General features: G+C 53.9%; 92 protein-coding genes and 1 tRNA gene. 21 read left to right on the top strand and 72 right to left on the bottom strand.

The window, feature by feature from the left end; translation table 11 throughout:
• Positions 1-420: 420 nt before the first annotated feature.
• From dusB to pth, 11 genes are all read right to left on the bottom strand, one after another.
• Complete coding sequence (dusB, locus tag FD30_RS05325; protein WP_056944177.1) at positions 421-1,452, bottom strand: tRNA dihydrouridine synthase DusB; 1,032 nt, start codon at positions 1,450-1,452, stop codon at positions 421-423.
• 4 nt (positions 1,453-1,456) lie between these two features.
• The gene (hslO, locus tag FD30_RS05330; protein ID WP_056944178.1) at positions 1,457-2,344 is read right to left on the bottom strand and encodes an Hsp33 family molecular chaperone HslO; all 888 of its coding nucleotides are present in this window, start codon (positions 2,342-2,344) and stop codon (positions 1,457-1,459) included.
• 149 nt (positions 2,345-2,493) lie between these two features.
• Positions 2,494-4,638, bottom strand: coding sequence for an ATP-dependent zinc metalloprotease FtsH (ftsH, locus tag FD30_RS05335; RefSeq protein WP_056944179.1), 2,145 nt, complete (start codon positions 4,636-4,638; stop codon positions 2,494-2,496).
• Positions 4,639-4,751: 113 nt separating this feature from the next.
• Entirely contained in the window at positions 4,752-5,294 is a 543-nt protein-coding gene (hpt, locus tag FD30_RS05340) for a hypoxanthine phosphoribosyltransferase (protein WP_024747899.1), read from the bottom strand.
• Positions 5,278-6,675 carry a tRNA lysidine(34) synthetase TilS gene (gene tilS / locus FD30_RS05345; protein ID WP_056944180.1) on the bottom strand — a complete coding sequence of 466 codons (1,398 nt, stop codon included), beginning with the start codon at positions 6,673-6,675 and terminating at the stop codon, positions 5,278-5,280. The genes hpt and tilS overlap by 17 nt, the downstream gene beginning before the upstream one ends.
• Positions 6,676-6,754: 79 nt before the next feature.
• Positions 6,755-7,309, bottom strand: a complete 555-nt coding sequence (locus tag FD30_RS05350; protein WP_024747901.1) for a S1 domain-containing RNA-binding protein — start codon at positions 7,307-7,309, stop codon at positions 6,755-6,757.
• A gap of 212 nt (positions 7,310-7,521) precedes the next feature.
• Positions 7,522-7,935 carry an FtsB family cell division protein gene (locus FD30_RS05355; RefSeq protein WP_024747902.1) on the bottom strand — a complete coding sequence of 138 codons (414 nt, stop codon included), beginning with the start codon at positions 7,933-7,935 and terminating at the stop codon, positions 7,522-7,524.
• Between the two features lie 103 nt (positions 7,936-8,038).
• The gene (locus FD30_RS05360; RefSeq protein WP_024747903.1) at positions 8,039-8,320 is read right to left on the bottom strand and encodes an RNA-binding S4 domain-containing protein; all 282 of its coding nucleotides are present in this window, start codon (positions 8,318-8,320) and stop codon (positions 8,039-8,041) included.
• A 1-nt stretch (position 8,321) separates the two neighbouring features.
• A complete protein-coding gene (locus FD30_RS05365; RefSeq protein ID WP_056944181.1) occupies positions 8,322-9,902 on the bottom strand; it encodes a polysaccharide biosynthesis protein in 1,581 nt (526 codons plus the stop codon).
• A 115-nt stretch (positions 9,903-10,017) separates the two neighbouring features.
• Positions 10,018-13,566, bottom strand: coding sequence for a transcription-repair coupling factor (gene mfd / locus FD30_RS05370; RefSeq protein WP_056944182.1), 3,549 nt, complete (start codon positions 13,564-13,566; stop codon positions 10,018-10,020).
• An 87-nt stretch (positions 13,567-13,653) separates the two neighbouring features.
• Positions 13,654-14,211 carry an aminoacyl-tRNA hydrolase gene (pth, locus tag FD30_RS05375; protein ID WP_024747906.1) on the bottom strand — a complete coding sequence of 186 codons (558 nt, stop codon included), beginning with the start codon at positions 14,209-14,211 and terminating at the stop codon, positions 13,654-13,656.
• Positions 14,212-14,511: 300 nt separating this feature from the next.
• Between pth and FD30_RS05380 the strand changes: the two genes are divergently transcribed.
• The 3 genes from FD30_RS05380 (at position 14,512) to cbpA (ending at position 18,296) form a co-directional block, all read left to right on the top strand.
• A complete protein-coding gene (locus FD30_RS05380; protein WP_056944183.1) occupies positions 14,512-15,477 on the top strand; it encodes an L-lactate dehydrogenase in 966 nt (321 codons plus the stop codon).
• Positions 15,478-15,950: 473 nt separating this feature from the next.
• Positions 15,951-17,333 carry a L,D-transpeptidase family protein gene (locus FD30_RS05385; protein ID WP_056944184.1) on the top strand — a complete coding sequence of 461 codons (1,383 nt, stop codon included), beginning with the start codon at positions 15,951-15,953 and terminating at the stop codon, positions 17,331-17,333.
• A 321-nt stretch (positions 17,334-17,654) separates the two neighbouring features.
• On the top strand, positions 17,655-18,296 hold the full coding sequence (gene cbpA / locus FD30_RS05390; RefSeq protein ID WP_045807142.1) for a cyclic di-AMP binding protein CbpA: 642 nt from the start codon (positions 17,655-17,657) through the stop codon (positions 18,294-18,296).
• A gap of 160 nt (positions 18,297-18,456) precedes the next feature.
• On the opposite strand, the gene FD30_RS05395 is transcribed toward cbpA, so the two are convergent.
• The 4 genes from FD30_RS05395 to acpS all read right to left on the bottom strand — a co-directional run bounded on the left by FD30_RS05395 (position 18,457) and on the right by acpS (position 20,708).
• Positions 18,457-18,870, bottom strand: coding sequence for a type II toxin-antitoxin system PemK/MazF family toxin (locus FD30_RS05395; RefSeq protein WP_024747910.1), 414 nt, complete (start codon positions 18,868-18,870; stop codon positions 18,457-18,459).
• Positions 18,871-18,883: 13 nt separating this feature from the next.
• Positions 18,884-19,135 (bottom strand): hypothetical protein, encoded by a 252-nt coding sequence (locus FD30_RS05400; protein WP_024747911.1) that lies wholly within the window; start codon positions 19,133-19,135, stop codon positions 18,884-18,886.
• 83 nt (positions 19,136-19,218) lie between these two features.
• A complete protein-coding gene (gene alr, locus FD30_RS05405; RefSeq protein WP_056944185.1) occupies positions 19,219-20,346 on the bottom strand; it encodes an alanine racemase in 1,128 nt (375 codons plus the stop codon).
• 2 nt (positions 20,347-20,348) lie between these two features.
• Positions 20,349-20,708, bottom strand: coding sequence for a holo-ACP synthase (gene acpS / locus FD30_RS05410; protein WP_034545923.1), 360 nt, complete (start codon positions 20,706-20,708; stop codon positions 20,349-20,351).
• Positions 20,709-21,055: 347 nt separating this feature from the next.
• On the opposite strand from acpS, the gene FD30_RS05415 reads away from it, so the two are divergent.
• Positions 21,056-21,769 carry a gamma-glutamyl-gamma-aminobutyrate hydrolase family protein gene (locus FD30_RS05415; RefSeq protein WP_056944186.1) on the top strand — a complete coding sequence of 238 codons (714 nt, stop codon included), beginning with the start codon at positions 21,056-21,058 and terminating at the stop codon, positions 21,767-21,769.
• Between the two features lie 132 nt (positions 21,770-21,901).
• Here FD30_RS05415 and cshA read toward each other — a convergent pair whose 3' ends face one another.
• From cshA to FD30_RS05440, 5 genes are all read right to left on the bottom strand, one after another.
• Complete coding sequence (gene cshA / locus FD30_RS05420; protein WP_056944187.1) at positions 21,902-23,440, bottom strand: degradosome RNA helicase CshA; 1,539 nt, start codon at positions 23,438-23,440, stop codon at positions 21,902-21,904.
• A 198-nt stretch (positions 23,441-23,638) separates the two neighbouring features.
• Positions 23,639-25,024 (bottom strand): UDP-N-acetylmuramoyl-tripeptide--D-alanyl-D-alanine ligase, encoded by a 1,386-nt coding sequence (locus tag FD30_RS05425; RefSeq protein WP_056944188.1) that lies wholly within the window; start codon positions 25,022-25,024, stop codon positions 23,639-23,641.
• Between the two features lie 214 nt (positions 25,025-25,238).
• On the bottom strand, positions 25,239-26,024 hold the full coding sequence (locus FD30_RS05430; protein WP_024747916.1) for a hypothetical protein: 786 nt from the start codon (positions 26,022-26,024) through the stop codon (positions 25,239-25,241).
• Between the two features lie 71 nt (positions 26,025-26,095).
• Complete coding sequence (gene htpX, locus FD30_RS05435; protein ID WP_056944189.1) at positions 26,096-26,995, bottom strand: zinc metalloprotease HtpX; 900 nt, start codon at positions 26,993-26,995, stop codon at positions 26,096-26,098.
• Positions 26,996-27,003: 8 nt separating this feature from the next.
• The gene (locus tag FD30_RS05440) at positions 27,004-27,576 is read right to left on the bottom strand and encodes a LemA family protein (RefSeq protein ID WP_024747918.1); all 573 of its coding nucleotides are present in this window, start codon (positions 27,574-27,576) and stop codon (positions 27,004-27,006) included.
• Positions 27,577-27,683: 107 nt separating this feature from the next.
• Between FD30_RS05440 and FD30_RS05445 the strand changes: the two genes are divergently transcribed.
• The gene (locus FD30_RS05445) at positions 27,684-28,145 is read left to right on the top strand and encodes a low molecular weight protein-tyrosine-phosphatase (protein ID WP_024747919.1); all 462 of its coding nucleotides are present in this window, start codon (positions 27,684-27,686) and stop codon (positions 28,143-28,145) included.
• 614 nt (positions 28,146-28,759) lie between these two features.
• Here FD30_RS05445 and FD30_RS05450 read toward each other — a convergent pair.
• From FD30_RS05450 to FD30_RS05495, 10 genes are all read right to left on the bottom strand, one after another.
• Positions 28,760-29,785 (bottom strand): WxLIP family cell surface protein, encoded by a 1,026-nt coding sequence (locus tag FD30_RS05450; protein WP_056944190.1) that lies wholly within the window; start codon positions 29,783-29,785, stop codon positions 28,760-28,762.
• Between the two features lie 158 nt (positions 29,786-29,943).
• Positions 29,944-30,651, bottom strand: a complete 708-nt coding sequence (locus FD30_RS05455; RefSeq protein WP_147000055.1) for a WxL domain-containing protein — start codon at positions 30,649-30,651, stop codon at positions 29,944-29,946.
• A 34-nt stretch (positions 30,652-30,685) separates the two neighbouring features.
• A complete protein-coding gene (locus FD30_RS05460) occupies positions 30,686-31,342 on the bottom strand; it encodes a WxL domain-containing protein (RefSeq protein ID WP_056944192.1) in 657 nt (218 codons plus the stop codon).
• A 21-nt stretch (positions 31,343-31,363) separates the two neighbouring features.
• Positions 31,364-31,816, bottom strand: coding sequence for a tumor necrosis factor receptor family protein (locus tag FD30_RS05465; RefSeq protein WP_056944193.1), 453 nt, complete (start codon positions 31,814-31,816; stop codon positions 31,364-31,366).
• A gap of 504 nt (positions 31,817-32,320) precedes the next feature.
• Positions 32,321-33,025 (bottom strand): class A sortase, encoded by a 705-nt coding sequence (locus tag FD30_RS05470; protein ID WP_056944194.1) that lies wholly within the window; start codon positions 33,023-33,025, stop codon positions 32,321-32,323.
• 168 nt (positions 33,026-33,193) lie between these two features.
• Positions 33,194-33,445 (bottom strand): type B 50S ribosomal protein L31, encoded by a 252-nt coding sequence (locus tag FD30_RS05475; RefSeq protein WP_056944195.1) that lies wholly within the window; start codon positions 33,443-33,445, stop codon positions 33,194-33,196.
• 100 nt (positions 33,446-33,545) lie between these two features.
• Positions 33,546-34,835 carry a UDP-N-acetylglucosamine 1-carboxyvinyltransferase gene (locus tag FD30_RS05480; RefSeq protein WP_056944196.1) on the bottom strand — a complete coding sequence of 430 codons (1,290 nt, stop codon included), beginning with the start codon at positions 34,833-34,835 and terminating at the stop codon, positions 33,546-33,548.
• A 443-nt stretch (positions 34,836-35,278) separates the two neighbouring features.
• Positions 35,279-36,886 (bottom strand): CTP synthase, encoded by a 1,608-nt coding sequence (locus FD30_RS05485; RefSeq protein WP_056944197.1) that lies wholly within the window; start codon positions 36,884-36,886, stop codon positions 35,279-35,281.
• Positions 36,887-37,147: 261 nt separating this feature from the next.
• Positions 37,148-37,801, bottom strand: coding sequence for a DNA-directed RNA polymerase subunit delta (gene rpoE / locus FD30_RS05490; RefSeq protein ID WP_056944198.1), 654 nt, complete (start codon positions 37,799-37,801; stop codon positions 37,148-37,150).
• A 44-nt stretch (positions 37,802-37,845) separates the two neighbouring features.
• On the bottom strand, positions 37,846-38,286 hold the full coding sequence (locus tag FD30_RS05495) for a YwiB family protein (protein WP_024747928.1): 441 nt from the start codon (positions 38,284-38,286) through the stop codon (positions 37,846-37,848).
• A gap of 187 nt (positions 38,287-38,473) precedes the next feature.
• Between FD30_RS05495 and FD30_RS05500 the strand changes: the two genes are divergently transcribed.
• Genes FD30_RS05500 through yidA form a run of 3 tightly spaced genes read left to right on the top strand, consistent with a single transcriptional unit; the run spans position 38,474 to position 41,499 of the window.
• Positions 38,474-39,307 carry a lipoate--protein ligase family protein gene (locus FD30_RS05500; RefSeq protein WP_056944199.1) on the top strand — a complete coding sequence of 278 codons (834 nt, stop codon included), beginning with the start codon at positions 38,474-38,476 and terminating at the stop codon, positions 39,305-39,307.
• Between the two features lie 13 nt (positions 39,308-39,320).
• The gene (locus tag FD30_RS05505) at positions 39,321-40,685 is read left to right on the top strand and encodes an HD domain-containing protein (RefSeq protein WP_024747930.1); all 1,365 of its coding nucleotides are present in this window, start codon (positions 39,321-39,323) and stop codon (positions 40,683-40,685) included.
• Between the two features lie 4 nt (positions 40,686-40,689).
• On the top strand, positions 40,690-41,499 hold the full coding sequence (yidA, locus tag FD30_RS05510; RefSeq protein ID WP_056944200.1) for a sugar-phosphatase: 810 nt from the start codon (positions 40,690-40,692) through the stop codon (positions 41,497-41,499).
• Between the two features lie 68 nt (positions 41,500-41,567).
• Here yidA and FD30_RS11535 read toward each other — a convergent pair whose 3' ends face one another.
• The 27 genes from FD30_RS11535 to trpS all read right to left on the bottom strand — a co-directional run bounded on the left by FD30_RS11535 (position 41,568) and on the right by trpS (position 70,320).
• Positions 41,568-41,726: a hypothetical protein gene (locus FD30_RS11535; RefSeq protein ID WP_156652550.1), complete on the bottom strand. Its 159-nt coding sequence runs from the start codon at positions 41,724-41,726 to the stop codon at positions 41,568-41,570.
• A gap of 478 nt (positions 41,727-42,204) precedes the next feature.
• Entirely contained in the window at positions 42,205-42,558 is a 354-nt protein-coding gene (locus FD30_RS05515) for a DUF3899 domain-containing protein (protein ID WP_056944201.1), read from the bottom strand.
• Between the two features lie 91 nt (positions 42,559-42,649).
• Complete coding sequence (locus tag FD30_RS05520) at positions 42,650-43,630, bottom strand: ribose-phosphate diphosphokinase (protein WP_056944202.1); 981 nt, start codon at positions 43,628-43,630, stop codon at positions 42,650-42,652.
• Between the two features lie 88 nt (positions 43,631-43,718).
• A complete protein-coding gene (glmU, locus tag FD30_RS05525; RefSeq protein WP_056944203.1) occupies positions 43,719-45,095 on the bottom strand; it encodes a bifunctional UDP-N-acetylglucosamine diphosphorylase/glucosamine-1-phosphate N-acetyltransferase GlmU in 1,377 nt (458 codons plus the stop codon).
• 12 nt (positions 45,096-45,107) lie between these two features.
• The gene (gene purR, locus FD30_RS05530; protein WP_024747935.1) at positions 45,108-45,947 is read right to left on the bottom strand and encodes a pur operon repressor; all 840 of its coding nucleotides are present in this window, start codon (positions 45,945-45,947) and stop codon (positions 45,108-45,110) included.
• 493 nt (positions 45,948-46,440) lie between these two features.
• The gene (locus tag FD30_RS05535; RefSeq protein WP_056944204.1) at positions 46,441-48,204 is read right to left on the bottom strand and encodes a thiamine pyrophosphate-binding protein; all 1,764 of its coding nucleotides are present in this window, start codon (positions 48,202-48,204) and stop codon (positions 46,441-46,443) included.
• 279 nt (positions 48,205-48,483) lie between these two features.
• Positions 48,484-49,284, bottom strand: coding sequence for a metal ABC transporter permease (locus tag FD30_RS05540; protein ID WP_024747937.1), 801 nt, complete (start codon positions 49,282-49,284; stop codon positions 48,484-48,486).
• Complete coding sequence (locus tag FD30_RS05545) at positions 49,277-49,969, bottom strand: metal ABC transporter ATP-binding protein (RefSeq protein ID WP_056944205.1); 693 nt, start codon at positions 49,967-49,969, stop codon at positions 49,277-49,279. Before FD30_RS05545 ends, FD30_RS05540 begins: the two co-directional genes overlap by 8 nt.
• Entirely contained in the window at positions 49,966-50,895 is a 930-nt protein-coding gene (locus tag FD30_RS05550) for a metal ABC transporter solute-binding protein, Zn/Mn family (protein WP_056944206.1), read from the bottom strand. Before FD30_RS05550 ends, FD30_RS05545 begins: the two co-directional genes overlap by 4 nt.
• 184 nt (positions 50,896-51,079) lie before the next feature.
• Positions 51,080-52,021 carry an alpha/beta hydrolase gene (locus FD30_RS05555; protein ID WP_056944207.1) on the bottom strand — a complete coding sequence of 314 codons (942 nt, stop codon included), beginning with the start codon at positions 52,019-52,021 and terminating at the stop codon, positions 51,080-51,082.
• 180 nt (positions 52,022-52,201) lie between these two features.
• Complete coding sequence (locus FD30_RS05560; RefSeq protein ID WP_056944208.1) at positions 52,202-53,125, bottom strand: ROK family protein; 924 nt, start codon at positions 53,123-53,125, stop codon at positions 52,202-52,204.
• Positions 53,106-54,590 (bottom strand): 6-phospho-beta-glucosidase, encoded by a 1,485-nt coding sequence (locus FD30_RS05565; RefSeq protein ID WP_056944209.1) that lies wholly within the window; start codon positions 54,588-54,590, stop codon positions 53,106-53,108. The genes FD30_RS05560 and FD30_RS05565 overlap by 20 nt, the downstream gene beginning before the upstream one ends.
• 98 nt (positions 54,591-54,688) lie before the next feature.
• On the bottom strand, positions 54,689-55,846 hold the full coding sequence (locus tag FD30_RS05570; protein WP_056944210.1) for an ROK family transcriptional regulator: 1,158 nt from the start codon (positions 55,844-55,846) through the stop codon (positions 54,689-54,691).
• 24 nt (positions 55,847-55,870) lie between these two features.
• Complete coding sequence (locus FD30_RS05575; RefSeq protein WP_024747944.1) at positions 55,871-57,271, bottom strand: MFS transporter; 1,401 nt, start codon at positions 57,269-57,271, stop codon at positions 55,871-55,873.
• Between the two features lie 913 nt (positions 57,272-58,184).
• The gene (gene ispE / locus FD30_RS05580; RefSeq protein WP_056944211.1) at positions 58,185-59,039 is read right to left on the bottom strand and encodes a 4-(cytidine 5'-diphospho)-2-C-methyl-D-erythritol kinase; all 855 of its coding nucleotides are present in this window, start codon (positions 59,037-59,039) and stop codon (positions 58,185-58,187) included.
• 112 nt (positions 59,040-59,151) lie between these two features.
• A complete protein-coding gene (locus FD30_RS05585) occupies positions 59,152-59,388 on the bottom strand; it encodes a Veg family protein (protein WP_024747946.1) in 237 nt (78 codons plus the stop codon).
• Between the two features lie 98 nt (positions 59,389-59,486).
• A complete protein-coding gene (gene rsmA / locus FD30_RS05590; RefSeq protein WP_056944212.1) occupies positions 59,487-60,377 on the bottom strand; it encodes a 16S rRNA (adenine(1518)-N(6)/adenine(1519)-N(6))-dimethyltransferase RsmA in 891 nt (296 codons plus the stop codon).
• Positions 60,367-60,942 carry a ribonuclease M5 gene (gene rnmV, locus FD30_RS05595; protein WP_056944213.1) on the bottom strand — a complete coding sequence of 192 codons (576 nt, stop codon included), beginning with the start codon at positions 60,940-60,942 and terminating at the stop codon, positions 60,367-60,369. The genes rsmA and rnmV overlap by 11 nt, the downstream gene beginning before the upstream one ends.
• Positions 60,929-61,705, bottom strand: coding sequence for a TatD family hydrolase (locus FD30_RS05600; protein ID WP_056944214.1), 777 nt, complete (start codon positions 61,703-61,705; stop codon positions 60,929-60,931). Before FD30_RS05600 ends, rnmV begins: the two co-directional genes overlap by 14 nt.
• 151 nt (positions 61,706-61,856) lie before the next feature.
• Positions 61,857-63,893 (bottom strand): methionine--tRNA ligase, encoded by a 2,037-nt coding sequence (gene metG, locus FD30_RS05605; RefSeq protein ID WP_056944215.1) that lies wholly within the window; start codon positions 63,891-63,893, stop codon positions 61,857-61,859.
• Between the two features lie 142 nt (positions 63,894-64,035).
• Positions 64,036-64,884 carry a DUF72 domain-containing protein gene (locus FD30_RS05610; protein ID WP_056944216.1) on the bottom strand — a complete coding sequence of 283 codons (849 nt, stop codon included), beginning with the start codon at positions 64,882-64,884 and terminating at the stop codon, positions 64,036-64,038.
• Positions 64,885-64,922: 38 nt separating this feature from the next.
• Positions 64,923-65,249, bottom strand: coding sequence for a hypothetical protein (locus FD30_RS05615; RefSeq protein WP_024747952.1), 327 nt, complete (start codon positions 65,247-65,249; stop codon positions 64,923-64,925).
• A gap of 10 nt (positions 65,250-65,259) precedes the next feature.
• Entirely contained in the window at positions 65,260-65,958 is a 699-nt protein-coding gene (locus FD30_RS05620; RefSeq protein ID WP_056944217.1) for an NAD-dependent protein deacylase, read from the bottom strand.
• A gap of 139 nt (positions 65,959-66,097) precedes the next feature.
• On the bottom strand, positions 66,098-67,063 hold the full coding sequence (locus FD30_RS05625; protein ID WP_024747954.1) for a hypothetical protein: 966 nt from the start codon (positions 67,061-67,063) through the stop codon (positions 66,098-66,100).
• A gap of 19 nt (positions 67,064-67,082) precedes the next feature.
• Positions 67,083-68,342, bottom strand: a complete 1,260-nt coding sequence (locus tag FD30_RS05630; RefSeq protein WP_056944218.1) for a hydroxymethylglutaryl-CoA reductase, degradative — start codon at positions 68,340-68,342, stop codon at positions 67,083-67,085.
• Positions 68,343-68,359: 17 nt separating this feature from the next.
• Positions 68,360-69,280, bottom strand: coding sequence for a Ppx/GppA family phosphatase (locus tag FD30_RS05635; protein WP_056944219.1), 921 nt, complete (start codon positions 69,278-69,280; stop codon positions 68,360-68,362).
• A 20-nt stretch (positions 69,281-69,300) separates the two neighbouring features.
• Complete coding sequence (gene trpS, locus FD30_RS05640; protein ID WP_056944220.1) at positions 69,301-70,320, bottom strand: tryptophan--tRNA ligase; 1,020 nt, start codon at positions 70,318-70,320, stop codon at positions 69,301-69,303.
• A gap of 797 nt (positions 70,321-71,117) precedes the next feature.
• Between trpS and helD the strand changes: the two genes are divergently transcribed.
• The 3 genes from helD (at position 71,118) to FD30_RS05655 (ending at position 75,717) form a co-directional block, all read left to right on the top strand.
• Positions 71,118-73,421, top strand: coding sequence for an RNA polymerase recycling motor HelD (gene helD, locus FD30_RS05645; protein ID WP_056944221.1), 2,304 nt, complete (start codon positions 71,118-71,120; stop codon positions 73,419-73,421).
• Positions 73,422-73,605: 184 nt separating this feature from the next.
• Positions 73,606-74,610, top strand: coding sequence for a tyrosine-protein phosphatase (locus FD30_RS05650; protein ID WP_056944222.1), 1,005 nt, complete (start codon positions 73,606-73,608; stop codon positions 74,608-74,610).
• Between the two features lie 201 nt (positions 74,611-74,811).
• Positions 74,812-75,717 (top strand): tyrosine-protein phosphatase, encoded by a 906-nt coding sequence (locus tag FD30_RS05655; RefSeq protein ID WP_056944223.1) that lies wholly within the window; start codon positions 74,812-74,814, stop codon positions 75,715-75,717.
• 72 nt (positions 75,718-75,789) lie between these two features.
• Here the strand turns inward: FD30_RS05655 and FD30_RS05660 are convergent, their stop codons facing one another.
• The 4 genes from FD30_RS05660 to FD30_RS05675 form a co-directional block, all read right to left on the bottom strand.
• On the bottom strand, positions 75,790-76,968 hold the full coding sequence (locus FD30_RS05660; RefSeq protein WP_056944224.1) for a cation:proton antiporter: 1,179 nt from the start codon (positions 76,966-76,968) through the stop codon (positions 75,790-75,792).
• A 127-nt stretch (positions 76,969-77,095) separates the two neighbouring features.
• Positions 77,096-78,043, bottom strand: a complete 948-nt coding sequence (locus FD30_RS05665; protein WP_056944225.1) for a nucleoside hydrolase — start codon at positions 78,041-78,043, stop codon at positions 77,096-77,098.
• Between the two features lie 218 nt (positions 78,044-78,261).
• Positions 78,262-79,596, bottom strand: coding sequence for a dihydrolipoyl dehydrogenase family protein (locus FD30_RS05670; RefSeq protein WP_056944226.1), 1,335 nt, complete (start codon positions 79,594-79,596; stop codon positions 78,262-78,264).
• Between the two features lie 59 nt (positions 79,597-79,655).
• Positions 79,656-80,921: an MFS transporter gene (locus tag FD30_RS05675; RefSeq protein WP_056944227.1), complete on the bottom strand. Its 1,266-nt coding sequence runs from the start codon at positions 80,919-80,921 to the stop codon at positions 79,656-79,658.
• Positions 80,922-81,054: 133 nt separating this feature from the next.
• Between FD30_RS05675 and FD30_RS05680 the strand changes: the two genes are divergently transcribed.
• The 4 genes from FD30_RS05680 to FD30_RS05695 are packed head-to-tail and all read left to right on the top strand — an operon-like array spanning position 81,055 to position 83,653.
• Entirely contained in the window at positions 81,055-81,963 is a 909-nt protein-coding gene (locus FD30_RS05680) for a helix-turn-helix domain-containing protein (RefSeq protein ID WP_056944228.1), read from the top strand.
• A 34-nt stretch (positions 81,964-81,997) separates the two neighbouring features.
• Entirely contained in the window at positions 81,998-82,447 is a 450-nt protein-coding gene (locus FD30_RS05685) for a DUF3290 domain-containing protein (RefSeq protein ID WP_056944229.1), read from the top strand.
• A gap of 6 nt (positions 82,448-82,453) precedes the next feature.
• Positions 82,454-83,092 carry a DUF421 domain-containing protein gene (locus tag FD30_RS05690; protein WP_056944230.1) on the top strand — a complete coding sequence of 213 codons (639 nt, stop codon included), beginning with the start codon at positions 82,454-82,456 and terminating at the stop codon, positions 83,090-83,092.
• Between the two features lie 27 nt (positions 83,093-83,119).
• Positions 83,120-83,653 (top strand): NUDIX hydrolase, encoded by a 534-nt coding sequence (locus FD30_RS05695; RefSeq protein WP_056944231.1) that lies wholly within the window; start codon positions 83,120-83,122, stop codon positions 83,651-83,653.
• A 32-nt stretch (positions 83,654-83,685) separates the two neighbouring features.
• On the opposite strand, the gene FD30_RS05700 is transcribed toward FD30_RS05695, so the two are convergent.
• Positions 83,686-84,468, bottom strand: a complete 783-nt coding sequence (locus FD30_RS05700; RefSeq protein WP_056944232.1) for a tyrosine-protein phosphatase — start codon at positions 84,466-84,468, stop codon at positions 83,686-83,688.
• A gap of 277 nt (positions 84,469-84,745) precedes the next feature.
• On the opposite strand from FD30_RS05700, the gene FD30_RS05705 reads away from it, so the two are divergent.
• Positions 84,746-85,714 carry a serine hydrolase gene (locus FD30_RS05705; RefSeq protein WP_056944233.1) on the top strand — a complete coding sequence of 323 codons (969 nt, stop codon included), beginning with the start codon at positions 84,746-84,748 and terminating at the stop codon, positions 85,712-85,714.
• Between the two features lie 204 nt (positions 85,715-85,918).
• On the opposite strand, the gene FD30_RS05710 is transcribed toward FD30_RS05705, so the two are convergent.
• The 6 genes from FD30_RS05710 to FD30_RS05735 form a co-directional block, all read right to left on the bottom strand.
• Positions 85,919-86,674 (bottom strand): ion transporter, encoded by a 756-nt coding sequence (locus FD30_RS05710; protein WP_225426485.1) that lies wholly within the window; start codon positions 86,672-86,674, stop codon positions 85,919-85,921.
• Between the two features lie 82 nt (positions 86,675-86,756).
• Positions 86,757-87,434 (bottom strand): YczE/YyaS/YitT family protein, encoded by a 678-nt coding sequence (locus FD30_RS05715; protein WP_056944234.1) that lies wholly within the window; start codon positions 87,432-87,434, stop codon positions 86,757-86,759.
• A gap of 41 nt (positions 87,435-87,475) precedes the next feature.
• Positions 87,476-87,973: a glutathione peroxidase gene (locus FD30_RS05720; RefSeq protein ID WP_056944235.1), complete on the bottom strand. Its 498-nt coding sequence runs from the start codon at positions 87,971-87,973 to the stop codon at positions 87,476-87,478.
• Positions 87,974-88,129: 156 nt separating this feature from the next.
• Positions 88,130-88,969 (bottom strand): aldo/keto reductase, encoded by an 840-nt coding sequence (locus FD30_RS05725; RefSeq protein WP_056944236.1) that lies wholly within the window; start codon positions 88,967-88,969, stop codon positions 88,130-88,132.
• 75 nt (positions 88,970-89,044) lie between these two features.
• Entirely contained in the window at positions 89,045-90,232 is a 1,188-nt protein-coding gene (locus tag FD30_RS05730) for an MFS transporter (RefSeq protein ID WP_056944237.1), read from the bottom strand.
• 81 nt (positions 90,233-90,313) lie between these two features.
• Positions 90,314-91,501, bottom strand: a complete 1,188-nt coding sequence (locus tag FD30_RS05735) for an MFS transporter (RefSeq protein ID WP_056944238.1) — start codon at positions 91,499-91,501, stop codon at positions 90,314-90,316.
• 185 nt (positions 91,502-91,686) lie between these two features.
• Between FD30_RS05735 and FD30_RS05740 the strand changes: the two genes are divergently transcribed.
• The 4 genes from FD30_RS05740 to FD30_RS05755 are packed head-to-tail and all read left to right on the top strand — an operon-like array spanning position 91,687 to position 93,466.
• Positions 91,687-92,097, top strand: coding sequence for a peptide deformylase (locus tag FD30_RS05740; protein ID WP_056944239.1), 411 nt, complete (start codon positions 91,687-91,689; stop codon positions 92,095-92,097).
• Between the two features lie 19 nt (positions 92,098-92,116).
• Positions 92,117-92,719, top strand: coding sequence for a sugar O-acetyltransferase (locus tag FD30_RS05745; protein WP_056944240.1), 603 nt, complete (start codon positions 92,117-92,119; stop codon positions 92,717-92,719).
• Positions 92,720-92,729: 10 nt separating this feature from the next.
• Entirely contained in the window at positions 92,730-93,113 is a 384-nt protein-coding gene (locus tag FD30_RS05750) for a fluoride efflux transporter FluC (RefSeq protein ID WP_056944241.1), read from the top strand.
• Positions 93,110-93,466, top strand: a complete 357-nt coding sequence (locus tag FD30_RS05755) for a fluoride efflux transporter FluC (protein WP_056944242.1) — start codon at positions 93,110-93,112, stop codon at positions 93,464-93,466. Before FD30_RS05750 ends, FD30_RS05755 begins: the two co-directional genes overlap by 4 nt.
• 61 nt (positions 93,467-93,527) lie before the next feature.
• Here the strand turns inward: FD30_RS05755 and FD30_RS11760 are convergent, their stop codons facing one another.
• From FD30_RS11760 to FD30_RS05770, 4 genes are all read right to left on the bottom strand, one after another.
• The gene (locus tag FD30_RS11760) at positions 93,528-93,902 is read right to left on the bottom strand and encodes a DMT family transporter (protein ID WP_225426484.1); all 375 of its coding nucleotides are present in this window, start codon (positions 93,900-93,902) and stop codon (positions 93,528-93,530) included.
• Positions 93,874-94,431, bottom strand: coding sequence for a DMT family transporter (locus FD30_RS11765; protein ID WP_225426483.1), 558 nt, complete (start codon positions 94,429-94,431; stop codon positions 93,874-93,876). The genes FD30_RS11760 and FD30_RS11765 overlap by 29 nt, the downstream gene beginning before the upstream one ends.
• Positions 94,432-94,500: 69 nt before the next feature.
• A tRNA-Thr gene (locus tag FD30_RS05765) sits at positions 94,501-94,573 on the bottom strand.
• A gap of 249 nt (positions 94,574-94,822) precedes the next feature.
• On the bottom strand, positions 94,823-95,725 hold the full coding sequence (locus tag FD30_RS05770; RefSeq protein WP_056944243.1) for a DMT family transporter: 903 nt from the start codon (positions 95,723-95,725) through the stop codon (positions 94,823-94,825).
• A 331-nt stretch (positions 95,726-96,056) separates the two neighbouring features.
• Between FD30_RS05770 and FD30_RS05775 the strand changes: the two genes are divergently transcribed.
• Positions 96,057-96,506: a hypothetical protein gene (locus FD30_RS05775; protein ID WP_056944244.1), complete on the top strand. Its 450-nt coding sequence runs from the start codon at positions 96,057-96,059 to the stop codon at positions 96,504-96,506.
• The last annotated feature ends 131 nt before the right edge of the window (positions 96,507-96,637 follow it).

Genomic DNA, 96,637 nt, shown 5'->3' on the forward strand with positions numbered 1-96,637 from the left:
CCTACACATATTTGGTTTGTCGAAACAATGTTCAGTTTTCAAAGGTCTACCAAGTTATCAGAAGCAATTGCTCCGTGACAACTTTTAAAGTATATCATGTCGGTTAAAACCTGTCAACAACTTTTTAAATTTAATTTTGAATGTTTATTCAAAATTAGATTTATTAAGTTTGCTATCAAGGTTACCTCGACAACATAAATCATTGTATCAGTTGACGTTTACAGCGTCAAGCACAAATTTCAAATCTGTATGAACATTCAGAAACTTGTTATTTATGCAATTGGCTGTCCTCACGACAACAAATAATATCTTATCAATCATTCCCCACCGGGTCAAGCCTTTTTTCAATTAAACCACTAATTTATCAAAAAAGGACCGCCAGCCTTAGCTTGGGTCCTTCTTATCCTATTCCTATTTAAACTACCGATACCGCCGAACCGGGGCCCGTTGCGCACGAGCCGACAATTTAGCCAAAAAATCATCGAGTAGCGTCTGCATCGTCGCTTCATCCGTAGCATCCGTTAATGCGACCTTGGTTCGGGCCGCGTGAGGGATACCTTTGAGGTAATAAGCAACCTGATTCCGGAAATCCATCGGCCCTTCCTGCGGCCCCTTAGCCATACATAATTCGTGCAGGTGCGTCTTCGCCCAACCAATCTTCTGCTCAGGCGTTGCTTCCGGCAACAGGTCCCCCGTTGCCAAATACTGATTGATCCGCTTAAGCAGCCATGGATTCCCCATGACGGCACGACCAATCATCACCCCATCGGCACCGACTTCCGTTAACATCCGTTTAGCGTCTTCCGGCGTTCGCACATCCCCATTACCCATAAAGGGGATCGTCAAGTGAGCTGCCACCTGCGATAAAAGATCCCAGTCAGCCTTCCCCTGATACATCTGTTTTCGGGTCCGTCCGTGCATGGCCACCGCACTCGCACCACCCGCTTCAGCCGCTAAGGCGTTCTCCACGGCGTACAAATGCCGGTCGTCCCAGCCAGTTCGCATCTTAACCGTTACCGGCTTATGCACAGCGGCCACCACGGCAGCCACCATATCGTGGACCTTATCCGGATCTAAAAGCCACTTGGCACCAGCTTCCGTGTTGACGACCTTATTCACGGGACATCCCATATTAATATCGATAATGTCCGCTGGCGTCTGTTGGTCCACGAACTGGGCCGCTTGGACCAACGTCTCCTGGGTCCCGCCGAAGATCTGGATACTCATCGGGTGTTCCCGTGGATCAACCGCCATCATGGCTAACGTCCGTTGGTTATGGTAGTGAATTCCCTGGCCAGAGATCATCTCACACTCAACCAGTCCCGCACCAAACTCCTTACAGATGACACGAAAGGCAACGTTCGTTACCCCAGCCATGGGGGCGACCACGACTCGGTTGGGAATCGTGACTTGACCAATCTTCCAGGGAGTATTCAAGTGTTCTTGGGTCATCGGACTACTTCTCCTGAGCCTGGGTCATGATCTGCCGCAGGTCGTCTTCTGAGAATTGATACTTCTCCCCACAGAAGTGGCACACCGCTTCGGCCCCGTGATCCTGTTCGATCATTTCCTTAATGGCATCCTTAGAGACTGAGGCCAAGGCCTTAGCAAATCGGTCCTTCGAGCAGTCACACTTGAACGCCACCGGCATCTTTTGCAAAATCTGAACGTCTTCATCCGTAAACAACAGCTTAAGAATATCTTCCGGCGTCTGCCCAGCCAATAGGAGTTCTGAAACCATCGGCATCGACTTCAACCGTTGTTCCAAGCGAGAGATGGCTTCGTCTGAAGCTCCCGGCATGACTTGAATCATGAAGCCCCCCGCAACCTTGACCGTATTATCGGGTTCTACGAAAACGGAGACCCCGACCGCACTCGGAATCTGTTCGGACTTTGCCAGATAATAGGTAAAGTCCTCTCCTAATTCACCGGAAACTAACGGAACTTGTCCCGTGTAGGGCTGACCAAGTCCTTGGTCCTTAGTCACCGTCAGCATCCCAGCCGTCCCAACGGCCTTCTTCACATCCAGCTTGTGCTTGGTATTCAAAGGCAAACTGGTGTGCGGGTATTGGAGATACCCCTTAACGGTCCCGTCAGCGTTACCATCCGCCACAATGGCGCCGACCGGTCCGTGCCCATTGACCTTAACTGTCAGCTTTTCCTTCCCCTTAAGTAACGAGGTCGACAACAGGAGGGTCCCAATTAAGGTCCGCCCCAAAGCTGCTGTGGCCGTACTCCAGGTGTCGTGCCGGCGTTGGGCTTCCGCCACCGTATCCGTGGCATCGACCACGTAGGCCCGAAACATCCCATGATCAATCAAACTCTTAACTAAATAATCTGCCATCTTACCTAACTTCCCTTCAATTCATTCCGTTAAATTCCCTGAGCGCCTTACGCGTTCCGTTTCTACCATGCCTAACCTTACCAGAAACCTTTCAAATTGCAAACAACAAAGGGACCGGAAGATAACTTCCAGTCCCTTGGTGTTGCTGCTTATTCTTCAGAATGGTCGTGTGGCTCAGTCGTAGACTGTGAATTCTCAGCATCGTGATCAGCACTCTGATCAGATACACTGGTTTCATCAGTCTCACTGTTTGTCGCACTTGAATCGGCCGACGTTGAGGCCAGCTTAGCTTCCGTAGAAGCATGGCGAGCCGCTTCACGGCGTTCCAATTCACGCTTAGACTCTTCAAACGTCGCAGCTTTTTCACTTGGAAATTCATTGTTATCGTTAGTTTCTGGCATCTTCCCCGTATTAAACAAACTGAGAATCTGCTTTTCATCCAACGTTTCGTACTTCAGCAGGGCTTCCGCAATAATCTTGTGTTCCGCCTTATGCTCTTCCAAAATCTTCCGTGCCGTATCGTGCGCTTCGTTAATGATGCGTCGAACTTCACTGTCGATTAAGTTGGACGTGTGTTCAGAGTAGGCAGGTTGGTTGTAGTAGCCAGCACCAGCGAATGGTTGGCCACCAGAACTCTCCAGTGCCACCGTTCCGACTGCATCGCTCATCCCGTACTGGGTAACCATGGCCCGCGCAATCTGCGTAGCCTGCTCAAAGTCATTGGAAGCTCCGGACGATTCAGAATGGAAAATCAATTCTTCGGCCGTCCGACCACCCATTAACCCGGCAATCTGTTCCATGGCATCCTTCTTGGACATCAGCATCTGGTCTTCCCGTGGCAACATGATGGCGTATCCGCCGGCACGACCACGAGGGACGATGGTTACCTTGTGAACTACCCGTGCGTCGTTCAGAACTAACCCCACAATGGTGTGTCCAGCTTCGTGGTACGCCACCGTCTTGCGTTCTTCCGGACTCACGACCCGGTCCTTCTTGGCTGGCCCCGCAATGACCCGGTCTTCCGCTTCGTCTAAGTCGGAAGCATCGACTTGCGTCTTATTCCGCCGGGCTGCCAATAAGGCCGCTTCGTTCAACAGGTTTTCCAAGTCAGCCCCGACAAAACCGGGAGTCTGCTTGGCAATTTCCTTCAGATCAACATCGTTAGCCAACGGCTTGTTCTTGGCGTGAACCTTCAAGATTGCTTCACGACCCTTAACATCTGGACGACCCACTAAGATCTTCCGGTCAAACCGTCCTGGCCGTAACAGCGCTGGGTCCAAGACATCGGAACGGTTCGTCGCGGCCATCACAATGACCCCTTCACTTCCCGTGAACCCGTCCATTTCAACCAGCAATTGGTTCAAGGTTTGTTCCCGTTCATCGTGGCCACCGCCCATGCCGGCACCCCGTTGACGACCAACCGCATCAATTTCATCAATAAAGATGATAGATGGTGCGGCCTTCTTGGCCTGCTCAAACAGATCCCGGACACGGCTGGCCCCGACACCAACGAACATTTCCACGAAGTCTGAACCAGAGATCGAGAAGAAAGGAACGCCAGCTTCACCGGCAACCGCCTTCGCTAACAACGTTTTACCAGTACCAGGAGGACCCTCTAGTAAGACCCCAGACGGGATCCGGGCACCTAATGATACAAATTTACGTGGATTCTTCAAGAACTCGACCACTTCGACCAGTTCCTGCTTTTCCTCTTCCTCACCAGCAACGTCTGAGAACCGTACTTTGTTCTCTTTGCTGTCCGCTGGCTTGGCTTTGCTCTTCCCAAAGTTCATGACTCGGCCATTGCCGCCGCCTTGGCCGGCTTGACCCATCATCATGTAGAAGAAGAAGAAGAAAATCACGAGTGGTGCGACGTAAACCAAGAGGTTAATCCAGAACCCGCTTGACTCTTCCGCTTTAGTGTTCATTTTGACATTGTGCTGCTTAGCGGTCTTGTCAATCTCAGAAACCGTCGAGTTATTAGTCAAGACTTGCGTTGTAAAGCCAGTCACAGCGGTACTTTGACTACCACCTAGACTGAACCCGGTGTTCGTGGTCCGCTTTTGCGCGTTCCGGTACTCACCGGTAATCTTGTAAACGCCCCCCGAAGGTTGAATGGAGAAGTTCTTAATCTTATTCGCATTCAGATCTTTGACGAACTGACTCGATTGGATTTCTTGGGATTGTGAGCTGGTGTTGTTCCCGTTGAACAGGTAAACCACACCGATGATCAACAAGAAGATCACAATGTAAAACAGGCTATTGCGGAATAGTCCGTTTCGTCGATTATTCATGTCGTGCCTCCTTACCTCACAGTTCCCAACCTGACACACAGATAGGAACGAAAATTAGAGCTTATGCCCTTTAACTAAATTAGATGTTATCACAATTGACTATCGTTGACTAATTATTTATCCGAATAGACTTCCGGCTTCAAAACCCCGACGTAAGGCAGGTTCCGATATTTCTCTTCATAGTCCAGACCATAGCCCACTACGAATTCGCTAGGAACGTTAAACCCAACGTAATCCGCCTTGGCTTCAACCACGCGGCCACTAGGCTTGTCCATCAACGTGCAGACCTTAATGGACTTCGCTTTCCGGTCGCGTAACAGGTCCTCAAGGTACTTCAGCGTCCGCCCGGTATCGATAATGTCTTCAACTAACAAAACATCACGCCCCGCAACATCCGTATCCAGATCCTTCAGCAAGGTAATCGTTCCGGAAGAGGAAGTGCCCCCATGATAACTGGAGATATCAATAAAGTCGATTTCGGCATAGATATCCATGTCCCGGATCACGTCGGTCATGAACAAGATGGCCCCCTTCAGGACACAAATGATCAATGGCGTCTTATCACGATAATCCTCCGTCAGTTGTGACCCCAGTCGTTTGCAGACCGCGGCGATGTCTTCTTCGCTGTATAGGACCTTTTCAATATCGTTGTTCATCTTTTTCCCCTTTCACCGATTCCGGTTGGTATCCAATATGATAAGTTGTTGCCCGTTGCCGGTGCGGCCAGACCGCCCACTTCACACCCAGTGCCGCCAGGACCTCGCCCTGAGCGGTTACCAGGACTGGGACTCGCGCCCGTTGCGTCTGAGGCACTTTTGCGTTAATCAGCGCTCGCCGTACCGATTGATGATGTCCGTCCGCCAACCGCAACCGGTCCGTTGTTCGCCACGACCGAACCATCAAGGGCAATTGACTTGCGCTCAAGCTAAGGGTTCGGTGAGGTGAATCATGATCGGGGGCTGACTGAAAGACGCCAAGCAGATAGCCGTTACCGACCGTCTGCCATTGGTTCAATACTACCATAAAACTAATTTGTTCCGGTGGATTTTTCACGAATTTTTGCGGTTGCCAGAACAGAAACATCCGGTAACGCTTTTCTAGAATCCATCCGTTACTAAAAACGATTTGCCCCGTAGGACGCTGGACGTGCCGCAGGAGTTTAAGGGCTTGGTCTAAATGACTGGGGGCCGTCGATAATTGAGGGGCCGTCTGCTTGATCAAGCGGCCCAACAACAGCCGTTGTTCAGCTAACGGTCGCTCTAAGAGTGGCGCGACCTGTCCTGTGACCGGGTGACGATTCGTGATAATGGTCGCCAACGTCTGATCCAAAGAGCGGTCCGCCACGGCCAAGACCGCGGCTAGCTGAGCGCCGTAGTCCTGTAAGTGGGCGACCACCTGGGGATTCTCTACCGTCAGTACCGGCAATACCCGATGCCGGATGCGGTTCCGACTCGCCGTCAGGTCCTGATTGGTCGCATCTTCGTACCACGGCACCTGGTGCTGCTGCGCGTATTGGCGAAGCTGCGCCTTGGTGAAGGGCAGTAACGGGTGCCGGACCTCCCCGGTACCCAACGGCCGACTCGCCGCCATCCCCGTCAGCTGGGTAAGGTTGCCGCCCCGTAGAAGCTTGAGGAGAATGGTCTCAGCCTGCTCATCGGCTTGGTGGGCCGTTGCGACCCAGGTGGCCGCTTGCGTAGTCAGGGCGGTCGCAAAGAACCGGTAGCGAAAAGCCCGGGCAGCCGCTTCGATCCCCGTTTCTGGATGTTGAGCCACGGGCCAATGACGGACTAGCACCGGTAAGCCCCGATCCGCACACCACTGCCGAAGAAACGTCTCTTCCGCTCGACTCTGGTCCCGTAATTCGTGATTCACGTGGACCACCGTTAACGGCCCCCGTTCAGCGGCCGGTAGGGTTCGCAACAGAGCCAAGAGCACCATTGAATCCACCCCGGTTGAGACCGCGACCAATCCCGGTTGGGGGTGGTGGTCCCACCCCTGGGCGTGCCAATTCTGTCGAAATGCCGTTTCTAGAGACACCGGCCATCCCCCCTTTAGGTAAATAAAAAGGGCCGCAACTCGTGCGGTCCCTTTCTGATTTCAGTATCCGTACAGGAGACTAGCTCCGCCGACCGCCACGGCCGCCACGCTTGCCTTCCGTATTCCGCTTGATCGTCGTAAGACGCTCTTCGCTTTGCTTCAAGAAGCCGGACATCATGTCGTCAAAGTTCTCCTTGTGGTTCGAGTGATGACTTGCGAAACGTCCGTTCGCTGAAGAATGGTGTGACCGCGGACCGTTATTCTCAAAACGCCGGCCGCCATGCCCGTGGTCCCCGCCATTATTATGGAAGTTTCCCCGGTGGTCATTGCCGCCCCGGTGGTCGCCGTGTTCACGTCGATCGCCGGTGTGGGGCCGATGACTGTGCTCAGAAGCCGGATGATCCGTCGCCTTTCGAATCGACAACCCAATCTTACCGTCATTTCCAACGGTCAATACCTTGACCGTTACCTCGTCCCCAACAGATAACACGTCGTGAATGTCCTTCACGTACCCGTCAGAGATTTCACTAATGTGGACCAACCCGGTCTTGTGGTCACCTAAATCAACAAATGCGCCAAAGTTCGTAATTCCAGAGACCTTTCCGGAAACTTTAGCTCCAACCTCGATTGCCATAAACAAGAAGTTCCTCCTTAAAATAAGTGCTTTCAGTATAACACAATTTCTCCCAATGCCACACGCCAAAACTTGAAAAGACTTGTCCCAAATTCGCCCCCCTGCCGCGACCGGATCAGTCTGGGGACGTCCGGGAACGTTCTGGGTCAATTCTAACCCCTCGCCGCCCATAAAAAAAGCCCGCGACTCCCTAGGGAATCGCGAGCTAACGTCTACTTCGCCGTGACATCATTTGCGTGATCTCCCGGTAAACTATAGATGGTTTCATTAGACTTCGAATAATAGTACTTCGACCGAATCAACTGGCCCAAATAATCTTGGTCATTCAGCTGCTTCACCTGGGCCTTCAAATCGGCATTGGTGTGCTTGGCCTTGGCCAACTGCCGCTGACTGGTCACGACCTGCTGATCGACCTTATGGCGACTCGCGTTAGTTCGTACCAGCTGGACCCCCAGAATTAAGATGAAGAAGGCAAAGCACGCGATGATCCGCAACGCCCGTTTGGCCCGTCGCCGACTCATCCAGTTACGCCGGTGCTTGGCCGCGGCATGCTGCCGGTCCAGCAATCGCGTGTAATCGTTTTCTAAGCGTTCAACTTTTGCCGTATGCGGTTGTTTCGTTGCCATGTTCTCCACCCCACTAGAGTTGACCAGATTTATTAACTTGAGTATAGCAAGTTCCCGTTGGCCCGTCTAGCGCGTTCAGCAGAATGTAAACCATTCGTTACAATTATTCGTTTGCGGACTGCCGAAAGTCTTGGGCGTATTCCTCTTTCACGATGGTGTACATCCGTTCGGCGTCTTCCTTCTTGGTGGTCTCCAATAACTCGTTAACTTTGACGGTTAACGTTTTATTCCCAAACTTAATCACTAACTCGTCGTTCGTGGCGACGTTGCTGGACGACTTAGCCACCTTATCGTTGATCAGGATTCGACCCTTATCCGCGATTTCCTTAGCGACCGACCGCCGCTTGATGATCCGTGAAACCTTTAAAAATTTATCTAAACGCATCTTATTTGCCTCCGTGTAACCGTAATTTTTGCCAAAAACGTAAGAGTTGATCCGCGTGCGGCAACGTTAGCCATTCGCGAACCGTCAATAGTCGACTCCCCAAAGCCGTTGCCAGGAACAGGATCACGCCCGCCGGAATCGTCAGCATCAATATCCCACCGGCAGCGCCCCGTCCCACCATCAAGCCGGGCCACCAGGCCGCAAGCCCGTGCAACAGGAGTTGTAAGCCGCCCACCATTAGGGCAACACAGCCCAGTAGCTTGCCTAGAAACGGGAAGGTCCAGATACCTGAACGTAACATCACCGGTGACCCGTACCAGATTACCCCGGCCATGACCAGCAGGCTACCGACCGTAACCCAGCTCGCGCCCAGGCCCCCCCAGTGCATGACTGCCCAATGGTTAACTAACCCTTTGACGACTAGTCCACTGACCAAGGCCACCACCGTCAAGCGGTACTGGTCTTGGCTTTGCAGGACACTATTATAGGTCTGAATCAGCGTGGCCAGTATGATGCTCAGCATGTACACGGCCAACATCGCCGTTCCCTGCTGATTTCCAAACAATAACCGGTCGATCCAGGGCATCAAGGTCATCAGTCCCGCCGTCGCGGCTGCCGCAATCACCAGAGCAATCCGCATCATGGTGGTGGTCAGGCGTTTGAACTCACGCTGTCGTCCCCGCTGCTGTGCGGCCGTTAATGCCGGCAGCAACGAGGTCGCAAAGGCCACCGCCACCACCAGGCCCAACTGAACCAACGGCTGACCACGGTCGTAGACCCCCTTGAGGTCCTTCGCCGCCAGGTCGCTCAGCCCCCCAGCGACCAACCCGTTCTTCACGGTAAAGGAGTCGATGAGTTGTAACAGGACCATCATCGCCGTTAAGAGACACAACGTCCCGCCTTCAACCAACAGTCGCCGACCGATGTGCGGGACCCGAGCCACCCGGGGTTCCCGCGGTCGACGCCAACGCGGTAAGACTAACCAGGCTGCGACCGCCGCTAAGGTCCCACTGCTCATGGCCCAAGCTCCCATCCGGTAGACCGACCACTGCTGAACCGTGGCCCAGCTGGCCACCAGTAGAATCACGGCGACCCGGACAATCTGCTCAACCACCTGTGACCGGGCGGTCGGCAACATTTCAAAGCGTCCCTGGTGGTAACCGCGTGTTACGGACAGGTCCGGCATCAACAGGAACATCCAGGCCACCGTTCGAATCAGTGGCGTCAACTGGCCATCCCCCATCCCCCGGGCAATCCAGGGGGCGCCGACCGTCAAGCCTACAAATAGACTACCGGCCAGCCCCCAGGTCCACCGATAGACTTGCCGGGCAACTTGTTGCTGGGTGGGTAGGTCCGGCGCGTCCGCCACCAATTTAGAGATGAACACCGGTAACCCGCTTAACGCGAAGGTCATCCCGATTCCGTAAAGCGGATAGACTTGCTGGTACACGTAGAAACCGGTATTACCCACCAGGTTCTGGAACGGGACCCGGTAGACGGCGCTCAACAGTTTAGCGATAAACGCCGCGAGCGATAGGATCAACGCTCCCCGTAACGTGGTCTTCGCGTTGTGGTGTTCCATGGTTCCCCCTCCTTCAAGTCTGATTAAGCCAATAAGTCCTTAGCTTAGCACAGGACGGGGCCCCAGCTTTTATTTTCTATGATTCTTAAGAAACTCTTGCCTAGTCTCCCTGACGTTAATCCGCCTGATCCGTGGCCTGGTCTGCTTGCGGGGCCGTGGTCTGCACCACGATATCGCGCAAGGCCGTCATGAAGTGGTAAACCTGGGGCAACCAATCATCCACCTGCATATTCGGTTGAATGACCAGCTTAATGTGCAACCGATCCCCGTTGACCGTCACGGTCGCTTTAAGCTTCGTGGCCGCCAAGGCTTTAAAGACGTCTTCGCCACCCAGGATGTCGGTCCCCTTCTTGGAGACCGTCACGAAGACGTCCCCGTTGACCCGCCGAATCTTATCGACTAGGGCCAGGTCTGCCGCCAGCTTCAACTGGCCGATGGTCAAGAGTTGGCCCACTGGCTTCGGGTATTCCCCGAACCGGTCGATCAGGTCCGCTTGAATCTCGGAGACCTCGTCATCACTTTCCAGCTGACGAATACGCTTGTACATCTCGATCTTCTGTTGCTCATCTTCAATGTAATCACTAGGAAGGTAGGCTTCCACGCCCAACTCGACCGTGGTATCGGTCTTGGGTTGGACCTGCTTGCCCCGCTTCTTGGCCACCGCATCGCTGAGCATCTGGGTATAGAGGTCATACCCCACGGAGTTAATGAACCCATGCTGTTGCTTCCCTAGCAGGTTCCCCGCGCCCCGAATGGACAAGTCTCGCATGGCAATCTTGAAGCCTGATCCGAGTTCCGTAAAGTCCTTGATGGCTTCCAACCGCTTCTCGCTAACTTCCGTCAACACCTTATTGGGCTGATAGGTAAAGTAAGCGTAAGCCACCCGGTTACTTCGCCCGATGCGTCCCCGCAACTGGTAGAGCTGCGAAAGACCCATTCGGTCGGCGTTTTCAACAAACAGGGTGTTGGCGTTCGGAATATCGATTCCCGTTTCAATGATCGTCGTGGTCACCAGCACGTCGTACTCACCCCGCAAGAAGTCGAACAGGACCCCTTCGAGCTGCGTTTCCGTCATCTGACCATGAATATAGCCAATCTGCGCTTCGGGGACCAGCGCCTGCAACTGACTCACGGTCTTCTCGATGTCGTCGACCCGGTTATGCAGGTAGAAGACCTGGCCACCCCGTTGCATCTCGCGCCGGATACCGTCTTGAATCGCCCCGGCGTTTTGTTCCATCACGTAGGTCTGAATCGGGAAACGGTTAGCTGGCGGCGTCTCGATGACCGACAAGTCCCGCACACCCAGCATGGACATATGCAGGGTCCGCGGAATCGGCGTCGCGGTCAACGTCAACACATCCACGTTGGCCTTCAATTGTTTCAGGCGTTCCTTATGCTTAACGCCGAACCGTTGCTCTTCGTCGACCAGGACCAGGCCTAAGTTCTTGAACTTAACGTCCTTCGACAACAGGCGGTGCGTCCCGACCACGATATCCAGCTGACCGCTCTCCAGGTCCTTGATGGACTGGTGGATCTGCTTGGTGGTCCGGAAGCGAGAGAACATCTCGATGTTGACCGGATAGCCCTCGAAACGGTTGACCATGGTGTCGTAGTGTTGTTGCGCTAGGATCGTGGTGGGGACCAGAAAGGCGACTTGCTTACCCGCTTCAACGGCCTTAAACGCCGCCCGCAACGCGACTTCGGTCTTACCATACCCCACGTCACCAACTAACAAGCGGTCCATCGGCCGGGGCTTTTCCATATCGTGCTTAACTTCGTTGATTGACCGCAACTGATCCGGCGTCTCGGGATAGGGGAAACTGTTGTCAAAGTCAGTCTGGAGACTATCGTCAACGGGAAAGGCGTACCCCTTCTCCGCCGCCCGCTTCGCATACAGGTCGACCAGCTCGTCGGCGATGTCTTCAATCTTGGCCGCGACCTTCTTCTTGGTTTTGGCCCACTCGGAGCCCCCCAGTTTGTTGATCCGCGGCTTCTTATCTTCCGAGGAGACGTACTTTTGAATCAGGTTCAATTGGGTGACCGGGATAAATAACTGCGCGTTGTCCTGGTAGTCGATGGTCATGTAGTCTTGGTGGACCCCATCGACCGTCAGCGTCTGCATCCCGATGAACTTCCCAATCCCGTGGTTCACGTGGACCACGTAATCTCCGGGCTTGAGGTCCGTGTAACTCTTCAACCGCTCGGCGTTGGCCATACTTTGCCGCCGTGGGCGTTTCTTGGTCACCTTCTGGAACATCTCGGCTTCTGTGATGACCACCAGGTTCGCTTCTGGTAATTCAAAACCAGTCTGCAACCGTTCGGGAACCAACTGGGTCACTCCCGGTTGGAGGTTCTCCCGCTTAGTCAAGACGGCCTGGATTTCAAAGTCGTCGAGCGTTTTTTCCGTCTTTTCCAGCCGCTCTTCGTCTTGAACCAGCAAGACCACGGTCTGCTTTTGCTTATGCCAGCGGTCAATTTCCGTCTTCATCACTGGCAACTGGCTGAAGAACTGCTGCATCGCCCGCGTCGTGACGTTGGTCACCGCCACGAACCGCAAACTGCCCATCCCCTTCTGGAACAAAGAGAGCATGATCTGCGCGTGGGGGTCGTCTCTAACGATGGGGCGCAATTCACCACCGAACGTCTGGTGGGCGAAGATCTGGTGGTGGGCCAATTTATCCGTGGCCCAGTTCGCTTCGTCTTCTAGCAGCTGCCGTTCGCCATCTTGCAACCGCGCGTAGTCGCCAAACATCGCGATGCCGTCTTGGGGCAGGTAATCGAGAATCTGGTGATGGTCCGGGAAGAGGTAGTCTGCAAACTCCATCAACTGCGGATCGACCGACCCTTTGCGCAACCCATCAATCAAAGGTTGAATCTGTTCGGTCAACGTCCCGGCGTCCTTAGGGGCCAACGTCGCCGTCTGCGTCTTTAGTTCGGCAGTCAACGCATCCGCCCCCGCCTGCCGTTCATCAGCGTTCAGGATGAAGTCCGTGGCGGGCAAGACTTCGACCGACTCAATGTTTTCAATACTCCGCTGGGTCGCCGGGTCAAAGTACCGCAGGGAATCCACTTCGGTATCGAAGAAGTCCAAGCGCACGGGATAATCTGCCGCGAGCGGATAGATGTCCACAATGGACCCGCGAACGGCAAAATCCCCGGGGCCTGCAACCAGCTTCTGGTGGGTGTACCCCATCGCAAACAGGCGTTTCTGCAGATCCTCGAGGTCGTAATCGCCGCCCACTTTCACGGTAAAGCGGGCTTGGGCGAAGTTATCGGGGGCGGGTAAGAACCGCCGTAAGCCCGATAGTGCGGTCACCACCACCACGGGCCGGTCGCTTTGGAGCGCCCGGAGCGCGTTGATGCGATCCGCCCGGTATTCGGGAGAACTGGTCGCCACTTCCGCAGCCAGCAGCTCCTCGACCGGAAATTCAAAGAGTTCGTCTTCAGTTAAAAGGTTCGCCAAGTCATCGACCAGTTGACCTGCGTGGTAGAGGGTGTCCGTCACGTAGATCAACGAGTGTTGCCGGTCGTGCAAGAGACTCGCAATCAAGAGTGTTTCGGCCGAACCGTTAAGCCCGGTGACCAATTGTCGTTGCCCCGGAGCCGTCGACTGACGAATCGTTGTATATTGCGGTGTTTGGGTTAAAAATCCTTCTAAATTCAAACGATAACTTCCTATTCTTAAGAATGCTGAGCTGGTATCCACGGCAGATGGCAACCGCCTAAGGCCACCCTTCGCCGACTTGTCGGCTTAATTATACCGATTCATAAGTTGCGGGAATTCTGTTCCGGCGACCCAGTCATCCAACGCCGCTACCGCGTGGTCACTGGCTTGATTGAACAATGGTTGTTGCTCGGCCGTGAACCGGCCTAAGACGTAATCGACCACCGTGTGCTGTTGCGGGTGGGCAATTCCGACCCGAATCCGGGCGAAATCTTGGCTACCTACGTGGGCAATGATGCTCTTGATGCCGTTATGGCCCCCCGCAGAACCGTGGTCCCGTAACCGAATCCGGCCTAGTGGCAAGTCCATATCGTCGTGGACCACAATCACGTCGTCCAAATCAATCTTGAAATAGTCCATTAAGGGGTGGACGGCCCGTCCGGACTCGTTCATGAAGGTCGTGGGTTTAACCACTAAGACTTTTTCGCCATTGACCATTCCCGTTCCGAACCGAGCGTCGAACTTCCGCGTATCCAGGGTCAACTGGTGGGCTTGTGCGAAGGCATCCACGACCATGAATCCCGTGTTGTGCCGCGTCCCGTTATACTGCGGACCGATATTTCCTAAACCAACAATCATCTTCATAATTTTTTAATAGGCTCCCTTAAAGCAGGTTATTTTTGACAGAGCGACAAAATAGCTGGACGGATAAACTTCCCGTTCAGCTGGCTACCAGAGCCGACATTCTATGACTGAGTCAACTGCGAATAGTATAGCATAGTCCCCCGCACACGTCATGATTGGCCCCCCTGCTCAGTTGGCGATATTGATAAACAATTTTTCTCCGAGATATAAGTTTTGTTTATGACGACTAAGACGCTTACATGGTATACTAACGCATAGGTATTCAACGTATGCCTAGATGTCCATACACTAATTTAGGAGATGAAGAATTTGACTACTAAGAATCATCAAAAAGTTATTCTGGTTGGTGACGGTGCCGTTGGGTCCGCATTTGCCTACTCAATGGTCAACCAAGGGTTAGCTGAAGAATTCGGAATTATTGATGTTGTTAAGGAACGGACCGAAGGGGACGCACTGGACCTGGAAGATGCCCAAGTCTTCACGGCACCTAAGAACATCTACTCTGCTGATTACGCCGACTGCAAGGACGCCGATGTCGTGGTTATCACGGCCGGTGCCGCACAAAAGCCTGGCGAAACCCGGCTGGACCTGGTCAACAAGAACTTGAAGATCTTCTCCATGATCATCAAGCCAATCGTTGATTCTGGTTTCGATGGCATCTTCGTCATCGCAGCCAACCCAGTGGATATCTTGACTTACGCAACCTGGAAGTTCTCGGGCTTCCCTAAGGAAAAGGTGATTGGTTCCGGAACTTCCCTGGACACCTCACGGTTACGCGTTGCGTTAGCTAAGAAGTTCAACGTCGACCCACGGAACGTGGATGCCTACATCATGGGTGAACACGGGGACTCCGAATTCGCAGCCTTCACCGCTGCCACCATCGGAAGCAAGCCTTTAACGGCAATCGCTAAAGAAAACGGCTTATCTGAAGACGACCTGTTGGAAATCGAAGATCAGACGCGGAAGAAAGCTTACGAAATCATCAACCGTAAGGGCGCAACCTACTATGGTATCGCGACCTGCCTGATGCGCATCACTAAGGCCATCTTACGCGACGAAAATGCCGTCTTACCAGTCGGCGCTACCCTGAACGGTGAATACGGCCTGAACGACATCTTTATCGGGACGCCAGCCATCATTAACGCCAACGGGTTAGCTGGTGTGATTGAAGTGCCACTGTCCGATAGAGAACAAGACGCCATGGCTAAGTCTGCGGAAACCTTAAAGAAGGTTACGCAAGACGGCTTGGCTGCCTTGGACAACTAAATTTCAATTTGATTTCACCAAAAGACCGGGCTAGTTGCCCGGCCTTTTTTATGATATCCGGGGTCAAGTTTTCTGTCTTTGCCGCTAATGATCCGGCGCTGAAACGGGCGACTAAAGACAGCCAGCGCCGTTCTCCCTTTTAGGTGACGCCCCGGTTTTTAGCATCGCAAATTCGGCAAACACCCCTTGTTTTTACCAAGCCGACTGTTATCATTAATAAGTGGAATTTATTAACTCGCCGTTAATTTTACGAGTTGACTAATCCCCCCTCGAGCACCATCGGGGGTAAACGATCCCATTATCCGGGGAAAAACGCTCAGTTAGCACGGTGCAATCTTAATCGGTAACCGACGGCTAAGTTGCATTTGCATTGTGATTTAAGGCTTTTTGAAGTAATCTGAGGGTAAGATAATCACGGATCGTTAAACTGGCGACTTTTGAGCCACTGGTACTATTCTTAGGGAGGCTACACCATGCAAAAACGCAAAGCACTCGTCATTGGAGTCGTAACCGCCTGCGTAGCGGTTGGCGCTCTATATGTCAGTCAAGCCATGCACTACTCTCGCGCCAAGGTGTTCTTCAACGACACCCAAATCGCGGGGGTCAACGTCGGAGGCAACACCGCTCAGGAGGCGGCAACTAAGCTCAAATCGGCGATGCACCAACTAACCTTAAAGGATGGCAAGCAAACGGTCAGCACCTTCAAACCGCAAGAAGCCAACCTGAAGATCACTTCTGTCACGGCCTTACAGCAACTGATCAATCAGCAAAACGCCTGGAGTTGGCCCGCTCACCTGACCTCTGCCACGGCAGACACCTTGAAGCTGGATACCAGCAGTAAGAACCAAAAGAGCGTCCAACAGCTGGCCACCCAGATTACCACCAAGGCCAACCGGACCCGAACGGCCCCGACGGACGCCACGTTCACTTACCGAGACGGCCAGTACCGGGCAACCAAGGAAAAGACGGGGAACCAACTGGACGCCACCAAGGTCGCAGCGTCCATTACTCGCGCTTTAGATAAGGGCCAGTCCACGGTCAATGTCGCGGGGGATTACGTGCAACCCCAAGTGACCGTCAAGAGCACGGCCTTCAAGACGGCCTTAGCCAAAGCCCAACAGATCACCAAACAAAAATACGTCTACAAACTGGGTAAGCATACCCTGACGATTCCGGCCGAAACCTTAGCCAGCTGGATCACCTTGAAGGACGGCCAAGTGGCGACTAACCAAAGTAAGGTCAAAAGTTATCTAACCAAGCTAAGTCACCAATACGGCACCGTCTACAAGACCCGGTCCTTCAAGTCCACCAAGCGGGGCACCGTCAAAGTGCCCGCTGGCCTCTATGGCTGGAGTATCAACGTCAAGTCTGAAGCCCCCAAGCTCGATCAGCTGGTCGCTAAGGGCCAAGGCATGACGCGGACTCCCGTTATTCAGGGGTCCGGGTACCACAAGGACGGTACCGACATCGGGAACTCCTACGTGGAAGTCGACAAGACCAACCAACACATGTGGGTCTACAAGAACGGCAAGCTGGTGGTCTCGACAGACGTGGTCACGGGGTTACCAACCACCGCGCATCACACGCCGTCTGGTGTCTGGGTCATCTGGAGCAAGCAACGGAACACCACCCTGCGGGGCAAGAACGACAACGGCTCCAGCTACGCCTCCAAGGTCAAGTACTGGATGCCCGTTGACGACACCGGTGTGGGCATTCACGATTCACCATGGCAACCGCAATACGGGGGCACTTGGTACGTGAAGCACGGTTCCCACGGTTGTGTTAACACCCCACCTTCCAAGATTGCGTCCGTCTACGCGAACGTGAAGGTCGGGACACCTGTCTTGATTTTCTAATGATTCTTTAAAAATAACCCACCGATTATTCAGTCAACTGAATAATCGGTGGGTTTTGCTTAACCGTCTATTTAATGGCCACGCCAATCGCCAATAGGACGATAATGGCAATGAATCCCGCTAGGGTCCAATACAGCCACTTCTTGGTAATGATCCGGTCATCATCGTGCGAGTCCTTATTCACCTTGCCACCCTTCTCTGCTCTAGATGTTATTCTCATTTTACCATTAAATTCTGGAAAAGATGCTACCGAATATGCAGGGAGTATGGTATGATGAGAAGAGATTATGAGAAGTTTCTAATTTTAGGAGGTCATCTGCTATGCTGCTTAAATCCCTAGTGAAACCGAAAGAACGGTTAGTGACGGTTCGCGAGGATGTCACCTTGGAGCAAGCCTTAAAAGTGCTTGAAGATTCTGGTTACCGGTGTGTGCCAATTCTAGACGAAACGGGCCAAATCTTCCGGGGAAACATCTACAAGATGCACATCTATCGTCATAAGTCGCGGGGCGGCGATATGCAGCTCCCGGTTACTTCCCTCTTAAAGAACGCCACCAAGTTCATTTCCGTGAACGCCGCCTTCTTTAACGTCTTCTTCTCCATCAAGGATCTTCCGTACATCGCTGTTTTGGACGACAAGAACGCTTTTTACGGCATCTTGACGCATACCCGTCTGATGGACATGCTGTCCCAATCCTGGAACGTCAACATCGGCAGTTACGTATTGACCGTTGTTTCCGCCGGTGAACGGGGGGACCTAGCCGGGATGGCTAAGGTCATCACCAAGTACACCTCGATTGCCAGTGTGATCAGCCTGGACGCCCAAGAAGGTGAACTGGTTCACCGAACCATGTTTACGCTTCCTGCAGAAGTGGACCAAGAGAAGCTTGACCGGATCGTCCACGCCCTGGAACGCAAGGAATTCCACGTCCCAGAAATCGAAGACCTTCGTCACGAAAACTAAATCGCCTGACAGACGGTCTTCAGCCACCACGAACCGTGTTACTTAAAAAAGCAGCTTACCCCCGTTCTTCACCGTGGGGTAAGCTGCTTTTGAATTTTCAGTCAGCTCATCGCTCCCGTCCGTTCTGGGACGGAACCGACCAGAAAAAGCGCACCCGAAACTACGTGCGCGCTGGTCTTGAAGTGCTATGTACTCTTGCGGGTCTTTTCTTTCGCGACCGATCCACCAGGCCAATGCTGGTCGCCAAAGCGGCGTCCACCTGGGCCATCGTCTTGACATCTAAATGTGTCACCTGGTCTTTTAACCGTTGCTTGTCGATCGTTCGAATCTGTTCAAGCAAAATGACGGAATCCCGCTCAATTCCGGTATGAGCGGCCGAAATGCCGACGTGCGTCGGCATTTTAGGCTTCTCAATCCGGGCGGTGATTGCCGCCACGATAACGGTCGGACTATAGTGGTTCCCCACGTTGTTTTGAATAATCAACACGGGGCGCATCCCACCCTGTTCCGAACCAACGACCGGTGATAGATCGGCAAAGAAAACGTCCCCGCGCTTAACCTCAACACGGGCCATAGGCCGCCATCCCCTATCTTCTGGATTTTTTTATCAGTGCTACTTGTTGCCGTCGAAATTGTGTTAAGTGGCGTTCGGCCTCTTCCTCACACGGGGTAAAGACCCGAACAATCTCCCGATTAATCGGTGCCATCGCCTGGTAACCGTGAATCAATGCTAATTGGTCGGCTTGCTCAGTCGGGACGGTGATTAACGCTTGGCGCTGAATCGCCCGTGAAATTTTAACGCGAATCCGAGCATGCATCGTTGGTCGTGTCGGCATCATGGTAACCCTCCTAATTGGTCACTAAACTTCTCCAATATAGTTTACCACGAAAGCTTCACCCATGATACGGGAAACCTAGTAAATTAATTGATGTAGTGCCGCGGTAGGCGATCGGTAAAGCCGCACGCCAGCTCATAATGAATGGTCCCGCAGTAATCTGCCAAGTCTTGCAGGCGAATAGTCTGGTCACCATCGCGTCCGACTAACGTGACCTTGGTGCCCCGTTGGTAAGCCTGCGGTAAGCGAATCATCATCTGGTCCATGCAGACCCGGCCGATAATCTCGCAGAACTGACCGGCGACCAAGACATGAAAGCCCTGAAGGCGTCGTTCATAACCATCGGCGTACCCAATCGGAACCGTGCCAACCCACTCGTCTTGTTGCGCCGTGTAGGTCGCTCCGTAACTCACGGATTCTCCGGCGTGTAACTGCTTGGTGTACACCAGTTCACTGGTCAGACTCATGGCTGGTTCCAGCGGATACGGCGTCTGCGGGATGGCTTCACCGGACGGGTTTAGCCCGTAACCCGCAACACCGAACCGCACCAGGTTGTCGTTGCAAGCATCGTGCCAAAGACTGGTTGCCGAGTTCGAGACGTGAACGTAGCGGGGACGGTGCGGTAAGGTGTCGACTAGCGCGTGCCACTTCGCGACCTGACCCTTGAAGTAACGGTCGTCCGGATCATCGGCCGTGGAGAAATGGGTGAAGATCCCCTCAAAGATGAATTCCGTTGAATGGGTGGTCATGAAATCCGTTGCGGTTTTCAGGGCGTCCGGCGTTCTAAAGCCAATCCGTCCCATCCCGGTATCCAGGCCTAGGTGGACCCGTAACGGCGCTTTCGTTGGCGCCAAGGCCAGGTACTTTGCCGCTTCGGCTAGCCAATCCGTCGCCGCGACCGTCGCGGAGATCTTCTGGGCCGCCATCAACGGTGCATCCTGCGGTCGGGTGACCCCCAGGATCAAGATGGGCTCGTTAAAGCCCGCTGCGCGTAGTTCCAGTGCTTCATCTAAAATCGCCACACAAAAGCCACTGGCCCCAGCTTCCTTGGCTACGCGGGCAACTTGTGCCGCCCCATGACCATAACCATTGGCTTTGACCACCATGAACAAGTCACACCCGGCCTTTAACCGACCAACTTCTGCTTGAATATTATGCCGCAACGCCTGACGATCGATCACCAGCTGCGTGGGCCGATGTACCCCAACTACCATGACTATTGCCCTCTTTCTAAAATAACTTGTGTCATCACCACAGTCGCGGTATGTGATATCGAGACGTGCGCGATGCCCCTAAACGGCTGACGTCTAACTTCTGGGCGACCGACAGCATTGTCACGAACTTCCAGGTCTTGAAACCCGAAGGCCTTACCAATCCCGGTTCCCAAGGCCTTTCCGTACGACTCCTTCACCGACCACCGGCCCGCTAAAAACTCCACGGCCCGTTGGCCACTCAAGCGTTGATAATCACTGAGTTCCCCTGGTGTCAGGACCCGCGTTAGAAATGCCGGGTAATCGCTCACCACTTGCTGGACCCGTGCGAGATCCGTAATATCGATTCCAGTTCCGTAGATCACGGTGTCACCCCCTTAAACGTCTAAACCTTATTCTAGCACAGCCAAGTCATGTTGGGGGTGACGTATCCCCGGTTAACGCAAATCGTTACCAAAACACTAGTAATCCCGCCTTAGTCCCGTCGTTGAGTGCCCCACCGGGACCTCCGCCAGACCGGCCTTGCCTTCATCAATTAGAAATAAGGTATGCTTTCGATAATTAAATGTTAGCATAATTAATTTACCCAATCAATAAATAAGCTACTCCCAAATTAGCATGGCCCGGGCACTCAACCGGTCCCTACCAGTTGGCGAAACCCGCAAGTTGCGCTAGAATCGAAGGAACGCTTACGCATAAGGGAGTCTGAACAATGAAAAAAATCATCGGCATCACGGCGGACGAGCTACTGGCTCCGATGCCCTACATCAATCAACAGCACGCCGACTTCGTGCCCCGGCCGTTAATCGACGCGGTCACAGCCACTCAGGCCATTCCCCTAGGCCTCTCCCCCGTCCCCACCACGGACGTGGCCGACCTCTTGGCACCACTCGACGGCTTAATCCTCACCGGCGGACCCGACGTTGATCCGACCTTTATGGGTGAAGACCCGCGACCGGCCCTAGGTATCACCAACCGTCGACGCGACATCTTCGAGATTGCCCTGGTCCGGGCCGCCGTCGCCCAACATTTACCGATTCTCGCCATCTGCCGCGGGATGCACGTGGTCAACGTGGCCTTGGGCGGGACGCTGTATCAAGATCTGCTGACCCAGTACCCCGGTAAAGGCCTCCTCAAGCACCAACAGGCGGCTCCCGGAAACCTACCGACCCATACCGTCACCGTGCGCCCTTCGGCCCTCCAGGACGCCGTGGGACAACATCCCTTTGTGAACTCCCGCCACCATCAAGCCGTGCGGTTTCCCGCCGATGACGTGCTGATTGTCGCCCGTGCCAGTGACGGCGTCATCGAAGGCATCGAGAACGCCGACGCCAGCATTCAAGGCGTGCAGTGGCATCCGGAAAACATGTGGCGAGAATTCCCCGAACAACGCGCGCTCTTCCAGGCATTCACGGACCGGCTCTAAACCCGTCCCGTCATCAACACCACGTTCCGTGGTTCCAGGCTTTTCTATCCAACTATCCTCACCAAATAAAAAGAGCGCACCGACCAGCCGGTCAGTGCGCTCTTTCCAATCAATCTCTCTTTTTAAGTGAAACTAGTCTTTCTTCCGAATCGTGAAGCCGCGCTTGCCGCTTCCTTCGGACCGCCGACCACCATTGTTGCTGCGGTGTCCCCGGTTACCTTCGTAACCGCGACCGCCATTGCGGCTGCCGCCGCGACGATCGTTGTTCCGGTGATGGTAGCCACCACCGTTGCCGTGCCGGTTACCACCACGGTGATAGCCGCCACCGCCATGGCGTTTGCCACCGCGCTTAGGCAGTGGCCGCTCTGGCGTAATCTTAACTGGCACTTGACTACTGTCGTCCTTGGTCACGTCGTTCAAGAGCGCTGCAACCAAGTCTTCAGCATCGTATTCTTCCAGCAAGCTCTTAGCCGCTGAAGCATACTTTTCGGTATCCGTCTTGTTGACCAATTCGGTAACGGCTTCCTTAGCGACCCCTAATTGGCCGACAAAGGCTTCTTCAGCCGAAGGCGGCTTCAGAGGGAGCATCCGCACCTTGGTCAGCTTTTCGATTTCGCGCAAGTAACCCATTTCGTTCGGCGTCACGAAGGTCATGGAAACCCCGTGCTTCCCGGCACGACCGGTCCGGCCGACCCGGTGAACGTAACTGTCAGGATCTTGTGGAATATCGTAGTTGTACACGTGGGTCACATCGTTGATGTCGATCCCCCGGGCAGCGACGTCCGTCGCAACTAAGATATCCAACTTTCCGTGACGGAATTCGTTCATGATCTGGGTCCGGCGCTTCTGCGTCAGGTCCCCATGAATCCCAGCCGCGTTGTAACCCCGCGCCTGTAATCCGTTCGAAATTTCATCGACCCGCCGCTTGGTCCGCGTGAAGACGATGGTCAGGTCAGGATCTTGCACGTCGAAGAACCGCGTCATGATGTCGAACTTCTCGAAGTCCCGCGAACGAACGTAGAACTGGTCGATCAAGTCCGTGGTCAATTCCTTGGCCTTGATCTTCACGTGCTTAGGATCTTGCATGAACTGCACACCGACCCGTTTGATTTCAGGTGGCATGGTTGCGGAGAAGAGCATGGTTTGCCGCTCTTCTGGCAATTGCTTGATGATGTCTTCAATGTCATCCAAGAAGCCCATGTTCAACATTTCGTCCGCTTCATCTAAGACCAGCATCTGAACGTGGTCTAACTTCAGCGTGTGCCGCCGGATGTGGTCTAATAACCGACCAGGCGTGCCGACCACCACTTGAGGGTGGTTCTTCAAGGACTTGATTTGACGGCGAATGTCCGCCCCACCATAGACGACCTGCACGTTAGCCCGTTCATGCCGACCTAACTTGTAGATTTCTTCTTGCGTTTGGATCGCTAATTCCCGCGTTGGGGAGATCACTAACGCCTGCACATTCGGATTGCTTTTATCAATCTTTTCCAGAATCGGGAGTGCAAAGGCGGCCGTCTTACCGGTCCCTGTCTGCGCTTGACCAATCACGTCTTGGCCCTTTAAGACCATCGGAATGGTTTCGGCTTGAATTGGGGTCGCTTCCTCGTAACCTGCATCAGTAACAGCTGCTAATAGGTCATCGGAGAGACCCAGTTCTTTAAACTTCAAATATTTTTCCTCCTGTATGGGTAACGTCACCCTAGTGCCTTGCAATTCTTGGAAAAAATCCGTTTCCCATGGTGCGAAAAACAATTGGCTAGAGCGGAGTAAGTCAGTTCTTAAATTTTACAACCAAACCATCATACAACGGCCCAACAAAATAAGCAACTCCTACGACTTCTAGGAATTGCTTACATATCGCTTATTTTAGTCTTTAGAATCCGGCACCAATTGTGCCAGGACGTTCTCTAGGTGGATTCCGTGCGACCCTTTTAATAAAATTTGGTCGTCAGCCGTCAACGTGGCTTGTAAGGTCCGTGTCAACTGATCCAGTTGGTCCGTGTCAAAGTGCGTCACGGGTAAATCCGGCGCCTGCTGGGCCAAGGCCGTCTGTAAAGCCACCATGTGAGGCCCCACCAGATAGACGCCCGCAAACTTCGTCGGGTCTAGGGCATCTGCCAAGCCGGCGTGCAAGGCGTCCGCTTGATCGCCCAACTCCAACATGTCCCCCAGGACCACCAACCGCCGGCCCTTGACCGGGGTCTGGGCAAACGCGCCCAAGACCTCCCGGACCGCCGTTGGGTTCGAGTTGTACACGTCACTAAGGACCGCAGCCCCCTGCGTACTGGTCAGCCATTCGGCCCGGTTCTTGGTCAGCGGAACCGTCGCCAACGCCTTTTGTGCGTTCGTTGCTTGGATCCGGTAGATCTGGGCCACGGCCAAAGCCGCCAGCGCATTATTGACGTTGTATTCCCCAATCATGGGTACCGTAAAGGTCACGTCGGGGTAGGCGTTGCTGGTGAAGCTGGTGCTGGTCGCCGTATCCTGTACGCTAGTCGCGTAGAAGTCGTTGGTGGTCTGCCGACCGAACGTCAACTGACGTTGCTTTAAGTCCGCGACCCGTTCCCGCAATAACGGTTCGTCGCCATCATAGACGAAGACCCCGTCATCACTCAGGCCATGGGTAATCTCAAACTTGGCATCCGCAATCTTGTCCCGGGTCCCGAAGAACTCGATGTGGGCCTCCCCAATCATGGTGATGATCGCCACGTCCGGCGTGACCAGCTTACTGAGAAAGTCCAGCTGTCCGGGACGGTCCATCCCCATCTCGACTACCAGCATCTCCGTGTTGGGTTCCATGGACAGAACCGTCATCGGCACACCGATTTCATTGTTAAAGTTCGCGTAAGTCTTGGTCACGTTGAACTGGGTTCCCAAGATCGCCGCGACCATATCCTTGGTCGTGGTCTTCCCGTTACTCCCCGTAACGGCGACCACCCGTGGGTTGATCTTGGTCAGGTAATACCGGGCTAAGGTCTGGAGCGCGGTCAATGAGTTGGCGACTTGAATCACCGGAAAGCCCGCTGGTGCCGTGGCTAAGTCTTGAGCCCAGAGCGTGGCTGCTGCGCCATGATCAATCGCTGATTGAATAAACTGGTGGCCGTCTTGTTCCCCCGTTAGCGGAATGAACAGGCCACCCGGTTGCAGGTGGCGACTATCAAACGCGACGCTGGTCACGTCGACGTCCGCCCATTGTTCGTAATCGTTGATTGCCCCTACCGCATGGGCAATTTCCGCAAGTTGCATCTTCATAATGTCGACTCCCATTTCGTGTGGCAAACTGCCACCGTCTTTTAGCTAGGCCCTATGCGACCGGGCCGGTGTAAAATTCTGGTTACCATTATACCATGAAACGCGAGCAACTCACCGAATTCTCCCAAAGTCCCCCCAATCATCGCCGGTAACCCGCGCCCCAGGCCAAATAAAAAGCCTCCCCATCACTAGGGAGACTTTCTCAAACTTCAACTTAAATCAGATCCGCGACTTCACCAAATTCTTGGTTATCGTGAATCGTCAGCGACCATTCCCGCGTCGCTAGGTCGTACCGTAGACTGGCGACTTCCTTCGAATCGGCATAAACCTCTTCTTGGGTGTGCCAGGCGGCCTGGTGTTCCGGGTGTTGAACGGCACGTACCGGAATCAGGTAGACCCGCCGCCGTTCCACCAACTGATCGAAGGCGATCACGGCACCATCCATCAGGCCTTCGGTTAGCTGCAACAGAATTTCATGGGGGATGTCCGTGATCGACAACGGTCGGGCGAAGACCCAGCGGTTGTTATGCATCGCCCGTAAATGCCGTTTAATGCTCACGTCCAGCACGTGTCCAAAATGGTTCAGGTGCTGGTAGTAGACCTTATAGAAGCCATCCCGCAAGCTCAGAAAAGCGTACTCGTTTTGCAACTTGGCGTAAAACGGCGTCCGAATATGCGTCTCCATGTGCCCCAAATAGAGCAGCTCCGCAATCTCCGTGGGTAACAGGAAATCAAGATCGTCGGCGTGCAGGTAATCCAACCACTTCACGGGCTGGGTGTGCTTCCCCAACAAATACCGCCGCACCTGGGCCTGACCCGAGACGGTCTGAAAACGGGTATGGGGATTGATTTCCACGTCGTTTCCGGATTCAGCGTTCAGCAACAACAATTGATTGGGCACCTCGGGGACCCCATTTAAAAAATCGGCGGGCGAGATTCCCAACGAATACACCATGTTGGTAACTGGCTCTAAACTGAGATAGACAAAATTTCCACGCATACTCTTACACTCTTTCTGCTAATTTCCTCTTTCATTGTACACCGAAATAACGCGAGAATATCGCTTATTTTTTACATTTTTTCCAGCCGGGCAATCCGGTCCGCAATGGGCGGATGAGTGGCAAATAAGTCCCCCAATTTCCGCTTCTTCTTGAACGGATCCCCGATATATAACGCCGAACTGTTGGGGTCGGCCGCCTGCATCGGCTGGCTATCATCAATCTTCTCCAGCGCCGAGATCAACCCCTGCGGATTCCGGGTCAGCTCAACGCTGGCCGCATCCGCGAGGTACTCCCGGTTCCGGGACAACGCCATCTGCGCAATGCTAGCCGCTAACGGGGCCAAGATCAGTAACACCACCGAGATCACGAGTCCAATCACATTACCGGCTGAGCCCTGGTCGTCGTCATCGTCGCGGCGGCGCGCACCACCCCACCAGAACCAGTTGCTGGCAAAGTTCACTAAGAACCCAATGGCCGCCGCCAACGCTAAGGCAATGGTCTGTAACCGAATATCGTAGTTACGAATGTGTGACACCTCATGGCCAATCACGCCTTCCAACTCTTCTCGGTTCAGCCGCTCGAGTAGCCCTGTGGTGACCGCGACCGCCGAATGAGCCGGGTCGTTACCGGTCGCAAAGGCGTTCGGACTGGCATCGTTAATGATGAAGACCCGCGGCATGGGAACTTGGCCCACCATAGCCATGTCTTCGATCAGGTGCCAGAGCTGCGGTGCTTGGTCTTCTTGGGTAATCTCTTGCCCGTGGTTCATGCTCATGATGACGTTCGTTGAGTTACTGATCATGAGGACCATGTAGACCGCCGTAACAATGGCGGCCCCCACGACACCGGCTGACCAGCTGGCCCAAAAGACGTCCCCTAACGCCGCGCCGACCGCTAAGACGAGAAGACCGAAGCCCGCCATGACGTAGCCCGTTCGGCGTTTATTCATGGCAATTTGTTCATATAACATGGTCTCGCCTACTTCGTATTCAGATCGTCAAAAGAAACTTTAGGCGTTGCCTTTTCTTCTGCCGGAACTTCAAGATACTTCTCCATTGCAAAGTGGTGAATGTTGGCCACTAAGTTGCTAGGGAAGGATTGGACCCGCATGTTCAGACTCGCCACGGTACTGTTATAGAGTTGCCGCGAGTACGCAATCTTATTTTCCGTGTTGGTCAGTTCTTCCATCAAGTTGGTAAACTGGGTGTTGGCCTTAAGATCTGGGTAGTTTTCCGCAACGGCGAACAAGGAACGCAACGTCCCTGATAATTCGTTGGACACTTCCATGGTCTGTTGCCGGTCCCCTGCCGGCACTGCCGTTAATTGATTCCGCAGTTCCACCACCTTTTGTAACGTCGATTTTTCATAAGTCGCGTACCCCTTAGCAGTCGAGACCAGGTTCGGAATCAAGTCATTTCGCCGCTTCAATTGCACGTCGATCTGACTCCAAGATTCTTGAACGTGGGTCCGAATCTGGACCAGGCCGTTATAGATGCTAACGTACCAGATAACCAGTAAGCCCACGATAACAATTGCAATAATCCATGCCATAAAGTTACCACTCCTCCAAGTTAATTTGTTAGACTAATCATAACAAAGGCACCTTAGCGAAACCAGCCTGTTCATCACGATTTAAGGATTAATTAGGAGGTCCCACCATGCACCATATTTTATTCGTTTGTCTCGGTAATATCTGCCGCTCCCCTATGGCCGAAGCCATCGCACAAAAAGAGATCGACCAAAACGGCCTGCAACGCCAGTTTGCCGTTCAATCCGTCGCGACTAGCCCCGAAGAAGAGGGCAACCATCCCCATCCCGGTGCGCTGAAAACCATGCGCCAACACGGCTTGGACGCCAGCGCACACCGGTCACGGCCCATCACGCCAGCCGACTTTGCTTGGGCTGACACCATCATCACCATGGACCACGCCAACGTGGCCAACCTGCAACGGCTAGCCCCCACGCCGGCTGATGCTGCCAAGATCAAGCTGTGCCTGGACATTCTCCCCGGACGCCAGGGACAGGCCATCGATGACCCTTGGTACACCCACAAGTTCGAACTGACCTACCAAGAACTGGCCGCAGCAATCCCCGCTTGGCTCCAGGCCTTAGCCCACTAACCTGTAAGAATTGACAAAAGCATCCGGTCCCACCAGCCGATTGGCAGGGCCGTGACGCCAGTGGGCACGACTTTGAGCTTCGCCCAACCCGCGAATCTCAAAGCTCGGCCTTAGCCTAAGGCCAGAAAACCACTGGCCTAACGCTAATGTCACCGGCTGGGCCCTATCGGCTGGCGGGACCTCACATAGAGGCACGATAATGACTAACGCAGTAGGCCATTCCAACGCTAACGTGAGCCGTGAGGGTGGTCAGCTAGGGCTCAGCAGTGAAATTTGACTTGGGGAGCGTTTCTCAGCTGCCCTAGTCAAAGGCCCAGCTTCGAGACCGCTCTTTGGCTCGAAGTGGTGCCCACTGCGTTCCAGCCCTAGCTGGCCGCCCGGTAAGGCGGATGATTGACTCTAGTGTTGCTGGCTGGTGGGACCGGATGGTATCCACACGCTTCCAGCCCGACCCTAGTGCGTTCTAAGTTAAAAGTCAAAAGAAAAAGGCGCTGACCGCGCTTCCAGTTAACCAGCTTGCCAATGATGGCTGAGCGATGATTTCTGAACGCGGTCAGCGCCTTTTAGCTGAACGTTTACGTTTTTCGGGACGTCCGATTCCCTTTACCCGAAACTTAATCCTGCCGGCGACGATTCTTCAGTAGCAGGTAAATGATGATGGCCAACAGAAGGACGATGACCACACCACCCGCGACGAACCACCAGAAGTAATTCGGAGTTGCCGGTTGGTTGAACTTATTCGCTAACTTGCCAACTTCCTTTTGCGTCACCGTAAAGTTCTTGGTGAAGTGCCACTGGTAGCCGCCTTTAGCCGTTGCATCCAGCGTCAACGTGTACTTTCCCGCGGACAGTTGCGTTGAGCCCCAAGGTAGGGCGTAGGCGAAATGACTGTTGGGCGCCATTGCCATGTTGGCCTTTTCATTCTGCAACAAGACTTTACTGTCGCCCGCCTTAGTCACCCGGGCCTTGACCTTCAAGTTCCGCATCATCCCCGGACGCGGGTTCTGCAGCGTGGCCTCCACTTGATTCAAGGAGTTGATCTGCCCCGCCTTCACGTCCAGCAGCTTCATGTCCGGTGCCACTTCTAGAGCTGATTCCCGCAGTCGCAGGCCAATCACGTAAGCGAAATTATTACTAATGGTCACACCCTTACTCTTGGTGGTCTGACCCCGGTCCAGTTTCTTAACGTTGATGCCCCCTAGAATCATACCGTCAAGCTTCTCTGCGGGCATCCGGTACTGCACGTAGACCTTTTTGGTACTCTTCGCTGGCACCGTCACCACTGGTAACTGGGTCTTGTCGAAGATATCTTTGATGCCCACCTTTAACGAACTGTCCCGCTTAGGGTTGGCTTGACTGTAATCAATGACCCCGTTCGCGTTGGTAATCGCCTGGTTCACGTTGACCTGGAACTTCTGGGCCTGATTGGTCTGGTTCCCGATGACGACCCCTAGCCGTTGCTCCTGGTTCGGCTTGACCCGCAAGGCGAAGTACGTGGCGTTCTTGTCATCTTGGTTTTTCGGCAGCACCGCATTTACGGTATACCCCACACTTTCGGCTTTAGCGAACTGTTGATACCCACCAATGGTGAACAGCAACGTTCCTAAAATGATCAATCCCTGCCAAATTCTTTTTTTCATGGTACGCCCACCTTCCTTAAATCGTCCCCATTATAGCAAGGCTGAGCACCGAATTCGGGGACGACCACTCAGCTGCTTTAGTAACCCTGCAAACACGCAAAGATAGCGCTGGCTCTGCAACCACCGCTACCAACTCACTTCCTTCGATCTCCCGCTACCTACTGCGGGGTATCCGTCAATAGCCAAGACAGTGACCCCTGGTAGGTCTGTTCCCGGGTCACCGCCGACTCTAAAATACTGAGACGCATCGGCTGGGTCGGGCTGGTATTCAACCGCCATAGCCAGGTGCCCACTCCCTGGCGACTGCCCGGCGTGTCCTGCGCCCGAGCCACTAGCGAATAACTGCCCACCGGTAGCGCCTGCGTCGCCGTCACCAGGACATCTGGTTGCCGACTGGCGTTTTCTCCGGCCGATAAGAAACGCGTCTCACCTAGACTGACCGTTAAGGCCTTTAATTGCGCGCCATTGGTCTGACCCACCAAAGGTTCGGGCTTGAGCATCAAGCTCCAGCCCGTCCCACTTCCCCGCCGGTCACTTAGCTGAATAAACGGCTGCGTGTTGGCGACCGTCGCGGTGATGGTCCCATCTTGAATGGCTTGCTGTTGAAACGTTAGGTTCGATAAATAATCCAAGGTTAAGTGACCTCGAGAGCCGGTACCTGGATTGTCCGGGTCATCGGGGTCACCAGGAAACGGCTTCCCGGAACCGTCCGGATCGGTCGGCGCTACCGGACCCGTATTCGCATCCGGGACCAACTGAACGTTGCCAGTCGTCTGCCGTCCCGCTGACGTTGCCGCCAGCGCTGGAACACCGCCCCCGACACCGAGAATCAACGAGGTCACCACCAAGAGCATTAGTCTGTTCACGGTGGTCCCCCCTTCTATTTAAGCCGCCCAGCCATTAAGCCTGTGGCGTGTTAGTCAAAGTCCACGTCAGCGTCGATTGGTAGTCGCCGGCAACGTTCCCGGCCTTCAAGTCCAACTTCGCTGTGTCATAAGTGGTATCGAACGAGCCGACCCCTTCCTTACTTTCCGCGTTGTAGGTCGCCCCAATGACCTTTTGGTTAGCCGTCGCACTCCCCGTGTTAAAGATCAGAGACGTACTCAGGTCGGATGGTAATTGCGACGTCCCGGCAGCTACCACTTTCCCGCCGGACAGGGTCAAGGTACTGCCGCCAATGATATCTCCGTCGGAACTGGCGAACTTTTCAGCAGCGACTTGCACGTCCCAGCTAGTCTTGTGCCCTGCGTTGACCACCGTTAGCTTCCCATCATTGGTCCCGGTATGGGCACCAGCATCGATGGTTCCGCTAATAGTTTGGTCTTTTCCGTCAATTTCAGTGCTAGGTACCGTCACGTAAGGTGCCGCCTTTAACATGACGCCCCCGGCACCTGGATTTTCTGGATCTTCACCGGCCGTTAACGTGACGTTCCCCGTCGTACTCTGGGTGGTTGACGCGGCCCCTTCGTCCGCTGCGTGAGCCGTGGTCACACTAGTCAAGCCGATTCCGGCGATTAAAACTACGGATGCAAGTAATTGTCGTGTCTTCTTGGTCATGATATTTTCCACTCCTCGATTTTATGATCTCTTTTTAGGATTTTTCGGTTGCGACGCGGATGTTGCTCCCCGTCGACTTAAGTGCCAGACCCCCAACATCAAACACAGGATGATGCCCAGCAGGGAGGCCAAGCCCAGCCATTGTCCTTCCGATAATTGCGGGAGTCGCCCCGTTGGTTGGGCACTGGCCGCTTGCTGGCCGGTCGTCGCGGAGGGGGATGCGGCGCTGCCCGCAGAATCCCCCGGCACTGATGGGTGGTGATCCGTGGATTCCGTAGACCCCGTGGACCCCGTTGCGCCAGACCCGCCACTCACTAAGTTTCCATCGCTACCGGAAGTCACACTGGAAGCAGATGGCGTCAGCTTCACCTGATATTGGGATTGCTGAGCATCGGTCGCGGCTTGAACCGGCGTGACGCCGCCCCAGCACCAGAGCAACCCGACTAGTAACCAACCGATCCATTTTAGTCGCATCACAATTCCTCATTTCTCAGCAACGTTCCGTGGGGGACTCGGCCGACCTTTCGAAATTAACGCGGTTGTCGCGCCCCGCAGACTCGAACGTTCAGGGTAAAGCATCGTTATTTTGGGTGTTACCTTTTGAACTCATCGATGATTCATGAGCATCTTAGCACGCCCTATCGGTTTTTGTCCACAATTAGCAATGTGTGAGATAAAATATTTCTGAGCAAGATTTGAAAACCCTATCGTATCAGTAGTTTAGCCATCTAACTGTTGCTTTCAAAAAACGATGGATTTCCTTTGATAATTGACTTAAAGACCCATTATTCCCTTTAGCTAATTAGCAACTGTCCTTTAAATCTCAGCCACTAACCAGCCCATAGTCTTTTATAATTATAGTGTAAAACTTCTAATGATTAAATTCGTTATTGTGGCCTATTGAGGGTCCCCAAAAAAGCCGCTGATCCAAGGGATGTCCCCTCGAACCAGCGGCTTTTGGATGATACAGCACCACGTTTAGTTATTAAAACCACCGGCAAACCCTTTACGTACGGATTCGGGCGCCTGCCGATAGGCCATCTGCCGGACGTACTTACCCCGAATCATCAACCGGTTGGCACCCGTCGCATCACAGGTAATCAGCGTGACCAGCTTTTGCTTAGTCGGGGCCACCACCTGGACGTCGGTCGCGGCGATGAACTTCCGCACAGTGACCCGGTATTCGTAGACCTTGCTGGCGTTAGTCAGGTAGATCTTCTGTCCCACCTTAGTCTTGTAATATAGAGGACTAAACAGGATCGAATGCGAGACCATGTGGTGTCCCGCCAACGGATAGTTGTTCTCCCCCATCTTCTGGTCTGGCCGCATGGTTCCCGCGGTCAACGCCAAGACGGGATTACTGACCCCCTTGGCGATCGGCAAATGAATCTTCGATTGCGGGATATAGATCTGACCGACCACGTGAATCTCCTTAGAATTCAAGCGGGCCTTCGCGACCGTCTGGAAATCCAGCGACTTGACCTTTTTAAAGTCGTACGACGCTTTCTTGCGCTGATTTTTCTTAACGGACTGTCGCGTGACTTCGGGTTGATAGGTCGCGACCAGCCACTCTTTGATCTGCTCGTTAAAAATCAGGCCCAGTGAGATCAAGATCAACACGACAAACCCTAGCGTCCCCCACCAGCGCCGCTTATTTTTTTTAACGCTTTGTTTTTTCGCCATGTGCTTCGCTCCTTCCCCAAGTCCTTCTTGATTCTACCCCACGTAAGCCACCGGCGTCCACTCCGACCCTTCCCTGACGCACGACCCCACGCTCCGTTAGGCTAAAAGTTGCGCCCACAGAGGGTACAAAAAAAGCCACCGCCAAGCGGTGACTCTTCAAGTTTTGCTTTAGTCGTTGGACAAACCGTACTTCTTGTTGAATTTGTCGACCGCACCATCGGCTTGGGTAAACTTTTGCTTACCCGTGTAGAATGGGTGAGAGTCAGACGTGATTTCAACACGAATCAATGGGTAAGTGTTGCCATCTTCCCATTCGATGGTTTCGTCTGAAGTTGCCGTAGAACCGGACAAGAACTTGTAGCCGGTAGAAGAGTCTTGGAAGACCACTTCACGGTAATCTGGGTGAATGCCTTGTTTCATAATGTAATACGCTCCTTTTGCCCTGAAACATTGACTGCTTCAGAGATTGATTTAATCGTCAACCGTCACATTATAGCATGAAACTTGACAGTCGGCAATGTTAATCTTGGCCGTCTTCGACTAAGCTGTGAGTATTAACGATGCTCACCCGCGCGTTCAGCGCCGTTAACTTATCGACGATGCGGTCATAACCCCGTAAAATATTGTCAGCGTCATTGATCACCGTGGTGCCCGAGGCCATCAGCCCCGCAATCACCAGGGAAGCTCCCGCCCGAATCTCACCGGCCTGAACTTCACTGCCCTCTAAGTGGTCCGTGGGATCGACGATGATGGTGCCATTTTCAGAACGAATCTGGGCCCCCATCTTCCGTAATTCCGCAATATGCTTGATCCGCTTAGGGTAGATGGTGTCAATCACCACACTGCTCCCGTTCGCCCGCAACAATAGCGGCGTCAACGGCTGTTGAAGATCCGTGGCAAACCCCGGGAATGGCATGGTCTTGACCTGAATCGGCTTCAAGTGTTCCGAACGGGGAACGTAAATGCTGTCCTCATCGATCTCCAGTTGAACGCCCATTTCAATCATCTTCGCCGTGAAGGATTCCAAGTGTTCTGGAATCACGTTCTTGACCACCACACCGTCTCCGATTGCAGCAGCCATGGATAAGTACGTCCCGGCCTCGATCCGATCCGGGATAATCGTGTGCGTATTCATCGCCCGTAACGTGGTGACCCCTTCGATTCGGATCACGTCCGTCCCAGCGCCCCGCACATGCGCGCCCATGTTGTTCAGGAACGTCGCAATATCAATAATTTCTGGTTCTTTCGCGGCATTTTCAATCACCGTGGTCCCGGTCGCCTTGACCGCCGCCAGAATCGAGTTGATCGTCGCCCCAACTGAGACCACGTCCAAGAAGATGCGGGCGCCGTGTAAGCCAGCGGGTCCCGTGGTAATGTGTACCGTGTTATCGTGTTCTGTCACCGTAGCGCCGAGGGCCTTGAAAGCCTTGATATGCTGGTCGATGGGCCGCGGACCAATGTTATCGCCACCAGGAAAACTCAGCGTGGCCCGTTGGAACCGTCCCAATAACGACCCCATAAAGTAGTACGATGCTCGTAAACTTTTGATTGCTTTACTCGGTAGTGGGGCCTCTACGATTTCAGTAGGGTCAATGGTCAGAACCCCGTCTTCGAACGCCGAATGGACGTTCATTGATTTTAAAATCAGCATCAGATTGTGGACATCCAGAATATCCGGGACCATATCAAAACGAACCGGCGTATCCGCTAAAATCGCGGCCGGAATGAGCGCAACTGTGCTATTTTTGGCGCCGCCAATCGTCACCTCACCGGTGAGTCGTTGGCCGCCATCGATTATCATTTTTTTCATCGTGATGCGATCCTCACTTAAACTTATCTCTCATAGATGACTCCAGTACAGTCAGCTATAATGATAAATAATCCCGAACAAAAAGACAACCATTTCTAGGGTTTTCACTAAAATTGTAATATAGACGAAGAAACGCGGAACCGTCCTATTTCTAGGATGATTCCGCGTTTCTGGTACCGGTTCGGCCAAAAGGTGGTCGGACGATTACTTAAATCTCGCCATGACTGAGGAGCCGGTCATCAAGCAAAATCACGGTTAAACCGCGTCCGCTCGGTGTTTTTCTGTCGACTTGGCTTTCCAGCCATGCGATGCGCCGCCCGACTTTCCCGAACGATTCACCTGATACGGCCTACCGCAGAACGTAGCGTTCCCCAGCTAATGCAAGTTATGACTTGCACCCGCCGTCCCGGTCAATTTCTCATTTAATTTTAATAAAATTCGCGTTAGGCTTGGGCTTCTTGGCTTGCCGCCGCGATGAAGTCCCGGAACAGTCCTTCTGGACGGTCTGGCCGCGACAAGAATTCTGGGTGGTATTGGGCCGCCACGAAGAACTTCTTCTTCGGCAATTCAATCACTTCAACCAGGTGGTCATCAGGCGACGTCCCGGAGAAGACTAACCCCTTGGCCGCCATTTCGGCCCGGTATTGGTTGTTGAATTCGTAACGGTGACGGTGCCGCTCTTGGATAATATCTTGGTTATCGTAAGCCTTAGCAGCGACACTGCCCTTCTTCAACTTGCAAGGATAGAGTCCCAACCGTTGGGTCCCGCCCATCTCGTGGACGTCGGCTTGGTCGGCCATCAGGTCAATGATCTTGTGCGTGGTGTCCGGATCCATTTCCGTCGAGTTCGCGTCCTGGTAACCCAGAATGTCCCGCGCAAATTCGATGCTGGCCACTTGCATCCCTAGGCAAATCCCCAAGAATGGCACGTCCTGTTCCCGGGCGTACTTGATGGCGGTGATCATGCCTTCGATCCCCCGGTCGCCGAACCCACCAGGAACGATGATCCCGTCCATGCCTTTCAAAATCTCCGCCACGTTGTCATCCACGATCTTCTCGGCATCGATCATGTGCAGGTCAATCTTGGCATCGACCGGTAAGCCCGCGTGTTGTAAGGCTTCGGCCACGGAGATGTACGCATCGTGCAGCGCAACGTACTTACCGACCAGCGCGATTTTGATGGTCCGCTTCAGGTTCAACATGTGGTCGACCATCTTGGCCCAACCCGTCATATCGGCCTTAGGCGCAGTCACGCCAAAGTGTTCCAGAATCAAGTTATCTAGTCCTTGTTCCTGTAACTTCAACGGAATCGAGTAGATGGATGGCACGTCCATAGATTCCACAACGGCCGCAGGCTTCACGTCACAGAACAACGCAATCTTTTGACGCATCGCATCCGTGATTGGCTTTTCCGTCCGGACTACCAGGGCGTTCGGTTGAATCCCGATGCTCCGCAATTCACGGACGGAATGTTGCGTCGGCTTGGTCTTCATTTCGTGTGCCGCGTGTAAGTATGGCACCAGCGTAGTGTGAATGTAGAAGACGTTCTCGTCGCCCACTTCGCTCTTCATCTGCCGAATCGCTTCCAGGAACGGTTGGGATTCAATATCCCCAACGGTCCCACCGATTTCAGTAATCACGAAGTCCGCACCCAGCGTCTTGCCGGCCCGCATGATCTTCTCTTTGATCATACCGGTAATGTGCGGAATCACTTGTACCGTGGCACCCAGATAGTCGCCCCGGCGTTCCTTTTCCAAAACTTCCGAATAAATCTTACCAGTCGTGACGTTCGAGTACTTGTTTAAGTTGTTATCGATAAACCGCTCGTAATGACCTAAGTCCAAATCCGTTTCGGTCCCATCGTCGGTCACGAAGACTTCCCCGTGTTGGTAAGGACTCATCGTGCCCGGATCCACGTTAATGTACGGATCGAATTTCTGAATGGTTACGTTTAGGCCCCGGTTCTTTAACAGCCGGCCCAGAGATGCTGCCACAATCCCTTTACCTAATGATGATACGACGCCGCCAGTCACAAAAATATATTTGGTCATGTGCAAACTCCTTGTAAGATTATTTAGGGTCGTTCGGTCGTGGTTGTTTTCCCCGCCGCTTTCAGGTCTCTGACCCCGCCCAGCTGAAGACACCAGCTCGTGGTCCGATTCCCGATGGCTAGGGGTGGAAACAAATAAAAAGCTCCCTATTCGTTGGAATAGGGAGCTAACTTCACCGTTCAGTTGTCCTTACGATAAATCGTAGGGAGCCCAAAAAATATAGTAACTGTTTTTGACGAACAGGTCAAGCATTCGGCGCGATTATTTTTGATCGTCGTCGGTTTCGTCATCGTCGTCTTCTTCGTCATCATCGGCGGAGAAGTCCAGGTCGTCGGCGTCATCGTCTGGCGCGTCCATCTGTGACAACTGGTCTTCGATACCTTCGGGAATATCCTCGGTGTCGTCTTCCTCGTCGTCATCGTTGATGCCCAACCCGTTTTGTAACTTACCCAAATCTGGCGCACCATTACCCGTGGCGTCGTCATCATCGTCATCGTTAGCGTAACTGGTGTTGGAGTCATCTTCCGGATCGTCGTCATCGTAATCGATCACGTCATCATCATCCGTGGTGTCTGCCAAGAAGGCGTTGACTTTCTTACGCTTCTTGCGCTTAGGTTGGTCCTCGTCTTCTTCCGCGTGGACCGTCGCTTCATCGATGGATTCAAACGGATACCAAGTTCGCAGTCCCCAAAGGTTATCACCCAGAGAAATGAAACTACCGTCAACGTTTAAATCCGTATAAAATTGGGACAGCCGTTCACGAATTTCTTTATCGCTGTCACCCAGGTACGTCTGAACGGCGTTTGCCAGGTCGGCAAAGGCCATCACGTCGCCATGTTGAGACAAGATGGCGTGGGCAACCTCAATCATTGATAATTCCTTTTTATTCTGGCCCTCAAAGACTTTTAATTCCAAACTGGTGCACGTCCTTTCCACAGTCTACGAAATATAATACGCGTTTATGCTGTAAATTGCAATCGAATCTTGTAGTTTCCGACCAATTCTTCCCCAGCATACAGCAAATAGTCAATCTTGACGTTCCCGCTGAACGGCCGCTCCTGAAAGCTGGTCTCCAAAAACGGGGTGACCGTCTCGATAGGCATAATCCCGTACGGCGTCTGGTAACGGGCGGTCACCCGCTTACCACTGATAAAGTGTAACCGCAGTTCCGCCTCGGCGTTGCGCGTCAAGTGGACCGCCCCATCCGGGGTAAACTTCATGGTCACTGGTGTCTGCTCATGGGTCTCCTGGTTGGGTTCCAGGTAGCGCAGGTAGAGGTTATCCCCCATCTGAACCAGCTGGCCGTCCACGTCCAGTCGGTAATCAGACACATCATCGTCCTGTTTAATGTGGGTCTCCAAGTGAATGGCTACGGGAACACCCGCTGAGAGTTGATCCATCTCGGTCCTTCCTTCCTTCAGGTCAAGTCACGCACAGTTACTTGTGCGTATATCAAGTTTAATTATAGTTCATTTGGGGACAAAAACCCACCGGATTCTCTTGGGATTCACCGGTCGTGACCTGACGGCGCAAACGTTTTCTAGTATAATAAATAAATAGGAAAACTTCTGAAAGAAGGCTGGTGTCATGTTACCCTTTGCTTTACCCACGACCACCATTCAGACGCTCACCACGTCCATCCCCGCTGACCAAAAAAATCTGGCCTTCGGGTACACCAACGCGTTGCTCGACTTAATGGCCCAACAGTCCCACCCCATTCTTCACTTTTGGGATATGCAACCGACCGTGATCTTGGGGCTGAAAGACAAACGACTCCCCGATTTAGCCGCCGCCGTGCGGCAAGTTCAGGGCCACGGTTATGACTGGGTCCTGCGGAATTCGGGCGGCCTCGCAGTGGTTGCCGACCCCGGAATCCTCAACGTGTCACTCTTCAGCCCATTGACCACGCCGCCCATTAGCGTCGACAACGCCTACGAACAGATGATGGCGTTGGTCCGGGCGGCCTGGCCCGAATTGACCATCGCCCACTTTGAGGTCACCCACTCGTACTGTCCAGGAGACTACGACTTAAGTGTCAACGGTCAAAAGATCGCTGGCATCTCCCAACGCCGGAGCCCCCACGCCCTAGTGACCATGCTGTACCTGGGGGTCAACGGCGACCAGGCGGCCCGGGGAAGCCTGATCCGCGACTTCTACCAGGCCGGTCTCGCCCAGCAGCCCAACCAATGGGGCTTCCCCGACGTTGACCCGGCTACCATGACCACCACGTCGCAACTCTTGGGGCAGGACTTAAGCCTAGCTGACGCCCGGCAACGCTTCTTGAACGCGTGCCAGGACGCCGGCTTGACCGTTACTCACCAAGAACTGGCTGCCCGACTGACACAACCCGATTTCACCGAACGACTGGACCACGCCACCGCCCAAATGCGCCGGCGCCAACCCCGTCTGACCACCGAATAAGGAGGTATTGCTTTTGTCATATGCTACTGCGCACTTACCGCGCGAAAAGGTCTTACGCGACCCCGTTCACAACTACATCTACGTCCAACACCAGGTCATCTTAGACCTGATCAACACCCGTGAATTCCAGCGGTTGCGGCGAATCAAGCAACTGGGGACCGCTTCGCTGGTCTTCCACGGCGCCGAACACACCCGTTTCGCCCACTGCCTGGGCGTCTACGAGATCACCCGGCGTATCTGTGATAACTTCCAGCGAAACTACCCGACTCAGACTCCGGGGGATGGCGGTTGGGACGACCGTGAACGGTTGACTGCGCTGTGTGCCGCCCTCCTACACGATATCGGTCACGGGCCCTACTCGCACACCTTCGAGCACATCTTCCATACCAATCATGAGGCCATCACCGTGGCCATCCTGACGTCACCGGAAACGGAGGTCAACCAGGTGTTGCGTAAGGTCAGCCCGACCTTCCCCGCCGAAGTCGCCAGTGTAATCCAGAAGACCTACCCGAATCCCCAGGTGGTCCAGATGATTTCCAGTCAGATCGACGCCGACCGGATGGATTACCTGTTGCGCGACGCCTACTTCACCGGCACCCAGTACGGAGCTTACGATCTGACCCGAATTCTGCGGGTCATGCGTCCCTACCAAGGCGGCATCGCCTTTGCCATGAACGGGATGCATGCGGTCGAAGACTACATCATGAGTCGCTTCCAGATGTACCAGCAGGTCTACTTCCACCCGGTCTCCCGGGCCATGGAAGTCATCTTAGACCACCTGCTTGCTCGGGCCAACCAGCTCTACCAGACGGGGCAGAGTAACGAAAGCTTCACCCCCCACCTGTTACTGCCCTTCTTCAACCACGAGTTCAACTTGCAGGATTACTTGAACCTCGACGACGGGGTCCTGACCACCTACTTCACCCATTGGCGGCAATCCCCCGACGAGATTCTAGCCGACCTGGCACACCGGTTCCTCGACCGTAAGCCGTTAAAGAGTGCGGTCTACTCCGAAGAGACCCAGTCCTTGCTGGCCCCACTCCGGGAGATGATTCGGTCGGTCGGCTTCAACACCGACTACTACACCGCCACGGATACCAGTTACGACTTACCCTACGACGACTCGTACGATCCCAAGATGGAGCACCCCCTGACCCAGATTGAACTTCAACAGCCCGACGGTTCTCTCGCAGAACTCTCGACGGTCTCCGACTTAGTCAACGCTTTACGTGGTAAGTTCACCGGTGACCAACGGTTCTTTTTCCCCAAGGAAATGCTGAACCCGGGCGACAACGCCCCCGAACTCTTCCAGCCCATCTATAACGACTTCGGACGGTACATTCAAAACAACCAACTTATTCAACCAAAGGAGCACTAACGCTATGTCCATTAAATTAATCGCTATCGACATCGATGGCACCCTGTTAAACGAAAAGAACGAACTGGCCCCAGCCACGATCGACGCCGTTCAGGCCGCCGAAGCCCAGGGCATCAAGGTCGTCCTCTGCAGCGGCCGGCCCCTCTCCGGTGTTGCGCCCTACATTAAGAAACTAGGTATCAGTGGGGACGACCAGTACGCCATCACCTACAACGGCTCCGTCGCCCAGACTGTCTCCGGTAAGGTCCTGATCAACCACTCCCTGAGCTACGACGACTATATCGACCTGGAGGCCCTCTCCCGTAAGTTAGGTGTGCACTTCCAAGTTGAAACGCCCGACTACATCTACACCGCCAACAAGAACATCAGTGCCTACACCATCTACGAAAGCAACCTGGTCACCATGCTGATTCGGTACCGGGAAGTCAACGAAATGCCCCGGGACCTGACCATCTCCAAGGCCATGTTCGTCGACCACGCCCAAGAAATCGACCGGATCAAGCCGCTGATTCCCCAGAGCTTCAAGGACAAGTACTACGTGGTCCAGAGCACGCCTGTGTTCATCGAAGTCATGAACAAGGAAGCTAGCAAGGGAAACGCCTTACGGGGCTTAGCCGCCAAGTTAGGCCTATCTGCGGACGAGATCATGACGTTGGGTGACCAAGGAAACGACCTGACCATGATTGAATACGCGGGGATGGGCGTCGCCATGGGCAACGCCATCGACGAGGTCAAGCAAGCGGCTAACGCTGTGACGTTGACCAACGCCGAAGATGGCGTGGCCGCCGCCATTCGCAAGTACGCTTTAAAGTAACTTCTTAACGAGATAGCAAATGAGCACCGGAAGACCCTGTCGGTTTTCCGGTGCTCATTTTTTCTGGATCACGCTTTGGGCTGATGCGGTGCCTTGTGGGTAACGGGCTTATCCGTCGCCCGCATCACATCCGCCACCTGCTGGTGATTGAGCGTCTTCATCCATTTTGAAATCTTAGCGACCCGTTTAAGTTGCTCTGGGGTCAACTGTTTCTTGGGTTGGGTCATAATGATCAGTCCATTTCTCTAAGTCTAATACGCCCAGCATAACCCCGTCGCTACCCATAACGCAAACATTCACTGTTAACGATTGGCGGATGAATCCGACCCCGGCAGCCGCTAGGGCCGTGACGCCCGTGGGCACGATTTCAAGCCTCACCTAACCCGTGAGTCTTGAAACTCGGCCTTGGCCTAAGCCGAGAAACCCCACTCGGCTAACGCCAATTTCACCGGCTGAGCCCCTAGCGGCCACCGGGGTCTTACACGGTGACGGGACAATGACGATGGTTAAACCAGCCACAACCGTGAGCCGTGAGGTCGGCCAGACAGGGCTCAGCCGTGAAATTTTCCTTGGTGAGCGTTTTTAGCTCGCCTAGGAAAAGGCCCAGCTTCGAGACCGCTCTTTGGCTCGAAGTGGTGCCCACGGCGTTCCAGCCCTGTCTGGCCGACCGGTAAGGCGGATGGCCTCCATCAGTGTTTGCAAGACTTAAATCAACGTTAGGATGATGCCGACGACGATGAGACCCGTGCCGGATAATAAGCTGAAGCGGGCTCCCGCCGTGACGCGAATCGGGGAATTCTTGACCGTGGCGACGTCGTGCACGTCCACTTTTTCCCCGGGTAAGGCATCCATCCCCTTACGCCGGCGATGACGCCACCCCGTGAAGAGGTGCCCGCGGGCTAGGATCAAGATGGCCCCCACCACTAAGAGGACCAACCCCACCATGAATAACAGATTGCCGCTCTCCATCAGGGGCCGTCCTAACACCCGCATGACCAGGGCGACTAGGATTCCTAAGGCGATGACGCCCGTTCCCCAGCGTTGCCAATTCTTTTGCAAACTCGCTCACTCCTTTAATCTCATCCAAGTTCTGGTTAAACAAAAAGACCCGGGTGACGCAACCGCCCCCAGGTCTTAACTTTGTCGTGTTTTATTGTTCGCTCCCGCGGAACCGGGTGTTGAACAACGGGCTAACTGGCCGGTTTTCGTTGATCCGCTTGATGGCTTGGCCAATCAGGGGACCGACTGAAATTTGTTCGATCTTATCGATTTGCTTGTCCGCCGTTAACTGAATCGAGTCCGTCACCACTAACTTCTTAATTGGGGAGTTCTTGATTCGTTCGATGGCGGGACCAGACAAGACCGGATGGGTACAACTAGCGTAGACTTCCTTAGCCCCAGCGTCCATCAACGCTTGTGAACCTAAGGTAATCGTCCCCGCCGTGTCGATCATGTCATCGATCATGATGCACCGCTTGCCCTTGATATCCCCGATGATGTTCATGATTTCGGCAACGTTGGCCCGTGGCCGCCGCTTGTCGATAATCGCGATTGGGGCTTTCAAGAATTCAGCTAAGGCCCGTGCCCGGGTCACCCCACCATGGTCGGGTGAAACCACCACGGCGTCTTCGGCCAAGCCACTCCGTAAGAAGTAGTCGGCCAACAATGGGGCGCCCATCAAGTGGTCCACCGGCACGTCGAAGAAGCCTTGAATCTGGGCCGCATGTAAGTCTAACGCTAAGACCCGCGTGACACCGGCCGTTTGGAGCATATTGGCCACTAATTTAGCCGTAATTGGTTCCCGTGAACGAGCTTTCCGGTCTTGACGCGCATACCCGTAGTACGGAATGACCACGTTGATCGTGGCAGCACTCGCCCGCCGTAAGGCATCAATCATAATCAACAGTTCCATCAAATTATCGTTGACGGGAGCTGAGGTGGATTGAATCACGTAAACGTGACATCCGCGGACACTTTGTTCAATGTTAATCCGGATTTCGCCGTCACTGAACCGGTCCACCGACGTTTTCCCTAACTCTACACCAACTTCATCAGCGATCTTTTGCGCCAATGGTTTGTTTGAGTTTAACGCAAAAATCTTTAATTTAGGGTCAAAATATTGCGTAGCCATAATTTCCTCCAATAGCAAGTAGCTGCCAGAATCACTACCATAATTTTATGTTATCCCGTTAGGAAACACAAGCGTTTCTCTTGCCGGATTATTCCCCGCGGTACGGGAGCTTTTGATAATAGTTCGGCTTGTTGGTCTGCCGTTGCCGCGCAATCGCCATATCGTACTGCTTAACGGCATCGGTAATCGTGGAGCCCGCCGCAATGAAGCTATGATCCGCAACATCCAACGGTGCCACTAAGTTCGAGTTCGAGCCGATGAAGGCGTCATCGCCAACCACCGTCTCGTGCTTGTTCTTTCCGTCATAGTTGACAAAGACCACGCCGCAACCCACGTTAATGTGCTTGCCCAGCTTGGCATTGCCCACGTAAGTCAAGTGCCCCACTTTGGTGCCCTCACCAATCGTGGCCTTCTTAACTTCCACAAAGTTACCCAGGTGAACCTTTGGCCCGATGTGGGATTCTGGACGCAAATGACTGTTTGGTCCAATATTACTGCCACTCGCCATGTCAGAATCTTCCAACAACGACGACGTGACGGTCACGTGGTCCGCTAGCGTCGAGTTACGGATCTCGGAGTGCGACCCAATGTAGCAGTCCTCGCCGATGACCGTGTGGCCCTTCAACTGAACGTTAGGTTCGATGATGGTATCGGCCCCAATCTGAACATCGGCATCGATGTAGGTGGTGTCGGGGTCAATCAAGGTCACCCCGTCACGCATGTGCTGCACGTTGATCCGGTGCCGCATAACCTTGGTCGCAACGGACAAGGCCACGCGGTCGTTAACGCCCATGGACTCGTCAAAGTCCTTCATCCGGTACGCACCCACGATGTCCCCCTGTTGCTTCAAGATTTCAATCACATCGGTCAGGTAGTACTCACCCTGAGCGTTGTCGTTGGAGATCTCGTGGAGGGCCTTGAACAACTTCTGGTTGTCAAAGACGTAGACTCCCGTGTTGATTTCGTGAATTTCCTGTTCTTCGGAACTGGCATCCTTTTGTTCCACGATCTTTTCGACGATGCCAATGTTGTTCCGAACGATGCGACCGTAACCGGTCGGGTCGGGCGCCATCGAGGTCAGAATCGTGGCAGCCGCGTGCTTAGCTTCGTGGTACGCGAAGAGGTCTTCGAAAGTTTCCGCCCGGAACAGTGGGGTATCCCCGCTCACGATCAGCGTGGTTCCGGCTTCATCCTTTAAGACCGGTTCCGTCTGTAAGACCGCGTGGCCAGTTCCCAGTTGCTTCGCTTGCAGCACGTACTGGGTTCGGTCGCCCAAGGTCGCTTTGACCTCATCTGCACCGTAACCCACGACCGTGACCACCTTGTCCATATGGGTCTTTTCGACCTGGGTCAACACGTGGTCGACCATCGCTTTCCCACAGACACGGTGCAACACTTTATACAGTTTCGACTTCATCCGGGTTCCCTTACCGGCAGCCAGAATGATGGTATTTCTCGTACTCATCGGACATATCCCCTAGTTTAATTGATTGTTTTCGTCACCAAAAATCTGCGTCAGGTAATTCCCTGGCGTCACCCGAATCTGTTCATCAGCCGTCTGCACCTTCAACAGGGAGGTGTACTTACTGATGGTCCGCTGACCATCGAAGTCGCCTTCCGCAAAGACGGCGACCCCGGCCAGTTGTGAATCAAATTCATCGACTAATGAGCGCAGCCCCCCAACGGTGCCGCCGCCCTTCATGTAGTCGTCGACGATCAGGACCCGCGAACCCGGCTTGACGCTGCGCTTCGACAACGCCATCCGTTCAATTCGCTTGGTCGACCCGGACACGTAGTTGACACTCACGGTCGAGCCTTCGGTAATCTGAGAATCGTGCCGGGCAATCACGAACGGCACGTTCAGGTAGTTGGCCACGCTTTGTGCCAACGGAATTCCCTTAGCCGCAATCGTGACCACCACGTCGACCGTCTGGTTCAGGTACTGGGTCGCCAAGATCCGTCCAATCTGCCGTAACGCTGCGGGCCGGCCCAAGATATCGGACATGTACACGTAGCCCCCTGGCAGGTACCGGTCAGCTGCGGATAAATCATCGATCATTTCATCCACGAACTGTTGGGCTTCTTCCCGTAAAATGTAGGGAATAAACCGCGCGCCACCGGCTGCACCGGGGACCGTCTCCAATAGTCCGGTTCCCCGGGCCTGGAAAGTGCGCTTCAGAATCGTCAGGTCTTCACTGATGGACGACTTGGCAGACTCATAACGGGCCGCGAAGAACGTCAGCGACACCAGTTGATGCGGACGTTCCATTAAATAGCGGGTCATATCGACCAGCCGGTCACTTCTTCTGACTTTCAACCTGTTCACCTCAATTGTTTTCTTTAGCGTTAATTGTATGCTTCATTTTATCATAAATGTTCGGGTTTTTCGTGGCATTTCCGTTAGAATTCAAAATTCATGGGGAAAAATGATACATTTGGAACCGCTCCCCTGACTGAACGCTTCAGGTTCCCGTCAGTTCGCGAATTATTCCTCAAAATTGCCCCCAAATATCAAACGCTGTCAGCCGCCAACCCACCCCTTTTACAAAATTAATTATAAACGCCAAATTATCACGAACGTTAACTTTTCAACTCACTGCGGGCTGGCGAAACCGGTACCAATGCCATTATACCTGGAGCGGAACCAGAATACTTTATTCACGTCCTACCGAAATCATCCCCCGTGCTCGTTCCTAAATTCCAACATAATCAGCAGCCATCACCGGAACCACAAAAAGATCGTTCGGAAGCCCCACGCTTCCAAACGATCTCTTTGGTCTAACTATTGGTTTAATCACAGCATCCGTCGCTTACAGGGTGTCGCCCTTGGCCCGCAAGAGTTCCCCTAAAGAAGGCTGTTGCTTAGGATCAATGTGGTTTTGCTTAGCGTATTCATCGACCGCCGCTTGACCGTACAGCTTAGGGTCCAACGGCATGTAGGCCGTACCAATAGGGTCATCGTCCTTGATCACGGCGTTGACCACGATTGGCTTGGTGTTGCCCTTTGCCTGTAGGTCTTGGATGTGGTTGAAGACGTTCTCCACGTCAACCTTGTTCTTGACCGTGAAGCCAATTCCGCCTAATCCTTCGGCGACCTTGGCCCAGTCGGCTTCCGTCAGGTCGACCCCGTAAAGGTGTTGACCCGTGGCGACCTGTTCATTATAGATGAAACCGAACCGGTTATTGGTGAAGACCACGTTAATCACTGGCAACTGGTACCGGACTTCCGTAATCAGGTCAGGCGCCACCATCGCGAAGCCACCATCACCGGAGAAGGACCAGGCTTGAGCCCCCTTGTCGGCGTTCAACGCCCCGGCTAACCCGGCTGGCAGGCCATAACCCATGGTCGCAAACAATCCAGATAACGCGAAGCGCTGGTTCTGATCCATGGGGAGCCCGCGGACGGCCCACTCGGACACGTTCCCGGTATCGACCCCGTAGATATCGTCAGGACCGACTAAGGAAGCCACTTTCCGCATCACGGTCTCCGGTGCCAAGCCCTGGCTGTCGTCTTGAGCCAGTTGCGCTAACCAAGCGTCCCAGTTCTGCTTGTTCTGCCGGTTAGCCCGCAACCAGTCAGTTTCCGGCAAGGTCTCCCCGGTCGCAATCATGGCTTGCAGGTACTGCTTGGCATCCCCCAGGACGGCGTAGTCCACAGGGACCATCTTTCCAATGTCAAAAGAATTATCGTTCACTTGGATGATCTTGATTCCCTTCGGCCAGAACTGGGCAAACGGGAATTCGGACCCCAAGAAGAGAATCAGGTCGGTGTGCTGGAGGGCTTCGAACCCGGACTTAGACCCTAACCGGCCAAACGTCCCGATGGCGTTGGGGTGATTGGTGGGAATCACGCCCGTAGCGGGAACCGTGTTCATGACCGGCAAGTTGAACTGTTCGCTGAACTTGACCAGTTCATCCCGCGCTCCTAACAGACCCCGACCAGCGTAGACCAGCGGGTGCTTAGCGGCCTTTAATAACGCTAAGGTCTTCTCGATTGCCACGGGATCGATCTGTTGTTTGTAGCTATTGGATACCAGGTTCGGGGTCTTAACGGGTTCGTAATCGATCTCCGTTGCCGACAGGTTCTCCGGAATAATGACCACTGCGGGGCCCTTTTGCCGGTAAGCTTCCCGGATGGCTTGGTTCACCACGTAAGGCAATTGTTCCGCGGTCGTGGCGGTCCGGTTATAGACGGCCACGTCACTGAACATCGGCGTCTCGTCCATTTCCTGGAAGTAGTTGGTGTTCATGGCCGCTTGCGGGACTTGTCCCACTAAGGCTAAGACGGGCACGTGGTCCATCTTGGCATCATAGAGGCCGTTGAATAAGTGCGTCGCACCAGGACCGGCTGACCCGAAGGACACCCCGATCTTCCCCGTGTACTTGGCATCTGCTGTGGCGGCCAACGCCCCCACTTCCTCGTGGCGAACCTGAATGTACTGGATTCGATCCTTTTCTAGATAGAGGCCTTCAACGGTATGGTTGATCGACCCGCCGGGAATCCCGTAAATATGGTCAACGCCCCAGGCTTCTAAAACTTTGACTAACGCTTGTCCTGCAATCATCTTAGTCATCGTGAATCGCACTCCTTTACTGATTAAGTCCCACGTAATCAGGGGCCGAATTGATTTTACAGGACATACTATAGTCCTTATTTTTAGGAAGTGCCAGTATTTTCTCTTACTTTTCGTAAGTACATTTTTTCACAACTTGAAAAGGCCTCCATCACCGCCCTTTAAGGCTTAGGAAAGATAGCCTTCTTCGTGTGACCTTCTCAGTTTTCCCACCAGTCACGAAAAAACGCGCCCCACAGGCCATCATCTGTGCAAGGCGCGCTAACTTGAATTTTAATTTTATTTCGCCGCGGTCTGGAAATGTTGCCAGATCAACGCGATGAAGTAGAATGCCGCTTCGATGGCTGCGATGAAGAACGAGACGGGATAGTTGGTCACGTAACTCAACGCCAGCCCACTCCAAACGCCCACTAAGGCCAAGACGATGGCTAACCCCATCATGCCCCCGACCGTGTGGACGAAGTACTTGGCTGTCGCGGCGGGTAAGGTCAGGAGAATGAAAATCAGTAACGACCCCACAATCTGGGCCGCCACACTGACACTCAACGCCAGCAGGACCAAGAACGTGATCGATAACGCGTTAGTCCATAGGCCTTTGACTTGGGCCCCCGTATGGTCGAAGGAGTCAAACTTCAAGAAGCGGTAGATTACCAAGACCACCAGCAAGACCAAAATCGACAGGACCAGCATCTGGGTCACGTCACTGGCACTGATGCCAATCACGCTCCCAAACAAGATGTTGGTCGCGTAGCTGGCATTCTTATTGGCCAACGACAAGAACAGGATCCCTAACCCGATAAACAACGCTGAAATGGCGCTAGTCGCCGCTTCTCGCCGTTCGGCCCGGACGCTGAGTTGACCCACGATGACCGAGCTGACCACCGTGAACAGGAGCATCCCGCTCAACGGCGTCCAGCCCGCGAAGATCCCAAAAGCCGCCCCGGAAAAGCCAATTTCGGAGAGCGTGTGGGTCAGAAAAGACATGTTGCGGGCAATCACGAAGACGCCCATGATGCCACAAATGATCGCAATAATGGTTCCAGCCGCGAACGCATTGCGCATAAATTCGTAACTAAACACGTTCACCCCTCCAAACCTTTTCGTCCGTCAGTGCCGCAATCGGTCCTTGTTCGGTTCCCTGCGGTGTCAACATCAAGAAGTGTTGGCTGTACTTACGAGCCAACGGAATGTCGTGGGTGACAAAGAGAACGGTCAATCCCTGTTGCTGGTTCAACCATTGAACCAGGTCCAGCAACTCCGTCTTAGTCACGGGATCCAGGCTCGCCGTCGATTCATCGAGAATCAGCAGGCTGGGCGCTTCAACCAGCGCTTGGGCCAAGTACGCCTTTTGCTTCTCGCCCCCTGAGGCCTGACCAATGGGCCGGGTAGCGATCTTTTCCAAGCCCGTTTCCGCTAAAATCTTGGCGACCCGTTGCCGCTCCGCGCGACTCAGCCACGGGAGCTTCCAACCCGTCAGGTTCAACCCCACGAAGTCCCGAATCGTGAGCGGATAATCCGCATCGATATTGCGAAACTGCGGTACGTAGCCAATGCGTAGGCTCGGGTCGTACACCACCCGCCCCGTTGTCGGACGGAGTTGGTGCAGAATCGTCCGCATCAGGGTGGTCTTCCCCACCCCGTTCTCTCCCACGATACTCCAGAATTCTCCGGGGCGTACGGTCAGGTTCAAATCGTTAAAAACGGGGTGACCCGGAAAGGTCATCCCCAGATGGTTCAATTCTAAGATTGCTTGCGTCGTAGTCATTCAGACGTCCTCGCTTCCTGTTGAATCCGTAAGACTTGTCGATACTGGCCCGCCATCCACTCACGGTACGTGGTGTGCACTGGCATGGTCTCGGTGACTTTGACCACCGGTACCCGATACTTCCGGGCTAAGCGCACCATGGTCGCCACGTTATTGCTGGAGTTCTGGGTGTTCTCGACAAAAAAGGCGATTTTGTGATGTTTCAATTGGTGCTGCAAGCGGGTGATATCGGCGGGCGTGGGGTCACTATCCTCTTCGATGGCCTGCGCAAAGTGCTGGTCACTGATGTGGTACCCCATGGCCTTTAGCGCTAGGCTAAACACGGGTTCGCTGACCGCGACTGCTTGGCCGTTCGCGTGTTGCTTGATGCGCTGCGCCAACTGGGGCAAAACGGCTAACTGGCGTTGGTACGCCGCACCGCGCCGTTGGAAATCGCGGGCGTGGGCCGGGTCTAACGCGCTGAACTGCTTGACCAATTGCCGGGTCATGGTCCGCATCAGCTGCGGATCACTCCAGAGATGGGGGTTATCCCCCATCTTCCGGCCGACCAAAGTCCCCAACGTCAACGTATGAATCTGCGAATGACCGTTAGCCGCCACTAGGCGTTCCATCCAACTGTCATAGCCCAAGCCGTTTTGAATCACCACGTTGGCCTTAGCGACCGTCTTAGCAGTCGCAATATCGGGTTCGAAGCTCTCCGGATCAATACTGGGACTGTTGATCACCGTGGTGACCGTCCCCGCCGAACCCAGGATTTTTCGTGCCGCTTCACCATAGAAGTCTAGGCTGGCCACCACGTGGATGCCGTCGGTCTTCGTCGTGGTCCGTTGTGAGGGGGTCGCCTTGCATCCCGTTAGGAATAAGGCCAGTGTTCCCACCATTAGGAGCACCACCGTTAGCCATCTTCTGCGCCGCACAAAATCCATCTCTTTTCGTCTTAAAATTCTGTAAATGATAATTATTACCATTTACCAGTTTATCGATTTTTGAAAGCTTGTCAATCTTTTTTCTAAGCCCATGGTGGGTCTTAACCCTATTTTAACCCTCTCTTGGTCACAGCCGTAACGCCGCCCGCACCACGACCATCGGCCTAGAGGACGTCTACGATGCTTAATGGACGTAAGGTGTTAAGAAGGCTGCGACCTTCTGGTCATACCTATCCGGGTCAGCCGCCCGGGTCATCACGTGCTGGGCGTCCGGGTGCCGGTACTTTTGCTTGGGACCTCCCGCCGCCTGGTAGAGGATGTCCAAGTTCTCGATAGGCACCGTCTGATCCTGGGCACCTTGAATGAAGAAAATCGGCAGTTGGGTGTGGCGCACCTGTTCGGCAATGTTGCCATCCTTCAGGCGATAGCCCGCATCTAACCGGGAGTATTGGTTCGCCAGGTTCATGGTCGGCCGGGCCGGAACGTGGTACTTGTGGTGCAACCGGAACCGCGCTTCACTGTAGATCGACGCGTATCCCGAATCAGCAATCACCGCTTTAACGTTGGCGGGGAGGTCTTCGCCAGCGGTCGCCAGGACCGTTGCGGCGCCCATCGAAATCCCCATCAGGACAATCTGGACGTCATTTCCCCGCAACTCGATGACCTTTTGAATCCACTGCTGATAATCGTGCCGGTCCAACCAGCCGTAACCGATGGTGTTGCCTTCACTTTCCCCGTGAGCCCGCGCATCCGGCATTAAGACACTATACCCCTGCGCTTCGAACATCCGGGCATACGGCACCATCTGCTCGCGCGAATGTCCCAGACCATGGGCGACGATTGCGACCCGGTTATGCACTTGCTGGTCATTGTTTAGGAACGACGCCCGTAACCGCAGCCCGTCTCGACTGGTGATCTGCCACTCGCGCGGCTGTTGCATCAGATACCACGCGTTGTCTTCCGCCGAATTCTCCGCAATCGACCGCTGCCGGGACTTCTGCCGCCCCTTCGCGTAGGACTTCATCCCCACGTGATAGACCGCGGCCGTTCCCGCGAGGATCCCCGCGAGACTGGTGGCCGCTAACGCTGTGGTGATTCCTGCAACTTTTTGCCAAGTTTTTGCCATATTTTCCGCATTCCTTTCTGACGTGACCTTTTCCTTTACCATACCCGAAAACGCACCGGGTTGCCAACCCTATCACTCCCAACCTAAGCAGAAAGTGCCCCGTTACCACCTGAACGACTAAAATCGCAGGTCCCCTCACTGAAGGACCTGCGATTCTTAGAGTCGTGTTACTGTCGCCCGTTAAGGCGTTGGGACGCTGACTGCCGGTGCGGCGGTCACTGCCCCGTATTCCAAATCAAACTGACGGACGGCACCAATCAGGTTGGCATCGTTCAAAAACTTGCAAGGCCGAACGTCGACCGTTAGCGGTGCCCCGTTCGCCCGCATCAGCGCCTGAATCTCTGCCCGTAAGCCCGCCACAAAGCCGGGACGGGCCGAGATGCCGCCACCGATCAGGAGGCGTTGTGGATTCAGGCTGACGTAATTATTGAACGCGCCGATGCTGAGCCAGTGCATCATCTCCGTAATGCTCTGCTGGGCTACCGCATCCCCCGAGGCCGCCGCATCATAGACGTCCTGGGCCGTGACCGCCGTCAAAAGATTCTGACGGCGACTGTAGCGCTCCGCCATCCGTACCGGACTGGCCAATTCACTCAGGGTCCCGCCCTCAGCGTTCATGACCATGTAGCCAAATTCACCGGTAAAGTGCTGTTGCCCGGTAACCAAGCGGTGATCCATGATCATCGCGCCACCGATTCCCGTGCCGATAATCAAGAAGATGGCATCGTCCACGTCTTGGGCGTTACCCCGCCAGCTTTCCGCAAGGCCGGCACAGTTCGCGTCATTTTGGATACTGACGGGCAGGCCCATGGCCGCTCGCAAGGTGGCCTTAATGGGGAAGCCGTTCAGATAGTTGACCGCACTGGTCCCGGAAATCTTCCCGGCGACTGGATCAACGCTACCGGGCAAGCTGATGGCCACGCCCCGGAAATTCAGGTTGTCGCGTTGCTGCACCTTTAACAGGTTAGCCAGTAGGCCTTCCCAGGTCGGCGGCGTGTCAAAGCGCCCTTTTCGTTGTACCCGTTGGTCGGTCCATACGCCGTACTTAACGGTGGTGCCACCAATGTCGATGACCAATAAGGGGTCAGTTGCTGCTTGCGGCATGGACGCCACCCCCTACCGGATCAAGGTCCTCACCGTTGGTCGCAATCACGTGCTGGTACCAGTAGAAGGAATCCTTCTTGTACCGCGCCAGGCTGCCCGAGCCGTCGTCGTTGCGGTCCACGTAGATGAAGCCGTAGCGTTTCGACAACTGTCCCGTGCTGGCGGAAACGATGTCGATGGCACTCCATGGCGTGTACCCCATTACGGGAACTCCGTCTTCCTTGATGGCCAGTTCCATCTGTTCGATGTGGTCGTGCAGGTACTTGATCCGGTAGTCATCGTGGACTTGGTGGTCTGCGGTCAGTTGGTCAATGGCCCCAATCCCGTTTTCCACGATAAATAACGGCAGGTGGTACCGGTCGTTCAACCAGTTCAAGGAGTAGCGTAAGCCTTCCGGATCGACCTGCCATCCCCAATCAGATTGGGGCACGTAAGTGTTGGTGACTAGGTCGCGGGACTCGTTATAGGAGAACTGTGGATCTTCGTGTTCCCGGGCCGCCGTCGCAAAGGACATGTAATAGCTGAAGCCCAGGTAGTCCACCTTGCCACGCTTTAAGTTCGCCAAGTCGGCCTTGGTGATGTCCAACTGGTAACCCTTGGCATCGAAGTACTGGGTCAACCAGGTCGGGTAGGTCCCCTCGACCTGAACGTCGGAGAACCAGAAGCGTGCCTGCATGGCCCGTTGCGCCTTCAAGACGTCCTTGGGTTTATCCGTAGCTGGGTAGACCGGTGACATGGCGATCATGGCCCCAATCTGGAAATCGGGGTTGATCTGGTGTCCAATCTGGACGGCTAACGAACTGGCGACCACTTCATAGTGTCCGGCTTGATACATGACTTCTTCGGCGTCTTCGTCCGGTGCCACTTGAATCCCGGAATTGGTAAACAGGGTAAAGGCCCGGTCGTAATTACTCTGATTGTTGATTTCGTTAAAGGTCAGCCAATACTTGACCTTATCCTGATACCGTTCGAAGACGGCCTTGGCAAAGCGGGTGAAGAAGGTCACCACTTTGCGGCTCCGGAAGCCCCCGTACTGGGTTACCAGGTGGTAGGGCATCTCAAAATGGGAGAGCGTAACCACGGGTTCGATGTGGTACTTCCGGCATTCATCGAATAACCGGTCGTAGAACGCTAACCCCGCTTCGTTCGGCTCCAATTCATCTCCCTGAGGGAAGATGCGGGACCAGGCAATCGAGGTCCGGAAACATTTAAAGCCCATCTCAGCAAATAACTTCACGTCTTGGGGGTACTGATGATAAAAGTCGATTCCCTGATGGTTGGGGTAGAACTCCCCCGCCTGAACGCCAGCCGTAATCTTCCGTTCGTCGTGGGTCCCAGCTGCGGTCATCACATCGGCCACGCTTAAGCCCTTGCCGCCGACATTGTAGGCCCCTTCAAGCTGGTGCGCGGCGACCGCACCACCCCATAAAAAGTCTTTTGGTAATCCTGTTTTCGTCAAACTCATTTCCTCCTTGCTTGTTGCTCATTCGGCTTTTAAACCCAAAAGATGCGTTGCCAACCAGCTTCGTCAGCCACAGGCAACGCATCTTAACGTTAAAAATCTTAATGGTGAAAAACCAGGCGCGTTTGGGGCATGTGCAGTACCTGGTGAATAGCCAGTGACGCCCCACCCAATAGCGTGGCGTACTTGACGTCTTTCGACATCACCAACGGCGGTACTAACGGCATGAACCCTAGCTTCATCTGAATGTTCTTCAGAATCTCGGGCACCTGGTCGATCAACGGTGAGTTGAAGAAGATCATCTGGGGATCGTAGGCCGCAATCAAGTCGCTGGTCACAATCGCCAACTGATAACAGAAATCCTCGAGTAACTGGACAATCGCTGGATCTTGCCGGTCATAGTCCCGAACCAACTGCTCTAACGAGTAGTCTTGCTGTTTCTTCAGCCGCCCCGCTTTGGCCAGTAGCGCAGTTTGCGACCACTCGGTATCAAAGTTAGGCAACGTCGCCAAGCGGCGGTGCGGGTCTTGGACATCCTGAATCATGATCTGGCCGATCTCCCCGGCCTGTCCGTAGTTTCCCCGGTACAGCTGGGTGTTCAAGATGATACCCGCGCCGAACCCTTCGTGAATACTGATCGACACGATACTCTGCAATTCCTGTTTACTGAAGTCCTGCTCGAACACAGCGGATTGGTTGGCCTCGTTCTCCAAAATCACGGGAACGTGATAGCGTTCGCGAAAGTGCGCCGCGAGATTCACGTTCTCAAAATCCACAAACGGAGAGGTCACGATGGTGTCCTGATAGACCACCCCAAAGATGGCAATCGAAATCGCAACTAACCCATTTTCCACGGAGAACTTGGGCAACTGCCCCATCATCTTGTCCATTTCCGCCACAATCTCCCGGATTGGGCGCTGGTCAATGGACACGGTGTTGTATTCCAAGGCGCGTCCATCCATCTGAGTGGCTAACATTTCAATCGCCGACCCCGAGATACTGAAGTTAATCACGTACCCGTAGCTGGCGTTGTAAGCAACCAGTTCTGGACGGCGCCCACTCGCATTCGATAGACGGTCCTCACCCACGCTGACCACGAGTTTGCGGGTCAGCAGTGTGCCGACGATATCCGAGACCGTGACCTTGTTTAGGCCCAGGCGCTTCGAAATATCATTTCGCGAAATCGGCCCGTGGTTCACAATGGCTTGGAGCACCGAATGCTCGTTATGGTCGCGCATGACGTCCTTGTTAATAATCACTTGATTTCAACTCACTTTTTCCCTTTAGTCAGCATCGTCTTCAGCGTTTTCCTTGGCGTGCTTGATAGCCAAGTCGCTTTGCATCTTCTTTTCAATCCCATCAACATGATAGAACATCAAAGCGATACCGGAAAGGGCGAACCCAATCAGTGGAACCCAAATGTAGTTCAATTCAATCCCACGTAAGGCACCTGCGGATTGGGCGTGGTTAGCAACGTAACCAGTGGTGGTCAATAACCAACCAGTGATCACACCACCAATTCCCATCCCTAACTTCGCGGAGAAGCTAGAGAAGGAAGTGACGATTCCTTCGGCCCGAACACCGTTCTTCCATTCACCGTAGTCAACGGCATCGGCTAACATAACGGCGATTAAACCAGAAACGTAACCAGTCCCTAAGTAACCCACGATGGTGGCGAAGATGATCATTGGCACGCTAAGGCTGTTAGCCCCAACACTTAAGAGTAATTGACCCACGCAGGCTAAGATCATCCCACCTAACATGGTGTTCCGCTTACCGATCCACTTAGACGTCATTGGCGTTAAGACCACGGCAACCAAGGCCACAATCTGTAAACTCAAGACGAAGGAAGCTAAACCGGCATCATGCATGTTGTACTTGAAGAAGTAAACCGTAACTTGAGACCGCGTCTGCATCCCCAACCAGTAAATGAAGTTGATGAAGATGATGATGGCCCAAGGCCAGTTACGACGAAGCGCTTTCAAAGATTCCTTGATTGGAATTGACTTCCGCGAACTCTTGGTCTGAACCCGTTCGTGGGTGTTCTTGAAGACGAAGGCGAAAATCAAGACCACAACGACCCCGACAATCAACGACCAGATAAACCAGCCGTGGGCACTGGTGGTTGAGCCCCCGAAGAAGGCAACCATTCCCAGCGTAATCCCGGTAATCAACGTGGCACCGGCAGTTCCCATGAATTGACGAATCGTCGATAACGTTACCCGCTCTTGTGGGTTGCTAGTTAATGATGGCAAAATTGACGTAATTGGAATATTAACGGCTGAATAAAGAACATCAACCCCAATGTAAGTAACGTAGGCCCAAATCAGCTTCCCCGTTAAACTCAGGTTCGGCGTGGTGAAGACCAACACACAGAAGACCGCGAATGGAATCGAGAACCATAACCAGTACGGTCGACTCTTCCCATACTTGGTGTGGGTGTGGTCGATCATAATTCCCCAGAAAGGCCCATCAAAGGCATCGACGATCCGGGCAACTAAGAACAGGGTCCCCACGGCGGCGGCACTGATCCCGAACGTGTCCGTGTAGAAAATCATTAAGTACGTCCCAACCATCTGGAAAGAGAGGTTGCAGGCAAAGTCACTCAAACTATAGGCGAATCGTTCCTTCCAAGGCACCATATTTTTGGTGGCAGCCTCGACGTGCGGAGCATTTTCACTCATATTCAATACACCTCTTAGGTAAAAAATAGTGACAAACATAAAACGTGACGGTATTAATAAACTCAACTTTCATTGACTAGGATACTGTAACCGTTTTCAATTGTCAATCTAATTTTTCAAAAAAATCGTGCGGAACCGGTTGCGCACGGGGGTTCCCGTGCAATCACTAGCTTTCTAGCGGTAGCCAAGCGGTAGTTCGGTTTATCAGATAACGCGTAACGATAAGAAAATTCAATTTTCTTATCGCCGGTCCCCCACCCTTATCTTTCCAACCATCCGTCATTAACGGTGATTACACACTGTCGTAATCACCCGCCTTACCGGTTGGGCCTGAAGAGGCTCAACCTCACGGCTAAACTACGCGTACCCAAGACAGTGTTTTCTGGCACTCAAAATGGGAAATATCAACATAGAAGACTACTAAACCCAAATGATCGGGTAAGTCTGATTGGGCCTCGAATCAATGATATGCATCGTCGTACACTTAACTCTGAAAATGGTTGACGGGCCGATTCGTGCAAGCCGTCACCACAACCTTATCTTGTTCGGGATGGGGGTAATAGTCGTCAATATGACCGGGTGCCACGGTTTGATGGCACATCATGTTCCGTTATGATTACACAAATGTAAGCCGAGAGGACGGCCAGACAAGGCTCAGCCGTGAAATTTTCCTTGGTGAGCGCTTCTTAGCTCGCCTAGGAAAAGGCCAAGCTTGAAAACCTGAACTTTGGGTTTCAAGTTGTGCCCACGGCGTTCCAGCCTTGTCTGGCCGTCCGGTAAGGCGGATGACTATCATGCCAGTAATTAAAAAAGCCCTGTAAGACCGTTTGGTTTACAGAGCTAATCTTAGATTGTTTAGATGATATGGTGCTGAACTGTACAACCAGCACGTCCCTTTAAGACAGTGCCTAACTTAAGGTAACGGCCGCACTAAATAGACTTCCCGACAGAAGCCCTTCATGCCGTTGAACACCCGCTGGGCCCGGGACTGCTTGCTGCAGAGACCGAAGACCGTGGGACCGGTCCCACTCATCTGAGCCGCGTCGGCGCCGAACTTCATCATCTGCTGCTTCAGTTGCGTAATCTCCGGGTAGCGTTTCGCCGTCAACGGTTCCAGGGCGTTGCCCATGACGGCGCACATCGCGTTAATGTCTTGATCCCGAATCCCACGTAAGAGCGCGTCAATGTCCGGATGGGCTAAGTCGTCGTAGCGGATCCGCTGGAGAATGCTGGGCGTCGAGACGCTGACCTTAGGCTTGGCCAGCACCACCCACGAGGTCGGTAACTTCGAGAGCGGTGTAATCCGCTCTCCGCGCCCCCGGACGTGGGCCGTCCGACCGTAAACGCAATACGGGACGTCCGAGTCGATCTGCAGACCCAACTCGGCCAACTCCTGCCAGGAAAGTCCTAGATCCCAGAGTTGGTTCAGTCCCCGCAAGACCGCAGCGGCATCCGAAGAGCCGCCCCCTAGTCCCGCAGCGACGGGAATATTCTTTTTGATGCGGATATTGACCCCTTGTTTAATCTTGAACCTCGATTGTAACAAGTGGGCCGCCTGAAAGGCCAAGTTACGCTGATCGTTGGGAAGAAACCCGCTGTCCGAGGCGACCCGGATGCGCTTATGGGTCGTCAACGTCTGAATGTCAACGTAGTCCGCCAGGTCGACCGAGGTCATCACCATGTTCCACTCCTCCGCCCCATCCTGGTGATGGTAAGGCGTGTCGAGCCCGAGGTTTATCTTGGCTGGTGCCTTTTCAATCAGTTGCATGAGCTCACCTTAATCCCAGATAGGTCCCTGACCTACCGTACTCGTGAATCTAATTAAGCCCATTATACTATGCCAAAAGCCAAAATAAAAAGGCCTTATTCGGCCTTATTATTTATTCATCGAAGTCAACTTCGATGTTCTTGGTTAAGATATCGGTGTAACTGTATGAAACCCGTTCAAACGAGTTTTCGTTTTGATCGAGATCAACCACAAAAACTGCGGGATAGGTTTCCCGAAGAATTCCATGCCGTTCGGTCGTCTTCTTGCGCCCAGCTTGGGCAATTACCATTAACTTCTCACCAATGCGACTATCAAGCTTGTCCTTGATATTTGCTAAACTAGTTGGCATGCACTTCACCTCTGTGAAACATGATACCATAGTTTCACAATAAATGCAAATTATACCACAACCAACTTCAAAGCGCAATAATCAGCGGTTGGTAAGGGTTACATTAACCCTTCAGCGTGAAAAGCATTCACTAATTCAATAAAATTAATCAAGGTTAACCGTTCTGGCCGCAATTGCCGAGAAATCCCGACCTTCTCTAGTACCGCGGCAATGCGTTCCCGAACTTCCGGTTGCTTGCCAAAGATTCCCTGCAGATTGTTCCACAACGACTTACGCCGGTGCGCGAAGCACCCCTTCACGAACCCGAATAAGGCCTTGTCGTCATACGGCTTTACGGGTAAGGGTTCCCGCGGCGTCAACCGAATGATGGCGGAGTCCACGTTGGGTTGCGGAATAAAGGCGGTCCGTGGCACGTCGAAGGCGACTTCCACGTGTGCCCGGTACTGCATCACCAGTGACAACGACCCGTAAGCCTTGTTGCCGGGCTCAGCAACCAGACGATCGGCCACTTCCGCCTGCATCATCACCACAATCTGGTCGAAGGTCACGTTGCTTTGCAAGACCCCCATCAGAATCGGTGTGGTGATGTAGTACGGTAAGTTGGCCACCAGCTTGACCGGGTGCCCCGGCTCAAATTCGTCAGCAATCACGGCCGGCAGGTTGGCTTTGAGGATATCCTGATTAATAATCTTGACGTTATCGTAGTCCATCAGGGTCTCGTCCAAGACTGGCAAGAGGTTCTCGTCGATTTCAAAGGCTACGACCTTCCGGGCCTTCAACGCCAACTGTTCGGTCAAAGCCCCGATTCCGGGGCCAATTTCAATCACGTTGTCGTTATCGTTAACATCTGCGGCACTGACAATGTTCCGCAAGATGTTGAGGTCGGATAAGAAGTTCTGACCCAGGCTCTTCTTGGCCACTAACCGGTAACGGTTCAAGATGGCCTTAGTCCGGGCTGGTGATCCAATTTCAGGAACGTTATTCTGCATGTAAATCCTCCTTTAACGGTGGTAACTTAGCCAGGGCGGCACCGAATTCAGCCGGTTGAATACCGAACATCCGCAGCCGCTTCTCAAGTTGTTTACCATTCACGTAACCAATCTGTAGCAGTTCACCCAGTTGTTCCCGGCGCTGCTTGGCCCCGGCACCGCCAATCAAACCAGCGGTCACTAGGTCGGCGTGCGAAATCAACTCTGGGGCCGCCTCCGTTTCGGTGTAGACGTGCGCTAGGGCCGCACGAATCGCCTCGGGAGTGGCGTGTTCGACACCCAACGAGCCGCCCGCCTTATCCGGCCGTCCCTCTTTCTTAGGTAGAAAGGCGTGCTTAGCATTTGGGACCGCCTCGGCCACGATTTTACGAATCTTTTCGCCGGAAAAATCCGGGTCAGTAAAGATGATGATGCCCCGTTGGTCGGCTAACTTCTCAATCAGCGCCAGGGTGTCATCATCAATGGCTGAACCCCGGGTCTCGATGGTGTCGGCGTTCACGGCTCGGTTGATGGCCTTGGTGTCGTCTTTTCCCTCGACCACCAAAACTTCTTTAATCTTCTTCAATATGGTAAAACTCCTCTGCGTTGTGGTAGGTCGCGCTGGCGATTTCTTCCGGCGTGGTCTCACGTTCCTTGGCAATCGCCTCGACCGTGTACCGGGTAAAGCCCGGTTCGTTCTGCTCACCCCGGTGTGGTTCAGGCGTCAGGTAAGGGGCATCCGTCTCGACCATCATCACGTCAAGTGGCGTGGCCCGGACTGAATCGTGGACTTCGTGGGCGTTCTTAAAGCTGGCTACCCCGGAATACGAGATATGCATCCCCAGGTCCAAGAACTTCTTGAGCCACTCGGGGTCACCGTTAAAGCTATGCATCACGCCCCCGATATCTTGAATTCCCGCCTCTTTGATGATCCGGTAGGTGTCTTCAAAGGCGTCGCGGTTATGCACCACGATGGGCTTGCCCACTTCCTTGGCGATGGCGATCTGGCGGGCAAAGACCTTCCGCTGGGTCTCCTGTGGTGAGGTGTCCCAGTGGTAGTCCAGACCAATTTCACCTAAGGCGCGAACCTGGTCATCGGCTAATTGCGTTTCCAAGACTTTTTCGGCGTCCGGTGTATAGTTCTTCGAATCCTCCGGGTGCCATCCCACGACGGCCACCATCTGAGGATACTGGTGTGCCAGGCGAATCGCATCGGCGTTCAATTGGGTGTTTGACCCCACGTTAGCCATCCGGGTGACGCCCAATTCGGCGGCCCGCTGCACGAACTTGGGCACGTCGGTGATGAATTCTTCACTGTTCAAATGAGTGTGTGAATCAAAAATTTGCATTAAACTTGTCTCCTTCTTCAGAACCAGTCCCATAGCCCGTTCCGTTTAGGCGTACGGTCCATTAAAGCACCTACGCCCTAGGCCCGTCAAGCTAGAAAAAACGCGGGCCAGGCGTCTATTCGACTTACCCGCCCGCGTCTTGTGCTTGACGTTATTCGACTGAAGACCCGTTGACCAGATCTTGTGGGGCGATGACTAACTTCACGTCACCATCGTGTTCCGCTGATAACAGCATCCCCTGGCTGATCTGACCACGCATCTTCCGTGGCTTCAAGTTTGCGACGATAATAACCTTCTTACCCACTAACGACGCAGGTTCTGGGTACCACTGGGCAATTCCGGAAAGAATCTGCCGCAGGCCCTTGTCCCCGGCGTCCAACTGGAACCGCAGTAACTTGTCGGCCCCTTCAACGTGGTCGACGGCCTTGATCTCAGCGACCCGTAATTCAATCTTTTCGAACTTATCGAAGCGAATCTCAGACTTGTTCAAGACCAGTTCCGTGTCCTCGGCGTTGTTGGCCGCTTCCTGCTTCTGCGCCTTGGCCGCCATGGCTGCCCGGCCCTTGGTCTTCTCCGACTTGGTCATCTGACCTTGAATGAAGTCGACTTCTTCGTCCGTGTCCAACCGAGGGAAGATTGGGGTTCCCTTCGCGACGACCTGCTTGCCAGCTGGTAAGTCAGCCAAAGCCAGGTTCTCCATGGACAACGTCGCGGGATCTAAGCCCAATTGCGCAAAGATTTCCTTTGGCGCGTGGGTCATCACGGGACTGATCAACGTGGCAATGACCCGCAGACTGGCTGCCAAATGGGCCATGACCGCTGCTAATTGGTCACTGGCCGCGTCATCCTTGGCTAACTTCCACGGCTCCGTCTCGTCAATGTACTTGTTGGTCCGGGCCACTAACTTCCAGATTTCCGCCAACGCATCGGCAAAGTGCATCTGGTTCATCAGGTCATGGTAGGTCGTGATCACTTCGGCAGCCGTCTGTTCCAAATCGGCGTCGAATTCGGTGACCCCACTCTTGAATGCAGGGAGCTGACCGCCTTGGTACTTGTTGATCATGGCGACAGTCCGGTTCAATAAGTTCCCTAGGTCGTTCGCCAGGTCATAGTTCAACCGGTTCACGAAGTCTTCCGGCGTAAAGTTCCCGTCGTTACCGTAAGGCATTGCCCGCATCAGGTAGTACCGCACGGCGTCCAGGCCGTACCGGTCCACTAAGGTTTCGGGGTAGATCACGTTACCGGTAGACTTGGACATCTTGCTGTCCTTCATCAATAACCAACCGTGAGCAAACAGTTCCTTAGGCATCTCTAAGCCTAAGGCGTGTAGGACGATTGGCCAGTAGATTGAGTGGAACCGCACGATTTCCTTACCGACCATTTGTACGTCGGCTGGCCAGTACTTCTTGAAGAGGCCTTCATCATCGCTGGTGTAGCCCAGAGCAGTGATATAGTTGAGCAACGCATCGATCCACACGTAGACCACGTGCTTAGGGTCGCTGGTCACCGGAACGCCCCAAGTAAAGGTGGTCCGGGAAACGGCCAGGTCTTCCAACCCCGGCTTGATGAAGTTGTTGATCATTTCGGTCATCCGTGATTCTGGTTGGATGAAGTGCGGGTGACTGTGGTAGAAGTCTAACAGCCAATCCGCGTACTTGCTCATCTTGAAGAAGTAGGATTGTTCCTTGACTAAGGAGACCTCGTGCCCGGATGGGGCCTTCCCCCCGATGACCTTCCCGTTCTCATCATGGTAAACTTCGGCTAATTGGGTCTCGGTAAAGTACTCTTCATCATCTTCGGAGTACCAGCCTTCGTATTCACCCAAGTAGATGTCGCCCTGCTTCAACAGGCGTTCGAAGATCTTTTGAACGGCCGCCACGTGTTCTTGGTCCGTGGTCCGGATGAACTTGTCGTTGGAGATTTCCAACGTCTTCCAGAGTTGCTTGATCTGGGTGGCCATGCCATCGACGTATTCCTGAGGCGTCTGGTGGTTCGCCTTGGCCTTATCTTCGATCTTCAGACCGTGTTCGTCGGTCCCCGTCAGGAAGAAGACGTCATACCCATTACTGCGCTTGTACCGCGCAACGGTATCACAGGCAATCGTGGTGTAGGAATTTCCGATGTGTAACCGACCGGATGGGTAATAGATCGGCGTGGTAATGTAAAAAGTTGGTTTGGGTTCTGCCATAAACTAAAGCCTTCCTTACTCAAAAGATTTTTCATCAATTTTAAGATTAAAATTTAAGGTAAATTCTCACTAAGTATAGCATAATCCCCGGTCAAGCCATAGTTCCCGACCGGGGATTTTCCTATCTTATGACGGTTTCGCACTAAAACAAATCCAATTGCTGAGGCGCCAGATTAGTCCAGTGCAAATCGAGGATCTGTTGTAGGCGCAACGCGTTGGGGGCGGCGTCGCGACCCGAGTTATTGTTGAAGATCACACAAACGTCTTGGGCGTGGGCGGCTACCCGCCGGACCAGTGCCGCTAGAGCTTGCAACTCCTCCTCACTGTACTTGTACAGGGTTCGGGTCTTACGCCAATTGGCCCCCTGATTGAACCAGCCTTGGGCGTTTCGTCCGTGCAGACGAATCACTGCTAGTTCCGGGGTCGTGACCGTCTCCACCAGCGGAATCCCGTCGTTTAAGTTATGGGGCTCATCGGTGGTCACGTTGGTCATCCGCAACGAATGCAGGTAAGCCAGTACGTCTTGAGTCATACCCGGGGTAGCGAACCAGCTGGGACTGCGGAATTCGACCGCAATCGGTAGGTCCCCCATCCAGGTGCGCATCTCCCGCAGGTACTGGATGTTGGCCGTGGTCCGGTTGAAGTATGGCGGAAATTGAAAGAGGATTGTCCGCAACTGGTGAGCGCGCCACAAGGGTTGCATCAACGTTTTATAGCGGGCAAAGGTCGCCGCCCGTTCCTCAAAATCCACGGGGTGTTCCCGTTGACCGTGAGTGGTCATGACCTGGTTGGCTTTCAAGATAAACTGAAAGCCCGCCGGTACGGACGCTTGCCAGTTGGCCAACGTGGTCTCCCTGGGTAGTCCGTAAAACGGCGTATCCAGTTCCACGAGGGGTAAGTGACCCGCGTATTCCGTTAATTTCACCGGACGGTCCTCTCCGCCAATCAGGGCCGGATGTTCCGTCCAGGTGGTCAACCCAATCGTAATCATTGGCCTTCTCCTTTCGCATCGTACTAAAGTTGGACACACTACTTAAACCGTTCAAATTGCTTGATCAACGCCGCTTCCGGTTCCGAGAGATGGCCCCGCAACTGACTGATCAGCCGGCGTCCCGACAAGCGGTCATTATAACGAATACCCGTGACACAAAGGTCGATCAGGGCGAAGAGAATTGTCACTAACCCCGCCTGTCGCCGGGAAAACGTGGTGTTGAACAACATCACGGCTTCTTGGTTAAAAGCCAACTGTAAAATCCCGTAAATCACCAGCGTGTCAGGAATAAGTTGTAAAAAGTTGAGCCAGCGCAACCGTCGAACCAATTGACGGAGCTGACGAATGATTTCTTGATGACTCATGGGATCACCTTCAGACCTTTAGTTCCGTGAAGAACTTCGTGGCGTCTTCTTGAACCATCTCGATGGGAACGCCCAAGTCGAGCTTCTCTTGATTGATTACCACTACGGGGGCCTGCGGGTTGCGATAATTCAGCAGGCCCGCGAACGGGTAGACCCGCATCGAGGTCCCCACCACGACCACCAGATCAGCGGCCGCCATGGCCCCGACCGCGCGTTGGACGTTGAGTTGGTTCAGGCCCTCATCGTAGAGGACCACGTCGGGCCGAAGCCAGCCACCATCCGCGTCGTGGTGCGGGTCTTTAAGATACTCATGCCAGTCCACGGTCTGCCCGCAGACTTGGCAATACACCTTATACATGTTGCCGTGAAACTCCACCAGGTGGGCGCACTTGGCCACGCGATAGAGGTTATCGATATTCTGCGTGATGACCGTCGCGCGATTCTGCTGGGTCAACGCGGCCTGCTTGGTGTGGATCACGTTAGGTTGCGCGTCCGGATGATACAGGTTCTGCTTGACGTAGTCGTAGAACGTTTCCGGTTCCTGCGCCAGACACGCGTGACTTAAGTAGTATTCCGCGTTGCGATGACCCGTGTACAAGCCATTTTTCGACCGGTAATCGGGAATGCCCGACGGCGTCGAAACACCCGCACCCGTCAAAAAGACAATGTGCTGGGCTTGATCAAATTCACTTTGTAACCGTGCTTCCATAGTCTTGTCATCCCCTCATTAGTGTCGGTTGTGACTGCTAGACCCATTATAGCATGTTCAGTTCGGGCCAGCCGGTCCCTGGTTCAACCACCCAAAAACGCCGAACGGCCACGGATTTGTGACGGTTCAGCGCTTCGCGTTACCGTAAGATATACGGCATCTTCAATTGCCGGAACAACTCGTCCACGGTTAAGTCGTAGATATGGGTGTAGTAGTCCGGAGTATCTTCCTTAGGCTTAGGCGCTGGTAAGACGAAGGCGTTTTGCTGGTCCGACCGGTTAAAGCCGACGTAGCCCCGCCGTTGCGTGGTCTTTTCGTGCATGTCAGAGTGGTAGAGTTCGAACACCTGACGCACCTTTAAGCCCAACTGGCGCTTCGACAGAACACTGGCCAACGTGGTGTACTCCGTGTTGTGCAGTGCCGGCAAGTCCCAGGCTTCCAGTTGTGCATCGAACGCCTTGAACAACTTGACCACGTTCCGCCGGAAAGTAAAGGGCGAGGAAACGGGCTTTTCCATGATCAGATCGTACAACTTCTGGGCCGCCGCAAAGCTCAACGGGTAGTCCTTAGTGAAGGTGGCGTTGATGGCGTCATCGTCCCGGCCAAAGAAGACCAGTGCGTCCAACAGCGTCAGGGTCCGTAACGTCATCTCATCGTCACGTTCAGCGGGTTCCGGCTTCAACGTCGCCTGGACCCCCTTCAAGTACAAGTCATTGATTTCGGGTGTGATCAAGCCGTGCTTCTTCTGCTCACTGACCACGACCACGTGACTCACGATATCGTAGAGTTCGGTCCCCATGATCATCAATTGTTCGTCCAGGTCCTTGTTCCCCGTAGTCAACGAGAAGAAGACTTGGGGGAATCCTGACAGGATCATCAAGAGGTGCAACAGTTCGTGGGACGCCGTGTAGTTCGGTGCCGTCAAATCTGCGACCTGAATATCGATGTCCTTGCCGACCTGCATCTGTTGGGCCTGATCATGGCGTACGTAACCAGCCTGCAATTGGCCGATAAAGTGAACCGTGACCTTACCCGGATACAAGTTGTTGACCTGGTTGATCAGGTCTTGAACCTGGTCATTCAGCACTACATCTTTTGCTTCCATGTTTAATTGCCATCCTTTATTAATCATTTACGTGAGTTTGGCGAACTGCCGCTAAGGCCGCGCGGGCCTGGGCAGTCGTCGGTTGTTTACTGGTCAGCTGGGCGACCACCGCCGGAACTTCCGCCGGCGTTGCGCCCACTGACAGGGCCAGCGACCGTAATTGCAGGTGCATGTGGCCCTTCTGGATACCGTCCGTCACCAGGGCGCGTAAAGCCGCCACGTTTTGGGCCAAGCCCACCGCCGCGGTCACCCGCATCAAGTCGCGGGCGCTGGTCACGTGCGCTAGTTGCTGGTTCACCGCGACCAACGGGAAGACCCGGGTCGCACCACCCACGAAGCCTAACGCCAATGGGAGGGTGAGCTCGCCTTGCAACTGCTGGTCCGCCGTGACGTGCCACTGACTTAAGCCCCGGTACTGACCATCCCGGCTGGCATACGCGTGCACGCCGCTTTCCACGGCGCGCCAATCGTTCCCCATGGCCAGGACCACCGCGTCGATGCCGTTCATGATGCCCTTGTTATGGGTCGTGGCCCGGTACGGGTCGACCTGTGCAAATGCACTGGCCGCAGCGATTCGACGGGCCACCGTTAAACCATCACTGGTTTTGGTCCGCAACTGGTCGACCGGGACCGTGCACCGGGCCGTTACCAGACTATGCGTAGCGTAGTTACTTAGAATGCTCATCAGAATTGTCGGCGCCTGGTGCGCACGCAGGTAGTCGGCGACCGCCTCGGTCATTGTGTTGACCAAGTTGGCCCCCATGGCTTCCCCAACGTCGATAAAGAGATCGATTGACGCCCAATCCGGCGGTAATAGCCGCACCCGAACCGACCGGGCCCCACCACCGTGTGTGAGTAACGACGGATGAGCCGCGTCCGCAACCTTCAAGAGATCTTGGGCGTGGTCGGTCACCCATTGCTGTAATGCCGGGCCATCCGTGACCTGTTGGCACACGATTTGACCCATGAGTTCCCGGCGTTCTACGACAGTGGTGATCCCAACGTCACTGGTCAATAACCGCCCGCCGTTGCTCGCGGCTGCGATGACGGACGGCTCTTCGGTGACCATGGGGACCGCCACGGCATGGCCGTCGACCCGTAGGTTCACCGCCACGCCTTCGGGTAACCCGTAGGTGGTCAGGTAGTTTTCAATCAATTCTTCATCAGTGGCCTGCCGCTGGTCAGCCACCGTTCCCAACTGTTGGGACGACAAATGGCTGGCCTGGGCCAGCTGGTCTCGGCGCTGGTCATAGGATAATCGGTAAAACGGTGTGGTCATGGTTGACGGTCCCCCCCTTAACGTTGTCGCAAGTATTCCGAGATAATGCCTTCACGGACGCCGCTTTCGGAAAAGACGACCCGGTCGGAATCCAACATCTGCAGTAAGGTCACCAGGGGCAACATCCCACCTAAGATGATATCGGCCCGTTCCGGCTCCAGTCCCGAGATTCGTTTACGTTCCCGCAAAGGCACCTCTAATAGTCGCTGGAAGGTCCGAAAGACTTGATCGGTGGTCAACCGGTACCCGTGGATGTTCTCCACGTGCAGAATCTTCTGCTGCTGGCGGTTCATCCGGGCCAACGTCCGGTTAGCGCCCCCCAGTAGGACCAGTGGCAGGTTCTTCGCGTCGTTTAGCCACCAGATATCGCGCAGACGTTCCCGCAAGAAGACTTGCGCGGAAAACAGGTCAACGGCGTCTACCACGTCGTCCAGGTGGAACTGTTCGGACAGGTTGACCGCCCCGAACGGCACACTGATCAGGTTGGCATCCTTGCCATCCTTGACGTGGACCAGTTCGCAACTTGCGCCCCCGGTATCCAGCAACAGACAGTCTTTGACTTTGAGGCGGTTGACCGCGCCCAGATAGTCGTAGTAAGCCTCCTGGTCGCCGGAGAGCACTTCCAAGTCGATGTTGGTCGCATCCTTAACTTGGCGCAGAAAATCGGCGCGGTTGCGGGCCTGACGCACTGCGGCCGTGGCGATTCCCCGCACGATCAGTTGGGGAAGGTGCTCATAGTACGGCCGAAATGACCGTAAGGCGGCAATCGTCCGCCCCATCGCTTTAGGTTGGAGGATCTTCTCGGGTCCCATGCCCTCGGATAGCCGGCTGTCAGCCTTGATCCGATTGACTTCGCGGTACGTGCCGTCATCGCGTAACTCATTAACGGCCAACCGGACAGAATTGGAACCCAAATCCACAATGGCTAAATTTTGCATAGTCCTTCCCCCGTTTCGGTCTAACCGAAGTAGTCAATACCGACCGCGTGCCGAACTTCGCGAAGCGTCTGAGCAGCGACCTGGTTCGCCTGTTCGCTCCCCCGCTTCAAGATGTCGTAGACTCCGGCTGGGTCAGCGGCGAACTTTTCACGCCGTTCACGAATCGGCTTCAATTCGGCTTGTAAGACATCGTTTAAGTACCGTTTAATCTTAACATCTCCCAGACCACCATGCTGGTATTGCGCCTTCAAGTCAGCCACTTTATCTTGATCCTGCGCGAAGATGTCCAGGTAGGTGAAGACCGTGTTGCCTTCAATGTGGCCTGGGTCTTCCACGTGGATATGTTCGGGGTCGGTGTACATCGACATGACCTTCTTTTGAATCGTGTCGGCGTCATCGTCCAGGTAGATGGCGTTATTAAGCGACTTACTCATCTTTGCGTTGCCATCGAGTCCTGGGATCCGCCCCAAGCCCTTAGCTGGGAAGTAGCCTTCGGGTTCCACTAAGATCTCTTGACCGTAAATGTTGTTGAAGCTGCGAACGATTTCTCGCGTCTGTTCCAACATGGGTTCTTGATCGTCACCCACGGGCACCGTGTCGGCCTTGAACGCCGTAATGTCGGCTGCTTGACTGACCGGGTAAATGAAGAAACCGGCCGGCACACTTTCACCGAACGCCTTTTGCTTAATTTCCGTCTTCACGGTCGGGTTCCGGTTCAACCGCGAAACCGTGACCAGGTTCAAGTACGTCATGGTCAATTCGCTGAGGGCTGGAATCTGGGATTGCACCAGAATGGTTGACTTGGCAGGGTCGATCCCCACAGCCAGGTAGTCCAACGCCACTTGTAACAGGCTGTGGCGAATCTTTTCGGGATCCCGGGCGTTGTCGGTCAACGCTTGGGTGTCGGCAATCATGATGTAGGTGTCGTAGTCCCCAGTGTTCTGAAGGGCGACCCGGTTGCGGAGGGAACCCACGTAATGGCCAATGTGCAACTTACCAGTCGGACGGTCACCCGTTAAAATCACGTGTTTTTTTGTCATTTAAATCTTCCTTTCTAAAAAAGCGCCCCATTGGAATCACTCCAATAGGACGCTGATGCGCGGTACCACCTAACTTGTGGCCATTTACGACCACCACTTTTGCCGTTAACGGGGCACCCGCGATAATTATCGGTTAATAAGTAACGGTTCCGACCCACTTCGACCGTGATCCCGTTGCAGCTTATCGGGACCTCTCTGGACTTGGTCTACTTCCATCGAAACGCCTGCCTACAGTTTAGTGGATTTTCTGGGGAAAGTAAACTGAAAGTCACTTGGGACTAAAACTAGTCGGGGGATCCGCCTTACCGGGTGGTCCTGAAGAGGCTGGAACGTGATGGGCACAACTTGAAGCCAAAGAGCGGTCTTCAAGATTGGCCTTTGGGTAAGTCAGCTCAAAAACGCTGGCCAACCCAAACGACATCACTGAGCCTCTTCAGGACCCCCCTCACGGCTAAACACGTTTGACGACCTTACTCATGCAAGCAACCACTACAACCTTATCCTGTTTGGAATGAATTCCTTTTTTTCATCAATGCTGTGCCGTCAAAAACATGATTGAAAATTATGGCTTATTAGCAACCCATACTTCAAATAACAAAGCACAGCATCCGGTGAATATCGGTATCACTTTACTATTGTTCCTAACAATACGGAACTGAAACGTACAACCCAAGGCAACCAGCTTCGCTTACCGCCTTTGACCCCACGCTTTTACAACGGTCTTTGATTGACACAGCCCTTAAATGTGACTAGAATTGTTAAGCAATTTAGCCAATTCTATTAAGGAGGCGGTCATTTTGACCACCAACGAACAAGCCAACGAGCAACACCGGGTGGATCAAGTCGTTCACCAGATTGGGAAGCGCATCGACCGGACTACGGCCGAATATAACGATGCCCACAAAGAGTTGCGCAACGTGTTAAAAAACTATAGTGAAAACACGTCGGTCAACTGGTTCGAAGTCGATGACCGAATCGAAACCAGTGCCGAACTGCAGCAACAGCGGGCCCTGGTCTCCCGGTTGACGGAAAATCAAAACATTATCCAAGACCAACTCCGGACTTATCAAGAGCTTCAAAAGTCCCCTTACTTCGGCCGAATCGACATCCAGGATCCCGACGAATCCCAACCGGAATCCCTTTACATCGGCACGGCCTCGTTCGTCGACGACCAGGAGAACTTCCTGGTCTACGACTGGCGCGCGCCCATCTCCAGTATCTACTATAATGGGGTCTTAGGTCAGGTGGCTTACCACACGCCAGCCGGGACCCAACAGACAGACCTACTCAAGAAACGGCAATTTTTGATCCAAGACGGTCAGATTCAAAGCATGTTCGACACCAACGAAACCGTTGGCGACGAAATGCTCCAACACGTCTTGGGTGAACAGAACGATGCGACCATGCAAAACATCGTCGCGACGATTCAGCGGGAACAAAACGATATCATTCGAGACGTTCACAGCGACCTATTGGTGGTCCAAGGTGTGGCCGGCTCCGGTAAGACCTCCGCGATTCTCCAACGCATCGCCTTTCTGCTCTACCACAGCCGCCGGGACCTCGAAGCCGACCAGATTGTCCTCTTCTCGCCCAACCGACTGTTCAGCCATTACATTAGTGACGTCCTGCCCAGCTTAGGGGAACGTAACATGCGTCAAGTCACGCTGGCCGAATTCTTGACCCAACGGTTCCAAGGACTGAAGGTCCAAACGCAATTCGAACGTTACGAAAGCGACCAGCAACACCCCGTCGCCGCGGCGCTCCGGAATTTCCAGGAAAGTGCGGACATGATGACCGCCGTTGCGGATTACTGTCAACGGTGTGCCGCCGACGCCCTGCAATTTACCGATATCCGCTTCAAAGGTCGGGTCTTCTTCGATCGGCACGAGATTCGCGACATCTACGCGCAATATCCAACCACGGTTCCGGCTGCCGAGCGGTTCTTAAAGACCAAGAACGTCTTGGAAAAGCGCTTGAAGCACCGTATCGCCGAAGAAGCTAAGGCTGACTGGGTCCGCGACACCATCGACCAACTCAGCGATGAGGATTATCACAACCTCTTGGGCGCCAAGCACCTAGGCCAGTTCGAACAACTCGATGATGAGATTGATTTCATCGCCCGGGAAATCGTCCGCCGGCGCTTACGCCAGGTCGACGACGCCATCTACAACGGTTACTTCCTGGACGTTTACAGCCAGTACACCGATTTTCTGACGCACTGTCCCCTACCGGAAAACGTCTCCGCGACCGACTGGCAACGGGTCATTGACCGTTACCAACACGACATCGAATTTCACAAGTTGGCCCTGACCGACGCGGCGCCGTTGATGTATCTGCGGGACCTACTGACGGGTGGCGGGAAGAACCACCAGATGCAGCATCTCTTCGTGGACGAAATGCAGGACTATTCGATTGCGCAGTTAATTTACTTGCAGCACGCCTTTCCCCGCGCCAAACTCACGTTGTTAGGCGACAGCGAACAGGCTCTGTTTAAGGCCGTTGAAGCTCCCGAAACGATTCTGAAGAAGCTGAGCGCGGCACTACACGCCAAGAAATCCCGGTTGATCACCTTACGCCGGTCGTACCGCTCGACGTTGCCCATCACCACTTTTGCCAAGGCGCTATTGCCCGATGGTGACCAGATTGAGGCCTTCAACCGGCCAGGAGACTTGCCGAAAGTCGTGATTCGCTACGACTTCCCGGGGGCGTTCAAAGCCCTGGCTCACGAGTTGCAAACGGAAATCGCCACCAACGGGACCGTTGCGATTCTCACCAAGAACACCGCGGAAGCCAAGTACGTCTACCAAGAACTCCATTCGGAATTCGACCTTACACGGCTGACTGATACGGACCGCTCCTTGCCTAAGGGCGTGGTGGTCCTACCCATCTACCTGGCGAAGGGACTCGAGTTCGACAGCGTGATCGCCTACAACGTCTCCGCGGAGAACTACCCCAACGAGCAGTTCACCGGAACCCTCTACACGATTGCGTCACGGGCGATGCACCACCTGACGTTGCTCAGCATTGGGCCCGTCTCCCCCCTGATTGCGTCCAGCAAGATTCCCCAAGATGACTTGCAGATTGAACACGAATTAAGTTAATGATTGACCCTGAACCCGCGTCGCTGATCCGTTGTTGGATTGGTGGTGCGGGTTTTTGGCGTTTTATAAATATTGTTTTACTCGATTGAAGAAAGTGCCCATTATCTTTACATAACCAACACCATCCCATTACATTGACCTGATAATCTTGCTATGTACCCAAATAAGAGGAGGAGTCAATGTTATGAACAAACGAGTTAGTACCTTACTTTCCGCTCTGTTATTAGCCACTACTCTGGGCTGGCAACAACCTTTAATGAACGTGGAGGCTGCGACCCACAATAATGCTTCCCAAACCACTAAGAAGGCTGCTAAGAAGCACGCCAAGGCTAAGAAGACGGCTAAAAAATCCACTAAGGGCAAGACGGTCAAGCAACCGGCTAAGGCTTCCAAGCACATCGTTCTGTCAAAGGCCTCTGGTGCCATGAACGTCCGCGACTTAGGGGGTTACGTGAACAAGAACGGTCAAAAGATCAAGGCTCACCGTTTGATCCGCTCCAACAAGTTATCTGGTCTGACCAAGGCCGACGTGAACAAGTTAACCAAGACCTACCACGTCAAGACGGATGTTGATTTACGGACCATCATCGAACAAAAGATGGGTCCTGATGTGAAGATGAAGGGTGTTAAGTTGGTCAAAGCCAACGTCTTCAAAGGCTTCGGCGCTTACCCCGACTTCACTAAGAAGAACGCCGGCGTGAAGATGATGGAAAAGTCCTACCACAACGCAGTAACCACGGCACAAGGACGGAAGGCTTACAAGCAACTCTTCCACCAACTGCTGACTAACCCTAAGAACAAGGCCGTTTTATGGCACTGCAGTGCTGGTAAGGACCGGGCCGGAATGGGAACTGTCTTAGTTCTCTCCGCTTTGAACTTCGACAAGAAGACCATCCAACAAGACTTCATGAAGTCCAACAAGTACTTGAAGGCGGACATCCAAGCTAAGCACGCCAAGGCCGTTGCCGTTGCCAAGGACAAGCACTACACCGCAACCCAGACCAAGAACTTCTTAGCCAACACCGACGCACAAAACACGGTTCGGATGGCTTACCTGAACACCTTCTACAAGACCATCAACACCAAGTACGGTTCCATGACCAACTTCTTACACAAGGGTCTGGGCCTCTCCAACCACCAATTACACCAACTTCAAACGAACTACTTAACTAACGCTAAGACTAAATAAATTCGCGTTAGTTACATCATGAACCGTCCGCTACTGATTGCATTCAGTGGCGGGCGGTTATTTTTATGTTGATAAAGTCATTGACGTTTCTAAGCTCCTGCAAACGCCCCCAGTAACCATTTCTTTACCTGATCAACACACTTTCGCGACAATTCCCCACTATACTGACCTTGTTTCCAAGTAAGAGGAGGAATAAAGCTCATGACTAATCGTTTGGGAACCATCTTAGCAGCCGCGCTACTCGCGACAACACTGGGAACCGCATCATCCCCCGTAATTGGAGTGCAGGCGGCTACCCGGCCACACCTGACCATCGTTCAGTCCCGGAAAGCGGGTCAGCGAATTGCTCTGCAAAACGCCTCTAACGTCCGGGATCTAGGGGGTTACGTGAACCGTAAGGGCCAAGCTATCAAGCCCCACCGCTTGATTCGGTCTAACTCGTTAGCGACCCTGTCTAAATCCGACGAACGTAAGCTGGTCAAAATCTACCATCTCAAGACCGACGTTGACCTGCGAACTTTAGCTGAACAGAAGACCGCCCCCGATAAACGCATCAAGGGTGTCCGGTACGTCTCCAACCCCGTCTTTCTTAAGTGGGGCAAAGCCTCCGGCGACCTGAGCAACCGGATCAAAGGCGCCGGTGTCAAGAACATGGAAACCTTCTACCGTAACGCGGTTCTGGGCAAGCAAGGCCGTAAAGCCTACCGGACCCTCTTCCAGATCCTACTGAAGACCCCCAAGACCCAAGCGGTCCTCTGGCACTGTAGCGCCGGCAAAGACCGGGCTGGCATCGGCACCATGCTGATTCTCTCCGCTCTGGGGTTCGATAAGCAGACCATCCAAAAGGACTACTTGTTATCCAACAAGTATCTGGCTAAGGACAACGCCGCCAAGCTCGCCGCGGACAAAAAGGCTGGGTTCAACGCCACCCAGCTGGCCAACGCTAAAGCCCAAAACGGTGTCCAAGTCGCCTTCTTGAACGCCGCTTACCGAGCCATCGATCAGAAATACGGCTCCGTAACTAACTACCTGCACCAGGGCCTGGGCCTTTCTAAGCAAGACCTTACCCGGTTACAGAAGAATTACCTCACGGCCCCCCGCAACTAGTGTCTCCCCCTTATAGACACCAAATGTCCCGCGTACCAATGACGGTACGCGGGACATTTTTAATGGTTTCCTTTAAGCCACCGCTTTTTTTGCCGGCAATAGCTGCTTCAACGCTGGTTTCAAGAATAACGGCGCCAGCACCGTCGCCAAAATGATCACCAGAATCATGGCTGAGTAACTCGCATTACTCATCAAGCCCGCCTGGTGCCCAATTTGAGCGGTGATCAAGCCCATCTCGCCCCGAGCAATCATCCCCGTTCCGATCACGGTACTACTGGTCAGGTTGAAGCCACAGATTCGGGCCCCCAGACCGCACCCAACCAACTTGGTCAGGCAAGCCAGGACCGTCAAGACCACGATTAACCAAAGGTTCTCGCCTAAGTGCGCTAGAGTCATATTCAGCCCCACGCTGACAAAGAACACCGGAATGAAGACCGCGTTGCCCAACGGCTCGACGTGATCAGCCAACGTCTCGCGGTATGGCGTATTGGCCACGGCGATACCGGCAAAGAAGGCGCCAATCGCCCCGCTCAAGCCCACGATATCGGCCAACCAAGCCATGCCCAGACAGATCACCATCGACATGATGGTCACACTGGAGGCCATAACCAGTCGCTCGCTGAGGTGCATCAGGTACGGCGCAATCCATTTGACCAGCAAGTAGGTCCCCCCGAAGAAGGCAACTTGTTCGGCCAGAACCCACCCTAGCGCCGGGTGGCTGCCCGCGGTCTCGATTCCCTGACTCGCCAATAAGCTAATCATCAGAGACAACAGGATGACCCCGATAATGTCGTCCGCTACGGCAGCCCCTAAGATTGTCGCCCCTTCGCGCGTCTGTAACGCATGGAACTCCTTGAGCACCGCCACCGAAATCGACACGGACGTGGCCGAGAAGATGACCCCGATAAACAGCGCTTCGATGGGCGTGAAGCCCCACCACCAGGAGACGGCTCCCATCAGGAGGACCGGGAAGATCACCCCGGAAGTCGCCACCACGATGGCCGGCCGCAGATACTTCATCAATAATTGCAAATTACTCTCTAAGCCGCCCAGGAACATCAGGACCACGACCCCGATATCGGCGAAGAGGTTCACCAAACTATTCAACTGAACCCAGTTCAACATCGCTGGTCCGATCACGATTCCAATCAATAATTCACCGATCACTGCCGGGACGCCTAGCCGGTTCGCAAAGTTACCGGCCAGCGTGGTCAGCACCAGAATTAAACATAACGTTCCCAAAAATGCCAAAGGTCATCCTCCTTTTAGGTTTAATGTCCATGATACGCCAATTTGGCGCCCTACAAAAGGGACGACCGGCGATTCGTTTTCCAGCCAAAAACACCAGCACAACGACTGTCATGCTGGTGCGTTTCTATTAAGGCTTAGTTTGGTAAGTGGCTGCTTGGGCCAAACGGTCTACTTGGTCGAAGAAAGCCTCCCGATGAGCGCGGGTCACCAACTGCACTGGCCGGCCCGCCGGATCCAGATAGGTCCGACCGGCGCCCTTGCCCTTGGTGATGACCCGACTGGTAACCGTCTGCGTGTCGACCAGTTCGGGGAACTGACTGGAGACCGCCGTCAAGACGTCCCAGAGGTAATACGTCGAATTGGCTTCGTAGGAAAGAACTAACGCGTAGCCTTGACCAATCAGGTCTACGGCCGGATACCCCACCATCTGGGCCCAGTGGTGTCGCAGTTCATCGGTTAAGGGCAACTCGTCGGTGCTCTCCAGGCCCACCATCTGAATCGGAATCTGGGAGTCCCAGACCGTCTGGACAGCTTGGGGGTCCCAATACGCGTTCCATTCGGCCGTCCCATCCACGCCGGGTTCGTTGACGTTCCCTTGATGATTCATGGTCCCGCCCATCCAGTACAGCCGCTCAATCTTAGGAGCGATGTCCGGTGCCAGGGTCAACGCCCGGGCCAAGTCCGTCAACGGACCCGTCATGACCACCGTGGTCGGACCGTCCGCCTGACGGATCTTCGTGACCATGTCCTGATGGGCTGGAACCGGCGCTAGGGGCGTCTGGATGTCATCCCACCGGTTCAATAACGGCATGGCGTTGTAAGAATACGAGATCAGTCGCCACTCCTTAGGAAATTGGTGCACCGGACGAGAATCCGAGGCCGCCACACTTAAAGTGTGCCCCTGTGAATTAAAGTGGTCGATAATTTTCCGCGACGCTTCGACCGCGGGGTCCAAGTAGCCGTCGGCATCCACGACACCCACCCCTAGCAGGTTGATGTCCGGCACTTGCAGCAACAATAACAGGGATACTAAATCATCGACATTTCCATCATGGTCAAAATAGACGTTTTTCAAAACGAACCCTCCAGTGATTTCTTACTAGTTTACGGAAAATTTGCTTCCGAGTAAAGGGCATTTTTCGCCTATTTCGACATAAACTGTTTTACGGAATTAAAGTAAGGTGATTCTATGTACTAAAACCGAACTTAACCACTTATCATTCGGATTTAAATCGTTTAACGCTAAGTACCAAAAAAGCGTGGACACCACCATCCACGCTTTCCCTCATCAGGTTAATTAAAATAGGTCAAATCAGATGCTAAGGTTGGATACGCCATAATCGCATGGTTGATGTCCACTGAACTGAGCCGCTGTTGGATCACGAAGTCCAGGTAATTAATCACCTGTTCCGCCTCCATGCTCAGCACAGCCGCACCCACGATGCATCCACTGGCCTTTTCAATCACAACTTTGATGCGGGCATGCGGATCGTTCACGCGTTGGTAGCTGTACCAATGAGTGAGATCCAAATCGTTGACCCGGTACTGGTCCGGATCAGCGACGGCTTGGGCGGGCGTCACGCCGAGCTGCGCCAGCTGCGTCTTCCCGTAGACGACTGACGGAATCACGGGATAACTAATGGCTGGTGCGTTCGGCGTGGTCAACGCCGTGGTCAGGTACTGCCCTTCATACCCAGCCACGGGGGTCAACTTAGGTTGCGGCCGGTCGACCACATCGCCCAAGGCGAAGACGTGCGGATTGGTGGTCTGCAAATGGTCATTGACTGTGATACCGTGCTTGGTGGCCGCCACGTGCACTTGCTCCAGACCTAGGTCCGCAACCACCGGAGTCCGTCCGGCCGTCGCAAAGACCAAGTCCGTGGTCCACTGGTCGCCATCGGCCGTGGTGACCCGGTACTGGTCACCTGCCGGCTCGACCTGGGTGATGTCGGTTCCCAGCCGCACATCGATTCCCTGCTTGGTCAACTGCGCCAATAAGTCCGTGACCAAGTCACCATCGAACGCCCGGAGTGGCCGATCACTGTGGTGAACCAGGTGAACCTGGCTACCCGCAGCCCGCGCAATGTTGGCTAACTCAACGCCCACAAAGCCGGCCCCCATTAAGGTAATGTCGGCTGGCAGAGTATCGAGGTCTAGGAAGTCGTTACTGGTCTGTAACCACTCCTGCCCCGCAATCTGTGGCACCCGGGGCGCTTGGCCGGTCGCAACGATCACGTTAGTTGCATTCAACTGTTCCGTGTCGACCTGAACGCTGCCGTCTGCGTTGAAGTGCGCCATCCCGTGGAAAGTTGCGATACCGGCCGCCTTAAGACCGGACAGCGTTCCGTCGGGAATCCCTTGCGTGTAAGCCCGCTTCTTAGCCATCAAGGCCCGCCAATTAATCTCCAGCGTACCGTTCAAGCCGAAGCCCTGTAAGGCTTCACTCCGGCCCTGCGTTTCAACTGGCGCCATCAGGATTTTCTTGGGGTCACACCCCCGGTTAGGACAAGTTCCGCCCCAGAGGTCCTTCTCAACGACCGCCACATGTTGACCCTTAGCGTGTAACCCGTACGCTGCTGCTAAACCACCGGGGCCGCCCCCGAGAATGACCGTATCAAATTGCTGCATGCCCGAACACCCTTTCAAAGTCTGTCTAACGTTAAGTGTAGCACGTCACCGCAAAATTTCTAAGAAATTGGTTTCGACGGCTGAACACTAGTCACCGGATACGGCCGGTGCCCAAAGTACCCCGCCAGACCAATCAGGAGGGCCCCCGTGACTAAGAAAAGCAGACTGCCGGCCACGTGTTGGAACAACCAACTGTAGAGCAACGTCCCCAGGGGCATGGCTAAGGCACCTAACGTGGTCAACGTCCCGCTGACCCGGCCCATCACCTGGGTTGGCACCGTGCTCTGCATATAGACGCCCATGGGGGTGTTGATCCAGGCCAAAAAGACACCCGTGACGATGCCCAAAACCATTAAGCCCAACGTTATCGTATTCGCCCCTAGCTTAGCACCTAAGAGACTTCCAATCCCCAGATAGCTGAGGCCAAATCCGCAGACCAGCCGGAGAATGGCTTGAATCAGATTACGAAAGTTCGCCAACTTTAACAGCATCAGACTACCCACCAGCATCCCTAAAGCGAAGCTACTGCTGACCCAACCTAGTCGCACGTTGCCCAGCTTCAAGACCTGTACCATCATATACGACAGTCCCACGTTAATCGCGCTAAACAGCAAGTTGATCCAAACACTCAGTTGAACGATAAACCAAAGTACGGCGTGGTCGTGGATGTAGGTCAAGCCCACTTTAAACGCCGCTAATTGGGAAGTGGTGTTCCCCATTGTAGGGCCCTTAGGCAGCGGGTAAAAGTGCATCGTCATCGCGATACCCCAAACCACTGCCTGACCGGCCAGTTCCAGCACCAGAATACCCCGGAACCCAATTCCCGCGTATAGGAGTGCGGCCAACAACGGCGACCCTAGCTGAACGGCCGAACTTGCCGCCTGTTCAATCGTGGCTAAGGGTTTCAGATGCGTATCGTTGACCAATTCGTGAACCGAAGCCGTATACGTGGTGCCGACCACCTTATCGTTAATCCCGAAAATAGCCACAATCATCATCGAGACCAGTAAGCGGTCCGACACCCGAAAGACCACCCAACTATACCCGGCCAGCGCCGCTAATGTAATCGCCTTACTGATGAGAATCAACGACTTATGGTCGTGGCGGTCGACTAAATTACTGATGGGGACTACGAATAAAAGGCCGACGATGGGATAAATCACCGCCTCCAGTCCAAAACTAATGGCGGAGTGCGTCGTGTGCAGCAACATTAGACTCAACGCAAAGCTGAAGGTATCACCGCTTAGGCTGCTGATGATGTCGCTACTGGCCGCCTTGAAAATTTGGATAAGTGATTGACGATTAGAAATCTGATTTGTTACCATAATCCCAGCCTCTCTTTCTCATGATAATCTCATGTTTTAACTTAATTATCATTGTAAAGGGGATTCGCACGTCATTATCCTTGATTTTGGGGCTTATTTGCCCCATTCTAGGGCTTGAAAGGACTGGTCACTTGTGCATACCTTGGGCGCCACCCTCAAGCAACTCCGGCTAGATAGCCACTTAACTCAGAGCGAGCTCTACGGCGGCATCGTTTCCCGGTCCTTCGCGGGACGTTTGGAACGGGGCGAACACGACATCGCCGTCGAGAAATTTTTCCAAATTTTAAACCGGTTACACGTTACCGCCGATGAATTCCGCTTCGTTCAACAAGATTACCAACCAACCGCGACCACCTTGCTTAAGAGCCGGACGCATCTGGCCTACGAACAGGAAAACTTCCCCTGGTTGCACCACCTGGAACAGCGATACCACCACAGCCTCGATCCCCAACAGCAGGAATTGGCCACGGTTGCTGACATCCTACTGAAGTCCTTTGGAAGCGCCAACTGGCAGATTACCCCCGCCATGGAACAACTCTGGCAGCGCATGACCAACGCGCCCACTTGGCACCTCTACGACCTAGACATCGCCAACGCGTGGTTGTCAATTACCTATCAAAAACACGATAATGCAACGTTACTGGCTGGGATTGCCAAGATGCATGCCAGTTCCCAACGGTACCTGCAGGCGCCAGCTGACCCCTTCCACGTCATCGACACACGCGCATCCTTCGACCTAGTGGCCCTTCAGATTCTCTTCTGGAACCACCAATACGCCGAAGCACAGGCGTTTCGTCGCCAGCTCCTGCCCGAAAATCAGCCCAATCTCGGAACGGACGGGGCCCTGACGATTCAAGTTTGCCTATGCCTGTGGGAATGGTTCTTCGGCGACCAGCATGCCGGTGATCTGCGGGCTGACCGCCTAATGGCAATCTCCTGGATTCCAGCAGCAGCGAATATCCACTCGCTACTGGCTAGTTACCAAGCGCACGCCCGGCACTTCCGGGAAAAGCACCCGGAGTGGCAGAACCCGCACGCTTAATTTCCCATTGTTTAACTTTAGAAAGGATGTTTAGATGACCTTCTATACTTATGGTTACCTGACCACACGCCACCAAACCTGGCAGTACGCCCGCTTGATCTTAATCATCGTCCTACTGGCCCTGTTCATCTGGCTGTTCGTCTACTACTTGTGTCACCGGTGGAACGTGAAATATAAAGACTTGAGTATCATCACCGGGACCGTGATTCTGCTGGTCTTAGGGTTACAACTCAACGGCCTAGCCAACCTGCACGCTAGCGTTGTCCAGAACGGGGCGATTACCGACACCGTTAAGACGGTCGCAAAGCAGCTAAAGGTTAAGCCCCAACAAGTTTGCGTCAATGCCACAACGACCACGGACGGCCTTCTGTTCAAGACGCCCAAGGGTTATTACCGTGCCGCCTATAACTCAGACGGTTCCGCCTTCGTCTTAGAAAAACTGTCCTTATACCATCCACACGTCACCATTCAAAAGGAGCGATAGCCGCCTATGTTTACTTATTCAGATGTTGTGTTGAAGCTGCTCATCGGCTTCATTTTTATGACGTTACTCATTAATTTCACGGGTAAAGGGAACCTAGCCCCGACCTCGGCGATCGACCAAGTCCAGAACTACGTTTTAGGGGGCATTATCGGTGGGGTCATCTACAACTCCTCGATTACCCTGATTCAGTTCGTGATCGTGCTCCTCATCTGGTCACTGCTAATCTTGATTATGCGCTACCTCAAGATTCACGTCCGAATCGTAGGGAAATTCATCGATGGCGGGCCCATCACCATTGTGCGTGATGGTCGTCTCCTAGTCCATAATTGTCTCAAAGCCAACCTCTCCGCCAAAGAAGTGGACTTCAAGCTGCGGAGTGCCGGCGTCTACCAGATTGAAGAGGTTAAACGGGCAATCGTCGAACAAAACGGCAGTCTGACGATCCTCCGTCAGGGCGATGGCTCCATTCGCTACCCCCTGATTGTCGACGGCCAGATTGACTTTGACGTGCTCGAGCTGACCAACCACGATGAAGCCTGGCTGGACGAGCAGCTGACCCAACACGGCATCACCAACATTCGGGACGTTTACATGGCTAAATATGAGAACCATGAATTCAAGGTCACCCGGTATGACCGCAGTTAACCCTGACCAGAAAGGAGATCTTGCAACATGCCTGCCGACCAACTCCACGAACACTGGGATGTCTATAATCGCCAACTTCAACGGGTGGGTGACCAGTTGCGCGAAAATCCCGTCACCCCAGGCCATTACCATCTCGTGGTCAACGCCTTTCTCTTTAACCCTGCCGGACAAGTCCTGCTCCAACAACGGGCCCTTAACAAGCTCAACTTTCCGGGATATTGGGACACCTCATCCGGTGGTGCCGTCAAAGCCGGTGAAACCATCGAAGAAGCCATGCACCGGGAAATGACCGAGGAACTGGGCTTCGACCACCCGGTAACGGCTACCGACAACTACCGTATCATGCCCCACAGCCACTGGGTCAGCGCCTGGTTCGCCTTTCAAACCGACTGGACTGCCCGGGACTTCACCATTCAGACTGCCGAACTTCAACGCATCCGCTACTTTGATTTTCCCGCAGCTTTAGACCACCTCGACCAGATTGGCTTTGACAACTGCCAACTGGAGTTACGTGGCGCCTGGGAACATCTTTACGGTGCCAAAAAAACCAACGCCACTTAGCCTTGGTTTTTTCGGATCGATTACGTTGGTTATTACTTTCTAACGGTTAAGTAGTTCGCCCGAATGGCCCGTTCTTGTGCCGGGGTAATCTTCAGGCCCTTGTGAATGTAGTTACTCATTGACCCGTATTGGGATTGAACATCGTTAAAGAATTGGTTCAATAAGGCTGGCTTAGCCCAGGTTACCCCCAACTGAGTGTTGGACAAGAGGTAGTCGCGTTGAATATCCTTCCGGCTCACACCCAAGATGGTGTACAGAATTGCTGCCGCGGTTCCCGTCCGGTCCATCCCGTGGGAACAGTGGAAGAGCAGGGACCCCTTCTTTTGTTGTGCAACCAACGTTAATAGACGATGGTAGCTCCGCTTAGCAGCTGGCTTGAAGGCCATGTCCTTGTACATCCCCGCATCGTCGTTGTCGTAGTTCGAACGCGTGCCCAGGACGGAGGCTTGTAAGTAGTTGACCCCTTCGATCAGCGCATCCGGCTTCTTCTTGATCTGGTCAGCCGTTCGCAAATCAACAATCTGCTTAAGGTGCCAGTCTTGCGTTAACCGGGTGCCATCCAACGTGGTCAACTTATCTAAGGAATCGGCTCGCAACAGCCGGCCGCGCTTCACGTAACGGCCGCTCTTGGTCTTGTAGCCCCCCATATCACGAGCGTTTTCCGCCCCATCTAAGTGAATTGGTCGGTTGACCTTCTGAGATACTGTCGGTTGTAAGGCCGCATCCGTGGTCGTGGCGGCCATCACGGGAGACGCCGTGGTCCCGAATAACGCTAAGGCACACCCAAAACTAATCAATAATCGCTGTAGACGCATCTGTTTCAAACCCCTTTCTGAAGTATTCTTAGAATAGCAGGGTTGTGTAAAGAAACGTCAAAAGCCTTGTAGAAGTTGTGTAAACTATTTTATCGATAAATTAATATTGCCAATCCGTACTTAGAATCGAAGTACAGATTGGCTTTTTTACTGAAGCCCCTAAATTTTTAGCCATCATGATTGATTTGCCCCCCGCAATACCTAAAAGCAAGCGTATAATGAGTCCTATAATTGAATTTACGTTTAACTATTTTTCAACTGAAACGAGGCGACTCCTTTGCACTTCAAACCAACTCCTAATTTCTGGGCTCAACACCGGCACGGCCTACGACTCATCGTTTTGGCCATCGCCTTAATCTGGGGTGGCGTCTGGGGGCTCCAGTACCATCACAATTCCGTAGCCAAGACGTCTGCTCGGCTGACCACCCAACCCGTGAATACGGCCCGCATCACCACACAGCAACGACATTTAAGGAAACGATTACAGCATTACCTAAACCATGAGACGGCGGATGGCACCACCAGCATCAGCTTCTACAACCTCTCCCCTAAGCCCGGCAGCCCCGCCGCCAAAGCGTCCCTCACCCACCGGTTCTATCATCAAGGTGACCTCGCGACTTCCGCCAACGCGCACACTCCCGTGGTCTCCGCAAGCACCTACAAGCTCTTCATGGCGGCCTACGTTCTCCACCTTCACCACCAAGGTAACTTGACCTGGACACCGACCAGTACCACCGGTTTCGAGGAAATGATCGTTCACAGCGACAACACCTTCGCCGAAAACATTCTGGACGCCTACGGTTTGGACGGCATCAACACCTTCATCGGCGACCAAAACTGGTTCGCCCCCGTCTTCGTAGCCGGCCAAGCCTCCCAAACCACGGCTTATAGCTTGACCTTGGCCCTAAAGGACCTCGCACTTCAAACTGGACCGTTCAAATCAGCTAAGGATCGGCAGTGGCTACTCCACCTCATGTCCCAGCAGGTCTACCGTACCGGGATTCCCGCCGGGGCAGCGACCGCTAAGCAAGGGACCACCGTGGCCGACAAGGTTGGTTGGTACGCCGACACCAACAACGACGCCGGCTTGGTGACCCTGCCTAACGGGCAACGCTACATTCTCGTGATCATGACCCACGGCCATATGCAAAGCGGCTTCAGCGGCTTCCCGCGCATTGCCAAGATTACGACCCACATCCAAAAGATGGTTTATGGCAAATCCGCCACGGCTAAATTAGCTCCCTAATTATTTACATAGCAAGGTTGAACCCCGTCAAAGCGCCACTCCCCATGGAATTTTTCCAGAGAAGTGGCGCTTTAACTTGATAACCGGATTATCGTAAATTTACAAATCAACGTTTTTGGGATTTGGATCACTAATGACATACCTACAACTCAAAAAGACCACTTTTGAACGGCATTTAGCCCGTCAAAAGTGACCCTTGTCCCCCTAATTTCCCTGATTCTTCTGTTGCAAAGCCCGCTTGATTTCCGCTAAATCCTGCTTGAGCGCCGCATTTTCCTGCTCAATCGTGGTCAAGTGCTGCTCCAGTTTCTGGTAATCCGACGTAGTGTGGCGCTGGGAAAAGTACGTGGTAATGGTACTGGTCAGTGACCCGATGAAGCCGATTCCCACCAGCATCAACATTGCCGCTGCCCATTTCCCCACCACGGTATGCGGCGTCACGTCACCGTACCCCACCGTCGTCGTCGTGGTGATGGCCCACCATAGGGCCTGGCCCCACGAGACCTGCTCCGCGTAGGTGTATAACGACGCGGACAACAAGATAATAATCAGACTGGTCCACACCAAGTAACCGAACCCATTGGTATGAAAGAACCCGCGCAACTGCCCGCGTAGTTTCCCCACGAAACCCACCAGTCGAATCAAGCGGAAGAACTGGGTCAACCGAAAGATGCGCGTTAGTCGGGCCAGACGGAAGAAGCTAAAAATGGCGCTAAACGGGATAATCGCCAACAAGTCAAAGATGTTGTGCCGGAAAAAGGCCCACTTCGCGGGGGCTCGCCAGAAGCGTACCAGATAATCGACCGTAAAGAACGCTAAGATTCCAGCATCCACCCAGGCCCAAGGCCCGCGGTCGAGGTCCACCACACCGGCTAGCTGTAAGATCACCAGGGCAATCGACACCAACGCTAAAATCACCACTGTCACGCGATATTCATGGTGCCACCGTTGCCATTGCACGTCGTTTACCCCCTGTCGTCCGAATCCATTTTCTAAACTCAATCGTACTACGGAACCGATTTTCAGGGTAGCCCTAAGTCCCTTAACTTTGCCCCGTCAGTTGCGAGACCCGGAAGTTATGCCGTAGACCGGGCCAGATATACCGGTCGGATAACCCGATCAGTGGACCATTACCCAAAAGACAGAACAACGTTCCAATGTTGACCGAGTAGAGGCGGTGCGTGAACAGGACCGTTAAGATGATTATGGCTACAGGCACCAAGAAGTTCACGATTTGAGCGGTCATCACCCGGCCGTTAAAATAGAGGAACCGCAGAATATTGGTCGTGTCATCGTTGGGGTGCATGATCAAGTTCGCCCGTTGGTACAGCGAAATCGCACAGCAAAACGTGACCACCCCTAGTAAGCAGACCACGATTTTAGGAATAACCGACAAATCAGGCACACCTAGCCGGGTAAACCCAGCCACAAAAGTGTTCACAAAATAACTAAAACACGAAATAAAGGCCACCTCACCCACGAAGCGCCAGGTATCCCAGTGACGAATCAGAAGTTGATTAATCACCGCCGTTAAGACCCCAACCACCAACATCGGCCACCCCACCGTAGTACCAAATAAGTGCCCTAAGTTGACCTCCGACGCAGTCCAAGGACTGGTCCCCATGTTTGTGGCGACCGTGAGACCATTTCCCAACGCATTGATCACCAGACCTAAGATTAAGGCTAAGACCCGTTGCGGCATGGGATTATTTTGTGCCATATCAAAACTTCTTTCCAACTAAGATAGGATTATCCTAGCGGTTAAACGTCGGCTTTGTCAACGCCTGCCGGGGCCTGGAGCGCCGCTAAAATGGCCGTCTCCATCTTCTTGGGACTAGTCGTAGGCGCGTACCGCTTGATCAACTGCCCATCGCGTCCTACCAAGAATTTGGTAAAGTTCCACTTGATGCGGCCATGCCCTGAGGCGGCCTTAAGGTACCTAAACAACGGGTCTGCATGGTCTCCGTTAACCTGCACCCGCTGGGTCATCGGGAAGGTAACCCCGTAATGTAGTTGGCAAAAGTCACTAGCCGCTTCATCCGAATCTAGCTCCTGGTGGAATTGGTTCGACGGTAAGCCCAAGATTACCAACCCTTGGTCCCGGTACCGCTGATACAACGCTTCGAGCGCCGTTAGCTGAGGCGCTAACCCGCACTTGCTAGCCGTGTTGACGATGACCACGACCTGCCCCCGATACGCCGCTAGGTCTAGTGGCTGCCCACTCATTTCCGTTTCTTTAAACCCATAGATAGTTGTCATGCGACCGTCTCCTTCGACCATTTTAGTTGCTTGCAATTTAGTGTTTCCCAATTAACTTTAGGGCCATTATAAGCGTTTTAATGGACAACTGCACGCACAAAAACGGCCCCACATGACGTGCAGACCGCTTTTTAAAGCCTCTATTGACTTCATGCGTTAATCAAATTCTTCATACTCATTCGGATCCTGCCCATCGATCCGACCATCAGGACGGTCTAAGGCGTTAACGGCCGCCAATTCATCTTCCGTCAGACTAAAGTCAAAGATGTCGAGGTTACCGCGTTGGTGCTTCAGATTGCGGGCCTTAGGAATCGGCACGATGCCCCGCTGGGTGTGCCACCGCAGAACAATCTGCCCCACGTTCTTTTGGTACTTACCGGCTAGATCGCGAATCACGGGTTCTTGCAACGCCGCGCTCCCCCGACCTAACGGACTCCAGGCTTCCGTCACGATTCCCCGGTCATAGTCGGCTTGCCGCATCCGTTCTTGGACCCAGTACGGATGACACTCAATCTGGTTAACGGCCGGCGTCACACCAGTCTCTTGAATAATCCGGTCAAGATGCTCCGGTTCAAAGTTAGACACGCCAATCGACCGAATCAGGCCCCGGGTCCGCGCATCGATCATGGCCTGCCAAGCCTCAACATAGTGGTTCCGCTTAGGGAGTGGCCAATGGATCAAGTAGAGGTCAAAGTAGTCTAAACCCATCCGGTACAGCGACTCCTGGATAGCCATGGTGGCATCGGCGTAACGGTGGTACTTCCCGGGGAGCTTAGAGGTCACGAAGAACGCCGACCGTGGTAAGCCGGACCGGCGAATCGCCTCACCCACGGCCCCCTCGTTATCGTAATTGGTGGCGGTATCTAGACTGCGATACCCGTCTTGAATCGCCGCGAGAATCTGGTTAACTCCCGCGCCACCCCGAATCTGGTAAGTCCCTAGACCAATCACTGGCATCTGAACCCCATCGTTTAAGGTCAACTCTGGTACTTGCATCTAATCATCCTTTCCAAGACTGCTCTCCGTCCCATAGACAGACGGAACCTTCACGAATTAGCTTACACCCCTCATTTAGGCTTGTGAAGGTTGGGCGGAGCGGTGTTGGGCAATGGCGCGGTTCAGCACCAGCGCCAAGACCAAGGAAATGGCCGCAAAAACGGCCGCACTCCAACTGATGTAGCGCAGGCCCACGACGCCCAGCATCCCCGAAGCCGTGGCTGACCCCAGCGAGATTCCGAAGTTAAAGAAGATCGAGTTCAGCGAAGACGCCAGCACCGTTGATTGTGGGTACTCCCGCTCCGCGATGTTTAGAAAATGAATCTGAATCGGTGAATTCAAAATCGTTACGATCAGGGTCAGAATCAAGAGGATTCCCAGACCAATCAGCTTGCTGTTCATCCCCCAAGGGAGCAGCAACAGCAATACGATATCCGCCACATAGAACCGCGGCATGACCCGTAGCCCGTTTCGTTCCGCCAGCATCCCCGAGAAACGATTACACAGGATGTTCATGATTCCAATCAGGAACAATAGCCAGTTCAGACTAGTGGTACTGAAGCCTAAGCCGGTGGTCAGAATTGGTCGAATGTAGGTGTAATAGGCGTACATGGTCGCCGCAGTGAACAGGACCAAGACGATTCCCAGGTAGATTCGCTTGTCCGCCAACAGGACCAGCTGATTCTTGATGCTGCCCTGAACCTGTTCAACTTGCTTGGGCAACAACCACCCAAGTAACAGGCAGGTCACCAGACTGATGACCGTGATCAGGTAAAAGGCATCGTGCCAGCTATACGCCGTACTGATGGCCGTCCCAATCGGCACCCCGAAGACTGAAGCGATACTGAAGCCCGCGAAGATCCACGAGACCAGGTTCGCCCGCTTCTCCCGTGGCGCAATGGCGCTGGCGAAGGTCATGATCAGGGAGATAATGGCGCCGGCCACTACGGCCGTCAAGACCCGTGAAAGTAACAGCACCGTGAAGTTCATCGCCAAACCACTGAGCGTGTTACCCACCAAAAAGATGACCATTAAAACCATCAGCGTTTTATAGCGACTGAACCGGTTGGTCAGAATGGTGATAAACGGCGTGCTCACGGCATAAACGGTCGCAAAGATGGTGACCAAATAGCCCACTAATGAAACGGACACGTGAAACTCTTGGGCGATATCGGAGAGGACCCCGACCACGATAAATTCGTTACACCCCAACATAAAGGCGACCAGCACGAAGACGATGGCCTGCCAACGGTACTTGTTCATATGGATGTTCCTCCAGAGAAAATTTTGATACTCCTAGCGTACACTTTCGCACCCCAAATGGGCAGTTAAATTACTCAGGAATTAAGATTCCGCAGCGGCCGTGGCCCGGTGCCGGGCAATCGTACGATTCAGGCTTAAGGATAGCACTAGCGAGACGCCAGCAAAGAGTAACGCGCCCCACCAGAGATTCCCCAGACCCGCCAGACTCAAGACGCCCGAGGCCGTGGCTGATCCCAGTGAAATCCCGATGTTAAAGAAGATGGCGTTCAACGCCGAAGCGAGCGCCGTGGCTTGCGGGTAACGCTCCTCGGCCACATCCAAGAACATGATCTGCAGTGGTGAGCCCGCTAGCAACACCACTAAAGTCAGGACTAGGAGCAACGCGTACCCCGTCCAGGGCAGCAACATGGCGACGGGGAACAGTAGGAAGAGGACCATGTCGAAGACGTAGAGTCGCGGCATGAACCGCAATCCGTCGTGTTCGGCCAGGCTTCCCGAGACCCGATTGCTGATAATGCTGACAATCCCGATGACCATCAATAACCAGTTCAGGCTGGTGGTGTTGAAGCCCAGTGTGGTGGTGATCAACGGCCGGATGTAGGTGTAGTAAGCGTAAGACGTGGCCGCCGAAAAGAGGATCAGCGCCGCGCCCAGCAAGATGCGTTTGTCCGTCAACAGCACCAATTGGTCCTTGATGCCGCCACCGGCTTGCTTCAGGTCCCGGGGTAAGAGCCAGCCCAGAATCAGGCAGGTGACCAGGCTCAGCAGTGAGATCACGTGAAAGGCGTTCTGCCACCCGAAGTTGGTACTGATGGCCGTCCCAATCGGCACCCCAATGACCGAGGCGATGCTGAACCCGGCCGCTAACCAGGAGATCAGCACGGCCCGTTTATTCCGCGGCGCAATCACGTTACAGATGGCGATACTCAGTGACTCGATGGTCCCGGCCACGATTGCGGTGATCATCCGGGCCGCCACTAGAATCGGGAAGCTGGTGGCGAACCCGGTCAAGGTGTTGCCAATCAGGAAAATCACCATCAGCCCCATAAAGGTGTGGTACCGGTTAAACCGGTTGGTCAGCACCGTGATCAACGGCGTACTGATGGCGTAGACGGTCGCAAAGATGGTGACCAGATACCCCACCGTGGGAACCGCCACGTGTAGCGACCCCGCGATGTCGGAAATGATGCCGACCACGATAAATTCATTACAGCCTAACATGAACGACACTAAGACGAACGATGCGGCTTGCAGTTGGTATTTACTCACATTGAAACTCCTCTCCAAAAAAGCTCTTACCTCTTACTCTACCGTACTTTTCCGCGAAAGGAAACGTGCCAAATTAGCCAATATGCTTCCCAAAAGTCACCTATTTTGTGCTCCGGAAAATTCCCCGCTTGTCCATAAAACCAGCATGGTATACTTGACCTAAACACAAACCGGGAGGCAAACTTATGATTCGTCCAATTGTTCACGATCCCCAGCAACTTAACCATCGTGCGGCTCCAGCCACTCCGGCCGACGCCGCCATCATCACGGACCTCATCGACACCCTTCGTGCTCACCAAGACAACTGCGTGGGCATGGCCGCCAACATGATCGGTCAAAACGTCCGCATCATCGTGGTCTTGATGGGCGTCTTACCCGTCGCGCTGGTCAACCCCCAGATTCGTCAAAAACGCGACCCCTTCGCCACTCAAGAGGGGTGCTTATCCCTTGAGGGCGAACGGCCCACGACCCGCTACCAGACCATCACGGTCGACTACCAGGACCAACAGTTCCAGGCTCACCACCAAGAGTTTACGGGCTTTATTGCCCAGATCATTCAACACGAAGTCGACCACTGTAACGGCATCGTGATTTAACCCGAAAGGAGTCTTCGATATGTCTGAACGAACCAAAATGCTGGCGGGCGAGCTTTACGACCCGACCGACCCCGAATTAGCGGGGCAACGATTGGCCGCCCACCGTCTCTGCCAACAATTCAACCAAACCTTTGAGGAACAGGAGGCTGAACGCCAAGCCCTGATTGACCAGCTATTACCCGACCACGCAGCCGGCGTCTTCTTCCAAGGCCCCATCTTCTTCGACTACGGACACAACAGCCACATCGGCGCTAACTTCTACAGTAACGTCAACCTGACCGTCCTGGATACCTGTGATGTCACTATCGGCGATAACGTGATGCTGGGGCCCAACGTTACGCTGGCCACCCCCTTACACCCGTTGCGCTACCAGCAACGTAATCTGCGGACCCGCGCTGACGGCAGCCAGTTCGACCTCGAATACGGCAAGCCCCTGACCATTGAAGACAACTGCTGGTTAGCCAGCAACGTCACGGTGACCGGCGGGGTAACCATTGGTGAGGGTAGCGTGATCGGTGCCGGCAGTATCGTGACCCGCGACATCCCCGCCCATTCACTGGCGGTGGGGAATCCTTGCCGGGTGATTCGGCCCATCACGCCGGACGACACCTTGCCTGAATAGGAGTTGGCCGGTGAAAAAATTAATGGCGATTTTTCTCGGGGCGCTGGTTGGTAGCGCCCTACGTTATCTTCTGACCCCCGTGGGTCCCTCCCACCACTTACTGACCGTCATGGCAATCAATATCGGTGGGTGCCTACTTCTGCCCCTAGTTACGGGAGCCCTTCCCCTGCTGATTCCCGTTGCGCCCCACGTGATCACCGGCCTCAGCGTTGGCTTGGTCGGCAGCTTCACCACCTTTTCGACCTTTGCTTTAGACGCAGCACGCCTTCTACAGGCCCACGCCTACTGGGCCGCCCTGGGCTATGTCGGCGGTAGTCTACTCCTAGGGTGGCTGGCAGCGGCCGGTAGTCTCTCCCTGACGCACCGGTGGGTTAAGGGGGCACGCTTCCGATGATCACCGCACTCCTGGTCTGCTGCGCCGGCGGGGGTGGGGCCCTCTGCCGGTTCGGCCTGACGCTTCTGGGCAACCGCCTGTTCTACGACACCTACTTTCCCTTCCCTACGCTGATCATCAACGTGGTTGCGGCCACTCTCCTGGGCATGGGCGCGGGGTGGCTACCGGCGACCTCGTTGGCCTTTCAAGTCCTCAGTGGTTTTCTGGGTGGCTTCTCGACCTACTCGACGTTCACCACGGAGTTCACCGATCTCCTGCACACCTTTCCCAAAGTCGCCGCTAGCTACATCGGCTTATCGGTGGTCCTGGGAATCGGGGGCGCGTTTCTGGGCTTCTGGTGGGTCAGTGCTTAAATACGGCAAACTAAAACGCTTCGCTGAAATATTCGGCGAAGCGTTTTTTCGTATTTCTGAATTAATGTGCCACGGACGCCCGTTGCGGTAAGGCCTGCAGCACCGTCGTGGCAATAATACACAGGCCACCGATCACTTCAAAGTGGGTGATGGGCGTCCCTAAGACCACCACAGCCAGTAGCGTGGCCGTCAGCGGTTCAAACGCACTCAACATCCCCGTGGTCTCGGGTTCTAGGCTTTCCAGGCTCTTCAGGTATAACAGGTACGCCAACATGGTCCCGGCAATCACGATGAACGCAATCCCACCAATAACCGTTCCGTTAACTTGTGGCAACCGGGTCGTCACCAACGTGGGTCCAAACGGTAGACTGCCCACCAGCATGGCCCAGCCCACCACTAACCGGGCATCAAATTGGGCCAGGAGTTGGCGCGGCAACAGGGTGTAGGCCGCGCCAACTAGCTCCGGCTAACAATCCCCAAAAAAGTGCGAGGGGGGACAGGGCCAAGCGCGTCAACTGCCCGTTTGTGACTAACAAATAGGTCCCAAACAGGGCAATGCCAATCGACAAAATATCGATACGCCGGGGCCATTGCCGGTGAACGAACGCCAGGTAAACGATAATGAACAACGGACTCAAGAACTGCAAAACGGTCGCGGTCGGCGCGTTGCCATGATAGATCGCCAAAAAATAGGTCAACTGCGAGGGAACCATGCCTAAAAAGCTGAATAGGATCAACGCCCCAATCATCTTAGGCTGACGCCAGATGGCCCACACCGCGTTGCCGTTACTGGCCGCGTACCAGATCAACAATAACAGTCCCGCAAAGAACAGTCGAATCCCCGTTAACCATAGGGAGGGCACGTGGTACTGCCCCAAGATGGCTTGGGCCACCGTCCCCGACGCGCCCCATAAGATTCCTCCCGTAATGACTTCCATTAACCCCATGCGCCGACTTTTTGGCATCCGCCCTGCTCCCCTTCTCAACAAAATTAGCCAAACAAAAACGCGTCCCAATGGGCAACGCGCTACTTAAGCCGCTTATTGGATTTGAACCAACGACCTCTTCCTTACCATGGAAACGCTCTACCTTCTGAGCTAAAGCGGCATGGTTCTATTATCACCGATTATGCTGGACCTGACAATAGATGTACCGGGAAAAATTCCAAAATTACCGCACCTTACTCCCGGCCGTTAACGCCTGAACCACGGGCATTCACCGGGTGGTTCCGCTTTCTCACCAATCAAGAATTCCCATAGAATTTCACTAGTGACCGGTCGCACAAAGTAAGCCCGCCGCTATTTTAAAGAACCGTCTCACCAAATTTGTCGGCGAGGCGGTTCCATATTTTTTCAGTCAACTTGCCATCGAAGTTCGCCGGGGTAACGCCTGTAGGAGCGCCGTGGCCAGAATGCACAGGCCCCCCAGAATCTCAAAATGGGTCACCGGCGTTCCCAGAACTGTCACGGTCAAGAGGGTTGCCGTGAGGGGTTCGAAGGCACTGAACATCCCCGTGGTCGCCGGGTCAAGGCTCTGGAGGCTCTTCAGGTAGAGAAGGTATGCCAGCATGGTCCCTGCAATCACGATGAAGGCGACACCGCCCACGACCACGCCATTGAGGTGCGGCAAGCGGGTGGTCACCATTGTCGGCCCAAACGGCAGGCTGCCCACCAACATGGCCCAGCCCACGACCAGCCGGGCGTCAAACTGCGCGAGGAGGCGTTGGGGCAACAGAGTGTAGGCAGCCGAACTTACACCCGCGACCAGTCCCCAGAACAGTGCCAGCGGGGCTAACGCTAATTTGGTCAGTTGTCCGTTAGTCACCAACAGATAGGTACCGAATAACGCGATGCCAATCGACAACACGTCAATGCGCCGGGGCCACTGCCGGTGCACCGCTGCTAAGTAAAGGATAATCAGCAACGGACTGAGAAATTGTAAGACCGTAGCGGTCGGTGCGTTTCCGTAGTAGATGGCTAGAAAGTAGGTCAATTGAGACGGAACCATTCCTAAAAAGCTAAATAGAAACAATTGTCCGGCCAGCTTGGGTTGGCGCCAAATCGACCACACGGTGTGCCCCTTACCTAAAGCGTACCAGACCAGTAATAACAGTCCTGCCCAGAACAAACGGACTCCGGTCAGCCACCCAGACGGAACCTGGTCTTGATCCAGGAGGGCTTGTGCCACCATCCCGGACGCGCCCCACAACGTGCATCCCGTAATGACCTCCGTCAGTCCCACCCGACGATTTTTTAGCATTCGGCTGGCTTCCCTTCTCTACGCAACTCGCCAAATCACAGTCCATTTACCCCCACAACGCGAGATCAAGCCGCTGATTGGATTTGAACCCCCAGCGCTTTCTTGGTCGTGCTAAGTCATCTGGCTCCATTATCACCAACTGCACCTGACCTGACAATTAATGGGATTAGCAAAGTTTTGAAATTGTCATAACTAGCACCGTTTGCCGTCACCCTGGTCCGTTGACCCGGTCTCTTTTCCAAATGAATCTTAAAAAGATAACCTATGTACGACTTTCAGCAACGATTTTACGGAACTAATTAGCACAACGTCGGTTAGGAGGAAACTTACTTTGGCCCCAACGTCCAGCATTCAAGTCTACATGGCCAGTCACACCACCTTTAAAAAGCGCCGGTGGGGGTACCGGTTGGCCCTCCCTGATCGTACGATTCGGCGAACCGGCGCAACGCCTTACGCCTACACGGGTCCCGCGATGGGAATCGTGGTCCTGATCAAGGCACTGCGGCATCTTCGCCGCCTACGCTTAACGCACTTTCCCTTAGCATTGACCACCAATATCAAAACCGTAGAATTGGTCCTCACCTATCAGCGTCTAGCGGACTGGGCTGCCCACGACTGGCCACCAACCATCGAACTGGTCGACCTGTGGCAACTGGCGGATGCCGAACTCCGTCACTTTCCGGCCTATACGGTTCAGTGGACCCCGGACCGTTATCGACGGGTGGACTGGTTGGTCAAGCCGACCCATCCCCACCGTTCTCAGCACCATCGCCGGCAATGAGCCCCCTGTGTAGCTCGCCAGCCGAAGCACCTCTGTCGTTTAAGTGTACAATCAGTTAATAATAATTTTGGGCAAAAAAAAAGAACCCAATCACTGGGTTCTTCACGTCGCGTGGCAACGTCCTATCCTCG

The sequence above is a fragment of the Levilactobacillus namurensis DSM 19117 genome, assembly GCF_001434785.1.
GTDB lineage: Bacteria > Bacillota > Bacilli > Lactobacillales > Lactobacillaceae > Levilactobacillus > Levilactobacillus namurensis.

Coding starts and splice junctions, on each gene's coding strand:
- FD30_RS05725 (WP_056944236.1), bottom strand. CDS start 88,969: ATGCAAGTACCAGAGTTGACCTTAAACGATGGGGTTCAGATGCCAGTG.
- FD30_RS05720 (WP_056944235.1), bottom strand. CDS start 87,973: ATGACAACTATCTATGGGTTTAAAGAAACGGAAATGAGTGGGCAGCCA.
- FD30_RS11765 (WP_225426483.1), bottom strand. CDS start 94,431: ATGCCAAAAAGTCGGCGCATGGGGTTAATGGAAGTCATTACGGGAGGA.
- FD30_RS05555 (WP_056944207.1), bottom strand. CDS start 52,021: ATGGCAAAAACTTGGCAAAAAGTTGCAGGAATCACCACAGCGTTAGCG.
- FD30_RS05535 (WP_056944204.1), bottom strand. CDS start 48,204: ATGACTAAGATGATTGCAGGACAAGCGTTAGTCAAAGTTTTAGAAGCC.
- glmU (WP_056944203.1), bottom strand. CDS start 45,095: ATGAGTACGAGAAATACCATCATTCTGGCTGCCGGTAAGGGAACCCGG.
- FD30_RS05695 (WP_056944231.1), top strand. CDS start 83,120: ATGCCTGCCGACCAACTCCACGAACACTGGGATGTCTATAATCGCCAA.
- FD30_RS05715 (WP_056944234.1), bottom strand. CDS start 87,434: ATGGCACAAAATAATCCCATGCCGCAACGGGTCTTAGCCTTAATCTTA.
- FD30_RS05475 (WP_056944195.1), bottom strand. CDS start 33,445: ATGAAACAAGGCATTCACCCAGATTACCGTGAAGTGGTCTTCCAAGAC.
- yidA (WP_056944200.1), top strand. CDS start 40,690: ATGTCCATTAAATTAATCGCTATCGACATCGATGGCACCCTGTTAAAC.
- FD30_RS05675 (WP_056944227.1), bottom strand. CDS start 80,921: ATGGTAACAAATCAGATTTCTAATCGTCAATCACTTATCCAAATTTTC.
- FD30_RS05730 (WP_056944237.1), bottom strand. CDS start 90,232: ATGAACAAGTACCGTTGGCAGGCCATCGTCTTCGTGCTGGTCGCCTTT.
- FD30_RS05655 (WP_056944223.1), top strand. CDS start 74,812: ATGACTAATCGTTTGGGAACCATCTTAGCAGCCGCGCTACTCGCGACA.
- FD30_RS05485 (WP_056944197.1), bottom strand. CDS start 36,886: ATGACCAAATATATTTTTGTGACTGGCGGCGTCGTATCATCATTAGGT.
- FD30_RS05770 (WP_056944243.1), bottom strand. CDS start 95,725: ATGCTAAAAAATCGTCGGGTGGGACTGACGGAGGTCATTACGGGATGC.
- FD30_RS05745 (WP_056944240.1), top strand. CDS start 92,117: ATGTCTGAACGAACCAAAATGCTGGCGGGCGAGCTTTACGACCCGACC.
- FD30_RS05615 (WP_024747952.1), bottom strand. CDS start 65,249: ATGAGTCATCAAGAAATCATTCGTCAGCTCCGTCAATTGGTTCGACGG.
- htpX (WP_056944189.1), bottom strand. CDS start 26,995: ATGTTATATGAACAAATTGCCATGAATAAACGCCGAACGGGCTACGTC.
- FD30_RS05400 (WP_024747911.1), bottom strand. CDS start 19,135: ATGATGCCGACACGACCAACGATGCATGCTCGGATTCGCGTTAAAATT.
- FD30_RS05360 (WP_024747903.1), bottom strand. CDS start 8,320: ATGCGTTTAGATAAATTTTTAAAGGTTTCACGGATCATCAAGCGGCGG.
- FD30_RS05395 (WP_024747910.1), bottom strand. CDS start 18,870: ATGGCCCGTGTTGAGGTTAAGCGCGGGGACGTTTTCTTTGCCGATCTA.
- FD30_RS05585 (WP_024747946.1), bottom strand. CDS start 59,388: ATGCCAACTAGTTTAGCAAATATCAAGGACAAGCTTGATAGTCGCATT.
- FD30_RS05635 (WP_056944219.1), bottom strand. CDS start 69,280: ATGCAAAATTTAGCCATTGTGGATTTGGGTTCCAATTCTGTCCGGTTG.
- FD30_RS05355 (WP_024747902.1), bottom strand. CDS start 7,935: ATGGCAACGAAACAACCGCATACGGCAAAAGTTGAACGCTTAGAAAAC.
- ftsH (WP_056944179.1), bottom strand. CDS start 4,638: ATGAATAATCGACGAAACGGACTATTCCGCAATAGCCTGTTTTACATT.
- FD30_RS05620 (WP_056944217.1), bottom strand. CDS start 65,958: ATGGAAGCACGGTTACAAAGTGAATTTGATCAAGCCCAGCACATTGTC.
- FD30_RS05445 (WP_024747919.1), top strand. CDS start 27,684: ATGCACCATATTTTATTCGTTTGTCTCGGTAATATCTGCCGCTCCCCT.
- FD30_RS05365 (WP_056944181.1), bottom strand. CDS start 9,902: ATGGAACACCACAACGCGAAGACCACGTTACGGGGAGCGTTGATCCTA.
- FD30_RS11535 (WP_156652550.1), bottom strand. CDS start 41,726: ATGACCCAACCCAAGAAACAGTTGACCCCAGAGCAACTTAAACGGGTC.
- cbpA (WP_045807142.1), top strand. CDS start 17,655: ATGCTGCTTAAATCCCTAGTGAAACCGAAAGAACGGTTAGTGACGGTT.
- FD30_RS05560 (WP_056944208.1), bottom strand. CDS start 53,125: ATGCCGCAAGCAGCAACTGACCCCTTATTGGTCATCGACATTGGTGGC.
- FD30_RS05500 (WP_056944199.1), top strand. CDS start 38,474: ATGTTACCCTTTGCTTTACCCACGACCACCATTCAGACGCTCACCACG.
- FD30_RS05385 (WP_056944184.1), top strand. CDS start 15,951: ATGCAAAAACGCAAAGCACTCGTCATTGGAGTCGTAACCGCCTGCGTA.
- FD30_RS05480 (WP_056944196.1), bottom strand. CDS start 34,835: ATGAAAAAAATGATAATCGATGGCGGCCAACGACTCACCGGTGAGGTG.
- dusB (WP_056944177.1), bottom strand. CDS start 1,452: ATGACCCAAGAACACTTGAATACTCCCTGGAAGATTGGTCAAGTCACG.
- FD30_RS05565 (WP_056944209.1), bottom strand. CDS start 54,590: ATGAGTTTGACGAAAACAGGATTACCAAAAGACTTTTTATGGGGTGGT.
- FD30_RS05415 (WP_056944186.1), top strand. CDS start 21,056: ATGAAAAAAATCATCGGCATCACGGCGGACGAGCTACTGGCTCCGATG.
- FD30_RS05460 (WP_056944192.1), bottom strand. CDS start 31,342: ATGACCAAGAAGACACGACAATTACTTGCATCCGTAGTTTTAATCGCC.
- FD30_RS05650 (WP_056944222.1), top strand. CDS start 73,606: ATGAACAAACGAGTTAGTACCTTACTTTCCGCTCTGTTATTAGCCACT.
- FD30_RS05575 (WP_024747944.1), bottom strand. CDS start 57,271: ATGAGTGAAAATGCTCCGCACGTCGAGGCTGCCACCAAAAATATGGTG.
- FD30_RS05520 (WP_056944202.1), bottom strand. CDS start 43,630: ATGGCTACGCAATATTTTGACCCTAAATTAAAGATTTTTGCGTTAAAC.
- FD30_RS05495 (WP_024747928.1), bottom strand. CDS start 38,286: ATGGATCAACTCTCAGCGGGTGTTCCCGTAGCCATTCACTTGGAGACC.
- FD30_RS05425 (WP_056944188.1), bottom strand. CDS start 25,024: ATGAAGATGCAACTTGCGGAAATTGCCCATGCGGTAGGGGCAATCAAC.
- trpS (WP_056944220.1), bottom strand. CDS start 70,320: ATGACAAAAAAACACGTGATTTTAACGGGTGACCGTCCGACTGGTAAG.
- FD30_RS05470 (WP_056944194.1), bottom strand. CDS start 33,025: ATGGCGAAAAAACAAAGCGTTAAAAAAAATAAGCGGCGCTGGTGGGGG.
- rsmA (WP_056944212.1), bottom strand. CDS start 60,377: ATGCAGAATAACGTTCCTGAAATTGGATCACCAGCCCGGACTAAGGCC.
- FD30_RS05545 (WP_056944205.1), bottom strand. CDS start 49,969: ATGACTACGACGCAAGCAATCTTAGAATTGAACCATCTGGGGATGACC.
- FD30_RS05450 (WP_056944190.1), bottom strand. CDS start 29,785: ATGAAAAAAAGAATTTGGCAGGGATTGATCATTTTAGGAACGTTGCTG.
- FD30_RS05465 (WP_056944193.1), bottom strand. CDS start 31,816: ATGCGACTAAAATGGATCGGTTGGTTACTAGTCGGGTTGCTCTGGTGC.
- FD30_RS05380 (WP_056944183.1), top strand. CDS start 14,512: ATGAAGAATTTGACTACTAAGAATCATCAAAAAGTTATTCTGGTTGGT.
- FD30_RS05550 (WP_056944206.1), bottom strand. CDS start 50,895: ATGGATTTTGTGCGGCGCAGAAGATGGCTAACGGTGGTGCTCCTAATG.
- FD30_RS05670 (WP_056944226.1), bottom strand. CDS start 79,596: ATGCAGCAATTTGATACGGTCATTCTCGGGGGCGGCCCCGGTGGTTTA.
- FD30_RS05755 (WP_056944242.1), top strand. CDS start 93,110: ATGATCACCGCACTCCTGGTCTGCTGCGCCGGCGGGGGTGGGGCCCTC.
- FD30_RS05685 (WP_056944229.1), top strand. CDS start 81,998: ATGACCTTCTATACTTATGGTTACCTGACCACACGCCACCAAACCTGG.
- alr (WP_056944185.1), bottom strand. CDS start 20,346: ATGGTAGTTGGGGTACATCGGCCCACGCAGCTGGTGATCGATCGTCAG.
- FD30_RS05440 (WP_024747918.1), bottom strand. CDS start 27,576: ATGGCATGGATTATTGCAATTGTTATCGTGGGCTTACTGGTTATCTGG.
- FD30_RS05690 (WP_056944230.1), top strand. CDS start 82,454: ATGTTTACTTATTCAGATGTTGTGTTGAAGCTGCTCATCGGCTTCATT.
- FD30_RS05630 (WP_056944218.1), bottom strand. CDS start 68,342: ATGACCACACCGTTTTACCGATTATCCTATGACCAGCGCCGAGACCAG.
- hpt (WP_024747899.1), bottom strand. CDS start 5,294: ATGAACAACGATATTGAAAAGGTCCTATACAGCGAAGAAGACATCGCC.
- metG (WP_056944215.1), bottom strand. CDS start 63,893: ATGGCAGAACCCAAACCAACTTTTTACATTACCACGCCGATCTATTAC.
- FD30_RS05430 (WP_024747916.1), bottom strand. CDS start 26,024: ATGCGTGGAAATTTTGTCTATCTCAGTTTAGAGCCAGTTACCAACATG.
- ispE (WP_056944211.1), bottom strand. CDS start 59,039: ATGCAACTGATTGAAAAGGCACCAGCCAAGATAAACCTCGGGCTCGAC.
- FD30_RS05610 (WP_056944216.1), bottom strand. CDS start 64,884: ATGATTACGATTGGGTTGACCACCTGGACGGAACATCCGGCCCTGATT.
- FD30_RS05700 (WP_056944232.1), bottom strand. CDS start 84,468: ATGCGTCTACAGCGATTATTGATTAGTTTTGGGTGTGCCTTAGCGTTA.
- FD30_RS05740 (WP_056944239.1), top strand. CDS start 91,687: ATGATTCGTCCAATTGTTCACGATCCCCAGCAACTTAACCATCGTGCG.
- FD30_RS05350 (WP_024747901.1), bottom strand. CDS start 7,309: ATGGCAATCGAGGTTGGAGCTAAAGTTTCCGGAAAGGTCTCTGGAATT.
- pth (WP_024747906.1), bottom strand. CDS start 14,211: ATGAAGATGATTGTTGGTTTAGGAAATATCGGTCCGCAGTATAACGGG.
- FD30_RS05600 (WP_056944214.1), bottom strand. CDS start 61,705: ATGCAAATTTTTGATTCACACACTCATTTGAACAGTGAAGAATTCATC.
- hslO (WP_056944178.1), bottom strand. CDS start 2,344: ATGGCAGATTATTTAGTTAAGAGTTTGATTGATCATGGGATGTTTCGG.
- FD30_RS05625 (WP_024747954.1), bottom strand. CDS start 67,063: ATGGAAGCAAAAGATGTAGTGCTGAATGACCAGGTTCAAGACCTGATC.